At 52.8% G+C, this 115,343-nt stretch carries 107 protein-coding genes and 1 pseudogene (2 of these 108 only partly in view); 50 read left to right on the top strand and 58 right to left on the bottom strand.

The window, feature by feature from the left end:
- The 3 genes from cobB to SGR01S_RS12840 form a co-directional block, all read left to right on the top strand.
- Nucleotides 1–689: the 3' portion of a Sir2 family NAD+-dependent deacetylase gene (cobB, locus tag SGR01S_RS12850; protein WP_061807624.1), read on the top strand. 148 nt of this gene lie to the left of the window's left edge; 689 of the gene's 837 nt are visible here — the last part of the coding sequence; its start codon lies off the left edge, out of view; its stop codon occupies nt 687–689.
- Between the two features lie 253 nt (nt 690–942).
- Nucleotides 943–2,172: a peptidase T gene (gene pepT / locus SGR01S_RS12845; protein ID WP_061807755.1), complete on the top strand. Its 1,230-nt coding sequence runs from the start codon at nt 943–945 to the stop codon at nt 2,170–2,172.
- Between the two features lie 85 nt (nt 2,173–2,257).
- Nucleotides 2,258–3,346 carry a malate/lactate/ureidoglycolate dehydrogenase gene (locus SGR01S_RS12840; protein WP_061807623.1) on the top strand — a complete coding sequence of 363 codons (1,089 nt, stop codon included), beginning with the start codon at nt 2,258–2,260 and terminating at the stop codon, nt 3,344–3,346.
- Between the two features lie 51 nt (nt 3,347–3,397).
- On the opposite strand, the gene SGR01S_RS12835 is transcribed toward SGR01S_RS12840, so the two are convergent.
- The 3 genes from SGR01S_RS12835 to phoP all read right to left on the bottom strand — a co-directional run bounded on the left by SGR01S_RS12835 (nt 3,398) and on the right by phoP (nt 6,738).
- The gene (locus SGR01S_RS12835) at nt 3,398–4,519 is read right to left on the bottom strand and encodes a ribosomal protein uL16 3-hydroxylase (RefSeq protein WP_037420510.1); all 1,122 of its coding nucleotides are present in this window, start codon (nt 4,517–4,519) and stop codon (nt 3,398–3,400) included.
- Nucleotides 4,520–4,603: 84 nt separating this feature from the next.
- On the bottom strand, nt 4,604–6,061 hold the full coding sequence (gene phoQ, locus SGR01S_RS12830) for a two-component system sensor histidine kinase PhoQ (protein ID WP_037420513.1): 1,458 nt from the start codon (nt 6,059–6,061) through the stop codon (nt 4,604–4,606).
- Nucleotides 6,062–6,066: 5 nt separating this feature from the next.
- On the bottom strand, nt 6,067–6,738 hold the full coding sequence (gene phoP, locus SGR01S_RS12825; RefSeq protein WP_020826469.1) for a two-component system response regulator PhoP: 672 nt from the start codon (nt 6,736–6,738) through the stop codon (nt 6,067–6,069).
- A gap of 411 nt (nt 6,739–7,149) precedes the next feature.
- On the opposite strand from phoP, the gene pdxR reads away from it, so the two are divergent.
- From pdxR to SGR01S_RS12810, 3 genes are all read left to right on the top strand, one after another.
- Nucleotides 7,150–8,673 carry a MocR-like pyridoxine biosynthesis transcription factor PdxR gene (gene pdxR / locus SGR01S_RS12820; protein ID WP_061807622.1) on the top strand — a complete coding sequence of 508 codons (1,524 nt, stop codon included), beginning with the start codon at nt 7,150–7,152 and terminating at the stop codon, nt 8,671–8,673.
- A gap of 115 nt (nt 8,674–8,788) precedes the next feature.
- Nucleotides 8,789–9,241, top strand: a complete 453-nt coding sequence (locus tag SGR01S_RS12815; protein ID WP_037420566.1) for a GNAT family N-acetyltransferase — start codon at nt 8,789–8,791, stop codon at nt 9,239–9,241.
- Between the two features lie 20 nt (nt 9,242–9,261).
- Entirely contained in the window at nt 9,262–9,963 is a 702-nt protein-coding gene (locus SGR01S_RS12810; protein ID WP_061807621.1) for a GNAT family N-acetyltransferase, read from the top strand.
- 45 nt (nt 9,964–10,008) lie between these two features.
- On the opposite strand, the gene purB is transcribed toward SGR01S_RS12810, so the two are convergent.
- The 6 genes from purB to rluE form a co-directional block, all read right to left on the bottom strand.
- A complete protein-coding gene (purB, locus tag SGR01S_RS12805) occupies nt 10,009–11,379 on the bottom strand; it encodes an adenylosuccinate lyase (RefSeq protein ID WP_061807620.1) in 1,371 nt (456 codons plus the stop codon).
- A 22-nt stretch (nt 11,380–11,401) separates the two neighbouring features.
- Entirely contained in the window at nt 11,402–12,028 is a 627-nt protein-coding gene (gene hflD, locus SGR01S_RS12800) for a high frequency lysogenization protein HflD (RefSeq protein WP_061807619.1), read from the bottom strand.
- A gap of 2 nt (nt 12,029–12,030) precedes the next feature.
- Nucleotides 12,031–13,134, bottom strand: a complete 1,104-nt coding sequence (gene mnmA, locus SGR01S_RS12795; protein ID WP_037420569.1) for a tRNA 2-thiouridine(34) synthase MnmA — start codon at nt 13,132–13,134, stop codon at nt 12,031–12,033.
- A gap of 95 nt (nt 13,135–13,229) precedes the next feature.
- Nucleotides 13,230–13,676: an NUDIX hydrolase gene (locus tag SGR01S_RS12790; RefSeq protein WP_037420524.1), complete on the bottom strand. Its 447-nt coding sequence runs from the start codon at nt 13,674–13,676 to the stop codon at nt 13,230–13,232.
- Nucleotides 13,677–13,685: 9 nt separating this feature from the next.
- On the bottom strand, nt 13,686–14,021 hold the full coding sequence (locus SGR01S_RS12785) for a lysozyme inhibitor LprI family protein (RefSeq protein WP_037420527.1): 336 nt from the start codon (nt 14,019–14,021) through the stop codon (nt 13,686–13,688).
- A gap of 21 nt (nt 14,022–14,042) precedes the next feature.
- The gene (gene rluE / locus SGR01S_RS12780) at nt 14,043–14,669 is read right to left on the bottom strand and encodes a 23S rRNA pseudouridine(2457) synthase RluE (protein WP_061807618.1); all 627 of its coding nucleotides are present in this window, start codon (nt 14,667–14,669) and stop codon (nt 14,043–14,045) included.
- A gap of 132 nt (nt 14,670–14,801) precedes the next feature.
- Between rluE and icd the strand changes: the two genes are divergently transcribed.
- The 3 genes from icd to SGR01S_RS12765 all read left to right on the top strand — a co-directional run bounded on the left by icd (nt 14,802) and on the right by SGR01S_RS12765 (nt 17,563).
- Complete coding sequence (icd, locus tag SGR01S_RS12775) at nt 14,802–16,055, top strand: NADP-dependent isocitrate dehydrogenase (RefSeq protein WP_037420531.1); 1,254 nt, start codon at nt 14,802–14,804, stop codon at nt 16,053–16,055.
- Between the two features lie 635 nt (nt 16,056–16,690).
- Nucleotides 16,691–16,963 (top strand): DUF2971 domain-containing protein, encoded by a 273-nt coding sequence (locus tag SGR01S_RS24655; RefSeq protein ID WP_082797623.1) that lies wholly within the window; start codon nt 16,691–16,693, stop codon nt 16,961–16,963.
- Nucleotides 16,964–17,002: 39 nt separating this feature from the next.
- Nucleotides 17,003–17,563 (top strand): zinc ribbon domain-containing protein, encoded by a 561-nt coding sequence (locus SGR01S_RS12765; protein ID WP_051922584.1) that lies wholly within the window; start codon nt 17,003–17,005, stop codon nt 17,561–17,563.
- Nucleotides 17,564–18,110: 547 nt separating this feature from the next.
- Here the strand turns inward: SGR01S_RS12765 and SGR01S_RS12760 are convergent.
- A complete protein-coding gene (locus SGR01S_RS12760; protein ID WP_037420536.1) occupies nt 18,111–18,401 on the bottom strand; it encodes a YdgH/BhsA/McbA family protein in 291 nt (96 codons plus the stop codon).
- A gap of 138 nt (nt 18,402–18,539) precedes the next feature.
- Between SGR01S_RS12760 and SGR01S_RS12755 the strand changes: the two genes are divergently transcribed.
- A complete protein-coding gene (locus SGR01S_RS12755) occupies nt 18,540–18,971 on the top strand; it encodes a GNAT family N-acetyltransferase (protein WP_061807617.1) in 432 nt (143 codons plus the stop codon).
- 142 nt (nt 18,972–19,113) lie between these two features.
- Here SGR01S_RS12755 and SGR01S_RS12750 read toward each other — a convergent pair whose 3' ends face one another.
- The 3 genes from SGR01S_RS12750 to SGR01S_RS12740 all read right to left on the bottom strand — a co-directional run bounded on the left by SGR01S_RS12750 (nt 19,114) and on the right by SGR01S_RS12740 (nt 28,510).
- Entirely contained in the window at nt 19,114–20,235 is a 1,122-nt protein-coding gene (locus SGR01S_RS12750; RefSeq protein ID WP_061807616.1) for an AI-2E family transporter, read from the bottom strand.
- Between the two features lie 520 nt (nt 20,236–20,755).
- Nucleotides 20,756–21,217 (bottom strand): GyrI-like domain-containing protein, encoded by a 462-nt coding sequence (locus SGR01S_RS12745; protein ID WP_061807615.1) that lies wholly within the window; start codon nt 21,215–21,217, stop codon nt 20,756–20,758.
- 120 nt (nt 21,218–21,337) lie between these two features.
- A complete protein-coding gene (locus tag SGR01S_RS12740) occupies nt 21,338–28,510 on the bottom strand; it encodes a type I polyketide synthase (RefSeq protein WP_255212231.1) in 7,173 nt (2,390 codons plus the stop codon).
- 535 nt (nt 28,511–29,045) lie between these two features.
- On the opposite strand from SGR01S_RS12740, the gene SGR01S_RS12735 reads away from it, so the two are divergent.
- From SGR01S_RS12735 to SGR01S_RS12720, 4 genes are all read left to right on the top strand, one after another.
- Nucleotides 29,046–29,462, top strand: coding sequence for a DUF2000 family protein (locus tag SGR01S_RS12735; protein WP_037422338.1), 417 nt, complete (start codon nt 29,046–29,048; stop codon nt 29,460–29,462).
- Between the two features lie 113 nt (nt 29,463–29,575).
- Nucleotides 29,576–30,613 carry a LacI family DNA-binding transcriptional regulator gene (locus SGR01S_RS12730; protein WP_061807613.1) on the top strand — a complete coding sequence of 346 codons (1,038 nt, stop codon included), beginning with the start codon at nt 29,576–29,578 and terminating at the stop codon, nt 30,611–30,613.
- 209 nt (nt 30,614–30,822) lie between these two features.
- On the top strand, nt 30,823–31,746 hold the full coding sequence (locus SGR01S_RS12725) for a TIM barrel protein (protein ID WP_061807754.1): 924 nt from the start codon (nt 30,823–30,825) through the stop codon (nt 31,744–31,746).
- A gap of 14 nt (nt 31,747–31,760) precedes the next feature.
- A complete protein-coding gene (locus SGR01S_RS12720) occupies nt 31,761–32,933 on the top strand; it encodes a Gfo/Idh/MocA family protein (RefSeq protein ID WP_061807612.1) in 1,173 nt (390 codons plus the stop codon).
- An 82-nt stretch (nt 32,934–33,015) separates the two neighbouring features.
- Here the strand turns inward: SGR01S_RS12720 and SGR01S_RS12715 are convergent, their stop codons facing one another.
- The gene (locus SGR01S_RS12715) at nt 33,016–33,366 is read right to left on the bottom strand and encodes a GFA family protein (RefSeq protein WP_061807611.1); all 351 of its coding nucleotides are present in this window, start codon (nt 33,364–33,366) and stop codon (nt 33,016–33,018) included.
- 174 nt (nt 33,367–33,540) lie between these two features.
- Here SGR01S_RS12715 and SGR01S_RS12710 point away from each other — a divergent pair, with 174 nt between their 5' ends.
- The 5 genes from SGR01S_RS12710 (at nt 33,541) to cspE (ending at nt 37,284) form a co-directional block, all read left to right on the top strand.
- A complete protein-coding gene (locus SGR01S_RS12710) occupies nt 33,541–33,750 on the top strand; it encodes a hypothetical protein (protein ID WP_037422351.1) in 210 nt (69 codons plus the stop codon).
- Between the two features lie 186 nt (nt 33,751–33,936).
- Nucleotides 33,937–35,013: an SMP-30/gluconolactonase/LRE family protein gene (locus SGR01S_RS12705; RefSeq protein ID WP_061807610.1), complete on the top strand. Its 1,077-nt coding sequence runs from the start codon at nt 33,937–33,939 to the stop codon at nt 35,011–35,013.
- Nucleotides 35,014–35,250: 237 nt separating this feature from the next.
- Complete coding sequence (locus tag SGR01S_RS12700) at nt 35,251–35,994, top strand: DUF3658 domain-containing protein (protein ID WP_061807609.1); 744 nt, start codon at nt 35,251–35,253, stop codon at nt 35,992–35,994.
- Between the two features lie 115 nt (nt 35,995–36,109).
- Nucleotides 36,110–36,754 carry a Qnr family pentapeptide repeat protein gene (locus SGR01S_RS12695; protein ID WP_061807608.1) on the top strand — a complete coding sequence of 215 codons (645 nt, stop codon included), beginning with the start codon at nt 36,110–36,112 and terminating at the stop codon, nt 36,752–36,754.
- Nucleotides 36,755–37,071: 317 nt separating this feature from the next.
- A complete protein-coding gene (gene cspE / locus SGR01S_RS12690; RefSeq protein ID WP_012006483.1) occupies nt 37,072–37,284 on the top strand; it encodes a transcription antiterminator/RNA stability regulator CspE in 213 nt (70 codons plus the stop codon).
- Nucleotides 37,285–37,652: 368 nt separating this feature from the next.
- Here the strand turns inward: cspE and SGR01S_RS23750 are convergent.
- Nucleotides 37,653–37,825 (bottom strand): annotated as a pseudogene (locus tag SGR01S_RS23750) (hydrolase); the annotation flags it as partial.
- Nucleotides 37,826–38,020: 195 nt separating this feature from the next.
- Between SGR01S_RS23750 and SGR01S_RS12685 the strand changes: the two are divergent.
- Complete coding sequence (locus tag SGR01S_RS12685; RefSeq protein ID WP_061807607.1) at nt 38,021–38,449, top strand: universal stress protein; 429 nt, start codon at nt 38,021–38,023, stop codon at nt 38,447–38,449.
- Between the two features lie 324 nt (nt 38,450–38,773).
- Nucleotides 38,774–39,529: a meso-2,3-butanediol dehydrogenase gene (gene budC, locus SGR01S_RS12680; protein ID WP_061807606.1), complete on the top strand. Its 756-nt coding sequence runs from the start codon at nt 38,774–38,776 to the stop codon at nt 39,527–39,529.
- A 40-nt stretch (nt 39,530–39,569) separates the two neighbouring features.
- On the opposite strand, the gene SGR01S_RS12675 is transcribed toward budC, so the two are convergent.
- From SGR01S_RS12675 to puuD, 4 genes are read right to left on the bottom strand one after another with little or no spacing between them, the layout of a single operon-like run.
- Complete coding sequence (locus SGR01S_RS12675) at nt 39,570–40,850, bottom strand: NAD(P)/FAD-dependent oxidoreductase (protein ID WP_037422365.1); 1,281 nt, start codon at nt 40,848–40,850, stop codon at nt 39,570–39,572.
- An 11-nt stretch (nt 40,851–40,861) separates the two neighbouring features.
- Nucleotides 40,862–42,358, bottom strand: a complete 1,497-nt coding sequence (puuC, locus tag SGR01S_RS12670; RefSeq protein WP_061807605.1) for an aldehyde dehydrogenase PuuC — start codon at nt 42,356–42,358, stop codon at nt 40,862–40,864.
- Nucleotides 42,359–42,373: 15 nt separating this feature from the next.
- A complete protein-coding gene (gene puuR / locus SGR01S_RS12665; protein WP_037422370.1) occupies nt 42,374–42,931 on the bottom strand; it encodes an HTH-type transcriptional regulator PuuR in 558 nt (185 codons plus the stop codon).
- The gene (gene puuD, locus SGR01S_RS12660; RefSeq protein ID WP_037422372.1) at nt 42,928–43,689 is read right to left on the bottom strand and encodes a gamma-glutamyl-gamma-aminobutyrate hydrolase; all 762 of its coding nucleotides are present in this window, start codon (nt 43,687–43,689) and stop codon (nt 42,928–42,930) included. Before puuD ends, puuR begins: the two co-directional genes overlap by 4 nt.
- 239 nt (nt 43,690–43,928) lie before the next feature.
- On the opposite strand from puuD, the gene SGR01S_RS12655 reads away from it, so the two are divergent.
- The 5 genes from SGR01S_RS12655 to SGR01S_RS12635 all read left to right on the top strand — a co-directional run bounded on the left by SGR01S_RS12655 (nt 43,929) and on the right by SGR01S_RS12635 (nt 49,771).
- Complete coding sequence (locus tag SGR01S_RS12655) at nt 43,929–45,347, top strand: glutamine synthetase family protein (protein ID WP_061807604.1); 1,419 nt, start codon at nt 43,929–43,931, stop codon at nt 45,345–45,347.
- A gap of 317 nt (nt 45,348–45,664) precedes the next feature.
- Nucleotides 45,665–47,035 (top strand): APC family permease, encoded by a 1,371-nt coding sequence (locus SGR01S_RS12650; protein WP_037422378.1) that lies wholly within the window; start codon nt 45,665–45,667, stop codon nt 47,033–47,035.
- A gap of 221 nt (nt 47,036–47,256) precedes the next feature.
- Nucleotides 47,257–48,150, top strand: coding sequence for an aromatic amino acid DMT transporter YddG (gene yddG / locus SGR01S_RS12645; RefSeq protein ID WP_037422381.1), 894 nt, complete (start codon nt 47,257–47,259; stop codon nt 48,148–48,150).
- A 72-nt stretch (nt 48,151–48,222) separates the two neighbouring features.
- Nucleotides 48,223–48,495 carry a hypothetical protein gene (locus SGR01S_RS12640; RefSeq protein WP_037422383.1) on the top strand — a complete coding sequence of 91 codons (273 nt, stop codon included), beginning with the start codon at nt 48,223–48,225 and terminating at the stop codon, nt 48,493–48,495.
- A 394-nt stretch (nt 48,496–48,889) separates the two neighbouring features.
- Entirely contained in the window at nt 48,890–49,771 is an 882-nt protein-coding gene (locus tag SGR01S_RS12635) for a nucleoside-specific channel-forming protein Tsx (protein ID WP_037422392.1), read from the top strand.
- 55 nt (nt 49,772–49,826) lie between these two features.
- On the opposite strand, the gene SGR01S_RS12630 is transcribed toward SGR01S_RS12635, so the two are convergent.
- Complete coding sequence (locus tag SGR01S_RS12630) at nt 49,827–50,006, bottom strand: hypothetical protein (protein WP_037422395.1); 180 nt, start codon at nt 50,004–50,006, stop codon at nt 49,827–49,829.
- Here SGR01S_RS12630 and SGR01S_RS24210 point away from each other — a divergent pair.
- From SGR01S_RS24210 to SGR01S_RS12620, 3 genes are all read left to right on the top strand, one after another.
- On the top strand, nt 50,005–50,202 hold the full coding sequence (locus SGR01S_RS24210) for a hypothetical protein (protein WP_037422398.1): 198 nt from the start codon (nt 50,005–50,007) through the stop codon (nt 50,200–50,202). The genes SGR01S_RS12630 and SGR01S_RS24210 overlap by 2 nt on opposite strands.
- A gap of 265 nt (nt 50,203–50,467) precedes the next feature.
- On the top strand, nt 50,468–50,950 hold the full coding sequence (locus tag SGR01S_RS12625) for an anti-virulence regulator CigR family protein (protein WP_061807603.1): 483 nt from the start codon (nt 50,468–50,470) through the stop codon (nt 50,948–50,950).
- Between the two features lie 113 nt (nt 50,951–51,063).
- Entirely contained in the window at nt 51,064–51,594 is a 531-nt protein-coding gene (locus SGR01S_RS12620; protein WP_061807602.1) for a chorismate mutase, read from the top strand.
- An 8-nt stretch (nt 51,595–51,602) separates the two neighbouring features.
- Here the strand turns inward: SGR01S_RS12620 and SGR01S_RS12615 are convergent, their stop codons facing one another.
- From SGR01S_RS12615 to hutC, 4 genes are all read right to left on the bottom strand, one after another.
- Entirely contained in the window at nt 51,603–53,138 is a 1,536-nt protein-coding gene (locus SGR01S_RS12615; RefSeq protein ID WP_061807601.1) for a serine hydrolase domain-containing protein, read from the bottom strand.
- 253 nt (nt 53,139–53,391) lie between these two features.
- The gene (gene hutG, locus SGR01S_RS12610; RefSeq protein WP_061807600.1) at nt 53,392–54,195 is read right to left on the bottom strand and encodes an N-formylglutamate deformylase; all 804 of its coding nucleotides are present in this window, start codon (nt 54,193–54,195) and stop codon (nt 53,392–53,394) included.
- Entirely contained in the window at nt 54,192–55,415 is a 1,224-nt protein-coding gene (gene hutI, locus SGR01S_RS12605; protein WP_037422413.1) for an imidazolonepropionase, read from the bottom strand. Before hutI ends, hutG begins: the two co-directional genes overlap by 4 nt.
- Nucleotides 55,416–55,574: 159 nt before the next feature.
- A complete protein-coding gene (gene hutC, locus SGR01S_RS12600; RefSeq protein ID WP_061807599.1) occupies nt 55,575–56,330 on the bottom strand; it encodes a histidine utilization transcriptional repressor HutC in 756 nt (251 codons plus the stop codon).
- A 177-nt stretch (nt 56,331–56,507) separates the two neighbouring features.
- On the opposite strand from hutC, the gene SGR01S_RS12595 reads away from it, so the two are divergent.
- The 3 genes from SGR01S_RS12595 (at nt 56,508) to SGR01S_RS12585 (ending at nt 59,510) form a co-directional block, all read left to right on the top strand.
- Complete coding sequence (locus SGR01S_RS12595; protein WP_061807598.1) at nt 56,508–57,878, top strand: formimidoylglutamate deiminase; 1,371 nt, start codon at nt 56,508–56,510, stop codon at nt 57,876–57,878.
- The gene (locus SGR01S_RS12590) at nt 57,878–58,441 is read left to right on the top strand and encodes a HutD/Ves family protein (RefSeq protein WP_061807597.1); all 564 of its coding nucleotides are present in this window, start codon (nt 57,878–57,880) and stop codon (nt 58,439–58,441) included. Before SGR01S_RS12595 ends, SGR01S_RS12590 begins: the two co-directional genes overlap by 1 nt.
- A 67-nt stretch (nt 58,442–58,508) precedes the next feature.
- A complete protein-coding gene (locus SGR01S_RS12585; RefSeq protein ID WP_061807596.1) occupies nt 58,509–59,510 on the top strand; it encodes a LacI family DNA-binding transcriptional regulator in 1,002 nt (333 codons plus the stop codon).
- A 121-nt stretch (nt 59,511–59,631) separates the two neighbouring features.
- Here SGR01S_RS12585 and SGR01S_RS12580 read toward each other — a convergent pair whose 3' ends face one another.
- From SGR01S_RS12580 to SGR01S_RS12565, 4 genes are all read right to left on the bottom strand, one after another.
- On the bottom strand, nt 59,632–61,074 hold the full coding sequence (locus SGR01S_RS12580; protein WP_061807595.1) for a glycoside hydrolase family 32 protein: 1,443 nt from the start codon (nt 61,072–61,074) through the stop codon (nt 59,632–59,634).
- Nucleotides 61,071–62,330: an MFS transporter gene (locus SGR01S_RS12575; protein ID WP_061807594.1), complete on the bottom strand. Its 1,260-nt coding sequence runs from the start codon at nt 62,328–62,330 to the stop codon at nt 61,071–61,073. The genes SGR01S_RS12580 and SGR01S_RS12575 overlap by 4 nt, the downstream gene beginning before the upstream one ends.
- 174 nt (nt 62,331–62,504) lie before the next feature.
- Nucleotides 62,505–63,815: an MFS transporter gene (locus SGR01S_RS12570; protein WP_061807593.1), complete on the bottom strand. Its 1,311-nt coding sequence runs from the start codon at nt 63,813–63,815 to the stop codon at nt 62,505–62,507.
- Nucleotides 63,816–63,908: 93 nt separating this feature from the next.
- Nucleotides 63,909–64,607: a DAPG hydrolase family protein gene (locus SGR01S_RS12565; protein ID WP_061807592.1), complete on the bottom strand. Its 699-nt coding sequence runs from the start codon at nt 64,605–64,607 to the stop codon at nt 63,909–63,911.
- A gap of 93 nt (nt 64,608–64,700) precedes the next feature.
- Between SGR01S_RS12565 and SGR01S_RS12560 the strand changes: the two genes are divergently transcribed.
- Nucleotides 64,701–65,357, top strand: coding sequence for a TetR/AcrR family transcriptional regulator (locus tag SGR01S_RS12560; RefSeq protein ID WP_061807591.1), 657 nt, complete (start codon nt 64,701–64,703; stop codon nt 65,355–65,357).
- A 20-nt stretch (nt 65,358–65,377) separates the two neighbouring features.
- On the opposite strand, the gene SGR01S_RS12555 is transcribed toward SGR01S_RS12560, so the two are convergent.
- From SGR01S_RS12555 to SGR01S_RS12535, 5 genes are all read right to left on the bottom strand, one after another.
- Nucleotides 65,378–67,024, bottom strand: a complete 1,647-nt coding sequence (locus SGR01S_RS12555) for an HAL/PAL/TAL family ammonia-lyase (protein WP_073963436.1) — start codon at nt 67,022–67,024, stop codon at nt 65,378–65,380.
- A 52-nt stretch (nt 67,025–67,076) separates the two neighbouring features.
- On the bottom strand, nt 67,077–68,420 hold the full coding sequence (locus SGR01S_RS12550; protein ID WP_061807590.1) for an MFS transporter: 1,344 nt from the start codon (nt 68,418–68,420) through the stop codon (nt 67,077–67,079).
- Complete coding sequence (gene ertB / locus SGR01S_RS12545) at nt 68,417–70,075, bottom strand: thiourocanate hydratase (protein ID WP_061807589.1); 1,659 nt, start codon at nt 70,073–70,075, stop codon at nt 68,417–68,419. Before ertB ends, SGR01S_RS12550 begins: the two co-directional genes overlap by 4 nt.
- On the bottom strand, nt 70,072–71,163 hold the full coding sequence (ertC, locus tag SGR01S_RS12540) for a thiohydantoin desulfurase (protein ID WP_061807588.1): 1,092 nt from the start codon (nt 71,161–71,163) through the stop codon (nt 70,072–70,074). Before ertC ends, ertB begins: the two co-directional genes overlap by 4 nt.
- 213 nt (nt 71,164–71,376) lie before the next feature.
- A complete protein-coding gene (locus tag SGR01S_RS12535) occupies nt 71,377–72,273 on the bottom strand; it encodes a LysR family transcriptional regulator (protein WP_037422454.1) in 897 nt (298 codons plus the stop codon).
- A gap of 180 nt (nt 72,274–72,453) precedes the next feature.
- On the opposite strand from SGR01S_RS12535, the gene ertD reads away from it, so the two are divergent.
- Both ertD and ertE read left to right on the top strand, forming a co-directional pair.
- The gene (gene ertD, locus SGR01S_RS12530) at nt 72,454–73,833 is read left to right on the top strand and encodes a hydantoin-5-propionate amidohydrolase (RefSeq protein WP_061807587.1); all 1,380 of its coding nucleotides are present in this window, start codon (nt 72,454–72,456) and stop codon (nt 73,831–73,833) included.
- Nucleotides 73,830–75,080 carry an N-carbamyl-l-glutamate amidohydrolase ErtE gene (gene ertE / locus SGR01S_RS12525; RefSeq protein ID WP_037422459.1) on the top strand — a complete coding sequence of 417 codons (1,251 nt, stop codon included), beginning with the start codon at nt 73,830–73,832 and terminating at the stop codon, nt 75,078–75,080. The genes ertD and ertE overlap by 4 nt, the downstream gene beginning before the upstream one ends.
- Nucleotides 75,081–75,157: 77 nt before the next feature.
- Here ertE and pckA read toward each other — a convergent pair whose 3' ends face one another.
- Complete coding sequence (pckA, locus tag SGR01S_RS12520) at nt 75,158–76,777, bottom strand: phosphoenolpyruvate carboxykinase (ATP) (protein ID WP_037422461.1); 1,620 nt, start codon at nt 76,775–76,777, stop codon at nt 75,158–75,160.
- Nucleotides 76,778–77,259: 482 nt separating this feature from the next.
- Between pckA and SGR01S_RS12515 the strand changes: the two genes are divergently transcribed.
- Both SGR01S_RS12515 and SGR01S_RS12510 read left to right on the top strand, forming a co-directional pair.
- Nucleotides 77,260–78,603, top strand: a complete 1,344-nt coding sequence (locus tag SGR01S_RS12515) for a 2-hydroxycarboxylate transporter family protein (RefSeq protein ID WP_061807586.1) — start codon at nt 77,260–77,262, stop codon at nt 78,601–78,603.
- A gap of 306 nt (nt 78,604–78,909) precedes the next feature.
- The gene (locus SGR01S_RS12510; RefSeq protein WP_037422473.1) at nt 78,910–80,337 is read left to right on the top strand and encodes a serralysin family metalloprotease; all 1,428 of its coding nucleotides are present in this window, start codon (nt 78,910–78,912) and stop codon (nt 80,335–80,337) included.
- 150 nt (nt 80,338–80,487) lie between these two features.
- On the opposite strand, the gene SGR01S_RS12505 is transcribed toward SGR01S_RS12510, so the two are convergent.
- A complete protein-coding gene (locus SGR01S_RS12505) occupies nt 80,488–80,697 on the bottom strand; it encodes a hypothetical protein (protein ID WP_037422475.1) in 210 nt (69 codons plus the stop codon).
- Nucleotides 80,698–80,862: 165 nt separating this feature from the next.
- On the opposite strand from SGR01S_RS12505, the gene SGR01S_RS24355 reads away from it, so the two are divergent.
- Entirely contained in the window at nt 80,863–81,033 is a 171-nt protein-coding gene (locus SGR01S_RS24355) for a hypothetical protein (protein ID WP_167348756.1), read from the top strand.
- A 33-nt stretch (nt 81,034–81,066) separates the two neighbouring features.
- On the opposite strand, the gene SGR01S_RS24205 is transcribed toward SGR01S_RS24355, so the two are convergent.
- Nucleotides 81,067–81,204 carry a hypothetical protein gene (locus tag SGR01S_RS24205; protein ID WP_156479096.1) on the bottom strand — a complete coding sequence of 46 codons (138 nt, stop codon included), beginning with the start codon at nt 81,202–81,204 and terminating at the stop codon, nt 81,067–81,069.
- An 18-nt stretch (nt 81,205–81,222) separates the two neighbouring features.
- Complete coding sequence (yniD, locus tag SGR01S_RS24505) at nt 81,223–81,330, bottom strand: small membrane protein YniD (RefSeq protein WP_255212224.1); 108 nt, start codon at nt 81,328–81,330, stop codon at nt 81,223–81,225.
- A gap of 329 nt (nt 81,331–81,659) precedes the next feature.
- Here yniD and SGR01S_RS12500 point away from each other — a divergent pair, with 329 nt between their 5' ends.
- Together SGR01S_RS12500 and SGR01S_RS12495 are read left to right on the top strand one after the other, a co-directional pair.
- Nucleotides 81,660–82,052 carry an ASCH domain-containing protein gene (locus SGR01S_RS12500; RefSeq protein WP_037422476.1) on the top strand — a complete coding sequence of 131 codons (393 nt, stop codon included), beginning with the start codon at nt 81,660–81,662 and terminating at the stop codon, nt 82,050–82,052.
- A 1-nt stretch (nt 82,053) separates the two neighbouring features.
- Nucleotides 82,054–82,656, top strand: coding sequence for a C39 family peptidase (locus SGR01S_RS12495; RefSeq protein ID WP_037422478.1), 603 nt, complete (start codon nt 82,054–82,056; stop codon nt 82,654–82,656).
- 53 nt (nt 82,657–82,709) lie between these two features.
- Here SGR01S_RS12495 and SGR01S_RS12490 read toward each other — a convergent pair whose 3' ends face one another.
- The 10 genes from SGR01S_RS12490 to yebS form a co-directional block, all read right to left on the bottom strand.
- Nucleotides 82,710–82,949, bottom strand: coding sequence for a YebV family protein (locus tag SGR01S_RS12490; protein WP_037422480.1), 240 nt, complete (start codon nt 82,947–82,949; stop codon nt 82,710–82,712).
- Nucleotides 82,950–83,085: 136 nt separating this feature from the next.
- Nucleotides 83,086–84,018 (bottom strand): Csu type fimbrial protein, encoded by a 933-nt coding sequence (locus SGR01S_RS12485; protein WP_037422490.1) that lies wholly within the window; start codon nt 84,016–84,018, stop codon nt 83,086–83,088.
- A gap of 21 nt (nt 84,019–84,039) precedes the next feature.
- Complete coding sequence (locus SGR01S_RS12480) at nt 84,040–86,451, bottom strand: fimbria/pilus outer membrane usher protein (protein WP_370452788.1); 2,412 nt, start codon at nt 86,449–86,451, stop codon at nt 84,040–84,042.
- Nucleotides 86,452–86,533: 82 nt separating this feature from the next.
- Complete coding sequence (locus tag SGR01S_RS12475) at nt 86,534–87,298, bottom strand: fimbrial biogenesis chaperone (RefSeq protein ID WP_037422492.1); 765 nt, start codon at nt 87,296–87,298, stop codon at nt 86,534–86,536.
- 20 nt (nt 87,299–87,318) lie between these two features.
- Complete coding sequence (locus SGR01S_RS12470; protein WP_061807585.1) at nt 87,319–87,855, bottom strand: Csu type fimbrial protein; 537 nt, start codon at nt 87,853–87,855, stop codon at nt 87,319–87,321.
- On the bottom strand, nt 87,855–88,355 hold the full coding sequence (locus SGR01S_RS12465) for a Csu type fimbrial protein (protein ID WP_037422498.1): 501 nt from the start codon (nt 88,353–88,355) through the stop codon (nt 87,855–87,857). The genes SGR01S_RS12470 and SGR01S_RS12465 overlap by 1 nt, the downstream gene beginning before the upstream one ends.
- A 3-nt stretch (nt 88,356–88,358) precedes the next feature.
- Nucleotides 88,359–88,895, bottom strand: coding sequence for a Csu type fimbrial protein (locus SGR01S_RS12460; RefSeq protein WP_037422500.1), 537 nt, complete (start codon nt 88,893–88,895; stop codon nt 88,359–88,361).
- Nucleotides 88,896–89,182: 287 nt separating this feature from the next.
- Nucleotides 89,183–90,622 carry a 16S rRNA (cytosine(1407)-C(5))-methyltransferase RsmF gene (gene rsmF / locus SGR01S_RS12455; RefSeq protein ID WP_037422503.1) on the bottom strand — a complete coding sequence of 480 codons (1,440 nt, stop codon included), beginning with the start codon at nt 90,620–90,622 and terminating at the stop codon, nt 89,183–89,185.
- A gap of 105 nt (nt 90,623–90,727) precedes the next feature.
- Entirely contained in the window at nt 90,728–93,358 is a 2,631-nt protein-coding gene (locus SGR01S_RS12450) for a PqiB family protein (RefSeq protein WP_037422506.1), read from the bottom strand.
- Nucleotides 93,327–94,574 (bottom strand): membrane integrity lipid transport subunit YebS, encoded by a 1,248-nt coding sequence (gene yebS / locus SGR01S_RS12445; protein ID WP_037422578.1) that lies wholly within the window; start codon nt 94,572–94,574, stop codon nt 93,327–93,329. Before yebS ends, SGR01S_RS12450 begins: the two co-directional genes overlap by 32 nt.
- A gap of 538 nt (nt 94,575–95,112) precedes the next feature.
- Between yebS and msrC the strand changes: the two genes are divergently transcribed.
- The 5 genes from msrC (at nt 95,113) to htpX (ending at nt 100,032) form a co-directional block, all read left to right on the top strand.
- The gene (gene msrC / locus SGR01S_RS12440) at nt 95,113–95,610 is read left to right on the top strand and encodes a free L-methionine (R)-S-oxide reductase MsrC (protein ID WP_061807584.1); all 498 of its coding nucleotides are present in this window, start codon (nt 95,113–95,115) and stop codon (nt 95,608–95,610) included.
- 95 nt (nt 95,611–95,705) lie between these two features.
- Complete coding sequence (gene proQ, locus SGR01S_RS12435) at nt 95,706–96,416, top strand: RNA chaperone ProQ (protein WP_061807583.1); 711 nt, start codon at nt 95,706–95,708, stop codon at nt 96,414–96,416.
- A gap of 19 nt (nt 96,417–96,435) precedes the next feature.
- Nucleotides 96,436–98,472: a carboxy terminal-processing peptidase gene (gene prc / locus SGR01S_RS12430; protein ID WP_061807582.1), complete on the top strand. Its 2,037-nt coding sequence runs from the start codon at nt 96,436–96,438 to the stop codon at nt 98,470–98,472.
- 100 nt (nt 98,473–98,572) lie between these two features.
- Nucleotides 98,573–98,956, top strand: coding sequence for a DUF4260 domain-containing protein (locus tag SGR01S_RS12425; protein WP_255212223.1), 384 nt, complete (start codon nt 98,573–98,575; stop codon nt 98,954–98,956).
- A gap of 197 nt (nt 98,957–99,153) precedes the next feature.
- Nucleotides 99,154–100,032, top strand: a complete 879-nt coding sequence (gene htpX, locus SGR01S_RS12420) for a protease HtpX (RefSeq protein WP_012144856.1) — start codon at nt 99,154–99,156, stop codon at nt 100,030–100,032.
- 48 nt (nt 100,033–100,080) lie between these two features.
- On the opposite strand, the gene SGR01S_RS12415 is transcribed toward htpX, so the two are convergent.
- On the bottom strand, nt 100,081–101,475 hold the full coding sequence (locus SGR01S_RS12415; RefSeq protein ID WP_037422514.1) for an MFS transporter: 1,395 nt from the start codon (nt 101,473–101,475) through the stop codon (nt 100,081–100,083).
- 225 nt (nt 101,476–101,700) lie between these two features.
- Here SGR01S_RS12415 and kdgR point away from each other — a divergent pair, with 225 nt between their 5' ends.
- Nucleotides 101,701–102,492, top strand: a complete 792-nt coding sequence (gene kdgR / locus SGR01S_RS12410; RefSeq protein ID WP_037422517.1) for a DNA-binding transcriptional regulator KdgR — start codon at nt 101,701–101,703, stop codon at nt 102,490–102,492.
- Nucleotides 102,493–102,553: 61 nt separating this feature from the next.
- Here the strand turns inward: kdgR and phnR are convergent, their stop codons facing one another.
- Nucleotides 102,554–103,276: a phosphonate utilization transcriptional regulator PhnR gene (gene phnR / locus SGR01S_RS12405; RefSeq protein ID WP_061807581.1), complete on the bottom strand. Its 723-nt coding sequence runs from the start codon at nt 103,274–103,276 to the stop codon at nt 102,554–102,556.
- A gap of 143 nt (nt 103,277–103,419) precedes the next feature.
- Here phnR and phnW point away from each other — a divergent pair, with 143 nt between their 5' ends.
- Both phnW and phnX read left to right on the top strand, forming a co-directional pair.
- Complete coding sequence (phnW, locus tag SGR01S_RS12400) at nt 103,420–104,523, top strand: 2-aminoethylphosphonate--pyruvate transaminase (protein ID WP_061807580.1); 1,104 nt, start codon at nt 103,420–103,422, stop codon at nt 104,521–104,523.
- Nucleotides 104,524–104,531: 8 nt separating this feature from the next.
- Entirely contained in the window at nt 104,532–105,341 is an 810-nt protein-coding gene (phnX, locus tag SGR01S_RS12395) for a phosphonoacetaldehyde hydrolase (protein WP_037422527.1), read from the top strand.
- A 65-nt stretch (nt 105,342–105,406) separates the two neighbouring features.
- Here the strand turns inward: phnX and SGR01S_RS12390 are convergent, their stop codons facing one another.
- The 4 genes from SGR01S_RS12390 to SGR01S_RS12375 form a co-directional block, all read right to left on the bottom strand.
- The gene (locus tag SGR01S_RS12390; protein WP_037422585.1) at nt 105,407–106,798 is read right to left on the bottom strand and encodes an L-cystine transporter; all 1,392 of its coding nucleotides are present in this window, start codon (nt 106,796–106,798) and stop codon (nt 105,407–105,409) included.
- Between the two features lie 183 nt (nt 106,799–106,981).
- Nucleotides 106,982–107,530: a metal-dependent hydrolase gene (locus SGR01S_RS12385; protein ID WP_037422530.1), complete on the bottom strand. Its 549-nt coding sequence runs from the start codon at nt 107,528–107,530 to the stop codon at nt 106,982–106,984.
- A gap of 401 nt (nt 107,531–107,931) precedes the next feature.
- Nucleotides 107,932–108,597 (bottom strand): hexitol phosphatase HxpB, encoded by a 666-nt coding sequence (gene hxpB / locus SGR01S_RS12380; RefSeq protein ID WP_061807579.1) that lies wholly within the window; start codon nt 108,595–108,597, stop codon nt 107,932–107,934.
- Nucleotides 108,598–108,661: 64 nt separating this feature from the next.
- The gene (locus tag SGR01S_RS12375) at nt 108,662–109,948 is read right to left on the bottom strand and encodes a hypothetical protein (RefSeq protein WP_061807578.1); all 1,287 of its coding nucleotides are present in this window, start codon (nt 109,946–109,948) and stop codon (nt 108,662–108,664) included.
- A gap of 195 nt (nt 109,949–110,143) precedes the next feature.
- Here SGR01S_RS12375 and SGR01S_RS12370 point away from each other — a divergent pair, with 195 nt between their 5' ends.
- Nucleotides 110,144–110,704 (top strand): YniB family protein, encoded by a 561-nt coding sequence (locus tag SGR01S_RS12370; RefSeq protein WP_037418522.1) that lies wholly within the window; start codon nt 110,144–110,146, stop codon nt 110,702–110,704.
- Nucleotides 110,705–110,744: 40 nt separating this feature from the next.
- Here the strand turns inward: SGR01S_RS12370 and SGR01S_RS12365 are convergent, their stop codons facing one another.
- A complete protein-coding gene (locus tag SGR01S_RS12365) occupies nt 110,745–111,614 on the bottom strand; it encodes a fructosamine kinase family protein (RefSeq protein WP_061807577.1) in 870 nt (289 codons plus the stop codon).
- A gap of 263 nt (nt 111,615–111,877) precedes the next feature.
- Here SGR01S_RS12365 and SGR01S_RS12360 point away from each other — a divergent pair, with 263 nt between their 5' ends.
- Nucleotides 111,878–112,327: a GNAT family N-acetyltransferase gene (locus tag SGR01S_RS12360; protein WP_061807576.1), complete on the top strand. Its 450-nt coding sequence runs from the start codon at nt 111,878–111,880 to the stop codon at nt 112,325–112,327.
- Between the two features lie 36 nt (nt 112,328–112,363).
- Here SGR01S_RS12360 and SGR01S_RS12355 read toward each other — a convergent pair whose 3' ends face one another.
- The 4 genes in view from SGR01S_RS12355 to SGR01S_RS12340 are tightly spaced (each overlapping or abutting the next) and all read right to left on the bottom strand, a layout consistent with a single transcriptional unit that may run on beyond the window.
- Entirely contained in the window at nt 112,364–113,224 is an 861-nt protein-coding gene (locus SGR01S_RS12355) for a metal ABC transporter permease (RefSeq protein WP_037418531.1), read from the bottom strand.
- Nucleotides 113,224–114,084, bottom strand: coding sequence for an iron/manganese ABC transporter permease subunit YfeC (gene yfeC / locus SGR01S_RS12350; RefSeq protein ID WP_037418535.1), 861 nt, complete (start codon nt 114,082–114,084; stop codon nt 113,224–113,226). The genes SGR01S_RS12355 and yfeC overlap by 1 nt, the downstream gene beginning before the upstream one ends.
- Nucleotides 114,084–114,974, bottom strand: coding sequence for a manganese/iron ABC transporter ATP-binding protein (locus SGR01S_RS12345; RefSeq protein WP_061807575.1), 891 nt, complete (start codon nt 114,972–114,974; stop codon nt 114,084–114,086). The genes yfeC and SGR01S_RS12345 overlap by 1 nt, the downstream gene beginning before the upstream one ends.
- Nucleotides 114,971–115,343 carry the 3' end of a metal ABC transporter substrate-binding protein gene (locus SGR01S_RS12340; RefSeq protein WP_061807574.1) on the bottom strand. Its footprint extends 572 nt past the window's final position, so only the last 373 of its 945 coding nucleotides appear in the window; the start codon falls outside the window, past its right edge; the stop codon is at nt 114,971–114,973. Before SGR01S_RS12340 ends, SGR01S_RS12345 begins: the two co-directional genes overlap by 4 nt.

Below are 115,343 nucleotides of genomic sequence, written 5' to 3'. Positions count from 1 at the left end.
CGGCTGAGTCGGGCATTCGTACTTTCCGCGCCGCAGACGGTTTGTGGGAAGAGCACAGTGTGGAAGATGTCGCAACGCCGGAAGGCTATCAGCGTGATCCGCAACTGGTGCAGGCGTTTTATAATGAACGCCGTCGGCAGCTACAGTCGCCGGAGATTGCCCCTAACGCGGCGCACCGCGCATTGGCGGATCTGGAAGCCTGGTTGGGGGATAACTTCCTGCTGGTGACGCAGAATATCGATAATCTGCATGAGCGTGCCGGCAGTTCACGTGTGTTGCACATGCATGGTGAACTGTTGAAAGTCCGCTGTACCAGTTCAGGGCAGGTATTTGACTGGCCGGAAGATCTCAGCGTGGATGATCGCTGTCATTGCTGCCAGTTCCCAGCACCGTTGCGGCCACACGTGGTGTGGTTCGGCGAAATGCCGCTGGGCATGGATGAAATCTATCAGGCGCTGGCCAAAGCCGATTTCTTTGTAGCCATTGGCACTTCGGGTCATGTTTACCCGGCTGCAGGTTTTGTCCACGAAGCACGCTTGGGCGGGGCGCACACCATGGAACTGAATCTGGAGCCAAGCCAGGTAGAAAGTCAGTTTGATGAAAAACACTATGGTCCTGCCAGTGCGGTAGTACCACGATTCGTGCACAAATTCCTGGTCGGGAAAGTCGAAAGAGCCGATCAACCTTAACGCCAATTTCAGGGCGCGGCCTGTTGCGCCCTGAATTCTCTAATTATTACCTCAACGTTTGCCTGCTTACCCACTTCGTACTCGCGTTCTACCCATATTGTCCAATGTTTAGCTATTGATGAACGAACGCGCACATCTGTAATTATCACTGCAATTAATGATTTCCGTTAAATCTGGGTAAAAATGACCTGTCTCAATATTTGATCCGGACCGGTTCCGCATAATGAAACGCGATATTCTGAGGGCGGATACCATGGATAAACTACTAGATCGCTTTTTTAACTACGTCTCATTCGACACGCAATCTAAAGCGAACGTCAAACATGTGCCGAGCACCGACGGGCAATTGAAGCTGGCGCGCGCGTTGCAGCAGGAAATGATTGAATTGGGGTTTGAACGGGTGTCGCTCAGCGAGCATGGCTGCGTCATGGGCACCTTGCCGGGGAACGTTGCCTGGCCCGTACCGGCAATTGGGTTTATTTCGCATTTGGATACATCGCCGGACTTTAGCGGTAAGCATGTTAATCCGCAGATCGTCGAAAATTACCGCGGTGGCGATATTGCCCTCGGTATCGGCGATGAAGTGTTGTCACCGGTGATGTTTCCGATCCTGCACCAAATGTTGGGGCAGACACTGATCACCACCGACGGTAAAACGCTACTCGGTGCTGATGATAAAGCGGGTATTGCTGAGATATTGACCGCCATGGTGCGGCTACAACAGCGTAAGATCCCACACGGTGATATCCGCGTAGCCTTTACGCCGGATGAAGAGGTCGGTAAAGGCGCACGGTTTTTTGATGTTGCAGAATTCAATGCCGAGTGGGCCTATACCGTAGATGGCGGCGGCGTTGGTGAACTGGAGTGTGAAAACTTCAATGCGGCATCAGTAACGGTGAAAATTGTCGGCAATAATGTGCACCCGGGGAGCGCTAAAGGGGTGATGGTGAACGCACTGTCGCTTGCGACCCGTATTCAACAAGCATTACCGGCGGATGAAACCCCGGAAACCACCACGGGCTATGAAGGGTTTTATCACCTCAGCAGCCTTAAAGGGAGTGTTGAGCGTGCCGAAATGCACTATATCCTGCGTGACTTTGAGCGTGACGGTTTTGAAGCGCGCAAACGCCGGATGATCGAAGTCGCTCAGCAGGTGGGTAAAGGCCTGCCACGGGATTGTTATATCGAGGTGGCGATCGAAGACAGCTATTACAACATGCGCGAACAGGTGGCAGAACACCCCCATGTGATTGCGTTGGCGCAGCAGGCAATGCGTGACTGTGATATTGAACCGATCATGAAGCCGATTCGTGGTGGCACAGATGGTGCACAGTTGTCGTTTCGTGGTCTGCCGTGTCCGAATCTGTTCACTGGCGGTTACAACTACCACTGCAAGCATGAGTTTGTTTCCCTTGAAGGGATGGAGCAAGCGGTGGCGGTCATTATGCGCATTGCAGCACTGACGGCCGAACGCGCCAAATAACACCGTTCACGATTATTATAATTGCTTGCCGTAACAATGATTTGCTCCTAGTGTGAGATATATTTCCAGCACAAGGAGCCGTATCATGAGCACTGAACACCGTATCGATCGCCAATGCCTTGAACAGTTTGTACAGGCTATTTGGCGCCATGCCGGCAGTACGGAGCGTGAAGCCGCGCTGGTGGCGGATCATTTAGTGCAGGCTAATCTGGCTGGACATGATTCGCATGGCGTAGGCATGATCCCCAGCTATATGGCATCGTTGGCGCAAGGGCATCTACAACTGAATGTTCATGCTCAGGTGGTGCGCGATGCGGGGGCCGTGCTGACGGTTGACGGTGGTCAGGGGTTTGGCCAGGTGGTGGCTAGCGAAGCGATGGATAAAGGGATTGAGCGCGCCCGGCAATTGGGGCTGGCGGCGGTGGCGCTGCATAACTCACACCATATTGGCCGTATCGGTCACTGGGCTGAACAATGTGCACGTGCCGGTTTTATCTCCATTCATTTTGTCAATGTGGTGGGCGATCCGATGGTGGCGCCGTTCGGCGGCAGCGATCGTCGCTTCGGCACCAACCCCTTCTGCGTCATTTTCCCCCGTGCAGATAAAAAACCACTGCTGTTGGATTTTGCCACCAGTGGCATTGCCTTTGGTAAAACGCGCGTGGCTTACAACAAAGGCCAGAGCGTCGCACCTGGTTATCTGATTGATCAGCACGGTCAACCAACGACTGAACCTTGTGTGATGCACGAACCGCCATTTGGCTCGTTGTTGCCATTTGGTGCACATAAAGGGTATGCGCTGGCCACATTGTGCGAAATTCTCGGTGGAGCGCTGTCCGGCGGACGTACGACGCATAGCGCCACGCTGAAATCCAACAGCGATGCCATTTTCAACTGTATGACGTCCATCATCCTCAACCCAGAAGCATTCGCTGCGCCGGATATGCAGAATGAAGCAGAGGCGTTTATCGACTGGGTGAAGGCTTCACCTCCAAGCGATGGGCAGCCTATTGCCGTACCCGGTGAGTGGGAAGAGGCGAACCGTGAGATGCGATTGCAGCAGGGTATTCCGATAGATGCTAATACCTGGCAGCAAATTTGTGCGGCCGCGCAACAGGCGGGCATGCCGGACAATGAACTGGAAAACTACCGTGTGAAGGCGTTGCGGAGATAAAAAAAGCCACCCGCCGAAAAGCGGGTGGCTTGATTGAGAAAGTACTTAGCTTCAGTCTTTGAAATACCAGTAGCCGTTATTAACCAGTGCGGTCAACAGCGCCAGGAATGACGGATCGTCAACCGCGTCGCCGAGCATGGCAGCATCAACGCTGAAATTCTGGCACATTGCATCGGCAGCCTGCAGATGCTCGGTATCCATCAGTTCACCGTTCACAAAGCACTGGTCACCAACGCGTAATACGCGCAGGCCGCCCAGACGTTGTAATGGCTCACCCTGTTGCAGCAGTTCGTAAATTTCCCCAGCCTGATAAGGGGGTTCCGGTGGTGCCGCGTCCAGCTCGTGGCGCGTCTGGGAGATAAACTCGCCGAACCACTGCTGGAAGTGCTCAGGTTGCTGAACCAAATCCAACATCATCTGGCGTAACGCGTCGACTTCCTGCGGTAACACCTCTGCTGGGTGTTCACGCAGTTGAATATCTGGATCGCTGTAGCGTTTGCTACCCAGTTCGCGTGCCAGTACGTAGTCGGCAAAGCCGCTGATCAGCTCACGACCATTAGGTGCGCGGAAGCCTACTGAGTAATTCAGTGCATTCTCCAGCGCGTAACCTTCATGTGGGAAACCTGGTGGAATATACAGAATGTCACCCGGTTCCATTTCTTCATCAATAATGGCGTCGAAAGGTTCCACCTGTAGCAAATCAGGGTGTGGGCAATGCTGTTTCATCGGCACTTTTTCGCCCACACGCCAGCGGCGGCGGCCCGTGCCCTGTATGATAAAGACGTCGTACTGATCAAGGTGAGGACCAACGCCACCGCCAGGGACCGAGAATGAAATCATCAGGTCGTCCATCCGCCAGTCAGGCAGTTGGCGGAATGGGCGCATCAGTGCGCTGGAAGGCTCATGCCAGTGATCCACTGCTTGCACCAGCAGTGACCAGTTGTTCTCGCTCAGGTGGTCAAAACTCTCGAAAGGCCCGTGCGCAACCTGCCAGCGCCCGTCCTGGTGGCTAACCAAACGGCTGTCCACTTCGTTTTCCATCGCCAGCCCAGCCAGCTCATCCGGGGAAATCGGATCGATAAAGTTTTTGAAGCCGCGCTTCAGAATCACCGGACGCTTTTGCCAATAACGTTGCAAAAAATCGTTCCAGTCCAGATCTAATTGATAATCCATGTTCTATTCCAGGATAGAGGAGTGAGCCTGAGTGCGATTATAACGGAAGATTGGCCCCGTGGATCGGGGCCTGAACAACAGAATTTACTCGTGATGGTGGGAATCGTGCTGGCGAGCGAACGTGACCTGCATGCGAGCACCTCCCAACGGGCTATCGCTAATGGTGATGGACCCGTCGTACTGCTCAATGATCTCTGCCGCTACCGACAATCCCAGGCCCTGACCGGGGCGAAGCGTGTCTACCCGCTGACCGCGCTGGAAGATCAGCTCGCGTTTGCTTTCCGGAATGCCTGGGCCATCGTCGTCGATGACGATAGTGAGGAATTTGTCGGAGTGGAGGGAGGTGATTTCAACGAACTCCAGGCAGTATTTACAGGCGTTTTCCAGCACGTTGCCCATGACTTCCATAAAGTCGTTTTTCTCTCCCATAAAGGTCACTTCTGGTGAGATATCCAGCGTTATCACCACGCCTTTACGTTGATACACCTTGTTCAGTGCGACGGTGAGACTGTCCAGCAGTGCAGGGACCGAATGGATTTCACGCGTCAGTACCGTCTGCCCCGAGTTGATACTGGCACGGTGCAGGTAGTAACCAATTTGTTGGGAGATACGACTGATCTGATCGAGCATGATCGGCTCGACTTCCTCAATCGTGGTCTGTTTGCCGGTACGCAGTGAGCGTAATGTGGTTTGCAGCACCGCCAACGGCGTCTTCAGGCTATGTGTCAGATCGGAAAGTGTGGTGCGATATTTGGTGTAACGTTGACGCTCGTTACGCACCAGAATATTCAGATTGCGCACCAGCCCGCGCAACTCACTGGGAGGGTTCTCGTCGAGTTGTTCACGTTCACCGTTTTCCAGTTCTCCGACTTGATTGACCAACGCCTTGATAGGGCGCAGGCTCCAGTAAGCCGCCAACCACAACAATGGCACCACCAATAGCAGGTTGGCCAGCAGCACATAGCTGAACCACTCCCATACTACGTCAGAGCGCTGGAGCTCCTGTGGAATGGTGTCGACCACCACGATGCTCAGTGCCGGTAATCTTGCTGTTGCTGCGTAGGTGTTGACCGCCACGGAGTGGGTCAGTGCGTTTTGATCGTTGTCGTCATAATCCTTGAGCTGATCTTGCGCTTTGGGGTTGTTGCCCAGCACTTCGCTACTGATACGGGTATCCGTATCAATTTCGTAGAAGCCTGACTCCTCCAGCCACTCTTTATTGATGCGCTTTTCCAACTCTGGCACCTGACGCTGGCTCCACAACAGATTGCCTTTATCGTCGTAAATGAAAACCAAAGTAGGAAAGTTGAGATCAATATCCGGTGGAATGGCGATGGTTAACTTATTGTTATTCCATTGGGCCAGGCTGAAGAACAGATTGCTTTCACCGCGTAGCAAACGAAAGGCGGTTTTGTCGAAACTGACGATATAACCCACCACCGCCACCAGACCATAAGACAGCGATAGCGCCAGGATCACCCCGGCGGTTGCCATCAGAAAGCGGGCGCGCAGTGAAAACGGTTTTTTATCCTTGCTGAACATGATGTTCACTTCGCATCAAAACGATAGCCCTGGCCACGTACTGTGGTGATCACTTCCTGCGGGTATTCCGCCTGCAGTTTTTTACGCAAGCGCCCCATCAGCACGTCGATGGTATGGCTTTCACGCAGTTCAGCATCCGGATACAGTTGCAGCATTAAGGAATCTTTGCTGACCACCTTGCCAGCGTTACGAATTAAGGTCTCGATAATCGTGTATTCAAACGCGGTCAGTTTGATTTGCTGTTCGTTGACGCTGAGCTCGCGGCGCGAGAGATCGATTTGGAACGGCGGTAAAACGATGACCTGTGAAGCAAGGCCGCTATTGCGACGCATCAGCGCCTGCATGCGGGCGATGACTTCTTCCAGATGGAACGGCTTGGTGACATAGTCGTCAGCACCGGCTTCCAACACGGCCACTTTGTCTTGCCAGCTCTCACGCGCCGTCAGCACCAGAATCGGCAGCTTCATCTGGTGGGCACGCCAGCGGCGGATCAGGCTCAGGCCGTCTTCACCGGGCAGGCCGAGATCGACAATGGCGATGTCCGGCGCATGTTCTTGCAGGAAATAGTCGGCTTCCTTGGCATCTTCCGCTGCATCAACCTGGTGGCCCATTTCACGCATCTGTACAGAGAGGTGGTGGCGCAACAAACCATTATCTTCAACAACCAGTACTCGCATGACGGACTCCTGTAGATTGGCGGGTGAACATCCTGTCACCCGCGCTATAAAAGGTAACACGCTCTTTGGCGCATAAGGGATAGCGCTGCGACCTTACCCATCTGATCGTGTTGACGTTATGGTAGGTATAACCTGCACTTATCGCAAGGGACGCAGAGCCTTGGTTAAAAATAAGCGCTATCTATTTTTTGTACGTCGCCATTATCGGCAACGCCCAATAAACGCAGGATAAACAATGGCGGGGCAAAGCTAAACCAAACTTAAACAAACGAGGCCGTTAGCAGGAAAGCCAAGGCCTTTTGATAACGTTACGCCAGGACGGGTATCGCGCTGTTCGGTTGTGACATAATTCCCTGTATTACAGTACCTATTCGTGTGGGCAACATTGGCCTACTTTTGACCCGGAGCACTATGAAGCTCAGTAGCGATAATAAGCAGCACGCATCTCAGGATGCGATACACGTGACTTTTTACCGGCATTTACGGCAAGGAATGACGCGTAGAGCCGCGCTGCATCTGACGATTAAGCAGCTCGTGATCGCCGGGACGCTGGGTTATTTGGCGAAACTGCCACCCAGCAGGGTGTTGGCTGCGCGGCTGACTATTTCGCGTGATACCGTTGAATTAACCTACGCCCAACTGGAAGCCGAAGGCTACATTGCTCGCGCCGTAGGTCGTGGCAGCTTTGTCAGTTACCAGCAAAATACGTTGATCGGTCGCGAGTTGCTGGCGTCTGAGAATGCGGAAAGTACCCTTTTGTCAGAACGAGAGCTTAGCGTTCATGGCCGCTCCTTACTGGTTGCCGCACATGCTCCACACACTCGGCGTAGTGGTGCACTGACCCCCTCATTGCCCGATTTGCGCTTGTTTCCCATCGAAAGCTGGCTTCAACTGGAAAGGCTGGCTGTGCGTCAGGGAGCCGAGCCTCTGCTTGGCTATGCCGATCCTCAAGGACTGGTGGAGTTAAGAGTGGAAATCATTGAGTATCTGCGGCGTGAAAGGGGTGTTAAAGCCAGCGCAGATCAGGTCATTGTAGTGACCAGCTCTCAGCAGGCGTTATCATTGTGTACTCAGGTACTCTTTAATCCCGGTGACAGAGTTTTTGTTGAAGAGCCAGGCTATCAAGGGGCCAAAAAATTGGCTCAGTCTGCGGGACTAATCACCCATCCGATCGCTGTGGATCAATCCGGTATGGATATTGATGCGCTGATTCAGGCGGAGGAGGGAGGGCGAGGTGTTTATATCACGGCCTCTCACCATTATCCCTTAGGCCATTCACTCAGCATTGAAAGAAGGCTGAAGCTTTTGGCGTGGGCGCAACATGAAAAAGCCTGGATTATTGAAGATGATTACGACTCAGAATTTAATTATAACGGTCTGACGACCGCCTCATTACAAGGGTTAGATCAATATCAACGCACTTTATATATTGGTACGTTCAGTAAAACGTTATTTCCTGGCTTACGTATTGGGTTTCTTATCGTTCCGCAGGCGTTAATTAAACCTATGGTGGCGGCGAAGCAATTTCAGGATGGCTATACGTCTGCATTACCACAAATGACGTTATTCAAATGCTTAAGTGGTGATTTTTATGCCGAACATTTAAGAAACATGCGCAAGATATATCAGGCTCGGCTTGAGATCCTGCATGCCGCGGTGCATCAGTACCTTGGCACCTGGACTCAGCCGAGATTGCCGCAGGGCGGTCTACAGCTGGTGTGCCCGCTGGTAGACGCAGCCACTGAGCGGCGGTTGATTCATGCCGCCGCGGCCCAAGGAATGAAAATCTACGGGCTGATTGACTTCTATACCAACCCTCCCACTAAAGGTGCATTGGTCTTCGGCTTTGCTGCCTACACCCCGGATGAGATTGTAAAATTTATCAAAAGGTTATCATCTATTTTTAGCGAACTCTCAGCGCCAGCTTCAGAATGATAGTGCCGCCAAATTGGTCTGCTTGCTGTTGTTAATTGGTCTGTATTCAGCCCGCATTGGTGGGTGTATCCTGCTGGTATTACGTTATTTTTTCTCAGGAAATCAGCGAGGATCTATGCTTCCAGTTAACAATGAAGTTGTAGTGCGAAAAATACAAAGCGATGACAAATCACAGTGGTTGGATCTTTGGCAAGGGTACCTTCATTTTTACCGTGCGGAAGTTTCAGCACAGGTCACCGATCATACCTTTGAACGGTTATGCGAAGGGCATCAGGTTTATGGCCTGGTGGCAGAAGATAAAGACGGCACATTATTGGGGTTAATGAATCTGATTTTTCATCCATCCACCTGGAGCTCTGTCGGTTATTGTTATATTGAAGACCTTTATGTTTCTCCGGCAGCGCGTGGTAAGAAAGTGTCCGAAAAATTATTTGAGCAAGCTTATCTGTTGGCAAATGAAAAAGGAAGCGACCGGGTTTATTGGATGACGCAGGAATATAATGCTCCGGCTCGTTCGCTGTACGATAAAATAGGCAAAAGAACGTCGTTCATTGCTTACGAACGTTAACGGCAAATCGCGGAGGCTTTATGGTGATCAATCAATTCGGTCAGCCGGTGGGTGAGCCATTAACCGATTGGCAAGCGGCGAAACGGCCTACAGGGGAAATGCTGGAAGGGCGCTTTTGCCAGTTGAAACGGCTTGAGCCACAGCGGGATCATGCCGCATTATTCCATGCCTTCCAGCAGGCGCCGGATGGCCGAGATTGGACGTATTTGTCGATAGAGCGACCTGAGAGCCCAGCGGCCATGCTGCAACATCTGACAGCGTTACAGGCGAATCCCACACTGGTTAATCTGACGGTGTTTGACTGTTCAAGTCAGCTTCCTGTTGGAACGGTTGCCTATATGCGTATCGACGAAGGCAACGGCGTGGCGGAGATTGGTCATGTCAGTTGGTCACCCGCGATGAAGCAGCGATCGAGCGCCACCGAAGCGATTTATCTGATGTTGCGACACCTGTTTGAAGACTTGGGTTATCGCCGCTGTGAATGGAAGTGCGACAGCCATAACGCACCCTCCAAACAGGCAGCTGCGAGGTTTGGTTTCAACCATGAAGGCACGTTCAAGTACGCGGTGATCACCAAAGGTCGCAGCCGGAATACCGATTGGTTCGCCATCACGGTTGACCGCTGGCCGGCAATCAAAGCCGGGTTTGAACAATGGTTAAATCCCGATAACTTTAATGCGCACGGGCAGCAGAAAAAACGATTGCAGGATTTTATGGAATAAAAAAGGCGGCCAAACGGCCGCCTTTTTTAGCGCGAAACCAAACTGTTACTTCAGCTCATCAACCATGGTCGCGGCGCGACCAATGTAGTTAGCGGGAGTCATGGCTTTCAGGCGTGTTTTCTCTTCTTCTGGCAGTGCCAGCCCATCGATAAACGCTTGCATGCCAGCGGCATCCACACGTTTGCCGCGAGTCAGTTCTTTCAGCTTCTCATACGGCTTTTCGATGCCGTAACGGCGCATCACGGTTTGGATAGGCTCGGCCAGCACTTCCCAGTTGTGATCCAGCTCGTCCAGCAGGTGTGCCTGATTCACTTCCAGCTTGCTAATGCCTTTCATGGTCGCCTGATAGGCGATCAACGCATAACCCAGGCCAACACCCAGATTACGCAGCACAGTGGAGTCGGTCAGGTCGCGCTGCCAGCGGGAAACCGGCAGTTTACTGGCCAGATGGCCCAGTACTGCGTTTGACAGGCCCAGGTTGCCTTCGGAGTTTTCGAAGTCAATCGGGTTAACCTTGTGCGGCATGGTAGAAGAACCGATTTCACCGGCGATGGTCTTCTGCTTGAAGTGATTCAGGGCGATGTAACCCCAGATATCACGATCGAAGTCGATCAGGATGGTATTGAAGCGGGCCACACAGTCAAACAGTTCTGCAATGTAGTCGTGCGGTTCAATCTGCGTGGTGTACGGGTTCCAGGTGATGCCCAGTGACGTAACGAACTCTTCACTGAAGACATGCCAGTCCACTTCTGGGTAAGCGACGATGTGGGCGTTATAGTTGCCGACAGCACCGTTGATTTTACCCATGATTTCCACGCGCTCAAACTGACGGAACTGACGTTCCATACGGTAGGCGACGTTGGCGAATTCTTTCCCGACAGTAGACGGGGTTGCCGGCTGGCCATGGGTACGGGACAGCAATGGAATATCGCGGTATTCCAGCGCCAGGCCCTTGATCGAATCAATGATTTTACGCCAGTACGGCAGTACAACATCCTGACGCGCAGTTTGCAGCATCAGTGCGTGCGACAGGTTGTTGATGTCTTCTGAAGTACAAGCAAAGTGGATAAACTCGGACACCGCCTGCAGGGCAGGGATTGCTTCCACTTTTTCTTTCAGGAAATACTCAACCGCTTTCACGTCGTGGTTGGTGGTGCGTTCGATAGTCTTGATACGCTGCGCGTCTTCTTCGCTGAACTCTGCAACGATTTTGTCGAGGAAAGCGTTTGCGTCGGCGTCAAAAGCCGGAACTTCCTTGATTTCTGCGCAGGCGGCCAGTTTTTGCAGCCAACGTACTTCAACCTGCACGCGGAATTTCAGCAGACCGTATTCGCTGAAAATGGCGCGCAGTGCGCTGACTTTATCACCGTAGCGTCCATCAACGGGTGAAACGGCGGTCAGTGAGGATAATTCCATCGGTAGCAACTCCTGGGATCTATTAACAATGAGCAACGATATTTTGCGCCTGTTTGAACAGACGATTACGGGAAAACATTAACTGCAGGCGGCTGCCGCCAACCTGTTGCCACAGCACGGCGGCGCGGATGCCCGCCAGCAGTGTGGCACGAACCTTGGCCTGCACCTGCGGGTTTTGCAGGATAGCCGGTGAACCTGTCACCTGGATGCGCGGCCCGAGCGGACTGACCACGTCGACATAAATGCCGGCCAGTGCGCTGATAATTGTGTCGGATTCCAGATCAAAATGCGCCAGCTGACGTTCAAGTTGACCAAGACGTTCCCCAAGCTGATTCATGGCCTGTTTATTGGCGTTGAGTTTGCGCTCAAGCACCATCAGGCTGATGGTGTAGCGGGTCAGTTCGGCGCCCAACCCTTTATTATTGGCATTGAGCACACTCATCAGTGTCTCAAGACCTACTTTCAGATTACGCTCTTCACCGCCGAACACCGCCAGCGTTGAGGAGGGATCCATCTGCAGCAGGCTGCTCAGCGAGGTATGAAAAGCCTCGCGATCGCATTGGCCTTCGTGTGCCAACTGCTGGACCATACGCGCGGCCTGGCTGATTCCGGCCATTGCCAGCGTAATGTCATAATAATTCTTCGCCACGATTACTCCTGTAAACGCTGTTCGATAATGCCGCCGCCGAGGCAGATTTCATCCTGATAGAACACGGCAGACTGGCCTGGGGTGACGGCGGCGACCGGCTCGTCGAAACGCACTTCAATACGTTCTTCGTCAAGCGGGGTGACGGTGCATGGAATATCCTGCTGGCGATAACGCGTTTTCACCGTACAGCGGAAGGGGCCAGTCAGTGGCAGACGATCGACCCAATGTAACTGCTGTGCGATCAGGCCGACGGACATCAGGCGCGGATGCTCATGCCCTTGGGCGACCACCAAAATGTTGTTGGCAACGTCTTTGTCGACGACGTACCACGGATCTTCACTGCTGTCCTTCATGCCGCCGATGCCCAGCCCTTTGCGTTGGCCAAGGGTATGGTACATCAAGCCCTGATGTTCACCGACGGTCTGGCCGTCGACACTGACGATTGGGCCAGGTTGTGCAGGCAGGTAACGACCGAGGAAATCACGGAATTTGCGCTCGCCGATAAAACAGATACCGGTGGAGTCTTTTTTCTTGGCGGTGACCAGTTCAAGCTGTTCGGCAATGCGGCGCACCTCTGGCTTTTCCAGTTCACCAACCGGGAACAGGCTTTGCGCAACCTGCTCGTGGCTGAGGGTGTAGAGGAAATAGCTCTGGTCTTTGTTGCCGTCGACACCGCGCAGTAAGCGGCTTTTACCATCCACGTCCTGGCGACGTACGTAGTGACCGGTAGCGATAAAATCAGCGCCCAAATCTTCTGCGGCGAATTCCAGGAACGCTTTGAATTTGATTTCTTTATTGCACAGAATGTCTGGGTTCGGCGTGCGGCCAGCTTTGTACTCTTCCAGGAACAGTTCAAAAACGTTGTCCCAGTACTCTGCCGCGAAATTTACCGTATGCAGTTCGATACCGAGTTTGTCGCATACTGCTTGCGCATCGGCCAAGTCGGTCGCTGCGGAGCAATATTCTTCGTCATCGTCTTCTTCCCAATTCTTCATAAACAGCCCAGCGACCTGATAGCCCTGTTGCTGTAACAGATAGGCAGTAACGGAAGAGTCGACGCCGCCGGACATACCGACGATTACTTTTTTCTGGCTGTTGTCTGACATGGGGATCTCACGAACTTGAACACGAACCGTGCTGATAAAAAACAAGCGCAGGATTTTACCACGTTGGCCGCGCCGGCGCACGGCACTTATTCATCTCAGAACGGCCAGTTATAGCTGCTGACCAGCGACAGTGGATAACGTTCCGGCTGTTGATAACAACGAACACTTTCCGCGACCAGCGCAGAACGCAGGTTGGGGGCCTGCAATATTTCGTCGGCAGTCAGCCACAGACAGCGATCGATATCGCTGTCGTGAGGCTCTGTCGGCAGTTGTTGCTCCAGCTCGATAACAAAGCAAAAGCGCAGAAACGGCGTGTTGTCCGGTGCGATCCACTGATGCAGCTTGAGGAATGACTGCGGCGTGGCGCGGATGCCGGTTTCCTCCCACAGTTCGCGTTCGGCGGCCTGTACCAAGGTTTCGTCAGCTTCGAGATGACCGGCAGGTTGGTTCCATAATGCCTTGTTGTTGATGGTCTCTTCGACGATCAAAAACTTACCCGCGGCGTGAACCACGCAGGCAACGGTAACGTGCGGTTTAAACATAGCGGCCTCTTACAGCGGTTTGTTAATGTGCTGATAGATATCATCCAACTCGGCGATGCGGGTTTTGTAGCTGGCTGACAGGCAATTGACGTCACTACCGCACAATTTACGTTGCTCCAACCAGCTTTGTTGCTGGTCTAGCATATCCCCGCGAACCCCCATGGCGAACAGACCATGTAGAAACTGGTATTTGGTGGCCATTTCCACATCTTTGTCGCTCAGCGTACGGCTGGCGCAGATTGCTTTTTCATCGGCGTTGACGGCTTTGGCGCAGTCGAAACTGGCAGCCTGTGCGGCAGAGACGGAAAGCAGAGTGGTGAACAGTAGCGCGGTTAATGTTTTCATCGTTGCTGCTCCATTGGCCAATTACAGTGAATCAAGGGTTTTCCATTCACCGGGTTGCAGTTCACCCAATGAAATATTGCCCATACTGTAGCGAATCAGTCGCAGAGTAGGAAAGCCGATATGTGCAGTCATGCGACGTACTTGGCGGTTTCTGCCTTCATACAGGGTGATTTTTAGCCAGGTGGTGGGGATCGATTTGCGTTCGCGGATTGGAGGGTTGCGTGGCCACAACCATTGTGGTTCGGCGACCAACTCCACACCGGCAGGCAGCGTGGGGCCGTCTTTGAGCGTGACACTGCTACGCAATGGGGCCAGATCGCTTTCCTGCGGCGCCCCTTCCACTTGCACGTAATACACTTTGCCGGTGCGTTTACCCGGCTGAGTTAGCTGTGCCTGCAGTTTGCCGTCATTGGTTAATACCAATAATCCTTCGCTGTCGCGATCCAGACGTCCGGCGGCGTAAACATCAGGAAAAGGAATGAATTCTTTCAGTGTCGTGCGGCCTGCTTCATCGGTGAATTGCGGGAGCACGTCGAATGGCTTATTGAATAACACGACGCGACGCGGCCCCTGTGCTACAGCAGGTTTGGCGGACTCAGGCTTGCTGAATCGTTTAACTTTGTGATTTTTAACAGAGAATTTTTTCATAACAGTTGAGATTACGGATGATAGGCGCATTATAACTGAATCCGTTTCGGATTGGCGCGGACAGAAAATTCCAGTAGTATCTACACGCATCTTACAAAGCATTAACAAAAATTGCGCTTGAAGGAGAGGTTGATGGAAAGCAAAGTAGTTGTTCCGGCAGAAGGTAAAAAGATTACGGTCGATGCCCAGGGTAAACTGGTTGTTCCGAATAACCCGATCATTCCGTTTATCGAAGGCGACGGTATTGGCGTTGACGTTACCCCTGCTATGATTCACGTGGTTGATGCAGCTGTGAAAAAAGCCTACCACGGCGAACGTAAAATCTCCTGGATGGAAATCTACACCGGCGAAAAATCCACTCACGTTTACGGGAAAGACGTGTGGCTGCCGGAAGAAACCCTGGATCTGATCCGTGACTACCGCGTTGCCATCAAAGGCCCGCTGACTACCCCAGTCGGTGGCGGTATTCGCTCCCTGAACGTGGCTCTGCGCCAGCAACTGGATCTGTACGTGTGTCTGCGTCCAGTGCGTTACTACCAGGGCACCCCAAGCCCGGTTAAACAGCCAGAGCTGACCGACATGGTGATCTTCCGCGAAAACGCCGAAGACATCTATGCAGGTATCGAATGGAAAGCCGGTTCTGCCGAAGCAGACAAAGTGATCAAATTCCTGCGCGACGAAATGGGCGTGAAGAAAATCCGCTTCCCAGAGCAATGCGGTATCGGTGTGAAACCATGCTCTGAAGAAGGGACCAAACGTCTGGTTCGTGCAGCGATCGAATACGCTATCACCAACGACCGTGACTCTGTGACTCTGGTTCACAAAGGCAACATCATGAAGTTCACCGAAGGTGCCTTCAAGGATTGGGGCTACGAACTGGCACGCGAAGAGTTCGGCGGTGAGTTGATCGACGGCGGCCCATGGCTGAAAATCAAGAACCCGAACACCGGTAAAGAAATCGTTGTTAAAGACGTGATCGCCGATGCCTTCCTGCAGCAAATCCTGCTGCGTCCGGCTGAATACGACGTGATCGCCTGTATGAACCTGAACGGTGACTACATCTCCGACGCCCTGGCTGCACAGGTTGGTGGTATCGGTATTGCACCAGGTGCCAACATCGGTTCTGATTGTGCACTGTTTGAAGCGACCCACGGTACTGCACCTAAGTATGCCGGTCAGGATAAAGTGAACCCAGGTTCCATCATCCTGTCTGCAGAAATGATGCTGCGTCACATGGGCTGGTTCGAAGCGGCTGACCTGATTGTTAAGGGCATGGAAGGCGCAATCGCTGCCAAGACCGTGACCTATGACTTCGAACGCCTGATGGATGGCGCTAAACTGCTGAAATGTTCTGAGTTTGGCGACGCTATCGTTAAACACATGTAAGGGTGCTTTAGCGTTGAATGATAACGGGAACCTGATGGTTCCCGTTTTTTATTATTCAAATCGCAACGGTTATCAAAACATTATCAAAACAAGTTATCAAAACTCGGCCATTTTGGCATTTTTGAGTGTATCAATCTAAAGGGTAAGTTCAGTCCAAACCATAGGAATGGGGTAAGTCCCGCTCGAGAATTACTCGCTTGCTTTAAACAAAACCAGCAACTGAACAAGTTAAGTTTGACGGGCAGTTTTGAGCGAAGAGTAGTCATCGCGCTGCGGCACTACAATTACTAACATTAGTGTGTGTTAATCAAAGTGGAGCAGAAAAAATGTTCAAATTTTATCCTCCTAATGAATATGCACTAAAAAACATCGTAGATAACACGATCTATATGAGCCCCGTGCAGTATTTTAACGACCCCTATGAGTTAGATTGCAAGGTGGAAAGAGGGTTTCCTTCTCTCGATAGTGATAGTCCGCGGTTCCAGCGCATCTTTGAAGCTTGATTGGGTGACAACGTAGATATGACACTGGCAAATTAACATTACGAAGAGTTCACCTCAGGACTTTTTTAGGCAGATTTTAGTAATGGCTCATATCGAAGTAAGGTTCGTGTTGCCTGTTTCACGCGTAATCCAATGAACATGCTCATGTGGGCTTACTATTCTGCGTCTATGAGTGGCATCTGTGTAGAATTCGATGAGGCAAAACTTATTGAGGTCTCTGACACAGAAACGCAGATTTTTGATGTGGTCTACTCAGAAGAGTCTCCGGTAGTTGATACCGCTGTCTTAGCCGTCTGGGATTCAGTAGCCAACTCAGCACGCGTGTTCCTTATGGTGGGTACTGGTCAGAAAGGACAATCACGGTTTTGCGTTTTAACGGGTGAACATCTTAACTCCAACTGCTAACATTGATGGGGGATTGTTATTCTATAGGAATAGGTTTAAATGAGAGAGTTTGGGTTTTTATTGCTGGCAATAGGTGTCGTTTGGTTATTGATAGCTTTTAACATGGATACCTATGTTTTCACTGGGTATGGTGAACGTGTCAATAACATCGGTTTGATCGCATCTAAACAGAATCACTTGCTGATATCATCAGTTATTTCCATTTGCGCAATTTTGATGATCATCTTTGGGAAATCGTCGTCTAAGGCAACTGAAGTATATGTAAAATGCCCGTTTTGTGCCGAAAAAATAAACACCGAAGCAATTAAGTGCAAGCATTGCGGTAGTGATGTATCGGTTCAGTTGAAAGCACAGGAAGAAAACAAGTTTTCATTTCATGGGTTCGACCATAACTTATTGCTTTCAAATGATGATGGCCTATCGTTAAATGATAGTGGCGTGATGGATCTAGCAAATAAAATCAAGTCGATATCAAAGTCAAATCGTGGTTCTTATATTTTTGGTGAGCATCAATCAGATATCACTTACATTAAATACAAACTCCCTAAAGCCGTTCAGGACGAGTTTGTTAAAAGGTTGAAATACTGGCTCAATAAATAAAAATATATTCATCCAGAAAGCCGCGCTATGCGCGGTTTTTTTATTGGAGATATTATGCCGACATTAATTCCTGAAGTAAAAATCATACGCCTTTATGGGGGGCTTGGTGAGAAGTTTGGACGTGTTCACCCTATGGCAGTGAGTTCACCCATTGGTGCGGCTGACACCAACCCAGCGAACAGCCGCCAGGACTACACACAGCATAAATTATTGCCGGGTATCTGCGCTTGCTTTCGCTGCAGGGCCGCCAGCGCGGCGCATAAGATGTGGCGGTTGGTAAACAACACCCCCGAAGTTTCCAGCCTGACCACATCGATATGCTCACTCATGAGTTTCTGGATACTCCACCGTCCTAGACTTAAGGGAAAGGATGAGTGAGTATGTCGCTATTTGCCAGTTTTTAACCATACCCGGCACATAGTTATGCGGTATGATTTTTAATCTAATAACAACCAGGCGAGCGTGGAGAGCAGAAATTAATATTGCTGTTTTACGGCTGGTTGAGGTGAGTTGTGATGCCCTCGAACCAACGTATTTGCACAACCAATCACCGATACATCATTGCACTCATTCGCTCCACTTTATCTTTGCCGAAGCTACGCAGCGTCATTACGTAATAACGATAATGGTGTTTCTGCGCATATTCTCTGATCTGTTCTTCCGCAAACATGCCGGTAAAAGTTACCGTGGTGACGAACCTTAGCCCCTTCACCTCATAGGTGCTGATTTCCTGCGGGGTACCGATATAAGGTGGAGGGGAAACCGTCTGGCGTGACTGACAGCTGGCCAGGAACAAGGTAAACAATAAAACGGCGGACGTTTTGCGAGAAAGCTTCATTTGGGTTTATTCCATCCTTGGGGTATTTATTAACTTTATATAGGGTTACAGATTTATTCGGAGATGTAAAACCTATCCAAGCATGATTGTGGGTTGGTTGATGTGGGCCATTGTAGAACACGGGGGGCGGGCAGAAAAATGATTGTTCGTCTTGCTACGATAGCTGACATTTCCGTGCTGGCCGCTTTCGATACTGTCGTATCCCATGAGCCGCATCGCTGTGCCCAGATCAGTGAATGGTGTGCGGCAGGAATTTGTTATCTGGCGGAAAGTGGAGGTCAGGTGATGGCCTATGGTGTGTTGCATGCCCACTTCTTTGGCTGTGGTTTTATCGAAATGTTGATGGTGGCTGAAGATTCTCGGCGACAGGGAGTGGGTTTAAAGTTGCTCCACACGCTGATATCACTTTGCCCAGAGCCGAAGCTTTTCGCATCAACCAACCGTTCGAATGTAACCATGAGAAGATTGTTGTTAGCGGCTGCCTTTATCGAAAGCGGTCATATTGAAAATCTTGATGAGGGCGATCCGGAAGTCATTTATTTCTATCCGAACAAGTGTGCGAGGAATTAACTGACCATTGAGGTCACTTTAACTTAAGTGATACGCGTTGTTATCCCTATTGAGCCGTGGGGGGCTTATAAGGCGTAACTTGGCTAGACGCGGATAAAAAAACGGGGCCTGAACTGGCCCCGGAATGAAGAGTACAGACGTTTCAATCCACCTTAGTGGCATCAGGGTGATTTTTCCCTTCCTCGATAAAATCTTCATCGATTTCATCAGTGGTTTCTGCGCTGTCGCGGCCGGAAAGAATATTCCAGCAGGCGATGAACAGGGCGGCGATCAATGGGCCGATGACGAAGCCGTTGATGCCGTAGATTTCCATCCCACCCAGAGTAGAGATCAAGATCAGGTAGTCAGGCATCTTGGTGTCTTTGCCGACCAGTAACGGGCGCAGAATGTTATCAACCAGGCCGATGATCACCACGAAGAAGCCCACCAGGAACAGGCCTTTCCACAACATGCCGGTGGCGAAGAAGTAGATGGCAGCAGGCACCCAGATAATGGCGGAACCCACGGCAGGGATGATCGACAGGAATGCCATCAATGCCGCCCATAACAGGCTACCTTCGATACCGGTGATGTAAAAAGCCAGGCCACCGAGTGCCCCTTGCACTACTGCAACTACTACTGTGCCTTTCACCGTCGCGCGGGAAACGGCAGCGAATTTCACGAACAGGTGATGCTTAACGTGTTCGGACAGTGGTAATGCTTCGAGTGACAGGTTAACCAGATAAGGGCCATCTTTCAGCAGGAAGAACAACAGATAAAGCATGACGCCAAAGCCAACGGCGAAGTTGAACGTGCCTTTGCCGATCAGGAACACGCTACCAGCAAGGTATTGTCCGCCCTGCAACGCCACCTCTGAGAGTTTCTTTTGGATTTCAGCTGCATTATCGAGGTTATGTTCGGTCAGAAAATGACGAGCCCAACCAGGCAGTAATCGCAGGGTGTCGGCCAGAATGACCGGGAATTGCGTGTTGTTACCTTGCAATTTGGTATAGACAACGTTGAGTTCAATGGCCAATGAAGACGCGATGATCGCCAATGGGGTAAACACGATCAAACAGATTACTGCGACCGTCAAAAGTGAGACCAGCCCATTTCGTTCGCCCAGGTATTGTTTGAGCTTCTGTTTCACCGGGTGGAAAATCACCGCCAAAATGATAGCCCACAGCACTGACGAGTAGTAGGGACCCAATACGTCCAGAAAAGCAGCGGTAACAATAAAAAGGATCAGAATAAAGAATCCCTTTGAAATACCTTTAGACATCATACTCGTCCCTCAAATGATAAGTTTGCCAGCTATGGGCGCTGGTTGAAAACAACCCTATCATTACCAACGTTTAACCGGTAGCGGATTTTTAGCCCCATAAATCCCTGCTTTCTTATGGGGTAAGCGGCAGTACTCAGGATGCATGGCAATATGACAGACAGCAAAAAGATGATTAATAAAATTTATTGTTTCATTTTGTGAGGCGTGCTTGAAGATGTGTAATGCGTCACCTAAGTTTGAAGTGGATCACATTTCACGTGAATAACCAGAGGGTTTGCCGATGGCTGAGCACAAGCGTCTTAGGGTTCTTGAGACAATGGCATTGATCGCCTTTGCCGGATTATTGTTATATCTGGCGGCGAGCGGGGCGTTGTCCTTATTCGGCCTGGATCATCACTGGCCTTATCCTTCCAGATAGGGCACTTTTTACCGGAAATGATGAACGCTTCTAATAAAAGATACGCGCCATTGTAATTGTAGGTTGAAAAGGGAAGCCTTCGCTTCCCCTGGTTCGATAACATCAGGCTATGATGCCAACATGAATCTGCACTTCTTCTGGGCCAGTGAAGAGTTCAAAGTCAGACAGATAGCTGCGGACAATATCGTCACGCTGCTCGAAATATTTCCAGACCCCATCCCATGCCTCAATGATGGCCTCTGGCATTTTCCCTCGTGCTTCAAATACCAAATACTGACCGCCATGCAGGACCACATTGCTGAAGTCAGCGTTAGGCTGATTGACCAACACGCCTGCAGTGGCGTCGTAGTAGTCATTAACATCGGAAGCATAATTGGAATAAACACCCACCAGTGGCGTATTCGGCAGCCTATGAGGGACATTATCGGCCAGGTTTTTGGCGAAAAAATCCTGCCACAGGCCGGCGATCTTGGCTGTTTCCGGATTGAATTCATCCTGGTTTTTGCTTCTGACGGTCAGGCCCGACACCAGTTTGCGGGAGACGAGTATTTTTCTCGGTTTCATAACGGTAATCCTGTTCAGTGTGAAAAGTTCAATGTTGCCTGCCGGGCGGCACAGTAACGCGCTTGCCGCACAGCGATGAAACCCCGTCCGACCGAGGCCGGACGGGCACGGGTGAAGCGCTTACTTACTTAACCATTGCGCCACCGCCAGCGCGATTTTCTCTCCTATAAACTCTTTGTTTCTGCTGACGAACCAGTGGTCGCCGTGCACCAGGAATTGCTGGAACTCTTGTGTGGTTTGCTCCTGCCAGGCGGTCATTTCTTCGACCAGGGTGACCTCGTCTTCGATCGCCGAGAAGACGCTGATCGGACAAGACAAGGGTTCAGCATGCTGATATTCGTAGCTCATCAATAAAGGCATATCACGTCGCATTCCCGGCATGATCTGTTTGACGAACTCCAGATCGTCGATGTAACTCAGCAGGCCAAGGATTTTTTGTTCCGAGTTAGACGCCTTGCCCGTTTCACGCAGTGCGTCGCGGTTTTTCCACGTACCGGTCAGCTGTGGCGCCATAGTGGCTGAAGAGAAGAAGTGTACAGGCAGTTTTTTGCCAGCGGCACGCAGAGAACGATAGAGTTCGAACATCACAATGCCGCCGTAACTGTGGCCATAGAAAGCGATTTCACCGTCCCAACCGAGCCGTTTTTCATCCTCCATCAAACGATCGAACGCCTGTTCCAGCTCTTCCAGCAATGGCGTCAGGTGGGTGTGGTTGGGCTCCTGCAGACGGTTTTCACGGCCAGGGGATTGAATGGCGTAAATTTCGCAATCCTCAGGGGCGTTATACAGGAAGTGAGCGAACATCGAGGCCCCCGCGCCCATAGGGTGCATCATGAACAGCTTAAGTTTCTTCGGTTGTTCACCCTTAGCCCGCTTGAGACGCACAAAGTAATCGTGCACCACTTCAATGTCCTCCTCAGAGGTTATGCCGGAAATATCGCCGGATTGTTGTTGTGGTGATTCCCCATTGGCCAATTCTTGCTGCAACTGTTCCGCCAGCTCCAGCAGGCTTGGGCCTTTCACCATGCGCATCAGCGGGTAGTTAATCTCCAGCTTTTGCTGGATCCAATGGCGCAGCTGATTGAGCATCAGCGAGTCCAGACCCATAGAGGAAAGCGATTTTTCTGCGGAGATCTTATCCCCCGTGGTACCCAAAATACGGGCCAAGGCTTCGATAAGATGCGCCTTTAGCGCCTGCACTGCGTCGGCCTCCGCTAGCGCTTGCACCTGCTCGCGTAGGCTCTCGTTGCCACCGCCCTGGCCTTTGATCTGCAGTGCCTCATTGGACAACAAATGGGCGAAACGTAGGTCATTGCGTAAATGATCGAAGTGTTCACGGAAACGCAGCCAATCGATATTGGCCGCCATTCTCACCACGTTGCCATCCAGCAATATGCGCTCTATTTTGGCCGTTATCTGTTTTTGGCTCATCGGCAGCCAACCTTGTTTCTCCAGCAGGTTCAACAACGAATCGGCGTTTTTGGTCAGCCCGGCGAAGTGGCCGAGTACGCCAATATTGATGGCCTGGGCCGGCAGCCCCTGCATTTGACGATACAGTGTCAGCTTGTCGACGAAGTTGTTGGCCGCGGAGTAACAGGTTTGGCCGCCAAAACCAAACACCGAGGCGATGGAAGACAGCGAGAGGAAGAACTCCAGCGCCTCGTGGTGCAAGGCTTGATGCAAATGCCAGCTGCCGAGCGCTTTGGCGGCGAATGCTGGCATCAATTCTTCGCGTTGAAGATTGCCGATCAACGCATTTTGCATGACCGCTGCGCCGTGGATCACACCACCTAATGGGGCAAGGGTTTTCACCTGTTCGAGCATTTTGTTCACTGCCTTGGCGCAGGACAGGTCAACTTCCGGCAGCAGGATCTCGACATCTTGCTGCCGAAGTTGCTGAATGGCACGCCGATCCTCCTCGTTTTTCGGGCCGCTGCGGCTGGCAAGCGCCAGTTTTCGCGCACCGTGGGCGACTAGCCATTTGGCCAACACGATCCCCAATCCGCTGGCGCCGCCGGTGATCAGGTAAATCTTCTCCGGCGCTAACTGCAGATGCAATGCAGGCAGCGCATTAACCTCTTGCCCTTCCAGGATAACCACTCGGGTAGCCGTCTTATCATCGTCATTCAGCGCAGTGCTAAGGTCTGCGATCGAAACCACCGAGCAATCTGGCAGCGGCATGGGGAGATTGCCATTGAGTAAACTGACGGCCTGCGTGAACAGCTCGGCGGCCTCTTGCGGTCGTTGACTAAGCAGAGCCAGAATGTCTACGGCGAAGTAGCTCAGGTTGATCGCCTGTCGTCTAACGTTCAACGTGTTGTCGGCACTATTGTATTGGGCATTCAGCTCAATGAAGCGACCGAAGGCACGCAGGCATTTTATGCTCTGTACCACTCCTTTACCGCGTAATTGGTTCAGAACGATATCAATCCCTTCGCCCTGGCTATCGGCCATGATTTGTTCGCGGAAATCAAGGCGGCTGCTGTCGTAAACCTGATTAACACCCAGTGCACGCAATCTTTCGCGTCTGGCTTCGGTGTCGGCGCTGGCGTAAATCTCGGCCCGGGTCTGTTGGGCCAGATGAACGGCGGCTATCCCGACCGGGGTGTGCGCGTTATGGATCAGCACGCGCTCGCCCGGCTTGATGCGTGCAAGGCCAATCAGCGCATGCCAGGCGGTCAGGCATGCCAGTGGCGTCCGCGCGGCCTGTTCAAATGACAGCGCTACCGGTTTGTGGATCACGCAGTGTTCGCTTACGTTCAGCGTGCCGGACAAAGCATTGTCGGCAATAGCGATCACCTTATCACCGGTTTTGAAACGTCGGACGCCGGATCCTACGCGGGTAACGACGCCGCTGCATTCGTGGCTGAGAGTGTGCGATTCCGAGGTCCTGTCGAGCAGCGCCGCGGCTTTAACGGCGATTTCAACCTCGTCGTGTTTTGGTGCCTGCGGCGTAAACTGTCGCAGCTCAACCGAACTGATTACCCCAGGTTTAGCCAGCACGGCTTGATAATGACCGCCGCTGCCAGGCAGCGTCCTTGCGGCTTGCGCCTGGGCTTGAACGGGATCCACTGGCTCTAACCGATGGACGAAGAGGTGCTCGCCGCGAATGGCCAGCTCGGTTTCTTTGCCCGCGCTGTCGGTAGAGGTGATCAATTGAGCGAGCAGCCGCAGTTCATCTGCATTGGCTTCGCTTAAATCCACCACTTTGCAGATAGCGAGAGGGTACTCGTTATTCATGGTGCGGCTTACGCCATACATCGGTGCCTGCACCAGATTAAGCCGCCGATCTTCCTGTGTGACCAAGTCGGAGCCGCAGTTGACGGTCCACAGTATTGGCTGTAGCTCATTCTCGATGATGGCGTGGTTGATATTGACGCTTTTCCACAACATGGTCTCGATGCGCGGCGCCAGGTTGTCTTCCCCTGTTTGTGACATTGGCAGCAGGTTGACGATACGATCGAGCGCAGGATAGCGAGTTTTGACTTCGCCTAGGGCATTGAGCACCGCCTGTCGCTCTTGCAGATCGACCGGCCAGTCAAACTCTGGATGCTCCCCGAGTGTGATGACATTAGCGCCTAGCCGTTGCAATTCGGCGACGATCGCAGAGTGTGGGTGTGGCGCATCGGCGATCAGCAAAACGTCCGCGCCGGACTGCGGCTCGATATTAATGTCGTTTGCCGGCTGCCAGAGGTATTGGTAACTGCCGCTGTAAGCCACGTCTTCTTCGTTACTGCGCGAGCCGGTAATGTATTTAAATCGCAGACCCATAATCTGAGCGACGACATGGCCCGCATCGTCAAATACTGTCACATTACTTTGCAGATATTCTTCATCGGCCTGCTCGATGCAGAGGTAGTTCCATAAAATATCGCCATCTGGCTCTCGGAACAGACTGTAACGGTCGATATGAACCGGCAGATACACGCCCAACTCTTCGTCGGCTTCCAGTCGGCGAGTGGCGTAAATGGTATGGATAATGGTATCCATAATGGCTGGATGGGCAAAATAGCGATCCAGATCGTGTTTGAGGCTGTCCGGAATGACGATTTTTGCCAGTAACTTGCCAGGCGCATTCCAGAAATTCTGGATATTCTTGAATTTTTCCCCGTAGCTCAGGCCGCCGCGTTTCAGGCTGTTGTACATGGGCTGGACTGGCATTCGGTCACACACTTCGCGCTGCACATCGGCCAGAGAGATCGTCGGGGGAGTGGGCAGGGCGTCCAAACAGTTCATACGCCCGCTAGAGTGTTTCACCCATTCTGCATCCGGCTTGCCGGGATCGCGGCTGACCAGCCAGTAGCGGCCTTCTGCCGGGTCAAGCTCCAGATTAATGGCTAATGGTTCTCCTTCATCGGGTAAGAACAACCCACGCTCGAAGCTGATGTCCATCAGATAACGGAAAGATTCACCAAACGCTTTTTTCGCCGCCGCCATGGCGATCTCCAGATGACCGGAACCAGGGAAGAGGATCATGTCGTCCATGCGGTGTTCGCTGAGGTAAGGCTCGGCCTGGCTGTCGAGAAACACCTTGAACACGTGTCTGTCCGGGGTGACGCCTGAAGCCTGATGCTGCGTGATATTAGGGTGCAAACTTAATTGGAGGCGATGATGTTGGTGCGCGAGGCTCTCGTTCCAAAAACGTTTTTGTTGCCAGGCGTAACGCGGCAAGTCATGCAACCGTTTAGCCCCGGGGCAGACCTTAGCCCAGTTCATAGGCTGTCCGGCGACGTACAACGCGCCCAGCGTTTGCTTCAACCGCAGCGCTTCGTCTTCCTGGCGACGGATCGAGGGGTAGATGCGTGCGTCAGCATTGAGGTTGGCGAACAGTTCCTCAGCGCCACCGCTCAGGGCCGGATGAGGGCCGATTTCGATGAAGGTGTCGAAACCGTCTTCGATCATGCGCTGCAGCGCAGGGGCGAAATACACCGGATCGCGCACGTTTTGGTACCAATAATCGCTGACCAGGTGAAGGCCGTCTTCCCGCTTGCCACTGACCGTGGAATAGAGGGCGATCTGTGCTGCGCTGGGCTGCAGGTCGTTAAGCGAACCGATCAATTCTTCTTTGAGTGGTGCCATATGATGCGAGTGGAAAGGCACGTCCACCTTCAGGAAGCGGTGGAAGATGTCCTGTTGTTCCAACTGACGGGCAATCTCCTCCAGCGGGGCCCGATCGCCGGAGAGTGTGATGCTCTCCGGTCCGTTGATCGCCGCTACCGAAACGCGGTCGGCCACCTTGGCGATCAGCTTTTCGGCGGCAACCAGATCGACGCCGACCGCCAGCATTGCACCTTTGCCAGCGGCGGCATGCTGGCCGCGGCTGCGATGGAAGATCACTTGCACCGCCTGTTCCAACGTCAGGGCACCTGCGGTGTAGGCGGCGGCCACTTCGCCGATCGAGTGGCCGATCACACCTGCCGGTTCGATACCGTTGTGTTTCCACAGTTCAACCAGGGCGATCTGCAACGCCATGATGGCCGGTTGGGCGATGCGCGTATCGCTGACACGCGATTCTGCCTTGCCGCGGCTCATTTCCTCCAGCAGCGACCAGCCGGCGATATTGACGAACAGCTTGTCGACTGTAGCGATCACGTGGCGGAAGACCGGTTCGGTATCTATCAACTGGCGACCCATGGCGTACCACTGAGGCCCTTGGCCGGTAAACACGAAGGCCAACCGTGGTTTTTTCTCCTGTGGTTGTCCGGACACCGTACCTTCCAGTGGCTCATCGCTCAGGAATGCACTAATTTTGCTGGACAATTCCTCAGGAGAACGGGCGGCGATGGCCAGGCGATGGCGCAGTGAAGATCGATGCTGGCCGGCATTGAAACAGAGGTCGTTTAGATTGATTTTTCCGGCAGACAGATAGCTCTGATAGGCGTTCAGTTGGGCTTTCAGGGCTTCCTGCGTTTGCGCGCTGCAGGTGAACAAGTTGACCTCCGGCTCAATGTCTTCGGCCAGGTCCTGTCCAACAATGATCTCACTATCCGGCACATATTCTTCCATCACCACGTGGGCGTTGGTGCCGCCAGCGCCGAAGGAGTTGACGCCACCGACGCGAGGAGTTCCATCAGCTGGGGCCGGCCAGGGTTGGTTGTGCTCAACTACTTTCAGCCGCCAATTTTCAAAGTCAATTTTGGGATTCGGTCGGTTGAAATGAAGGTTAGCGGGGATCTGTTTATGGTGAAGGCAGAGCGCTAGTTTGATAAACCCGGCAACGCCGGCGGCGCCTTCTAGGTGGCCGATATTGCTCTTTATTGAACCGATGAGCAGCGGTTGCGTCGCAGGCCGTTGACTAAACAGGTTGGCGAAGGCGCGCGTTTCCAAAGGATCGCCGACAGAGGTGCCGGTGCCGTGCGCTTCGATGTATTGTACGCGCCCGGGATCGATGCCAGCGCCCTGATAAGCTGCCTGCAGCATGGCGGTTTGGGAATCGGGGTTGGGAACAGTGAAACCTGCCGGGGTATAGCCGTCGGAGTTACATGCGCTGCCACGAATTAACGCGTAGATTTTGTTGTTATCCGCCAGCGCTTTCGACAGCGGTTTTAAATAGACCATGCCCACGCCTTCGCCGCGCACGTAGCCGTTACCGCTTTCGTCGAAGCTCTTGCAAAGCCCGTCAGCGCTCAGGAAATTACCTTTAGATAGCATGATGGTTTGTGCGGGGTTGATATTAATATTTACGCCACCGGCGACGGCGCGATCCGCTTCGCGGTGCCAAATGCTTTGGCAGGCCAGATGAATGGCCACCAAAGAAGCGGAGCAGGCGGTATCCAATGAAATGCTGGGACCTTTTAAATCGTACAAATAGGAAATACGGTTTGCCAACGAGGTCAGCGAGGTGCCCATTGTTGATTGCGGGCTGATACGATAACGGTTATTTGGATCAGCTAAAATATCCTGATAATCATTGGCGAACGATCCAACATAGACGGCAGTTCTGGAACCAAGGAAATCTTCAAGACGATCGCCAGCATCCTCTAAGGCTTCGAACGTGGCCTGCAATAATAACCGTTGTTGCGGGTCAATGTTTTCTGCTTCTTTGGGGAAAATATTAAAAAATTCATTATCAAATTTATCAATTCCGTTGATAAAGCCACCGCGTGCGGTCTTGGTTTTTCCGGCTTTATTTGTATCTGGATCGTAGAATTTGTCTTTATTCCAGCGATCAGGCGGGACGTCAGTAATTCCGTCGGTGCCTTTCAGTAACATATTCCATAACTCTTTGTGATTATTCGCATTTCCAGGGGTTTTGCAGCCAATCCCAATAATAGCAATAGGTTCTCTTTTCATAGACATAAGGTGACCTCCATTATAAAAATATAGGATTTTTTTGAATGTAATTGGTTTGTTAGTTGACTATTTAACTAGGGTTTATTCATTAATTTACTCTGTAGTGAGATACCAGCAAACTATTATAGATAGTTAATTTTTTTTTACATTTATATTTTATTGTTTTTAGCGATCTTTTTATATCGGCATGTTTTATTTGGTTTTTTATTTTTATTGAATTCATATGATATTATTTTTTTCGGGTATATCTAAAAAGATTTATATTTATTTTCTGCGAAGAAATATGAATAATTATCAGGTAATATCCATATTTATTATTGGTATAGCTGTGTTGGTTTTAATTTTAATGTTTAGAATTGGTTATTATCTTTATTTCTATAATTTCAAAACGGCTTTATTTCCTTTTTTGTCTGGTTCGATGGTGAGGCACTGCGATATTGATACGGTATGTCATTTTTACGGCAGCGCTGATCAATATCATTGAAGATTACAGCCCGTCTGAGTCACACTGACAGCAGTATCCAAGGAGAGACACATGTACAGCGACAATGAGAAGAAGTTCTATATCATCCTAAACCGCAACCACGAACCTGCAACCTTGTTCAACGCGTCCTGCCATTTGACGGCAGGCATTACCGATTTGATCGAGCAGCGTGAATTCCATCATTACCCTAGCGCTATTGAAGGCGTAAGCGCCAATATGAGTCATTACCCGATCGTGATCCTGCAGGCGAAAAACAGCAGCCAGCTCAGCAATTTGATCCTTAAATGTAAGGAAGAGGCGGTGCTGGCGAACTTCTTCACCACCACCATGTTGTCACATTCCGCAGAGCAGCAGATCGCTGATACTGCGAATACAGACTATGAAAAACTGGAGTTCGTTGCTGTGGCGCTGTATGGGGACACAGAACAACTTAAGCCGCTAACGAAAAAATTCTCCGTTTATCGGTAAACCTTGCCTCCGCCATACCTCATTAACGTGCCCATTCACACAAACGCTGCCGCCGGGTTTCTTCAGGCGCATTTTGCATGATAGCTTTTATCAAAATATGATAGGAGATGAGTATGGCAGGCAAGAAAACGACCCTGGCCGCCATCGCCAGAGAGGCGCATGTCGGCATTGCTACGGTTGACCGGGTGATAAATCAGCGTGCAACGGTGCGACCGGAAACGGAACGTAAGGTCATTGCGGCAGCGCAAAAATTGGGGTTCGCCTTAGAGAAATCGCACAGGCTATTCGAAGCGGCTGGGAAACCGGTTGTCCGGATAAAAATGGGGTTTATCCTGCTGCAAAAGGAGCACTCATTTTACGCACAACTGGCGGAAAATTTGCGGGAACAAGCCGCATTATTTCACGAGCCGGCATGTCCCCCGCAGTTTATTTTTCATGATATCAGTGCAGTCAGTGAGACTGCCGCCGCCATTACACACTTAAGCCAGAGTGTGGATGTGATCGGGGTATTGGCGTTGGATAACCCGATGATTCGCTATGCGGTTGAAGAGGCGACCCGACGGGGCGTCAAGGTGTTCACGTTGTTGTCGGATCTGTCCGTGCATAGCCGTACCGGTTACATCGGGTTGGATAACCAGCAGGCTGGCCGTACTGCGGCTTGGGCAGTGGAGCGGCTGTGCCGTCAACAAGGAGATGTTGGTGTGATCATCGGCGATAACCGATTTTTGTGCCAGGAAACCTGCGAAATCAGTTTTCGATCTTACCTGCGTGAACATCTGAGCGCTCATCGGGTACTTGAGCCGGTACGTAACCATGAACAGGCAGAAAGTGCCAGGCAAGTAACCCAGTCCTTACTGGCACAATACCCTGATCTCGTGGCCCTCTATGCACCGTGCGGTGGCGTGGAAGGCATTATCACTGCGTTGCGGGAGAGTGGCAGACAACATGAGGTGATGTTGGTTTGCCATGGTCCGGTGGACGGAGGGGATATGGCATTGTTTGACGGCACGTTGGATTTGATGCTCAGGCACCGCATTGCCGAATTCGCCGCGTCAGTTATCACCACTTTTGTGGCGGCTGCAGCCAGTGAGTCGTCCGGTTTTATGCATGTCATTAATCGTTTTGATCTGATCACTAAAGAAAATATCTGACTGCCAGGCTCCCTGTACGGGGGCCGTCCTCCGCTTTTAATTTCCTGATACCGTCTATACGCCGTCCTGTCTTGTTTTGATAAAAAACTATCATTTAAATGATTTAAATTAACGCGATCACTATCAAAAAATGAAAATTTCATCATTGATGGTTTCGAAACGTTTGTTTGATACTGACGTCACGCCCACCTCGAAACGGAACAAAAATGATGACTTTGCCTATCGCCAATGCACCCTGCAGTTGGGGAGTGGATGACCCTACCAATCCCTATCTTCCGCCTTACACTACTGTGCTGCAGGAGGCGAGCGCAGCAGGCTATCACAGTATAGAGCTAGGTCCGTGGGGCTATTTACCGACGGAGATTCAGACGTTGAATGCCGAGTTGCAGCGGCACGGATTATCGCTGGTGGCGGGGACCCTTTTTGACGATTTGGTCAGTGAGTATAACTTTGGCCATATCCTTGAGCTGACGCATAACATTTGCTGCAATTTGTCACTGTCAGCCAAAGCGCAACAAATCCGCGAAACCCATTTCTCGCCACCGTTTTTGGTGATCATCGATTTCGGCGATCCACAACGGGCTAAATTCGCCGGGCAGTCCGCTTTGGCACCGCGGTTGGCGCAAGCCGATTGGCAAAGAATGATGAACCATATTATTACCGTCAGCGAGATAGCCTGGCAGGAGTATGGCGTTCGGCCGGTTGTGCATCCCCATGCAGGGGGCTGTATCGAATTTGCCGATGAGATCGAGCAACTGACCATCGATATTCCACACCAAACCGCGGGTTTGTGCCTGGATACCGGGCACCTTTATTACGCAGGTATGGATCCCGTTACCTGGCTCGATCGTTACTTTACGCGCATTGATTATTTGCATTTCAAGGACGTTAACCCGCAGGTATTTCACGATGTATTGGTGCGCGGGTTGGATTTCTTTACGGCTTGTGCAGAAGGGGTTATGTGCCCTCTGGGCCAGGGGGCGATTGATTATCCAGCTGTGCGCGAACTGTTGGCGGTGCGCGGTTATCAGGGCTGGATCACCATTGAGCAAGAACGCGATCCGCGTCAGGCGCAGGGCAGTTTGCGTGACGTAACTGAAAGCCTCAATTATTTGCGAACCTGCGGTTTTTAATCAGGAGAGACGAGATGATCAACGGCATTAAACCTTTGGGAAGATCTCTGCGTTGGGGGATGGTGGGGGGCGGCGGCACTAGCCAGATCGGCTATATCCATCGTTCTGCGGCACTGCGCGATGGAACTTTCACTTTGCTGGCTGGCGCGTTTGACATAGACGCGCAACGTGGACGCAGCTTTGGGCAAAGCCTGGGAGTGGCGCAGGAACGTTGCTACCCGGATTACGCCACGCTATTTCGTGAGGAAGCTGCAAGAGCGGATGGCATCGAGGCGGTTTCCATTGCTACACCAAACAATACTCATTTCGCAATCTGTCAGGCGGCACTGGCGGCCGGTTTGCATGTGGTGTGTGAAAAGCCGCTGTGTTTCACTGCGGATGAGGCACAGTCGCTGGTCGAATTGAGCCAAAAGCAGCATAAGATTGTCGGTGTCACTTATGGCTACTCCGGGCACCAGTTAATACTTCAGGCGCGACAGATGATCGCCGATGGACTGCTGGGTGAAATACGCATTATTAACATGCAGTTCTCCCATGGGTTTCATGCTGCGCCGGTGGAACAAGAAAGCCCCAGTACGCGCTGGCGGGTAGATCCACGCTTTGTTGGCCCCAGTTATGTATTGGGTGATTTGGCTACACATCCCTTGTTCCTGTCGGAAACCATGGTGCCGCAGCTTAAGATCAAACGCCTGATGTGCAGCCGCCAGAGTTTTGTCAAAACCCGGGCACCGCTGGAAGACAACGCCTATGTACTGATGGAATATGAAAATGGTGCTGTTGGTTCCATGTGGTGTTCGGCGGTTAACAGTGGGTCGATGCATGGGCAGAAGGTACGTGTTGTCGGCGAAAAGGCGAGTCTGGAATGGTGGGATGAGCAGCCAAACCAACTGCGTTTTGAAGTACAGGGGGAAACAGTACGCATTTTGGAACGTGGCATGCCATATCTGGATCCTATGGCGTTGGCGGATGATCGTATTGGCGGCGGTCATCCGGAAGGATTATTTGAGGCGTGGTCAAATCTCTACAGGCGTTTTGCATTGGCCATGGACGCCAGCGATCGACGCGACGAGGAGTTTCTGGCCGATTTATGGTATCCCGACGTGCATGCCGGCGCGATGGGCGTGCGTTGGGTCGAAAACTGCGTGCGGTCGGCCGATGCAGGAGCCAGTTGGGTAGAGTTTCGCTGAGGTGCCCGGTGTGAGTTCACTGTAGGTGGTTATGGCGGATAGGCAGGCAAGCCCATAGGGCTGCCTGCCGAGCAATGACAGTTCAGGCGCTGGCGCCGTCATAGGGGTGGACTTGCAACGACTCGAGTGCCAGATCGGGCACACAGCGAAGGTTGACGGCGCACATCTCCGAACCGTCCGGACCTTTCCCATAGGCAAAAGCCTCGGTGCCACAAGTTTGACCAAATTGGTGCTGAATAATGTGTTTGTTGAAGGTATAACCGCGCAGTAAGGCTTCACCGCTGTTCAGTACAAAGGTGTTGATCGGGAAGAACGCCAGCAACAAGCCTTTACGGCGACAGATTGAACAGTTGCAACTTAGGGCTTCATGAGGCAGATCGGCGTTCACCGTGAAGGTGACAGCACCGCAATGGCAGCTTCCTTGAAACGACATGATGGTTCACCTGCTGAAAATCTCAATTCGTCCAATTATAGTTCACTTATTCACCTTATCGATTTGTGCTTTGCACCGGACTTAAATTGATGAACAGTCTGAGAGGCTTGTCTTATTAGAAAAATCTTTAAATTCTGTTAAGTTAGTCGTTAAGGCAATGACAAGGAGATAGCGATGTTAGAGCAATACTACCCAGCCACCATGAGTTCCAAACCGATCACGGACGAACAACATAAAAGACTGGTGGCAGTGCAAGCCGCATTGGAGCTGATTAAGGCTACGTTATCCGATACCAACGATGGAAACGGTGTTGATTTCCAGTTAAAAGCGGCCGAAAAGCACATTGGCCCGATGGCCGACGCCATTCAGGAAGCGTTGAAATAAATTCCGAAAACGATAATGAACCGCCCAAGGGCGGTTTTTTTGTGCCGTTTCGCTGGCGAACCACGTTGAGCAACCCACCGCATGATTGCTGTGATTTTTTCATTAGCGTATTGCCTTTTTTCCAGCTAGTGCTGTTTTCAGCCCCAAACTACTATGCAGATCCGGTTAATTACCAGGTTTCCTGCCATGTTCCAGAACACCGTATCATCAACTTCACCGCTGCGCTTTGGTGGGATTACGCTGCTGCTCAGCTTCGTCTTGTTCTTTGCTGCTGCCGCGCAGACTAAGGGCGTGCAAGTTATCAACTTTGTCCCCGATATCGCTGGGGGATATCCTGAGAGCATTGCCTGGAATGAACGCGCCGGGGCGTTTCTGGTTTCGTCGCTGCGTGGCGGGCAGATTGGACTGGTTTATAAGGACGGGCGCTACAGGCGTTTCGCTGGCGGTCGTTCACAAATCACGACTTCCGGTATTGTCGTTGACGCAGTGCGCAACCGCGTGCTGGTTTGCAACGAAGATGTAGGCATTGCGCTCAAATCTTCACCTGGTATGCGCAATCGCGTTGCGCAGGTGCTTGAGTTTGATCTCGACAGCGGTGCACTGCAGCATGTATATGATTTTTCGCCGTTGAGCAAAGGACCGACGCTTGCCAACGATCTGGCCATTGATGCGCAAGGCAATGTCTACGTTACCGATAGTTTTCAACCACAGATTTATAAAATCGACCAGACAACCAAGGCGGTTTCGATACTGGTGCGTTCCGAACGCCTGATGCCCGTCACGACCACTGCGGCATCGGGGGCAAAACCCTATCTCAACGGCATTGTTTACCACCCGGATGGCTATCTGATCGCCGGGGACTATTCCCGTGGTCTGTTGTGGAAGGTGGCGCTGGATGGAACGCACACGCTAAACGAAATCAAGCTGCCACAGCGCTTGAAAGGGCCCGATGGGTTACGTCTCAAAAGCCCTGACACTCTGGTGGTGGTACAGTCTTTCCCTGGCGCCGGGCGAGGTATGTCGGGGGATGTGACGCTGCTTTCCTCATCCGACGGCTGGGCTAGCGCCCGCATTACCGCGGTTGCCACGCCGCCGGGATTGGATGGACCCACTGCGGCGGCCGTCAAGGATGGCGAGGTTTGGGTCGTCAATTCACGTTATCCTCGTCTCTTTGCCGATACGGTCCATGCTGATCGCACGCGTGAGTTTAGCATCGTCAAGGTGGCGTTTAGCGATGGCCAGAATATCGCCGGCTCGCCATGAAAGGCAGCAGCGCCCACCGACGGGGCGTGGATTGGCCGCTGAAAAGCACATTGACCCGATGGCTGACGCCATTCAGGAAGCGTTGAAATAAATTCCGAAAACGATAATGAACCGCCCAAGGGCGGTTTTTTTCGCATTTTGATAAGTAGAATCAGATTATTTGGTATAGAGGAAACATGCAAAAGTCGTCAAAATCTCCGCAGGATTATCTTGGGGAATAGCGTGAGGAGAGCGTTGATGAAGGATGTGCATATCGCATTGTCAGGGGGCTGCGTGCGGTTGGCTTACCCGGGAGAGAACGTACTGGATTTCTCCGACACCCTGTCATTTGGACCGCTGTGTGCACTGGATGACGAGCCGGGTCTGCAAGCCCGGGCCCGCTGGTTTCAAGATTTACATCAATCTGTTCATGCCCCTGAATGGGACACTTCCCCCCAGCGTCTGATGGCGATGGAAAACCTGAAAATGCAACTGGCCGAAGTCAGTGGGCAGGTGACCTTGTGGATTGGTGACAATCCCGATGAGCAATTGATGTTGCGGGCGCTATTGCCTTTGCTGGGGGAGCGCTCCGTGTTTGTGGTTAATGTCACCGAACTTGTCGGCTGTGATATCACGGGATACTGCCCGATTGAAACGCTGGAAGCTTTGTGGATCCGGCGGCGCGAGTTGACATCCGAAGATAAAGTCATGCTCACTGCCGATTGGCATCGCCTGTTGCAGGACAATGCACTGGTACGAATTTTTGCTCAGGGTGAAATTCAGGGAAAAACACAGGATTTCCACGATACGCTATTGTTGCAGCATTGCCCGAACGACTATACCCAAGGCTCCAGAGTCGTGGGCAACGCGATGGTGAACTCACCTTACCGGGTTGACGATACTTTCCTGAATTTTCGCCTGTACGCGTTGATTGAACAGGGGGTACTGCAAGCGCAGTCTGTCGGCGTTAACATGAACCGGCTCCAGGTCAAACTGGCGTAATTCTGTCGATCTACATTGTGTGTTTTTGTGCTCTGAGAGGGGGAAAGCATTTTTCTTAGACGCCGGGATCTGCTTATAATGCACCGTTAACTGTACAAATAAACAGGTGTATCGCATGACACTGGTGTTAGAAGGTGAAAAGATTGCTCGCAACCGGTTTACCGGCGAAAAAATTGAAAACGGCAGTTTTATTAACTGCGACTTTTCGGGCGCAGACCTGACAGGCACCGAATTTATTGATTGCCAGTTTTATGATCGTGAGAGCCAGCAAGGCGGTAATTTCAGCCGCGCGCTGTTGAAGGACGCCAGCTTTAAAAACTGCGATCTGTCGATGGCAGATTTCAGGAATGCCAGTGCGCTTGGTATCGAAATCCGTGAGTGCCGAGCGCAGGGCGCGGACTTTCGTGGCGCCAGCTTTATGAACATGATCACGCCGCGCACCTGGTTTTGCAGTGCTTACATCACCAAAAGTAACCTGAGTTATGCCAATTTTTCGAAAGTGGTGCTGGAGAAGTGTGAACTGTGGGAAAACCGCTGGAATAGCGCACAAATTCTCGGTGCGACTTTTAGCGGCTCCGATCTGTCTGGCGGGGAATTCGCATCGTTTGACTGGCGTGCAGCCAACTTTACACACTGTGACCTGACTAACTCCGAATTGGGTGAACTGGATCTGCGTGGCACCGATTTGCAAGGTGTGAAACTGGACAGTTATCAAGTCTTCCAGATGATGGAACGACTGGGTATCGCGGTTATCGGCTAAGGGTATTGCTTCTGTGGGGCCGCTCGGCCCTTGTTGGACGCGGCTGAAGCGCTTGATGTAGATAAATAATAAATGGTGTTTATAAATATAATAATAAATATTCCTTGCTTAAATAATCTTGCTGTGTGTAAATAGCGTCATCGGTTTGTAGTTCAGACCTTATGAAAGCAGTTTTAGTAAAGCAGTTCTCAGTATTAGTGATATCCATAGATACCTCTTCTTCCGCGAATTTCCTTCTTTAGTGCCCAATAAGTTTCCAACAAAAACAGACCTCTATCGCCATATTGGCGTGTCAAAAAAATATAAAGGAAATATCTATGTCTACTAAAATGACTGGTTTGGTAAAATGGTTTGATGCAGGTAAAGGTTTTGGCTTTATCTCCCCAGCAGACGGCAGCAAAGACGTGTTCGTACACTTCTCCGCTATCCAGAGCAATGATTTTAAAACGCTTGATGAAGGTCAGCGCGTTGAATTCACTATCGAAAACGGTCAGAAGGGTCCTTCTGCCGGCAACGTAGTCGTTTTATAATATCTAGGTAATAATTTATTTCTTGCGATAGCGATGATGGTTTAAACCGGAGCAGATGAGAAATAATATAATTGCCTGAATAAACTCCGGGAATACCCGGAGTTTATCTAAATATAATTGTGTTTGAAATATTTCAATAACGCGGGTTATTGGCAACAGTAAAAAAGATTGGTGTGACCAGAGCCCTGGTTATAATTATTCAGTCTATTTTTCTGTTGTGAAAAAGTTGTGCTTAGGCTGCGTAAGGTTGGAGTGTTGGATGGACGCTTACGCCATAACATGACGGTCGGGAAAGTAACCGGCAAACATAAAAAACCCTGGCCTGCGGCCGGGGTTTTTTTATACCCAATCACCAGGCTGGTCGGTTGTCAGGTTTGTTGACCGTCTAATACTTCACTATTCTTTACTACGTCCTGCGCTTTAACATAACTTTCAATTAACCACTGATACGCCGGGAAGTTTTGGTGTAAACCTCGGTCCATCGCAGTGCATCTTCACGGTTCCAACTCCCCTCAAGTTCAGACGTCACACCAGCAGTATCAGGAGTGTTCATTGTTGTATTCCTCTGCCATTGCGATGGGTGAAGTCAGGGTGCATTGTCCCATCAGAGGAACAATGACTTTGACGGGCGACGATTTTATCGCTGAACTAAACTTAAGTTGCATGAGAGACATGCGAAACGCCGATGGCAGGGAGCGCGATCCTGTTTACTGGCTCGATGTGGAGGGCAGTCACCATGACTTATCAACATATCGTTGTTGCAACCGATCTCAGTGAAGACGCTGAATTTCTGCTCGGTAAGGGGGCGGGGTTGGCTAGTGGGCTGAATGCTAAACTGTCCTTGATTTATATCGATATTCACCATAACGGCTATTACGCCGAACTGGGAGTTGGTGAATATAACTACACTGATCGCACCTTTTCTGAACGTGTGAAAAATATGCTCAATGCCATTAAGGGACGGTCATCTTACCCGATTGAAGAGGTGATTATTGGGCGTGGTGAACTGACAGAAGAGCTGAACCGGGCGGCAAAGGACAAAGGTTTTGATCTGATCATCTTTGGTCACCATCACGATATCTGGAGCCGATTAATGTCGTCGACACGCCAGGCGATCAACAAGCTGAATATCGATCTGTTGGTTGTACCTATTGATAAAAAATAGGCAACTCCGGGCTGCCCAAGACGCGGCCCGGTTTTTCTATAACAGTTGCTTACCGGTCAGATGAAACATAGGACAGTCACTAAACTTATTTATTGTTGATAATACAGCTTAAAAATAATCACGCATGATTATTTTATTAACTGCATCAAAGAGTTGGCTTAATTCCGATTATGGTTACCCTGGCGCATTGAATTTACAGTGAATACCTCTTTTTGATTAGAAAACCGCACGTTTTGACTCGCCCTTACCGCCCATGAGTTTTATCCTCGGATTTAATCAGGATTTGTATGACTTATAAAAATACATTCACATGGAGGAGTTCTTATGCGTTTCGACAATAAAGTGGTCGTGATCACCGGGGCTGGCAATGGGATGGGGGAAGCAGCAGCACGCCGATTCTCTGCCGAAGGGGCAACAGTTGTGCTGGCCGACTGGGCGAAGGATGCAGTAGACAAGGTCGCTGCATCACTGCCAAAAGGCAAGGCATTGGCGGTGCATATCGATGTTTCCGATCACGTTGCGGTTGAAAAGATGATGAACGACGTGGCGGAAAAATTGGGTCGCATCGACGTGTTATTGAACAATGCCGGTGTGCACGTGGCAGGCAGCGTGTTGGAAACCAGCGTGGCTGACTGGCGCCGCATTGCAGGCGTGGATATCGATGGTGTTGTGTTCTGTTCCAAATTCGCTATGCCGCATTTGCTGAAAACCAAAGGCTGTATCGTGAATACCGCTTCGGTCTCTGGTCTGGGTGGCGACTGGGGTGCAGCGTATTACTGTGCGGCGAAAGGGGCGGTGGTTAACCTGACTCGTGCGATGGCGCTGGATCACGGCGGTGATGGCGTACGGGTGAACTCAGTGTGCCCAAGCCTGGTAAAAACCAATATGACCAATGGCTGGCCGCAGGAGATCCGCGACAAGTTTAACGAACGTATTGCGTTGGGCCGCGCTGCTGAACCCGAGGAAGTGGCTGCAGTTATGGCGTTCCTGGCCAGTGACGACGCTAGCTTTATCAATGGTGCCAACATCCCGGTTGATGGTGGGGCGACAGCCTCAGACGGCCAACCGAAAATTGTTTAATCAGTAATGGTCAGGCCCGGTGTTGCCGGGCCTGTGAATGTTACACGCCAATCCGATCTCGCAGTTGGTAGTAAGCTGCACCAATCGCGGTGAAAGGAATTTGCAGGTTGCGGCCGCCGAAGAACGGCAGGTGTGGCAGCTTGGCAAAGGCGTCAAAGCGTTCCGCATCGCCCCGCATTAACTCCGCAATCAACTTGCCCGCTAAATGAGTACAGGTCACGCCGTGGCCACTGTAGCCCTGCATGTAATACACGTTATTTTCAAGACGGCCGAATTGCGGCATACGTGACAGCGTCAACAGGAAATTGCCTGTCCAGCGGTAGTCGATATTTACCCCTTTCAACTGCGGGAAGGTTTTTAGCAGTTTGGGGCGGATCAGATTGTCGATATCGTCCGGATCGCGGGCACCGTACACCACGCCACCACCATACAGCAGGCGGTTATCACCGGTAATGCGGTAATAATCCAGCAGATAGTTACAGTCCTCGACGCAGTAATTCTGTGGGATCAGCGACTGGGCCACTTCAGGTGCCAACGGCTCGGTGGCCACCACCTGTGTGCCGCACGGCATGCTGCGTTTAGCCAGTCTTGGCTCCAGCTTATCGCCGAGATAGGCGTTACCAGCCACGATCACATAACGCGCTTTTACCTGCCCATTGGCCGTGCTGACGATAGCCGGGTCACCGTGTAAGATGTTGGTGACCGCAGACTGTTCGAAGATCCGTCCGCCTTGCAAGCGAACGGCTTCGGCTTCCCCGAGCGCCAGATTCAGCGGATGAATATGGCCACCGCTGTGATCGAGCAGCGCACCGACGTAGCGATCGCTATTGACCTCTTGGCGGATCCGCCCAGCATCCAGCAGTTCCAGTTGCGTGTTACCGTAACGTTCCCAGTTTTGTTTTTGCTCTATCAGTGCATGATATTGCCGGTTGTTCAGTGCGGCAAAGATCCCACCAGGGCGATAGTCACATTCGATGGCGTATTGCTTGATACGACTGCGAATGATCTCTGCGCCCTCAAACATCATGCTGCCGAGCACGCGGGCGCTTTCAGGGCCATAGCGCTGTTCTATCACGTCGATATCGCGGCTGTAGGAATTCACCAATTGACCGCCGTTGCGGCCGCTAGCGCCAAAGCCAATACGGGCCGATTCCAGCAGGACGACGTTGTAGCCGGCTTCCACCAGAAACAGCGCTGAGGACAGGCCTGTGTAGCCGCCACCGACGATACAAACGTCGCATTCAATCGACTCACTCAACTGTGGATAGGGCGCGTGGCTGTTGGCCGAGGCCGCATAATAACTTTTTACGTGTTCAGTCATGGTATCTGCCCTTATTCCAGCGAAATCCAGGTGGTTTTCAGTTCGGTGAATTTATCCAGCGCATGCAGCGATTTGTCGCGTCCATTGCCGCTTTGCTTATAACCCCCGAAGGGTACGGTCATATCGCCGTCGTTGTAGTTATTGATGAACACCGTACCGGCTTTTAACTGGCGAGCCAGACGGTGTGCTCGGGACAGATCGCGCGTCCAGAGCGCAGCCCCCAGCCCGTAGTCGCTGTCGTTGGCCAGTTGTATGGCGTGTTGTTCGCCGTTGAATAGCGTGACGGCCAGCACCGGGCCGAAGATCTCATCGCGTGCAACGCTCATGGCATTATCAACCTGAGTGAGAATGGTCGGGCCAAGGTAGCCCGCGTGACCAGGCTGCGGGTGTTCACGCCCATCAAGGAACAGCATCGCACCTTGACTCAAGCCTTGTTCGATATAGTCCGCGACCTTCTCGCAGTGGCCTTGGTCGATCAATGTGCCCATCACCGTTGCAGGATCGAGCGGATTGCCGGGGGTGAATGCTGCGGCATGTCGGCGCAGTGCTTGCAAGAATTCTTGTTGAATGCTCTCTTCAACCAATAGCCGAGTGCCGGCAATGCACACTTGCCCCTGATTATAGAAAATGCCCGCTGCGGCACTCTGCGCCGCTTTATCCAGGTCAGGGCAGTCGGCAAAGATAATATTGGCGCTTTTACCACCGGCTTCCAGCCATACCCGTTTCATGTTGGATTGGCCGGCGTAGATCATCAGTTGCTTGGCGACCTGCGTGGATCCGGTGAAAGTGAGGGCGTCTACGTCATTGTGAAGTGCCAATGCCTTACCGGCATCGTTGCCGTAGCCGGGGACAATATTCAGCACGCCGTCTGGTAAGCCTGCCTGTTGCGCCAGTTTGCCCAGATAGATCGCCGTCAGTGGGGATTTTTCAGAGGGCTTGAGAATCACACTGTTGCCGGTAGCCAACGCTGGACCGAGCTTCCAGCAGGCTAACAAGAGCGGGAAATTCCAGGGTACGATGGCACCTACTACGCCAATGGGTTCGCGTTCGATTAACGCCAGTGCATCGCTCGCGGTGGGGGCGATTTCGCCATAAACCTTGTCTATCGCCTCGGCATACCAACGCAAGCAGCGGATGGCGCCAGGCACATCGTCACGCAGGCTGTGGCGAATGGGCTTACCGGTATCCAACGTCTCCAACAGCGCCAGTTCCTCTTGATGCTGTTCCATCAACGTCGCCAACTGCAATAAGGTGGCTTTGCGCTGCGCAGGCGCGGCCCGTGACCAGTCGCCACGTTCAAACACCGCACGCGCCGCACTGACCGCCAGATCAATATCTACGCTGCTGCCTCGGGATACCTGCGTCAACTCGCATTGCCCGGCAGGATCCTCCACGGCAAAGGTTTGGCCTTCGGCGGCCTGCTGATAGCGGCCATTGATAAACAGTCGGTTCTCAATATTCAGGGCTTGCGCCCGTTGTTGCCAATACTGTAGATGGTGGAAGTCCATGCCTTGCTCCGTTGATCAGAATGTCGTCGGCGTATGGGCGCTGATAATCCGGCAAATCCGCGCCGACGTGTTGCTGAAACTGTGGGGAATGCCGGTGTTGATGGCGTAGCTCTGGCCAGCAAGCAGGTGATAAGCCTGCCCATTGACCTGCAACACCACTTCGCCTTCCAGCAGGGTGCCAATCTCTTCCCCCTGATGCTTAATACGTTCGCCGGTGGTGGTACCCGGCTCATAGGTTTCGATCATCATCGCCAGAGTGCGGTTGGGGTCGCCGTTGTGGATCAATTTCATCGACACGCCCTGACTGCCAATTTCGATCAGATCCTGACTGTCGATAACAATTTGTGGTTCATCCGGTTTTTCCGGCTCGGCGAAGAACGCCGACAGTGACAGCCCGTACACCGTCAGCAGCTTTTGTAAGGTGCTGATGGCCGGACTGACTTTGTCCTGTTCGATGGTGCTAATGGCGCTGTGGGTTAATCCAGACAGTTCGGCCGCGCGGCGCTGCGACAATCCCAGTTGTTGGCGGATTTGTGACAGGCGTTTTCCCGGTGCCAAGCTGACATCGCTCATGGGCGTTTTTCCTTTTGATAGTTCCGGCAAGCGCTAATGAAACCTTCAAACAACAGACGCGACAGGGCGTACTCTTCACTGTTCCATTCTGGGTGCCACTGCACACCCAGCGCAAAGGGCTGATCACGTAGGCTGATGGCTTCTACCAGACCATCAGCGGCGTGGGCCTCAATACGTACGCCGGGCCCCAGGTTTTTAGCCCCTTGTCCATGCAGTGAATTCACCCAGAATCTGTTGCAATCCGGTATCAGTTGCGAGAGTAATCCGCCTTCCTGAACGATGACTTCGTGGGCAGGGGCGTATTGTTGTTCAAGCGGTAGGTCGTGATCTTCTCGGTGTTCGAGCAGCTCAGGCAATTCAAACAGTCGACGGTGGAGGGTGCCTTGGGTGGCAACCACCATTTCCTGCATGCCGCGGCAAATGGCGAAAAGGGGAATGCGCCTGTCGAGCGTATGGCGGATTAACGCCAGGCTCAATTCATCTCGCCCAGGATCGGCGTCAGGCTCATCGCCGTTTTCACCATAAAGGTGCGGCTGCACATTACTGGGGCTGCCGGGCAATAAAATGCCGTCGAGGTGAGGCAGCAATTCATCCAGCAGTTTCGGCTCCGCGAGTGCGTGCGGCAGGGCGATTGGCAACCCTCCAGCGGCCACGACGGCATTTAGGTACTTTTCTTGCAAGGTCTGAGTGAGGTGCCCGTTTAACCTATACCTGCACATCACTACACCGACCACTGGCCTGTTAAATATATTGCCCATGCTATCCCCTTGGTATGTTCGAAATTATGAACGATAAGCTTCTCCACTGCCGTTTTCGTTCAATATTTTATAAATCTAGCAGTCAAATGGGCAATATTCAAACTCAAAGTAACACTTGCAAAACAATTTTGTTGCATCTATGTTTCATTGGTGGACATTATATTGAGCAAGATGGTCAAAAAACATCGACGACAATAAGTGTGAGAACCACAGACAAAAACATACATGGCGGGTGAATCATGCAGACCAACATAGTAGAAGTGGAAAACTTTGTTCAGCATCATGAAGAAAAGCGAAGTAGCGCGTTCCAGCGTGAAGTGAAGAAGTACCTGGAGCGTTATCCATTAACTCAGCACGTTGACGTTCTGCTGACTGATCTTAACGGCAGCTTCCGTGGCAAGCGCATTCCGGTCGGTGGGTTGAGTAAACTGGAGAAAGGGTGTTACTTCCCTGCATCGGTTTTCGCGATGGACATTCTCGGTAATGTGGTCGAAGAAGCTGGATTGGGGCAGGAGCTGGGCGAGCCGGATCATATCTGTGTGCCGGTATTGGGGACATTGACGCCGTCAGCGGCGGATCCGCAATACATCGGCCAGGTACTGCTCACCATGTTGGATGAAGATGGTACTCCCTTTGACGTTGAACCGCGCAATGTGCTGAACCGAGTGTGGCAGCGTTTGCGTCAGCGCGGGCTATCCCCCGTAGTAGCGGTAGAGTTGGAGTTCTATCTCATCGATCGCCAGCGCGATTCGGAAGGCTATCTTCAGCCGCCATGCGCGCCAGGGACTCAGGAACGCAACACCCAGAGCCAGGTGTATTCCGTCGATAACCTCAATCACTTTGCCGATGTGCTCAGTGAGATTGATGAACTGGCGCGTATGCAGGGATTACCGGCGGATGGTGCCGTGGCGGAAGCCTCCCCCGGCCAATTTGAAGTCAACCTGCACCATACCGACAACGTTCTACAAGCCTGTGACCATGCGCTGGCGCTAAAACGCTTGATCCGCATGGTGGCGGAAAACCACAACATGCAAGCCACCTTTATGGCCAAGCCGTACGAAGAGCACGCTGGCAGTGGTATGCATGTACATATCAGCATACTGGACAGGCAGGGCAATAACGTTCTGGCGGATGAAGACGGTGAAGACTCCGCATTACTGAAACAGGCTCTGGCGGGAATGATTGCCCTGATGCCTTCTTCTATTGCGTTACTGGCACCGAACGTTAACGCCTATCGTCGTTTCCAACCGGGCATGTACGTACCCACTCAGGCGTCCTGGGGCCACAACAACCGCACTGTGGCACTGCGCATTCCCTGTGGCGATCGTGACAGCCACCGCGTGGAGTATCGTGTGGCCGGTGCCGATGCCAACCCTTATCTGGTGATGGCGACGATTTTGGCGGGCATTGTCTATGGGCTGGAAACGACGTTGCCTCTGCAAGAACCGGTAACCGGTAATGGGTTGGAGCAGGAAGGCTTGCCGTTCCCGATTCGCCAAAGCGATGCGCTATACGAATTTGAACATCAGCCGGTACTGACTGCGCTGCTGGGTGAAAGGTTCAGCCATGTTTACCTGGCCTGTAAGACGGATGAGCTGGTGCAATTTGAGCGCCTGATCACCGAAACCGAAATCGAGTGGATGCTGAAAAACGCCTGACCCGCTCAATGCCCATCATACCGCGCGCGTCTGGCGCATTCCGCCGGCTATCCTGTGGCCTGCGAAGCTGCGCGCAGCGGTACAGCATTTCTTCCATTTTGGCGTACAGGACGCCAGCGAGGAAATAATCATGACTGCCATAACTCAACCACCAGTATGCTCGGACGTGTGTCTGAGCCGCAGTAAATACGGACCATTTGCTGTCCGGTTTTGCCTGTCGTTGTCTCGTCCCTCCCGCCGCCTGAGCAGCAGTTTCCCCGCGGCCTCTCTGAATGACGCTAAACAGTTACCAGCAGAGGACAAAGAGGGGAAGAGCCATGACGATTAATACCATTAACGGTAATGAAGCGGCCAAGCCGCAATTGCGTAAATCCCTGAAACTGTGGCAAGTGGTGATGATGGGCCTGGCTTATCTGACACCGATGACCGTATTTGACACCTTCGGTATTGTTTCCGGCCTGACCGACGGTCACGTACCGGCCTCTTATCTGCTGGCACTGGCTGGCGTACTCTTTACGGCCATCAGCTACGGCAAACTGGTGCGGCAGTTTCCGACGGCGGGTTCCGCCTATACCTATGCGCAAAAAGCCATCAATCCGCACGTCGGCTTTTTGGTGGGATGGTCCTCGTTACTCGATTATCTGTTCCTGCCGATGATTAATACGCTGTTGGCAAAAATCTACCTGACAGCATTGTTTCCGGAAGTGCCGCCATGGGTGTGGGTGGTGGGTTTTGTGATCATCATTACCGCCATCAACCTGAAAAGTGTCAATCTGGTGGCTAACTTCAATACTTTGTTTGTTCTGGCCCAGGTTGCCATCATTGTGGTGTTTATTTTCCTGGTGGTGCGCGGCCTGCACAGTGGCGAAGGGTTAGGTACCGTGTGGAGTCTACAACCGTTCGTGAGTGAGAACGCGCATCTGTTGCCGATTATTACCGGTGCTACTATTCTGTGTTTTTCATTCCTTGGCTTTGATGCGGTCACCACGTTATGTGAAGAAACACCTGACGCCGCCAAGGTGATTCCGCGAGCCATATTCTTGACTGCGCTGTATGGCGGGGTGATTTTCATCAGCGTATCGTTCTTTATTCAGCTGTTTTTCCCTTCGATTCAACGCTTCCACCAGCCAGATGCGGCATTGCCAGAAATCGCGCTGTATGTGGGCGGCAAGCTGTTCCAATCGATTTTCCTGTGTGTCACCTTTATTAACACGTTGGCGTCCGGCCTGGCCTCACACGCCAGCGTCTCACGGCTGTTATATGTGATGGGGCGCGATAACGTATTCCCGGAAAAGTATTTTGGCTATATCCATCCGAAGTGGCGCACACCGTCATTAAACGTGTTGTTGGTTGGGCTGGTGGCGTTGTCTGCGTTGTCATTCGATCTGGTCACGGCCACGGCGTTGATCAACTTCGGTGCGCTGGTGGCGTTCACCTTCGTCAATTTGTCGGTGATAAGTCATTTCTATATCCGCGAGGGCCGTAACAAATCGTGGAAGGACCATTTCAATTACCTGTTCCTGCCGCTGGTGGGGGCCCTGACGGTGGGCGTACTCTGGTTGAATCTGGAAAAAAGCTCGCTAACCATGGGATTGATCTGGGCAGTTCTGGGCTTTGGTTACCTGGCGTACCTTACTCGGCGTTTCCGCCAGCCACCACCGCAGCTGGAACGACAACCGCAGCAATAAGGTTGTTGATGAACCCATGGAAGGGCAAATCGGCCGGGGTCGAACCTGTTCGACCCCATTTAAACCATTGATTATGCTATAGGGCGCAGTGTGTAGCGCCTCTACCATGAAATAACGGCGCATTTTGTCAGCAGTCTCAGGCGGGTTTCCCGCCTTTCTTTTTTTTCCTCCGGGCAGTAGAGTGAAAATACCGATAAAAAATAACCGATTGGATCACATCCATGTCTTCACTCCCCGTTTCGTATAAAGCCACTTTGCTCGGCCTGTTGGCGATCTTGCTGTGGAGCAGCGTGGTTGGCCTAATACGTAGCGTTAGCGAGGGACTGGGGCCCATTGGTGGTGCGGCGATGATTTACAGCGTCAGCGCGATTTTCCTGCTGCTGGTGCTCCGCTTGCCAAATCTTCGCCATTTCCCGCGAGCCTATCTGATCCTCGGCAGCGTGTTGTTTGTCAGCTACGAGATCTGTCTTTCACTGTCACTGGGCTACGCAAATACCCGGTTGCAAGCCATTGAGGTTGGGATGATCAACTATCTCTGGCCTTGTTTTACCGTACTGATGGCACTGGTGTTCAATGGGCAAAAAGCCAAATGGTGGTTGGTGCCAGGATTGTTGCTGTCATTATTCGGTATCGGCTGGATTATGAGCGGCGAGGGCGGCTGGTCACCGACGCAAATGCTGGATAATGTGCGTAGCAATCCGCTGAGCTATTCGCTGGCGTTTGGCGGTGCGGTGATTTGGGCACTGTATTGCAATCTGACCAAGAAAATTGCGCAGGGCCAAAACGGTGTCGTGTTGTTTATTACGCTGACCGCCATTGCGTTATGGCTGAAATACGCCTTTAGCACCGAAAGTGGTATGCAGTTTACTTTGCCCGTGACTCTGACACTGCTATGTGCAGGTATCGCGATGGGGGCGGGTTACGCTGCGTGGAACGTCGGTATTCTGCATGGCAATATGACGTTGTTAGCGACGGTGTCTTATTTTACGCCGGTGCTGTCGGCGGTATTTGCTGCCCTGGTGCTGGATACTGCGCTGACGGCCAATTTTTGGCAGGGGGTGGTGATGGTCACGTTGGGATCGTTAGTGTGCTGGCGGGCAACCCGAGGAAATTAACGGAAATTATCAACCGACTGTCCGATGTTGGACTAGAATCTAACTAGCGATTCTGCATGAAGGAACATGAAAATGAGAGACGATATCCAATTCATTCAGCAGCCAGTTATTGATGACGAAAGTTACATGCGCGGTGATACCGTGCGCCTGACCACGGCCAATTTGCGCCACGAATACCAACTGGACGTCAGCATTCTGCGTCGCGAGGGCAAGTTGATTGTGGGGTCGGTGATCGCTGCCGCACCCAAAGTGGATATTCCGCCCAAAGAGTGGGAGATCGCTCCCGGGCAGGAGGTGGTCTTCCGTCAGGAGAATATCGCGAAAGCATTGCCCGCCGTTCGCTGAATTTTAGCCAACGGGTGTTTTATTCCCCGCTTATCACCCTAGAATTCCCCAAAATGCCAGCGCTAAAAACGCTGGCATTTTCATTTGAGCGACAGACCTGGTTACTCTTTCGTTTTGAACATAATTGGCACAGAAACTGCTTAAAAAATTACCGGGCATGACAAAAATCACAGCGAACGTGAATTTTCATGAAACATAATTTGACAAATGTGAACGCAATCGATTACCTATTCGCAAAATGCATAACTGGATCACAGATTCTTACACCCAGTGATTTCTATAATGCGCGCGTCGCCCGAGAGTTTGTAAGCGGAGGCAACGCCAGGTGTCGTCAGACTCATTGTCATCTTTTCTAACGGGCAGGAAATGGCCCTTTAAGCATGTGGTAATAAAAATGAAAAAAATAGCTCTCGCAGCAGGTGTACTGCTCGCAGCGTCTTACAGTGCATCTTCAATGGCTGATAGCAAAGACAGCCAGTACGTTTCGGATTGGTGGCACCAGAGCGTTAACGTGGTAGGCAGCTATCACACCCGTTTCGGACCTCAGTTGAACAACGATGTCTACCTGGAGTACGAAGCCTTCGCGAAAAAAGATTGGTTCGACTTCTATGGCTACGTTGACGTGCCTAAGTTCTTCGGCGTTGGCAACACGCCAGACCGTGGCATCTGGGACAAAGGTTCACCGATGTTCATGGAGATTGAACCGCGCTTCTCCATCGACAAACTGACCGGTACCGATCTAAGCTTCGGCCCGTTCAAAGAATGGTACTTTGCTAACAACTACATCTATGACCTAGGCCACAATACCGACGGCCGCCAGAATACCTGGTACATGGGTCTGGGTACCGACATCGACACCGGCCTGCCAATGAGCCTGTCGATGAACATCTATGCTAAATATCAGTGGGAAAACTACCAGGCTGCCAACGAAAACAGCTGGGATGGTTATCGCTTCAAGGTGAAATACTTTGTGCCGTTGACTCAACTGTGGGGCGGCAATCTGAGCTATATCGGTTTCACCAACTTTGACTTTGGTTCCGATCTGGGCAAAGACAGCAACTGGACCGATGGCACTGGCAAACAGGTTCGCACCAGCAACTCAATCGCTTCAAGCCATATTTTGGCGCTGAACTACGATCACTGGCACTACTCCTTCGTGGCTCGTTATTTCCATAACGGTGGCCAGTGGCAGGATGGGGCTGATATCGGTACTCCGCAGGGCCCAATTAAATCCACCGGTTGGGGTTACTACCTGGTAGCTGGTTATAACTTCTGATTTTCCGTGGTATCAGAAACAGAAAACCCCGCTTTGGCGGGGTTTTTTTTCGTCATCACTGCGCGTGTTCACCAGGTAAATGTCTTACCGGCATAAATAATCGTCCTTTGATTACATGGCATTCATTATCGATCCAACTGATGATTTGTTCACGGCTCACGCCTTCGGATTGCGCGTAGCGGTGAAGATCGCCATTAAAGTGCTGTGTGATGTATTCCATGAGGGTCATTTGCATGTCTTTTGCTCCTGAACGCCCGTCAGTTGCCACCTGGCTACCGCGGGAGGTTAAGGTTTCTCAGACGCCGAATTTAAAGTATTGGCAACTAAATCTCAACAAAAAGCACTGGCTTGGTGCATTTGATGTCAGTATTTTAGCAAAAAGAATCCCGCACGGAGTGGCGGGAAGTATTCTGAATTATCACTTTGGGTGATGAAAAATAATTTGAGGTGCGACGAAAAAGAGCAGATTCACTCTTTTTGTGACCCTTCCAAACTACGACAAGGCTTATTTCGCTGCAAGAAAAATCTCAGCTTAAATATTCGGTATTAACGAATTATTCTGCGTTACGAGGTCGTATTCCCCGCTAGCCTGTACCATCATCTTGCGATGAGATAAATATCTCAGAGTTTTCCGCATGCTTTATGTGGAGAATTACGCCTATAGTGAAGGTAATAACCTATGCAGGAAGTCACAAAATGAGCAAGCGTCGTACTACTCTCACCGCATTAGCGCTGATTGTTTCGTTGGGCCTGTCATCCGCACCGGTTCTGGCCGATAAAGGGGGCAACGGTAACGGCGGCGGTAATGGTCATGGCAACAGCGGCAATCATGGCAACAACGGTAATCATGGTAATAACGGTAACCACGGTAATAAAACCAAAGGAAACGACGGCGACCAAGGCATGGTATCCGTCAGTATTTCCCATGAGCGTGCACGTTCTTTGGCGTTAAATTATGGGCTGACCGGATACCGTTCTTTACCGCCGGGCATTGCCAAAAATTTGGCGCGTGGTAAGCCATTACCTCCAGGCATCGCCAAGAAAATGGTGCCTTCGTCCATGCTGCATGATCTGCCTTACTATCCGGGCTATGAATGGCGTATTGCCGGCGACGACCTGGTGCTGGTTGCGCTGAGCACTGCGCTGGTGGCATCAGTGATCAATGGCGTGTTTAATTAACACGTGGTTGCACTGTTTAGAGCCTCGCTTCGGCGAGGCTTTTTATTTGCCTGAACCAAGGGATCGTGGTGAACTCTTATCCTGATTGTTTTTAAGTAAATAAGGACATTGTCATGTTCAGGATGTTATTGATTGCCTGTTGTCTGGTCAGTTTTTCCGCGCTGGCTGAGGGTGGCATGGCACTCGGTGAGCTTGTTAACCAGCGGTTGGCGTATATGAAAGATGTTGCAGGCTATAAGGCACAACACAATCTGCCAATCGAGGATTTGGCGCAAGAGGCCAAAGTGCTGGCAAGTACGGAGGCTGAAGCGGGGCGTTTAGGATTGGACCCGCTTTCTGTGCGACCTTTTATCAAGGCGCAAATGGACGCTGCCAAGGCAATTCAGTACCGTTATCGCGCAGACTGGCTGGCGCAGCCGGAAAGTGAGTGGCAGCCACGCCCGCTAGAAAGTGTACGACCGCAGATTGCTGAACTCAGTAGCCGCATTTTACAACGACTGGCGACGGATTTGAAAAACGGTCCGTTGACGGAGAGCACGCGCAGCGCATTTATCCACGCGATTGATCAGCCCAACCTGAGCGATGCTGATAAGCAGCGTTTATTTACCGCCTTGCTAGCCGTCAGGGTTAGCAAGGCGGGGTGACGATGGGGTTAATCGCAACCCACACCGCTGCGCTGAAAGGTTAGCACTCGGCTGCGATTGGCAATCAAATCCACGCTGTAACCACGGAAGTACAGGCAAAAGCGTTTTAACCATGGGCCGTCATTGCTTTCAACCAGCATGCGGCCCTGGCCGAGTGAACTGATCGTCCCGGTCTGTGCCGCGGGGCCAACCCCAATATGCACCTGATCACCGCAAATTTCGAAAGCGGTGCGGTACTGCGGGTGATACCACAAACCTTGCACGTGTTTGAGACAGTCTCGGTTGGGTGTCACGGGCAGAAAACTGCGTGTCACATGGCCCACTTCACCTTCAACGGCTTCACCGGTCCATTTGAGCCGTATCGGCATATGGGCTGAAAGCGACACGGCGTAACCATCATCAGCCTGATACAGGGGTTCATCGCTCCCCAAATAGGCGACGTTGCCGTTCTTAACTTCCAGCCAGTAGGGTTCAGCCACCGTGGCATAAATGCCATCAGGAATCGCCGTACTGCGTTGTGGCAGCGCTTCGTCCAGCAAGGCGGCCATGACCTGCAGTGCCATGGCGAAGCTGTCACAGTCCTCGCGGTTGGCGACCAATACGACGCCAGCCTGATGGTCAGGCGCCAACAAGAAATAGGTTTTGTAGCCGGCATGTGAACCGCCGTGCCCCAGCAGGCGATGTTGGCCGAGCGGGGTTTGTGCCAGTCCCAGACCATAAGCGCTGAGTTGACCTTGATTGAGATGGCGCGGCGCGCTCAGTTGTGCCAATACCCCGCGGCCAGGGCCTTGATCGGCGAGCAGCGTTTGTAACCAGCGGGTGAGGGCATTGGCGCTGCCCGTCAGGCTACCGGATGCAGAAAGGTGCAGACCTGCACTGGCGAGTTGCCAACCCTGTTCTGAACGCCAGTAACCGGGTGTTAGGCCGGGCACGACGTCAAACCAACTTTCTGGCGCTCGTAGCTGCACCTGCAATGGCTGGGCGATGTGCTGTTGCACCAGTTGGTCAAAATCATAGCCCTTGGCTTGTAATGCGGCTTCGACCAGCCGGTAACCGGTATTGGTATAGGTGATTTCACTGCCAGCGGGGTAGTTCAACCCATTTAGACCTTGCAGAAACTGCATCACCGGTTGCGCCTCGCTGCGAGTGTGCACCGAGATGCCTAGCAACCCCAAGGTTTCACGCACGTCGGGGAGTCCGCTGGTCATATCAAGTGCCTGACCGACCGTGACATCTGCCAGCGGGGCTTGCAGTTCAGGCAGCAAGTTGCCAAGACGGTCATTCAGGCTGATGGCGTTGTCAGTGGCGTTCAGTGCCAGCGTGGCGAAAATATGCTTGGTGACAGAAGCGTAGCGGACCACGCTGTCGGCGGTAAAAGGGGTGTTTTGCGCCAGATCGGCAAGACCGGCGCTGGTGGTTGCCCGAATCTGCATAGCGTCGAACAGGGTAATCGCTCCACCGGGTTGGCCGTCGGGCTGCCAATCAGCCAACAGTCGGTTGGCAACCGCCTGTGCGGCGCGCCAGTTTAGCGGGATTTCAGACATATCTAGCCTCCAGGATGCGTTATCAATTTGTGCCCCAACGGGCTTTTCGCCAGATTGTCGCGTACCACGCAATCTGCGGGCCGCTGTTTTGTGCGCTGTTCCGACCAGATACGGTGATTTTCAGTCAAAACTGCGATGCAGTACGCAAATCGAAGCGGCAGAAGGGACGGAGGCAAAATGTGTGCCACAAGATAAGGCGTTAAAGCGGGGAAATGCGAGGCAAGAGCGGTGCCTCGCATCAAACTGAGAAGACTTAGTGCGGCAAGCCGCCCCAGGAAAGCAGACTGTCGATCATTTGTTTGAGCAGGCGTTGCAAGGAGGCAGCGCGTTGTGGATCAAAAGCAAAGGGATACTGCTCGGACATGTAATTCACCTGTGCCAGCTCAAGTTGAATGGCATGCTGTTGCTCTTGCGGCTTGCCATAAGCGCGGGTGATGTAACCGCCTTTGAAACGGCCGTTAAGCACGTGTGTGAACTGTTGCTGTTGTTCACAACAGGCGACCAGACGATCGCTCAGCGCAGGGGCACAGCTTTCACCGCTGTTGGTGCCTAAATTGAGGTCTGGCAGCTTACCGTCGAACAGGCGTGGGATCACCGAGGCAATAGAGTGTGCGTCGAAGAGCAGTGCGTAACCGTGTTTCGCTTTTAATCGTGCCAGTTCATCCTGCAATTGCTGGTGATAGGGTTGCCAGATAGCTTGCAGATAACGGGCACGCTCCTCGTCAGAGGGTGCCTTGCCGGGCAAAAAACTCGGACGGCCGTCAAACAGCACATCAGGATACAGACCGGTAGTGGCGGTGGTGTACAGCGGCTTATCATCTGCCGGACGGTTCAAGTCAATGACAAAGCGCGAATAATTGCCGACCAATACGCTGGCCCCCATCACACGGGCAAAGTCGTACAACTGCGGGATATGCCAGTCGGTGTCAGGCAGTGGTCGCGCATCGTCGGTCAAACCGGCTTCGACCGCCGGTGTTAATCGAGTACCTGCATGGGGAATGCTGATCAGCAACGGCAGGCTGCCGGCATGGAAATCAAAAGGATCGCGAATGGTCATTGACGTACTTCTCCTCGGAAAATCACCGTACAGGGCAGTTGTCCACCCAACCAGTAAGCCAGTTCAGCCGGTCGCGACAGCGGCCAGTGTACAAAATCTGCTACCTTGCCTGCTTCCAACGTGCCATGACTGGCTTGAAGGCCCAGCGCTTTAGCCGCGTGAACCGTGACACCGGCAAGGGCTTCTTCCGGTGTCAGGCGGAACAGGGTGCAGGCCATATTGATCATCAAACGCAATGACAGTGCCGGTGAGGTACCTGGGTTGGCGTCACTGGCAATGGCCATCGCTACACCGTGCTTACGGAACAAATCAACCGGCGGACATTGGGTTTCGCGTAACAGGTAGTACGCCCCTGGTAGCAGCACCGCCACGGTACCGGCGTCACCCATTGCTCGGGCATCTTGCTCGGTGGCGTATTCCAGGTGATCGGCGGAAAGCGCATGGTGCTGTGCTGCCAATGTGCTGCCGCCCAGAGCGGAAAGTTGTTCGGCGTGCAGCTTCACTGGCAGGCCTGCGGCTTCAGCGGCAGCGAATACTTTAGCCACCTGCGCCGGTGAGAACGCCAGGTGCTCACAGAACGCGTCGACAGCGTCTGCCAACCCGGCGGCCGCAGCCTGAGGAATAATGGTGTTGCACACCAGATCGATATAGTCGTCGGCGCGGTTGGCATACTCCGGCGGTAGAGCGTGCGCTGCCAGGCAGGTGGTTTTCACCTCGACCGGCAAGTGTTCGCCCAGTCGGCGTGCGACACGCAGCATTTTTAGTTCGCTTTCCGGTGTCAGGCCGTAGCCCGACTTGATCTCGACGCAGGTCACGCCTTCTGCCAGCAGAGGGCGCAATCGGAACAGAGCCTGTTCCAATAACCGCTCTTCATCGGCGTCGCGGGTGGCTTTAACCGTGGAAATGATGCCGCCGCCTTGGGCGGCAATCTCGGCATAGCTCACACCGTTCAGACGTTGTTCGAATTCACCGCTGCGATTGCCACCGAACACCAGATGCGTATGGCAGTCGACAAAACCTGGGGTGATGATGCCGCCGTCGAATTTCACTGTTTCATCCGCGATCAGCGTAGCTGGCATTGCCGCGTGTTCACCCAGCCAGACAATTTTTCCGTCACGTACGGCGATCGCGCCGTTGCTGAGCGTGTGGTATTTGCCGTCGCGCATGGTGACGATATCGGCCCCGTGCCACAGGCTGTCGCAGTGAATCTCAGAGGTCATTGCTTTTCTCCGCTGGAGCCTTGGCTCCCACATGGTTGTATATACAATTAAAAACAACCTAGCGCATTCATTGGATTGTCACAAGAGGCGGGATAAAAATTTGTTATCGAGATGTGATCGTTGTGGAAGGGCGGGTGCAAAAGCAGCACCCGCAGGGGATTATACGTCAGTGGTGAAACGGCCGAACAATTGATAACGGCTACCGGGATACAGCAATCGCGCTGAGGTCACCACGGTTTTTCCGGACCAAGTGCGGCGATGGATAAGCAGGCCTGGTTCATGGTCTTCCAGTTGCAGCAATTCACGCTCACGGTGGGTTGGCACCACTGCCTCCACGATATGCTCGCCGGCGGTCAGCGGTGCGGCCTGTGTCAGGTAGATATAGGGCGTGACGCGATCGAAATCCTGTTTCATGTAGTCAGGTGCGATGACGGGGTTCACGCAACGGTCTTCTACCTGAACTGGAATATCGTTTTCGTAATGCACGATCTGTGAGTAGAAAAGCTGTTGGCCTGGCTGGATACCCAACGCGAGCGCTTCTTCTTCGCTGGCTGGGCGTGCTTTGAACTGTAGAATCTTGCTGCTGTGTCTATGGCCACGGGCGGCAATTTCGTCGGCGATGTTATGCACTTCCAGCAGAGCGGTGTGCGCTTTGGCTTCGGCGACAAAAGTGCCAACACCCTGCATGCGGATCAAAAAGCCCTCGGTGGTCAGTTCGCGCAGTGCACGGTTGATGGTCATGCGGCTGACGCCAAGTTCGGCCACCAGTTCACTTTCCGAGGGGACGCGTTGGTGCGGCAACCAGTGGCCTGCACGGATTTGGTTTACGATCGCCTGCTTGACCCGTTGATAGATCGGGGCAGGGGTATCGCTCATTGCAGCAGCCAGTTGCAGCACGGTCTGTTGATCAACCAAGACGTTAACCTCGTCAAATAAAAAGATAATAACACCAGTTTACTGTTGGTGTTGGCGTATGTATATGTATATACAACTAAGGGCCGGTTCGCCACAGCAATGCGATGGGCCAGTGCATTTTTCGGATGCGCGATTATCGCGCGTTATCAGCCGTTACACTAACAGTGGAATACTGCCATGCCTGCTTATTTTGCCTCACGCGCTCTGCTCCCTGAAGGGTGGGCGCATAACGTCCGGTTGGATGTTGATGTGCAAGGTTACCTGACCCAGGTGACTGCCGATTCAGATCCCCAAGGCTGCACCCATTTGCACGGCGATGTGGTACCGGGCATGCCGAATCTTCATTCTCATGCTTTTCAGCGTGCGATGGCCGGGCTGGCAGAAATTGCGGGTAACCCACAGGACAGTTTCTGGACCTGGCGTGACCTGATGTATCGCCTGGTGCAGCGGTTGACGCCGGAGCAGGTGGAAGTGATCGCCCGTCAACTGTATATCGAAATGCTGAAAGGGGGGTATACCCAGGTTGCGGAGTTCCACTATCTGCATCATGGTGCTGATAGTAATCCTTATGCCGATCGCGGTGAAATGACGGGGCGTCTCAGCCAGGCAGCGGCACAGGCGGGGATCGGTATGACACTTTTGCCGGTGTTGTACAGTTATGCCGGGTTTGGCGGTCAGCCCGCGCAACCAGGGCAAAAGCGTTTTATTCAGAATGCGGAAAGTTATCTGGAACAGCAGCAGGTGATCGCGCGTCAGTTGGCGGATCAACCATTGCAGAATCAAGGTCTGTGTTTCCACTCACTGCGTGCGGTAGAACTGAGCCAGATGCAGCAGATCCTGGCCGCGTCAGACAGCACACTGCCGGTGCATATTCATATCGCTGAACAGCAAAAAGAGGTCAATGACTGTCTGGCCTGGAGTGGCCGTCGTCCGGTGGCCTGGCTGTATGAACACCTGCCGGTGGATAGCCGTTGGTGCCTGGTACACGCTACTCATCTCGACCGTGACGAACTGGAGCAGTTGGCGCACAGCAAGGCGGTAGCGGGTCTGTGCCTGACCACGGAAGCGAATCTGGGCGACGGTATTTTCCCTGGCGACACCTATCTACAACATCAGGGACGTTGGGGGATCGGTTCTGACAGCCATGTATCACTCAATGTGGTCGAGGAACTGCGTTGGTTTGAGTACGGCCAGCGGTTGCGCGATCAGCGTCGTAACCGGTTGACCACACCAGAGCAACCGGCGGTGGCCGATGTGCTGTACCAGCAGGCCTTGCAGGGGGGATCACAGGCTTGTGGTGCACCGATTGGGCGTTTACAAAGTGGTTACCGTGCTGATTGGTTGGTTCTGGACGGTGATGATCCTTATCTGGCTGCTGCGCCTGATGCCTCAATTCTTAATCGCTGGCTGTTCGCCGGTGGCAAAGAGCAAATTCGCGACGTGTTTGTCGGTGGCCGTCAGGTGATTGATCAGGGACGCCATGCCCTGCAACAGCAGAGCAGCGCAGAGTTTCTGCAGGTGCTGAAAACCTTCCAGCAGGAGGCATAATGAGCCTGACGCGTTTTAATTTTGCTTCGCTGCCAGTGACGCCGTGGCGCAATGGTGGGGGGGAAACCCGCGAGATTGCCTGTTGGCCGCCGGGGGCTCAGGACTTTGACTGGCGCGCCAGTATCGCCACCATCGCGCAGGACGGCCCGTTTTCGGCGTTCAGCGGTATAGATCGCTCTATCACGCTGCTGGAGGGGGACGGTGTCCATCTATTTAGCGAAGGGCAGATTGATCATCACCTTTCGCAGGTGGGTGAGCCGTTCGCTTTCTCCGGCGATGTGGCGCTGAATGCGACCTTGTTAGGCGGTAGCAGCCAAGATTTTAATATCATGACCCGGCGCGGGCGCTGGGCGGCCAGAGTGCAACGCGTAACGGCGGCGACCACGCTGCCGGTGCAACATGCGGGCGTGTTGTACGTGTTACAGGGAAGTTGGCTGCTGAGTGACGGTGTCACTTTTGCGGTGCGTGACGGGGGCTGGTGGGTGGCAGGTGAGCACTCCGGCTCGCTGACGCCGCTGACGGAGGATAGCGTTATTCTGTGGGCCGACATCACACCCGGCTAAAGCGGGCTAGAGTCCAGCGCTAAGTTATGGGATTATTTGGTTTTCTATCCCACACAGAGAAGGGCGCATGGCCTCGCTGAAAGACGTTGCAAAACTTGCCGGGGTATCGTTAATGACGGTATCCCGCGCCATCAACGAGCCCGATAAACTGCGGCCGGATACCTACCAACGCGTCAAATTGGCGATCGACCAACTGGATTATGTGCCCGATCTCGCGGCACGGCGCATTCGCGGCGACAGCAGCCGCGTGCAAACACTTGGTGTGCTGGCGCTGGATACTGCAACCACACCGTTTTCTGTAGAAATGATCCTGTCGATTGAAAAAACGGCACGTGAACACGGCTGGAACAGCTTTGTAGTTAACCTGTTCGCCGACGACAACGCTGAGCACACCATTGATCTGCTGCTGGCACATCGGCCGGATGGGGTGATTTTCACTACCATGGGGCTGCGTCAGGTGACCCTACCGGCCAAGCTACTGGATAAAAAACTGGTGCTGGCCAATTGCGTCAGCCCGGAACATCGGGTTGCCAGTTACATTCCTGATGATGAACAAGGCCAGTACGACGCAATGCGTACATTGATCGCCAAAGGGTATCGTGCGCCGCTGTGCATTCACCTGCCGGAAAATACTCTGGCGGCTGGGTTGCGCCGTCGTGGGCTGGAGCGGGCCTGGCGTGAGGCCGGTGGCGACGTTGAGCAGTTGCGGCAATATCATCTTGATCTGACCGACGGCGACGAGCATTACCGCGACAGCGTGGAACTGCTGCAACGGCACTTTTCGCCAGGGCAGCGCGACTGTGATGTGGTGGTATGCGGTAACGACCGGGTGGCATTTTTGGTCTACCAGGTGCTGTTGGCACAGGGCTGGGAAATTCCCCAGCAGGTCGGAGTGCTGGGCTATGACAATATGGTCGGCATTGGTCAACTGTTCCTGCCGCCGTTGACCACGGTACAACTACCGCACTACGAACTGGGCCGCCAGGCGGCGCTGCATCTGATTAATCAGCTCGATCACCGGGATACGCGAAAAGTAGCTTGCCCGCTGCTGCTGCGTGAATCACTTTAATCACCCAGTGCGCGGTATACGCGCACTGGTAATGAATGACTGGAAACCGGTACGGGCGAACATGTTTGCCCCGTTTATCCCTTGATGATGTGATGCGGCGCCCTACCTTTAAACAAGGCGATCAGTCCCAGATGCTTTCCAACGCCCATGCCTGTAATGCGGCAAACTGCGCCTGTCCGCTTTCAGCAAATAAACTGACATCGCGTGAGTTATTGGTTGGATAAATACGGCTGGTCAGACAGGCAACGCCCTGATTGACGAAAACCTCCAACGATGAACGATCAATAAAGACTCGTAACGATAGTTCGGCCCCCTCCGGTAGGGGAACGCTGCGACAACCGCACAGCCCTGGCTCTTCACTAAACCGCTCCAACACCAATCGATGCACCTGGTTATCGACGTACAGCCGCGCAGCCTTACCGATAGCGATACCGTAACGTTCGGCATCACTGTCAGCCAGATTCAGCGTCAGGATTAATTCCTGCACCTCTCCAGCCAACACTTGGCGTTGGTTGCACAGCGACACCGTAGCCAGAGATTGTGGCTGTCCACGCAATGCAGTTAACTCCCGAGCTGGGTTCATAAGTACGTTTCCATCGGCCGCCAGCGTTAACTCACGGGGCAGAGTAAGGGCACCGGCCCAGCCATGAGCTTTGCTCGGCATGGGTGATTCCCACATGTCCATCCAGGCGAACAGCATGCGTCGGCCATCGGCGGTGGTAAAGGTTTGCGGCGCATAGAAGTCGTGCCCACCATCCAGCTCGCAAAACGGTTGGGTAACACTGAAGTCATCACCGGGCTGCCAGTGACCAAGCAGATAGCCACTTTGGAATCGGTTGCGATTGCGGTAACCCTGTGCTGCCAATCCCTGCGGGGAGAACAACAACACCTGTTTTTCCCCTAGCGAGAAGAAGTCGGGACATTCCCACATGTAGCCCTGATGCAACGTCTGTGCAGCACTCAATACGCGGTCGAACTGCCAGTCGCGCAGATCATTTGAACGGTAAAGACGAGCTTGTCCCAACCCGTTTTCCTTAGCACCAACCACCATCCACCATTGGTCAGCAGCGCGCCAGACTTTCGGATCGCGAAAGTGCTGAATACCTTCTGGAGGGGTGAGTACCGGTCCGTGTTTAACAAAATGGATCCCATCTTCGCTGGTGGCCAGACACTGCACCTCGCGCACCTGATCGTCATCACCTGCTTTGCCCAGCCAGACGTGGCCGGTATAGATCAGTGTCAGTGTGCCGTTGTCATCTACCGCGCAGCCGGAGAAACAGCCGTCTTTGTCATAGTCGTCACCGGGGGCCAGAGCGATCGGCTGGTGCTGCCAGTGCACGAGATCCCGGCTGGTGGCGTGACCCCAGTGCATCGGTCCCCAATTCTCATCATACGGGTGGTGTTGATAGAACGCGTGATAGACACCGTTAATACAGATCAGGCCATTGGGGTCATTGATCCAGCCTGCGGCCGGAGCCAGATGAAAGCGTGGGTAGTACGGATCCTGACGTTGTGCGCGTAGGGCTTCGACCGCATGATCGGCTTGAGCTAAGGCATTTTTCATTGAGTTGGCTCACTTGTTTTTATCGTGGATTGAAATGAATGCGTGCTGGTCACGGTCTCGCCGCGCAGCAAAAAGCAGGAAATCAGAGTGGTACTGGCCACCGCGCAGCCCATCAGCAAATAAGTGTCAGCAAAGCCGATGCGGTCGTAACCGTAACCGGCCAGCGGTGCCAAAATGCCGGCAACGATCTGGCTGATAAACTGAAAACCGACCAGATACAGGGTGGAGGACAGGCGGCTGTCGAAACGTGTGGTGATGTATTTGAACATGGCTACCAGCAAGATTGGCAACTCTACGGCGTGCAGCAACTTCATGGCGGAAATCATCAGTGCGCCGCTGGCAATGCCGGAGCCGAACATGCGCAGTGCCATTACGCTGCTGGCCAGCAACAGGCTCTGTTTGATGCCGATACGGTTAACCAACAGCGGTGCCAGGAACATGCCACCGGCCTCCAGAAACACTTGCAGTGAGTTGAGGAAGCCGTACATGCGATTTCCTTCCTCGTGGGTAGCGAACTGCGAGGCGAAATAGACCGGGAATTGCTGGTCAAATACACCGTAGATGCTGGTGCCGAGTACGAATACCACGAGTGCCCAAAATCCCGGTAAACGCAGCAGTGCCAGTGCGTCCTGTAGCTTCAGGTTTTCTGGTTTGCCATACTCGAGACCAGCCATGGCATTGGGTTTCAGTTCACGCACTTGCCACAGTAACAGCAGAAACACTGCCGCTGAGGCTGAGGCGATCCAGAAATTGATGTTGGGATTGATATTGTAGTTGAAACCGGCAAAGAAGGTGGCGCTGGCCCAGCCCAGTGAACCCCACATCCGCGCCCGGCCAAATTCGAAACCGACGATGCGGCTGACGCGCTCGGTATAGGATTCCAAAGCGCCAATACCGGCGTTGAACGCCAAACTGACAAAGACTCCGCCCACCAATGCGCCAGCCACCAAATTCGTTTGCAGCAACGGTGCGTAGACATAGATAAAAAAAGGACCGGTGAGCAACAGAAGCACGCCGACAAACAGCAGCAGGTGCTTACGCAGCCCTAATTTATCTTGAATAAAACCGTATAAGGGCTGTGCGCAGAGAGCCATGATCGACATTGCGGAGAAGATGAGGCCAGTTTCTGTCCCTTTAAGACCAATTTTCTGGTTCAGCCAGATGGAAATCAGTGAAAAGCTGGATGACCAGGTAAAGAAGAAGAAAAACAACAGGCCGCTGAGAAGTGCGTAATATTTTTTTGTTTCGCGGTTCATGTGAAATGCCCTGATGGATTAAATTGGGTCTATTGTTAACGTTAACTTTGCATCAGATAAAGCCATCAAAGTGAGAGGTTGCGATGTTAATCACAAAAGTTAACGTTAACATTTTGCGTGTGTGATCGAAATCACTTGGCGGGAAAATAGGGCGCGCAGGGCGCCCCAAGGGGATTAACGTTCGTTAAGTGAACGCAGATGATCGTCGCGCCGGAGGGTCATCAGCGCGAACAGGCTGACAACCGAGGTAGCGACCACATAGTAAGCGGGGATGTCAAGATTGCCGGTCTGTTTAATAAGGCCGGTGATGATTAACCCCGCGGAGCCGGAAAACACGGCATTGGATAGCGAATAGGCCAGCCCCAGACCGGTATAACGCACCTGCGTTGGGAACATTTCTGCCAGCATAGCGGGACCGGGGCCAGCCAGTAGGCCGACGACTGCACCGGCGATCATTACCGCGATGCCTTTGGTCAGCAGTGAACTGTGTGGGTCCTGCAACAGGTGCAGCAGCGGGAAGGTAAACAGAATAACCGTCACCACTGCCGTCAGCATCACTGTTTTGCGTCCCAGCTTATCGCTGAGGATACCGGCGGGCAGAATGGTCAGAGCGAAACCGATGTTGGCCAGCACGGTGGCGACCAGTGCCTGCTGGAAGGTGGCGTGCAGCGAGGTTTGCAGGTAAGACGGCATGACGACCAGGAAGGTGTAACCGGCGGCCGACCATCCCATCATACGGCCAATACCCAGAGCAATGGTTTTTGCTACGCCGCTCAGTTTTACCGCCGGTGGCTGCGTCGTTGAGCTACGGGTTTGCTGTGCCAGGGTAAATGTGGGTGTTTCCTGCAGTTTCAACCGCAGCCACAATGCCACCGCGCCCATCGGCAGTGCCAGCAGGAAGGGAATACGCCAACCCCAGTCATGCAATTGTTCCGTCGTTAATAATGCGGCCAACAGTGCCACTAAACCGGCACCGGCCAACAGCCCGAACGCTACGGTCAATGATTGCCAGGCACCGAACAGGCCACGTTTACCTTTCGGCGCAAACTCGGTCATGAGCGACACTGCGCCGCCAAACTCACCGCCGGCAAACAGCCCCTGAAACATACGTAACAGAGTCAGCAGCAGTGGGGCGGCGACACCGATGGAGGCGTAAGTTGGCATCACGCCAATCAACGCAGTGGCCACCGTCATCAGCAGTAATACTGCAATTAACGTTGGTCTGCGGCCAATACGATCGCCAATGCGGCCGAAGATCACCGCACCAATCGGGCGACAGAAAAAGGCCAGCGCAAAGGCGGCATAGGTGAGGATCAGGCTGGTGATTTCACTTTCACCCTGTAGGGTGAAAAAATTGGCGGCGATCACGGTAGCGAGAAAGCCGTAAACGCCGAATTCATACCATTCGATAAAGTTGCCGACCGATCCGGCCAGCAACGCCTGACGCGACTGGCGCGCGTCAATCACCGTTGTTTGTGTGCCCATCCCCATTCCCGTGTGTTTGAATTATTGTCACCCAGTTCTAAATTCTTATGACAAAACAATCAATTATTTTCAGCAGGAAGTGTGAGGGGGGATTCACCACGGTAAGGGGGCTGCCTCTCGGCCGTTTTCAGCGTAATACAAAGAGGGTAGGAATTGAGCCAGATAGCTGAATTCATTGTAGCAATGGCGCATCAGGTTAAAACCGATCTCATCCGGTAATTCGTCATGAGCATTGGTACAGGATTTCCCCAGCAGGAAGCGGCTGCGCAGCACGCAACCATAAGAGGTATCCCGTACCAGGTGCAGCATTTCTCCATCGAGAGGGTCACCGTTATCGTCCAGTGCTACCTGTTCACCAAAACCGATACGGGCGCAAATCGCAGCAGATAACGCCTGGGTTTCGCGTGCCTGCTGCAAGGGGTGTACAGCAAAGAAGTCTTCAGCAGCATGAAACTTCAGTCGGGCCGGTGTTGGTGGCATTTCCGCCAGCCACTCTACCGCATCGATGCTGGCACCGACATAGCTTTCACCTTTTTTCCAGTGCGAGTCCCAGCCACGATGCTCGACGTGATCGTGCGGATGCCACCAACGTATGTGTTGTGTGGTTTCAAAAAAGGTAAACCACCACTCCAGCATCCGGCCCTTGCAACCGTGCAGGTCGGTACGAATAGCTACGGTCAACAAACCATCCGTGCTACGTGTCAGGCCCATCTCCAGGCGCAGTGGTTCCGGTTTAAGCAACGCATTGATATCATTAACGCCCCAAGGGAGCACCAGCGATTGATGTGTCATAACGGTCATCCTTTTTATTTTGGAAACCATATTTGTTTCCAAAATAAGACTATGCCGGTATGCTAGCTCTGTCAACGTTGTAGAGGAATAATCATGGCAAATGAAATGGAGACACAATCGCGCTCACGCGGAAGGCCAGCGACCCCGGAAAGCGAGCTGCATGCCGCTGTGGTGGACGCTACCCTGACATTATTACTGACACAGGGCTATGCAGCCACCACCGTGGACGCGGTGGCAAAACAGGCGGGCATGGCCAAAAAAACCCTGTATCGCTTTGCTGAAAACCGAGAGGCACTGGTGATGCAGGCGATAGCAAGCTGGCCGGACGCTTTTCTGCCGGTGTTCGAACAAGATGCACTACAGGCGGCAGAACTGCCGCAGCTGCTGGAGCAGGGCCTACGAGCGATTGCACGACAGGTCCTGAGCGCACAGGCAGTGGGCATGTTTCGTCTGTTGCAGGGCGAGTTCCCGGGCCGGGAAGCGTTGTTGGTTATCTACCAGCGCAACGGCATTGAGCGCGGTCGGGCTATTGTGGCTGATTGGTTGCAACGCCAACAGCGGCGTGGCTGGCTACGTGAGCTGGAATGCATACAAACCAGTGATCTGCTACTGGCGATGGTCATGGCGGAGCCGTTGCGGCAAATGGCACTTGGTCTGTTGCCACCGGGCAGTGAAATTGATGATCGCATTGCGGCTGCGGTGGCGATGTTATTGCCTAGATTGCTCAGGGCACCGTTGCCAGTGTCCTGAGTGAGGGGGGGCGTACTGCCTTATTTACCGTATTGACGTAGTACTTGCTCGGCGGCCGCAAAATCGGGTGCCAGCGGGCGATCTGTCTCAATAAAGGGGACCTGCTTACGTACTGCAGCGTAGAGTGCCTCGGTAGGTGCAGAGAGCATAAAACCGTTGTGACGTTGCTGGCGTAAATCCACGGCCTGAGCGTCGTGAACAAGCAGGATTCCCAGCAATTGATAGCTGTTATCCACTTGCTGCTGAACGCGCTCAACCACCGATGGGGCATTGGTGGCGATGTCTTCGATATCACCGGCTACCGGGAAGTAATCGAGTGACACTGGCATTGCCAGCTCTTTGTTGCGCATTGCCAGCATCATGACCGGTTTTTCCATTGCGCCAAAGGCATGCACCGTGTGGTCGGTGCCGAGAAAACGTGTCAGGCCAGTAAATGCAGGGTTATTCAGTTTGACCACCTGTTGTGCGCTGGCCAGCGAGTTGTGTGCCAATGCTAACCCTAATTGTTCGAAGGCCAACACCCACGGCAGAGGCTCAAAGTTAGCACTGGGGAGCACGGCCCCCTTCAGGTCTCCTTCACTGACGTAACCGACGGCTTCTTGTGGTCGCTGTGACGGCGCGGTCACGTTGAGCGCAACACCCGGGTTGTCGTCAGAACTGTTCAACTGCACCAGCAACTGATCGTAAGCCTGTTGGTAGCTGTGTTGAAGTTCCCCCAACAAATAGACACCTGAGCGGAAGCTAAGCGGATCCTGCAAGGGACGGCTGTCGTCGTGTTGCCATAGGCTAGAACCTGTCAGCAGTTCACGCAGGTTTTTCCCCATGGCGGCCACTTCGGGATAAGGACGCAATGCCAGAGTATTGGCGAGGAAAGGGGATACGTTGCCATTTAGCGCTTGCAAGCTGAGTGCATAGGTCAAGGTATTGACTTGCATCAGATGGGACAACGAATCTAATGCCAATGCGCCGCTGGCGGCAGAGTAAGCATTGGAGCTGAGGATCGATAATGCGTCTTTGGCATAGGGATCAATGGGGGGCGTTTGGCTGCTTTGCAATGCGGTTTTGGCTGCTACCTTTTTGCCTTGATAATATACGTCACCTTCGCCGAGCATCGCCAATCCGACATGGCTAATGACTGTAATGTCGCCTTCACCCACCGAACCCTCTGCGGGGATGACGGGTGTGATGCCTTTATTCAGGAAGGCGACATAGGCGTCGACAATCGCTGGCTGAACGCCACCGCCACCGCTCAACAGGGCGTTGAGGCGGGTGACCATGGTCGCCCGAGCGACACGAATGCTCATGGGGTTACCTATACCGCCAGAGTGGGCATGCAACAGGCCGACGTTAAATTTTTTTGATGCGTCTACCACTTCTTGCGTTAGCTTGCCGTGCACGTCGACCATAGGGCGGTCTTTGTTCAGCCCTACACCGACTGTTAACCCATAAATTTTTAGCCCGCTCTGCGCAGCTTCTATTAATACTTTATGTGACAATGTCACTCGCTCTCTTGCTGCTGGAGCGAGGGTAACCTCTTCACCATCTGCGACGCTGGCGACAATCTGCGGAGTGAGAGAGTGACCGTCAAGGGTTACGGTGGTTAACCCGTATTGGCTGTAGCCGAGCGTGAGCACGACCAGCAGCGATAAGGTAAATTTTCCTGGCATGATGAATAGACCCTTATTATTGATTTTTATGATGTTGTAATCGCGACCTGGCTCAGGATTGTCGTTGTGGACGACGGGCGATCAAATACAGGGTGATCAGTGCCAATATGCTGGCGATCATCACGTACCAGGCCGGTGCGAAACGGGTACCGGTATTCTGGGTCAACCAAGTGAGGATTGCTGGGGCAAAACCACCGAACACGGTGACAGCCAGGTTATAAGAGACTGACATGCCGCTGGCACGAACTTCGGTAGGAAAGAGGTCTGATAACGCCGCAGGTGCCACGCCGACGAACAATGACACCAGTACGCAAAACAGTGTTTGCACCAATATCAGCATCGCTGTGGTGTGATAGGCATCCAGCAGCAGCAATAATGGGTAGCTGGCGACCAGCAATAGTGCGGCCCCGGCCTGTAAGATCTTCAGCGTCCCTATCCGGTCTGACCAGGCACCGGCCGCTACGCAGCACACCACCATAAAGCAGTTGCCGATCAGCGCTGCCAGAAACGCCTGGTGGCTTTCGAAGTGCAGGACGCGCTGGACGTAAATCGGCATATAAATAATCAGCGCATAGATACTCACGGCCCATAGGATTGACAGCCCGGTCCCCAGCAGGACTGCATGGCGATGGGTACGGAATAACAATCGCAACGGCATCTCTGGTGCACGTTTTTCTTGCAGTCGTCGCGCCTGTTCCTCCGCGAACAGGGGCGTCTCTTCCAGCGTTTTACGCATCCATAAACCGATCGGTGCGATTGATAGACCGATGATGAATGGGATGCGCCAGCCCCAGTCGCCCACTTGCTCGTGGCTGAGTGTCAGCGTGACGGCCGTTGCCACCAGTGCGCCGAGGATATTGGATATCCCCATGCTGGCCTGTAGCCATGAAGCGTATTGGCCCTTTTGATTCGCGGGGGCATGTTCGATCAAAAAGGCCGCTGCACCACCAACTTCACCGCCCGCAGAAAAACCCTGTAGCACTCGACCACACAGGATCAGCAGTGGTGCGCCGATACCAATGGCGCTGTAGGGCGGTGCAAAGGCAATGATTGCGGTACCGACGGCCATGGTCATGATAGTCAGCGTCAGAGCGGCCTTGCGGCCGACCCTATCGCCATAAGCGCCGATCACCAATGCACCGAGTGGGCGAATGACAAACCCGAGACCGAAGGCCAGAAAGGCTTCGAACAATTGAGTACCGGGATCGTTCGGGTGAAAGAAATTCTGCGCGATATATACCGCAAAAAAAGCGTATACCGAGAAGTCATACCACTCCAGCGCATTGCCGACAGAGGCGGCGGCAATCGCTTTGCGGCCACTGCTTTTTTTGCGTGGCGTAACACTGGCGTCTGTGGCCAACAGCGGAGATATTGATGGAGCCGTGCTTTTATTCATCGTTCTTCTCCACGAGGCAGTGAGATATACGGCAGGGATTTTTCAGCAATCTCGTCCAGTGACTCTTGATAACCGGCGTCGGCGTAGCGCATCACGCCCGTGCTGGTGTCGTTGGTCATCGACAGCTGCAGGCGTTGGGCCGCCGCGTCGCTGCCGTCAGCAACGGTGGTGATACCAGAACTGGTCATATAACCGCTGTAACCGCCGCCACCGGAGTGGATAGCCACCAGATCTGCCATGGAGGCGCAGTTGACCAAGGCATTCAGCAGTGGCCAGTCGGCGATCGCATCGGAGCCGTCCTTCATCTTTTCAGTCATGATATTGGGGTGTGTCATTGCACCGGCATCGAGATGATCGCGTGTGAAGGCGATTGGGCCGGACAAACGACCGTCCGCCACCATACGGTTCACCTCTAGCGCCAGTTCGGTGCGTTCACCGTGGCCGAGCCAAGCGATGCGTGCCGGTAAGCCCTCGAACGGAACATGCTGACGTGCCAGGGCGATCCAATTACTGACGATGCGATTGTCGGCGAAGCGTTGCAGCAGATAGTCGTCAATCACACGAATGTCATCGCTATTATTGGACAGGGCTATCCAGCGGAATGGACCGATGGCACGGCAAAACAGCGGACGCAGGAAGGCTTCGGTGAAAATAGGGATCTCGAATGCACGCTCAACACCGCCCTGATGGGCGTGAGTGCGTATAAGATTGCCGTTGTCGAACACTACCGCTCCGCGATCCATAAAACCGAGCATGGCCTGTACGTGCTGAACGATAGAACGGCGACTGGCTTCCATCAGGGCATTGATGTCTTTTTCGCGCTGTGCCACGACGTGATCGAGGCTATACCCGGCAGGGACATAGCCGTATACCAGGTCATGCGCTGCTGTTTGGTCGGTGACGATATCCGGGATTACGCCACGGGCCAGAATCGCCGGGTAGACCTCGGCGGCATTACCTAGCAGGGCGACAGAAAGCGCTTCTTTGCGCTGCTGAGCGGCAGCGATCATCGTCAGTGCCTGGTTGAGATCTGCTGCTTGATGCTGAAGAAAACCATTTTTTAGCCGTTTGTCGATGCTGGCTTGATTGACTTCGATGGTCAGAATCGCGGCATTGGCCAGGGTGCCTGCCAGTGGTTGGGCGCCGCCCATGCCACCCAACCCGGCGGTAAGAATAAAACGCCCACGTAGATCGTTGTCAAAATGCCGTTCGGCAATGCGCGAGAAGATTTCATAGGTACCCTGGATCACACCCTGCGAACCAATATATTGCCAGTCGCCGGCGGTCAGTCCTCCCCAGCAGATCAGATTCTCTTTTTCCCAACGGTAGAAGTTTTCTGCTTTCGCCCATTGGCCGACCATATTGCAATTGGCCATGATCACCAACGGTGCATTAGCGTGGGTTTGCAACAAGCCGATTGGTTTGCCGGACTGCACCAACAACGTCTGGTCTTCGCGCATGGTTTTCAGTGCGTGAACAATGGCATCGTGAGATGGCCAGTCACGTGCAGCCCGGCCAAGAGCGGCATATACCACCAGTTCATCCGGATTCTCACCTACTGCCAACACATTCTCCATCAGGCGCAGCAGGGCCTCTTGCCGCCATCCGCGGCAGCGTAACGTGGTGCCGGAGGTCACCCCAAAGGTTCTTTTCATGCGGCATCTCCTGTAGGCAGGTAACTGCGTAGATCGATACCCAGCGTTTTTTCCACCGGGGGATAGACCGCAGGATCAGTAACCGACGACGAGAGCGGGAACTGAGAGTGATGCATATGGAAAATTACGACGTCCATTCCGGGTTTCAATTGTCCAGCGCTGATCGGGTTACCGTTGATATCCAGCGTGGTGATGACGTCCGGATAGCTGGCAATTCGCTCACCGTGCGCATCTTCTACAGCCATATGTTCATTCATGACGTGGATACGGCGTAGCCCATTGCCCTGACCGATCGTCACAATGCCGACGTCAAACGCCTCGTCGGTATAGCGTAAACTGTTGTCGGTAACGACACCGCTGCCGATAATTTGGCCACCGGTATGGCGGCAGATCGCATCAACAACATGACTGCCCCGTGCCTTCAGAATACTTTCACCTAATGAGATCGCCTGGCTGATACCGCCCAGCGCTGCATGTTGACGTACATAGGCGGCCGGAATCGGGTTGCGGCAACTGGCGATAAATCCCCCCGACATGTCGGCCGCTTTACGCAGCACTGGCGATACCTTGGCGGTAGCACCTTTCACGACTAACTCGATATAAGCATTCTGTGTACGGTTACCACCGACGGCGGCCTGAATCATTGGTTGCGGACTGGAGGCCAGGCCTATTGAACCCATATCACCGGTTGGATGAGCGCGCAGATCGCCGACGGCATCAACGACCTTGCAGCCCAGAATTGCCGCCGGCAACCAGCCGTTGAGGGTACTGGACATGCCATTTTGACCGACCATCAATCCCGCAATAGGGGCGCCCAATTCCTGTTGTACCAGTTGAACCGCCTTGACGTAGTCGACACCCAGCATCTGCCAATCGGTCAGGCCGCCGGGAGCGCCAATTGCCGCGGCGGTGGCGATCCAAGCATCATCAGCCAACTCATCAAGAGTGACCAACTCTGGTCGGCCAATCGTCACGGCCAACCGCCCCAGCTCCAGGCCGTGTGCAACCCAGCCACCGCCGCCGCAGGCAAATACCGAGCCGCCTTTTACTGCGGCTTCTACATCATCAAGTGTTAAAACACGCCCCATGGTCTGTGCTCCTGAAAGTATCGGTGAGATTGCGCTTGAATGAATAATCTGTGAATAGTTGCGCTACCGGAATTCGATACTAGGGGGCAGATAACCAAAATGTCGCATTACTTTTTATCACCTGCATATAACAAAATGTTAACCAATGGCATGCGGGGAATAATATGCCGCAATCATGAAAGATGGCGGCAAGAGGGAGGGCGGGAAAATGGCTTAACGCGACCAGTGGATCTGCACCGATTCCAGCGTTTGGATAAATGCTTGAGCCAAGCGGGACAGCGGTTCGTACATCCCATGCACGATACTGATGGGGGTGTTTGCGGTGGGTTCTATCGGCCGAAAAACCACCTTGGTCCATACCGGTCCGTTGGCGGTGATTTCGTCGATCAAGGCTATGCCCACCCCGGCTTGTACCAGTGCGCAGGCAACGTGGATCTGTTGCACCTCGACGGTGGGCCTCAGAAGAATGTCTGCATCGTTCAACAGTTTGCGTACCAGCTGGCCGATAGGGATGTCGGCACCGTAGCCAATAAAGGGTTGATCGATTAAATCTTCGATGCTAATCACATTTTTAGCTGTCAATGGATGAGAGGCGGGTAACGCCACCACTAACCGGTTCTCGTACAATTGGCGCGAATGAACGTTGGGATGACCTTCATGCAGAAAGGCGACACCCAACTCAACCTGTTGTGTTAGTACCGCTTGCAAGAGCACATCCGGGATCATGGTGTGCAGAATTACCCGAGCTTCAGGCAGTTGTGCATGAAACTTGGCGATGGCACTGGGGATAAGACCTTGCCCCAAACTTGGGCTACAGGCTATGCGCAGGTGCCCCATGCGGTTTTGTATCAAATCTTCAGCCACTTCGTTGACCCGCTGTACCCCTTGATACACCGAGTTGACTTCGACAAACAGGTGACGTGCTTCTGGTGTTGGGTACAGACGCCCCTTGATGCGCTCAAACAACGTCAGGCCTAACCGTTGTTCGGTATAGGCGATGAGCCGTGAAACTGCTGGTTGAGAAACGTGTAGCAGTTTTGCGGCACCGCTGATCGAGCCGGTCAACATGATGGCGCGGAACACTTCGATTTGCTTGAGGTTTAAACGCACACGTCCTCCAGAGTGGTTAACATTTTGTTATGCATGAGTGATAAACAAGCATAAGACAGAATAGATAGCCTCACCCTACACTGGCCTTGGTATCGGCACAACTGGTCGATTGATAACCTGAGATATGTGCATTTTTATGCACTTATCGTATGAGGTGTAATGTAATAAGGGGGGAGCGTTATGAATTTGAATCAACGACCAGAGCTGGTGGTAAAGGGCAATTTGGTGGATGCCGAACGGGTGACACCTGACGGTTGGCTGGCGATCGCCGGCGGTAAAATCATAGGTAGCGGCAGTGGACCGGCTCCTGAGGCACACAAGGTCATTGATGCCAGCGGTAAGTGGATCTTGCCCGGCGTGATTGACGGTCAGGTGCATTCTGGCAGTCAGGCTAATCAGGAAGGGCTGGGATGGGCATCGCGTGCGGCGGCGGCTGGCGGTATCACGGTGATGGTTGATATGCCCTATGACGATCCCGAGCCGGTGGCTTGCCGCGCACTGTTGGATGCTAAGATTGCCGAGGTCGAGCGTGACTGCCATGTCGACGTAGCCTTGTTTGGCACTCTTAATGCGACCTATGGTTTTGACGCTGCCGCGGGTCTGATCGAAGGTGGCGTATGTGCCTTTAAATTCTCTACTTTTGAGGCCACGCCGGGGCGCTTCCCTCGAGTAGATGAAGATGACCTGATGCACGCTTTTCAGTTGATTGCGCCCACCGGGCTGGCCTGCGCGGTACATAACCAAATGCAGGAGCTAACGCGTAAGAATATTCAACGGATGATCGACAATGGTGATACCGGCTGGGATGCTTTTATGCGTGCCCATACGCCCTTGATTGAAAATCTGGCAACGGCACTGATTTATGAGATGGGGGCAGAAAGTGGTGCTCGCGCCCATGCGGTGCATGTTTCCACGTCACGCGGTTTCGAGCTGTACCGGATGTATCGGCAGGCCGGATATCCCGTCAGTATTGAAACGTGCGTCCAGTACCTGATGCTTAATCACGAACAGCATACGCGCCAGTTTGGTGCCAAAACCAAGCATTACCCACCGATCCGCCCAAAAGCAGAAACGGAGCTACTGTGGAGTCATATTGCGCAGGGCGATTGTACTTTCGTTTCGTCCGACCACGTTAGTTGGGGGCTGGAGCGGAAAGGGGATACCAACGTGTTCAAAAACGCGTCCGGAGGACCCGGGTTGGAGACCTTACTGCCCGCACTGTGGACGGGTTGTGAGCAACACGGCATCGCACCGACGACCGTGGCACAGCTGTTGTGTCGCAATCCTGCTCGCCATTTCCTTCTAGACGATCGCAAAGGGGCGTTTAGCTCCGGCATGGACGCTGACTTTGTCATCCTGCGGCCGGAACATTATCGATTTGACCCGGCTCACAGCCTGTCTGCAGTCAAATGGAGCGCTTTCGAGGGCATGGAATTTAGCGTGCGGGTAGAAACAACCTATTGCCGCGGGCAGGCGGTTTTCGCCGATGGGCATATTGTTAACACGCCGGGGACGGGCCAGTTCCTGCGTCCGCACATTGCCAGAGGAGAAAACCAATGACAGAGTTAATCAATAGTGAACGCTTATGGGCACGGGTCAATCATCTGGCACAAATGACGCTGCCGGACGTACCTTGGACACGGCGTGCCTTTACACCTCTGTTCAGTGAGGCGCGCATCTGGCTTGCTGAGCAAATGCAGCTGGCCGGACTGACAGTGACGCTGGATGAGGGGGGCAATCTGATTGGACGTCGTGCTGGGTTACGCAATGATTTGGCGCCAATCGTCACGGGATCGCATTGCGATACCGTGGTTGGCGGCGGGCGCTATGACGGCATCATCGGTGTATTGGCGGGGATTGAAATAGCCCATTGTCTGCACCAACAGGCAATTGCTTTGCAGCATCCGTTTGAGGTGATCGACTTTCTGTCCGAGGAGCCGAGTGATTATGGCATTTCTTGCGTTGGTAGCCGGGCGCTCAGCGGTGAGTTGGACAGCGACATGCTGGCGGCGAAGAATGCACAGGGTGAAACTCTGGCGGAGGCCATGACGCGCATTGGTGCCCAGCCTGAAAAACTGACCCAACCGTTGCGCTTGCCTGGAGGCACCGCCGCTTATATTGAATTGCATATAGAACAGGGTCCCGTACTGGAGCGTCAACAACTGCCAATAGGTGTTGTGACGCATATTGTCGGCATTCGACGGGTATTGGTGACGGTGATTGGGCAGCCGGATCACTCTGGTACTACGCCTATGGATATTCGGCGCGATGCGTTGGTCGGTGCTGCGCATGTTATCGAACAGGCCGATGCCGCGGCATCGCGACAGAGCGGAAACCCACATTATGTGGTGGCGACCGTGGGCCGTATCGCCATGACGCCTAATGTACCCAACGCAGTACCGGGGCGGGTGGAGTTGATGCTTGAAGTCCGGAGCGACAGTCAGCAAGTATTGGATAGCTTTCCTGAAGTGCTACGGGAGAATTGTCTTGCGCGGTTACAGACATTGGGTTTGCAGGCGGAATTACAGCACGTTAGCCGAGCACGTCCTACCGCCTGCGCGGAAACGGTAATGCAGGCGATTGATAATGCGGCACAATCACTCGGGTTGGCCAGTCGCCGTCTGCCTAGCGGAGCCGGGCATGACGCCGTTTACATGGCACCGACCGGGCCGGTGGGAATGGTGTTTATTCCCTGCGTGAACGGGCGTAGTCATTGTCCTGAAGAATCGATTACCGAGCAACAGTTGGCGGACGGCGCCAGGGTATTGGCGCAAGCATTGATTAATTTGGATAAGCAATTGGCGTAAAAAAGGGGCCTATTGGCCCCTCAGCATGCAGCACCCCTTGCCATTAAACCACCAGGCACTATTGTGTCCTTGCAGTCTTACAGTTTAGGGCCAGCGCCCACCAGCTTTTCACCCGCCGGTGTTACGGTGTATTTTGCGAAGTTATCGATAAAGCGCTGTGCCAGATCCTGCGCTTTCTCCTGCCACAGTGATTCGTCAGCGTAGGTTTTGCGCGGATCGAGGATCGAAGGATCAACGCCCGGCAATGCTGTCGGAACCGCAAGGCCAAAGATCGGCAAGGTGAAGGTCTCGGCGTGTTCTATCTCACCGTTCAAAATAGCGTCGATGATGCCGCGTGTGTCTTTAATAGAAATACGCTTGCCGCTGCCGTTCCAGCCGGTATTGACTAAATAGGCCTGCGCACCGGCGGCTTCCATGCGTTTAACCAGCACTTCGGCATACTGCGTCGGGTGCAGTGTCAGGAAGGCTGCACCGAAACAGGCAGAGAAGGTTGGGGTTGGCGTGGTGATCCCACGTTCAGTCCCCGCCAGCTTGGCAGTGAAACCGGACAGGAAGTGATACTGGGTTTGTTCCGGTGTCAGGCGTGACACCGGTGGCAACACCCCGAAAGCATCCGCAGTCAGGAAGATGATTTTCTTCGCATGGCCTGCTTTAGACACGGGTTTGACGATGTTTTCGATGTGGTCAATCGGGTAAGACACACGGGTGTTTTCGGTTTTGCTGGCATCATCGAAATCAATGCTGCCATCGGCCAATACCTGCACGTTTTCTAACAGCGCGTTACGGCGGATCGCCTGGTAGATCTCAGGCTCTGCCTGTTGAGACAGCTTGATGGTCTTGGCGTAGCAGCCACCTTCAAAGTTAAACACGCCATCGTCATCCCAGCCATGTTCGTCATCGCCGATTAACTGACGTTTCGGATCGGTGGAAAGGGTGGTTTTACCGGTGCCGGACAGGCCAAAGAATACGGCAACGTCCCCCTGTTCACCCACGTTAGCGGAACAGTGCATTGACGCGATGCCCTGCAGTGGCAACAGGTAGTTCATGATCGAGAACAACCCTTTTTTCATTTCGCCGCCGTACCAGGTGCCGCCGATCAACTGCATGCGCTCGGTCAGGTTAAAGGTAACGAAGTTCTCCGAGTGCATCCCTTGCTGTTGCCAGTCCGGGTTGGTGCATTTGGCCCCGTTCATAACCACGAAATCCGGTTCAAAATTTTGCAGTTCTTCGTCGGTTGGGCGAATAAACATGTTTTTGACAAAGTGTGCCTGCCAGGCCACTTCGGTGATGAAGCGTACCTTCAGCCGGGTATCGGCATTGGCACCGCAGAACGCGTCCACAACAAACAGACGTTTTCCGGAAAGTTGGTTACCTACCAGCGTTTTCAGATGTTGCCAGATTTCTGGCGACAGCGGTTGGTTGTCATTTTTACCGGTGCCGTTGTCGGACCACCAGACGGTATCGCGCGTAGTGTCGTCACGCACGATGTATTTATCCTTCGGTGAACGGCCAGTGAACTCGCCGGTATCGACGTTGACCGCACCTAATGTTGTTAGCGTACCGCGTTCCAGTGCCGGCAGGTCGGCACGGGTTTCCTCAGTGAAGAGTTGCTCGTAGCTTGGGTTATGGACGATTTCGGTAGCCTGATGGATGCCGTAACGGGCCAGTGTTTGTGGGGTAATAGCGATTGAAGACATATCCTACTTCCTTATTAGTTCTATGCCCGCTGACGTTGAGGCCGCAGTAAAACTGCCAGCAATCAAAAAGCCGCAGGGCATATATTATGTGCCTGTTTTCTGCACGGTGCCGCGTACAGAGACAAGCTCGGGTACAGCTGACCGGATTCAGCTAATTACCGCTCCGGTTCTCATTAATAAACGCACGGATTTTTACTTCCACCTATAGCATAGCAGTGAATTTACAACTGATTATTTTAATTACAAAACGCTGACGATAATTAATTAAAACTAACATCAGCGAAGGCTCACAATATTGGATTAATAAGATGTAATTTGGTTTTGTATTTTTATTTTTTATCATATTGTCAGTGCTGTCTACTACTTTATTTATTATAAGAAATCTAACTTTTCCAGATAATGATTTGTTTTAACTCTTTAAATTACTTCACGTATCGTCAGACGATCCGCTCCATACTGAACACTTGTCAGCAGGGTGAATAATGAAACAGATAAATGCAGAAATTGCGTGTGAGAAAGATACGCCGCAGCCTGATCCATCAGGATTAATTAACCAAATCCGGCAGATGGATATCGGTGCAGTACCGGTCGCACTGTTTATCACTATTTGTGCCATTGTTGCTGTTTCGGCCTACGCCAACTTCTTGCCAAAGAATATGATTGGTGGTCTGGCGGTGATTATGACGCTGGGTTTTGCGCTGGCGCAGTTAGGGAAAAGTATTCCCGTGTTGCGCGATATTGGTGGCCCGGCGATTCTGTGCCTGATGGTGCCATCGGTATTGGTTTACTTTAATTTCTTCCAGCCGAACGTAATGGCTACCGTTCACCTGCTGATGAAAGATGCCAATCTGCTGTACTTTGTGATCGCCAGTCTGGTTGTCGGTAGTATTCTTGGCATGAATCGGGTGATCTTGATTCAGGGCATGATCCGCATGTTTGTGCCTTTGGTCGTAGGCACGGTGACAGCAGTGGTAACGGGGTTGTTGGTGGGTAAGCTATTTGGTTTTACCTTCTATCACACCTTCTTCTTTATCATTGTACCGATCATCGGAGGCGGTATTGGTGAAGGCATTTTGCCACTGTCACTGGCGTATTCTGCCATTTTGGGATCCACACCCGACGTGTATGTGGCGCAACTGGCACCTGCGGCGGTATTGGGTAACATCTTTGCCATTGTGGCGGCGGGTGTGCTGGCCCGTCTGGGTATGAAGCGCAAGGCATTAAGTGGTAATGGTATGCTCATCCGCTCGGCTCAAGAAAACGCAGTGTTTGCCATTAAAGAAACCAACGGTCATGTCGATTTCCAATTGATGGGAGGTGGGCTGTTGGTGATTTGTGCCTTCTTTATCGTCGGTGGCCTGTTCGAACACATTGTGCATATCCCAGGGCCGGTGCTGATGATCTTGTTCGCGGTACTGTGCAAATACTGCCGGGTGATACCAGCGTCAATGGAAACGGGGGCACACAGCTTTTATAAATTCGTCTCCACTGCTCTGGTGTGGCCGCTGATGATTGGCTTGGGCATGTTGTATGTGCCGCTGGAAAGCGTGGTGGCTGTTTTTTCAATAGGTTACGTGGTGGTCTGTGGTTCGGTGGTGTTGTCGATGGGGTTGGTGAGTTTCCTCATTGCACCTTACCTGAAAATGTACCCGGTTGAAGCGGCCATCGTCACCTGCTGCCACAGTGGGTTAGGCGGGACCGGTGACGTAGCGATCCTCTCGGCATCCAACCGCATGGGACTGATGCCTTTTGCGCAAATCGCCACGCGTATTGGTGGTGCTTCTACCGTCATTGGTGCCACGTTGTTATTGGGTTGGTTAATCTGAGTCCAAACGACATTATGGATACCGGGGTGGATTGCCCCGGTTTTTTTATTTGTGTCGCTGGCTAGTAGTAAGCACTAAAGCGTAATGGGAAAGGGCACTGTTATTTTAATTAGAGGACGCGGTATTTTAATAAAAAGTGTCTATGCTTTTTGTTAAGGGATTATCGTTCTCATTAAGAGTGCTCATGGAGGGTGCCAGCCGCATTACCGAAATCCCCGTATTGACTCAGCACCGGACCCCGGCCATTCAGGCTATCCGTCAGTGATGCCCTCGGCTCACTGAAATGACGAATATGGAGATTTTGGTATGTCATCAAATAATCAACAGGCTAACGCTTCCGCGGAAGCTATAACCGTATTGGCCCTGCAGGGTGCTTATAAACCTGAAAGCGACTCACAACTTAATGTGATTCACCCATCAAAAAGTTTTGAGAATGCAGGGCTGGAATTGATTCGTGGCGATCGGAGCTGGCACGACAAAGGTGTGACAGAGACGGCGGTCAACCTGAGCTATAGCTTCTGGGAACAGGCTCCAGGCAATATGTCGAGCATGGCGATCAGCGGCTTCAGCAGCTTTAATGCACAGCAGCGTGAACAGGCGAAACTTTCACTGCAATCTTGGTCAGACGTCGCCAATATCACCTTTACAGAAACCAGCAATACCCAAAGTGCAAACATCAAATTCGGCCTGTTTGATGTCAGTTCTCGTGGATCTTATGCTTTTGCCTATAATCCGGACTCATCGCCATCGGTGGCGGGACAAACCTGGTATAACGCCAAAAGTAACGTGTTCGTCAATAATTTGATTCACGAAAATGAATACGGACGCCAAACATTTACCCATGAGATTGGTCATGCGTTGGGCCTGCAACATCCAGGGGATTACAACGCTGCGCCTGGCGTCAGCATCACCTACAGCAAAGATGCCACCTACTTTGAAGACAGTCGTGCTCACAGTGTCATGAGTTATTTCAGTGAAAGCAGCACGGGTCAGGACTTCAAAGGGGCATACTCCTCAGCGCCGTTGTTAAATGACATTACGGCGATTCAGCATTTTTATGGCGCCAATATGACGACGCGCAGCGGTGATACGGTTTATGGTTTTAATTCCAATACCGATCGTGATTTCCTCACAGCCACCCATGCACAGGACAAAATCGTTTTTACCGCGTGGGACGCTGGCGGTAACGACACGTTTGATTTCTCCGGTTTTAGTCAGAATCAACGTATTAATCTTAACGAGAAATCGTTCTCCGATGTGGGTGGCCTGAAGGGGAACGTTTCAATCGCTGCAGGTGTCACGATCGAGAATGCGATTGGTGGTGCGGGAAATGATGTATTGATTGGCAATGCTGCGGATAACCTGTTGCAAGGCGGAGCAGGCAACGACGTGCTGTTTGGTGGAGCCGGTGCTGATCACCTCTACGGTGGAGCGGGTAAAGACACCTTTGTTTATTTTGGGGCGTCGGAATCCCGTGCGTCCGCACCGGACTGGATCCACGATTTTGTTCGTGGTGAAGATAAGATCGATCTGTCGCTGTTTAATACCGGCAGCAATAGCATTGAATTTGTCAGCCAATTTAGCGGCAAGGCCGGAGAGGCTATGTTGACCTATGACCAACAGGCTCACGTCAGTGATGTGGCAATCAATATGGGCGGTGGGTTTGACGGCAGTGATTTTCTGGTGAAAGTGGTCGGGCAACCTTTGGAAACCAGTGATTTCGTGCTGGCGTGAAGCTAGATGGCAATAATAATTCGGTGTTTTGAGAAAAAACCCGACAATTCCTATTATATCCGTCATGTTAGCCTGACATAGTAATGCCCAGAAGGCCGGGCTTGCATACCTCGGGCTTCTGCCGAATCGCCAACCCTTAAGGTTGGCGATTCATTTTCCATCTTTCAGCATGTTGATCGCCGCGCCGATCAGGATCCGGCGTTCAATATCGTTGCTGTCGTCCAGTTGCTGTGTCAGGTGTCTTGCCAGCGTTTCTACCGTTAAAACCTCACCACGATGGCGCAATTGCATCACGCTGTCGCCGATCAAGCGTGCGACTTCATCCCACACGGGCTTTATCTCCTGCTCCGAGAACATCATCGTTTACCTCGGCTGGGTGATTTTTGGTCAATGTAGCAGGTGAGCCAGGGGTTCGCTACCACCGCGATCGCACAATTCTAAAAGCGGAAGTATAAAAAACAAACCATCAGTGTTTCTTCTGGTTTTTTCATCCAATACTGACAGTGTTGAATATTTGGAGGATAAATGATGAAACTGATCGATCAATTGGCTGACTACCATCGCCGGAGTCAGCGGGCAGAGGTGCAGCATTGGTTGAGTCGTCTGTGGATACCGCAAGGGGAGGCACGAATCGCCTATCTGCGCGAGCTGCTGGAGCCTGAAGACCAACAACCCGCAAAACGGGATCACCAATAGTATGGTGTTCGCCAGTGTCCGGCCGGACTGGCGTTACTCGAGAATATCTTCGATTTCTTCAAGCATCTGGTGACCTAAATCGGTGGTGATCATTAATATACCGCAGATCAAAATAACCAGTGCCAGCAGCAGTAAGGCAATTTGCACACCGTTGCCATTGTGTTTTGCCATCGGTCTTGTTCCTTGCGGTTAGCCAAAGACGATCGCCGCCCAGCGTAAGAACAGTAGGGCGAGACAGATCAGCAACAAAATCAAAAACATCTTCCAGTGTTTGGTGCGCATGCGTTTGGTTGCCAATGTGACCTCCTGTTTGTGTGATCAACTGAAATACCAGCCGCCGATAACAAAGATAACGATCACCACCACCGCCAGGACTTTTAGTAAGTCACTGAAGGTGTCATCTGGGTCTTTATCTGCATTTTTCATTTTACCGCCTGGCCGTAGCCATGGAGAGGATCTCGCCCACAGTATGCCTGTTGTGCTGGCACAGGCACAGGCATTTACCGTAAACGGCTTGTAAAAAATGTGGGAATAGGTCACTGCGGGGTGAATTCGGCAGGTGCAGGCAGCGGGGAATACGTTGTACTATTCTGTCTGCACAATGATTCATTCAATAAGGTATGGCAATGGCGAGCGAAATTCCGAAAAAATATGAAAACACCGAACGTTGGGCGTTTGGCAATACTGAGCAGCAGGCTGACGACATCGTTAAGCTGATCCTCAACGGCACCAAGACGGCAACCTGCGCCAATCTTGACGGTGAAGGTATCCCGCTGGCCGGCGATGTGTTTGTTGTTGTTGATGGTAAAGGTAACCCAATTTGCGCGGTAGAACTGACTTCAGTAGAAATGAAAACCTACGATCAGGTTGATGAAGCGCATGCTTATGCTGAAGGCGAAGGTGACCGTTCACTGGCCTATTGGCGTAAAGAGCTGCAGAGTTTCTTTGAAGAGTATGAACTGTTCTCACCTGATATGACGCTGGTGCTGATGAATTTCAAAGTGGCAGAGACTTTCTGATTTGACACTTCCTGTTCCCTACGTCTGCCAGTGGGCGACACCTGAACTTGCAGCCGACTTGATTGCGGGGCGAGCGACGCTGGCGGATGACGCCAACTGGGCGCTCAGTGGTGCGTATGATCGTGCGGAATACATCGAATGGGCCAACCACGTCTGCGGTATGGCCTGTCTGAAAATGGTGCTGAGCCACCGCGACGGTGATGCGCCATCGCTGATGGAACTGGCACGCCGCAGCCTGCCTTACGGTGCTTATGTACGTGAGGGGGAGCGCATTAAGGGGCTGATCTACGCGCCATTTGTAGACTATGTGCGTGAACAGTTTGCGTTGGCGGCCGAGGTTCGGGTTGGGCTTGAACCTGAGGCGTTACTGCCGTTGTTAGCGCAACACCGTTATTTTATGGCCTCGGTGCATCCTGGTATTCGCCAGCCTGAGCAGATACCCCCACAACGAGGTGGTCATCTGGTACTGGTGACCGCGGTTGAGGCTGACCGTGTGACTTTCCACAATCCTTCCGGTGACAGCCTGGCGACACGTAGGCAGGTAACGTTACCGATGAGCCACTTTGGCCGTTTTTTTGCCGGCCGTGGTATCGCTATCGCATAAAAAAACGCGCCGTGTTCCTATGGGACACCGCGCGCTCTTCCGTTTACCGCCGTTCATTCCAATCGCATCACCCAGGCATCGGTCTGCCGATCATAATGTTGTTTATACAGCAGCGATTGCTTGCCATTCAACATAGCCGGGATACTGGTGTGTTCATCCCAACCGTCTAACTGCATACACAGGTCGGGATCCGACTTGCAAGGGATCGCCAGCGTACTGGCTTGTTCGGACGAAGAAGACAAATGCGCATCATCGACCTCAAAACTGCCTATTTTCACCACGGTTTTGCCCATTGGAACTCCTTGCCTGATCTGCTGGTATGAGGTATGACCAGTTAGGTCATCAGTATCAGCATAGACAAATGAGCAAAAAATGCCACATAAAAAATACAAACTGGCAACATGTGCGGGCGGTGGCTACCGCATGGCTTTAATAAGTCACCACAAAACTGACGTTGTCCTGATAAGTACCGACCGGCGCTTCGGACTGTGCCGGATTGATGGCTGCCTTGAACGGGATGCTCTGAGTCAGGCCGGTGCCGGCACCGCTTTGCGGGTTGGTGCTGCTCCATACGGTCGATGTATTGGGCAGATAAATTTGGTACTGCAGGAAATTAGTGGTGCCATTAATCATCTGCCGCCAGCCGGTAATCGGGTTGTTACCATTGGTGAAGTAGGTGGTGTAGCTCTGGCTCTTGGTGCAGGTGAGGGTAATGCTTTGGTTAATCGGATTAAATTGGCCAACCAGTGCCATACTGCCAAAGTTGACGCTGTTGGCGGTATTGATCAGACAACTTTTGGTGATAATTACCGTCACGGTGACGGTACTGGGTTGGTTGGTACCGTCCCACCAGACACAAATACCGAGTAAACCGAGGCCGCAGATATGGTAGTTCCACACCAGGTTGATGGTGTCGGTATAAGTCCCGGCGCTGACGTTCGCACCGGCAGTCGTTTTGATATACACCGGAAAGTTGACGTTGGGCGAGATAAGGATCAGCGTTAACAGATTCAGGGTGCTGTAGTTGATGGTCTGGCCCATGGTGTAGGGATACTGATAATTTGCGTCGGGATAAATCAGGTATGAGATTTTATCGCCTGAGCCATTGGTATTAAGCAATGCCATCGAGTTGGTGGTTGAGGCAATTTGTACCGTCACGGTATTTTGCGTCAGCAGTGACAGGCCAAGGCCGGTGCAGTTTAGCCCTGCGGTGCCTTGGGCATTAATTTGCCCATTGTAAACAGCAAAAGAGCTGCTGCTGGGCAACGTTACCGTACCGCTGGTGGTGGTACAGTCTGCCAGTGCCCGTTGACAAAACATCAGCATCAACGCCGCCAAAACTATCTTGATTTCCCGATACATATTGCTTTTCTCCGTGTGGGTTTATTGGCAGACGATCGGCCCGATGCGTTGCATACCTTGCGGCTTATCCAGATTGAATGTGGCCTGACATGGCGCACCGCCATCGGCCGGAATAACGCTCAGGCGGTTATGTTGTTGTACCGGATCGATATAACTCATGCCGTCCCAACCCACATAGCTTTGCTGATTTGTACCGATAACGGCCACCTGGCTGCCATTGGCCAGATGTTTTCCTTGCGCATCTACCAGCTCAACGTCAGCGGCTGAAACACGTTTGACCGGGAAATCAACCAGATAACCACTGTGGTCTCGTACCGCTACTGTTTTTTCTACCGAGGGAACTGTCACATCCGCTGGCAGATTTAGAGGGTCGATTTGGAATTTGGCATGGTAATACGAGGTGACGGTAGGCACTAACAGATAGCCGTTGTCATTGGTTACGCCGATCCGTTGGTTTTCGTAACTCACCGGGATACCGGCATAACCATCAGTTGAAATCAGTGCAAAGGCATCATTAATGGTATTGGTGGCATAGAAACTGCTGTTCATGGCAACCAGAGAACCACTGACTTCACCCCAACGAGTGTAGTTATTGCTGTTGCCATACAGGCCTCCGCGGGTTTCAAGCAGTGACGTGCGCCAGGTGAGGTCCGCCTGTCGATAATCATTGCCACTGCCTTGGCTGTCAGCATAAGCCAGGTTCCATCCCAATCCTCCATCCGTAGGTGCCGAACGACTGTAACCCACACGTTCACTCCAGCGATTATTGGTGTCGCGGGTCGTGCTCACGCTGGCCGTTCCCCAGCTGTCGAATGGGATACTGAGTTGTAATTGCGAACTGTACCCGCTGCTGCCGATTTCACGGTTTACCGAGGCATATAAGCTAATGTTACGCCACAACGAAAGGCTGTATGAAAAGTTGACCAGGCGTGTGCGGGTGCCAATGGCATCGCGGACGTCGAAATAACCGGCACCAATGCTACCGAAGCGATCGAGTCCAATGCTTCCGGTGAGTTGATCGGTTCGGCGACTCAGGCGATAACTGCTCTTATAGGCTGAAAGATCGCCGTAGCCTTCACTACGCAAAATCCGCTGGGCGTTCAGACTGAAAAGTGAATTGCTGTAGGTGTATCCCAGACTGGTTTGATCCCCACGCGTACTGGTGTATTGATAAATGTCAGTAGGTTCAGACGGCGTTATCGGCTGACCGGTGATTGGGTCATAGTAAATCTGCACAGGCAGCGGGGTACCGTTGAATGCGTCGCTGCCTGCCTGGCTATGGCTGTAAGAGGCGTTGAGTACCCCCCATTGCCCAACTCGAACGTCGGCACCGGCGCCAGCGACGGCCAGTTCCGCGGCACCTTCGGCACGGCCTTCCAGAGTTAACCAATCAGTGACGCCGTAACGCCCACTGCCGCTGGCAACCCACTGTCCGTAGTCACCCGAGCTGATACCGTAATTTTGCCGCAGTGCACCAGTCGATAAACTGAAATCACTCATGCCAGCCTGTAACAAGTTACTGGCGACGTAAAAGGGTACGGTAGTGCTAACCTGACGGCCAAGAGCATCGGTAGTCACTACCGTAGCTTGACCGGCACCATTAATGTAGGGAACGGTATTGAGTGTGAAAGGCCCTGGGTTTACATTCGTCGATGTATTTTTATAGCTGTTGATATACAGATCGACACTGGTGGGCACCGCCGCCTGCCCCGAAAACTGCGGTAATGGGTAGGTGATCACGTCCGGACGTGTGGCGAAGTCACGAGCCAGTTGTAGGCCGCCAATTCTGACCGCTGTTGTCCAGGGTAATGAACCCGTGGTGACATCGCCTGCGGTGTAACTCAACATGCTGTCTTCGTCACTGTAGCGCCATGAGCTGTCGTAACGGACGTAACGACTGTTTTGTTCGCTTGTACTGTCGTTATTGAAGCTGCCACGGTAAATACCGGTATTGGCGATCACGCCAAATCCGTCGAATAATCGCTGCTCGCTCCAGAGCGAAAAATACCCCGGATTGCCACTGCCGCTTTGGCTGGCATAAGCATCATAATTAAATAGAAAACCAAGGCTACTTTGGGCTTTCAGACGTTGTTCCGGATCGGTGGCACTAATGTTTTGATTCGGCAGCCAGTCGTTGGGCACATTAATCATCAGCTGTTGGGTTTCGCCACTGTAAGTGACATCCACTTTATCCAACTGGTCGACGGCAATCTCTTTCGCCTGCTTATCTGCCACGGGTAGGCCAGCGTCGATCAACTGCTGCGGGGTGAGGTAGTAGTGGCCGCCACGGTAGCTGATTGGGACCACATTGCCGGTTTGCCGCCCATTGATTACCGGCTCCAGATAGAGGGTGGTATCGGGCATAGTGATCGCATGAGGTGGCGGCGGCAGATCATCCGCTCGCGCATCTGCTAGCCACAGGTCTACCACCATACAGAGTACGGCAAGGGCTAACGGTTTTAGTCTCAATCCGTTGCCAATAGGGGGGCGTATCCGATTCAACCGCACCGAAGGCTCAATAGGCCGGGATAGTTATTGGCTGTTTATTATCGTTAACCGTTGCCTGTAGCTTACCGCCAGCAAAGCTGGCTGACGGCGGCAAGGCAAAACGCATCTGCGAGCCCGGTAATACGTAGCCCAGTAATCCTGCATCGAGAAGTTTGCCCTGCATGCTGACTTGTGAAAGCCGGGCATGCACCACACCGGTATTACGCACGTCGAGCCAGCGTTGGCTGTTTTGCTGCGACAACCGGTAACTGAGCTGTGGTTGGCTGGCCGTCGCATAATCACGTGGATGCTCGTAATCTTGCTTGGTCCAGATCCCTTTACCGCTGACAAACAGGGGGACTGAATAACGCATTTGGAATTTTAATCCCATTTGTGCCCCTTTTTCCGGGGCTGTACCGTCTTGATCCTTAATCGGCACTTCATCGATCAGAATACGGTACGCCTGCTCTTTACCGTCCGGTGTCGGCGTTTGTCGGATTAAACGGATAAGTTGGCGCTTGCCAGGGGCGATAGTGGCAACCGGCGGGCTGGCGACCACGTTACTCTGGTTGTGGTAGTCATCTTTACCGTTAATCTGTTGCCACCCGAGAACACGTACTTGCATATAAACGGTTTTGCTGTCGCGATTCTCCAACCAGAGCGCGGTGGCCGGTTGATTGGCTTCAATGGCTGGGTCAATCGGCCAGATAAGGATGGATGCGGCGGCAAAAGCTTGTGGCTGGCTTGCGAGCAAGAGGGCTGTCATCAAAGACAGTCTAAAGGCGGTTCGCATAGTGTGATCCTTGTTAAAGCTTAATAAGTCACTGTTAATAAGACCGTATCACTATAGGTGCCACTGGTGGGCAGGATACTGGTCGACATTAAACGGGCATACATTTTGATTTCTTGTGTGCTGCCGGTGCTGGACACTGTATGTACGGTGCCACCGTTGGTGCCGTCTCCCCAAATGGTTGAGTAGTTACTGTCCTGGTAGAGTTGGTACACCAGCGTTTCCAACGTGGTCGCGTTTTGTAATTTTCGGCCGGCCGAAATGGATCCGGTCACATTGCTGCCTACATTCAGCGCCAGTGTGACGCTCACATTGGGGTTGCAGCGAATCAGTACTGAGCCGGCTCCGGCACTGGATACAATGCTGATATTGCTGCTGAGCGAAGAGACCTGACCGAAACTCAGGGTGCCGAATGTCGTAACATCGGTCACACCGCTCCCCAATACGCAGCCTTTGATAATGGAAGCATTAACCGTAAAGGCTTGGCTGACGGTGTCGGCAGAAGCCTCACCGGCGCTTATCAGGCCGGCTAACAGCAAGCAGGTCTTCGCGCTTTTCATTACCAATTTATCGTCACCTGCACCGTATCGGAGTAGTTACCGGTAGCGGGGGTTGTTTGCGCGGGAACCAAGCCATACACTGGTAGCCAGGTCGTTTGTCCGGTAGCTGTCATCGACACGCCGGTCACGTTGTCCCAAACCACAGTATGGGCAGCGTTGGTATAGAGGTTATAACTGACTTTTGCGCCAGCAGTGCTCTGCATATAACGCGCCGCCGTATTCCCACTCTGACCACCGTTAAGCAACACGGTATAGCTGGTTCCATTATTGCAATTCACCTGCAAGGCCCCGGAGTTCTGCTGCCCGGTGACCTGTACAGCGGTATTAAGGAAATACACGGTGCCGAAATTAAGCGTACCAAAACTGGTATTGCCACCGCTGGTGGTCCCCGCCACACAGGATTTAACCAGTGTGGCGTTGACTGTAACCGTGGCCGTTTTCACATCAGCGCGGCAGTTTATAGCAACCAATAAGAGCAGGCAGGCACCAGCCAGGCGCATGGGTTACCAGGTTACCGTCATGGTTACCGTGTCGTTATAAGCTCCGGCGGCTGGCGTGGTGCCTGCGGCCGGTACCAGGCCATAGACCGTCAAGGGAACTACCGCTCCAGTACCTGTCCCGGCTAATACGTTTGTTGTGTTATCCCAGGTTTGAGTATGTGCAGCATCCTGATAGAGGTTATAGCTGATGTAGGCAGGGACGCTGCTGGCCATTCGGCGTTGACCACTGGAGGCGTTTAAACCGTTATCCAATGCGACGGTGTACGCCGTGCCGTCGGTGCAGTTCAGCCCAATAGAACTGCCCGCGCCGGCGGTGCCAGTGGAACTGGCGGTGATAATGTTAGACAGTGAGGAGTAGGTACCGAAACTGATAGAACCGAAGTTGTTGACGGTGCCAGTAGAAGTACCGCCGGTGACGACGCAACCATTACCGATGGTTAGTGAGACACCGAGTGTCCCCTGAATTGTGCCTGCGTTAGCTGCGCCATTTGCGCACAGCAGGGTGGCTACCGAGGTCAATGCCATCAGAATCTTTTTCATATTAGTTTCCTTGCTGTGTAAGGGAGAACCCCACAAAGTCGCCACCCGAAAATGGGTTAAACGCATTAATTTATTTACAGCTTAATTAATAGAATAAGAACTCGGAATTGTCTTGGTGAAAGATCGAAAATTTTCTTTGTTTTTGAAAGATGTCGCTATCTGTCAGCCTGTCAGGGGGATAATGCTTGGTTATGGAAATGATTAGAATAATAATATTTACGTATAGGAATATTATTAGGAGGATTAACCAGCCGGGAATTAACCGGCCAGTCAGGGCGAGAATGGGTTTATTGTTGGTGGAAATCCAACACGCCGTCACGAACCAGTTCGCGCGGCAGGTTGTTTTTTATCCGGCTGCCAATGCGTTTAGCGATACCTATCGGTTGTTGTTGGTAGGTGACAATACATTCATCGGTCTGCGGCGGTGGCTCTGGGTACAGATCTCGGCCGTGGAACCACTCTTGCGCCAGCGTAGCATCCAGTTCAAAACGCTGTTTGCTATTGTCCATCGCTAAGGCGATGACGGCTTCGTGCTGCCAGCGGTAACCCTTGGTGAAACGTTCGGCCAATTTCAGCCCGATGCGTGAGAATCGTACCTTATTGACCAGTGCTTCCAGCTCCGCTGGGAACAGCCAAATCTCCTTATCACGTGCCCACAGACGACTGGTTTCATCCCAGGCCAGCCCGGATGCGGCAGCTGCCTGAGCAATGTCTGCCGAGTCTTTAGCGGAAAGCGGGGTAAACGGAAACTTACCCAGTTTATAGTTTGGTTTTGCGAGCGGAGCAACAGAGTGGTGCTTACGCAAACGTGCCACGAAGAAGCCTTCGCTGTCGTAGATTTGTGGGAACACATGCAGGAAGCCTTCGGCAGTTAGCGCCCGTTTAGCGTCGGGGAACAGATCACCCAGCGGTTCAATGCTGACTGCATCGCCGTAGGCTGCAATCAGCCCGTTGACGATTTGCTGGTTTTCTTGCGTGTTTAGTGTGCAAGTCGAGTAGACCATCACGCCGCCGGGGGCCAAAGCATGGAAGGCACTGTCGATCAATTCGCGCTGGGTGTCAGCTATGGCGGCAACGCTTTCCAGCGACCAGTTGCTCATGGCGTCCGGATCTTTACGCACGACACCTTCACCGGAGCATGGAGCATCGAGCAATATGGCGTCAAAGCTTTCCGGCAGCGCAGCGCCGAAGACCCGACCGTCAAAGTGTGTTAGCGCCACGTTTTTCACGCCACAGCGACTGATGTTAGCGTGCAGTACTTTTACCCGACTGGCGGAGTATTCGTTAGCCACGATACCGCCCTGATTATTCATCAAGGCTGCAATTTGGGTGGTTTTGGAACCCGGTGCAGCAGCGACGTCCAGGACACGCCGTGGTGTTTCAGTGTCGGCGAACAGGGCAGTGACCGGCAGCATTGAGCTGGCTTCCTGAATGTAAAACAGGCCGCTCAGATGCTCCGCCGCGCTGCCCAAACGCAATTCCTCATCTTTACGTTCGATCCAAAAGCCTTCCGTACACCAGGGAATCGGCTCCAACTGCCAGTCATAGTCCTGCACCAACAACAGAAAGTCAGCAACACTGATCTTCAGGGTATTGACCCGCAGGCTGCGGCGTAATGGGCGTTGGCAGGCGGCAATAAAGTCGTCCATCGACAGGTCGGCGGGCATGATGGCGCGCGTCGCGTCGAGAAAAGCGGGCGGCAAAAAAACGGAGGCAGGTTTGGCCACGGGGTGAGCTCTCTGGCAGCAGTCAAAATAAGGGCGGGAGTTTATCACAAACCTGAGAACAGTAGGGGCCCAGCATTTTGCTGAGCCCCTGACGGTGTCGCGAAATTACTCTTTAGGGATAGCGGTACCCCAGGTTTTCCAGTCTTTCGGCTCTTCAGCATTCAGCATAAAGTGCTTGTTCGGCGTCGACTTCGGTGCCAAAGGAATGCTTGGCGGTGTGGCGAATGCAATGCCGCCGCGAATGAACTGCTGGAATGTCCCACTCTTGATTACGCCACCGGTCAGACCGAACTGCAGGTTATAGCCGGAGGCCAGCCAGAACACGCTGTTGTTACGCACCAGATACTGGTATTTCTTGCTGATACGTAGCGCGACGTGAACGCGATCGGACATGGTACCCAGATAGAAACCTGTGACAGTGCCGACTTCCACACCGCGGAACAATACCGGCGTGCCGATTTGCAGCGACCCGGTTTCTGCTGCATCGAGGATGACACTCAGACCGTCCAGATAACGTGAGTCGGTGATACTGGCTTGCTGCAGTTCAAAGCTGCGCAGTTCGCGGCCCCGTCCCGGTTCAACGTTAATGTAAGGTTGTAGCAGGGTATCGAGGTTGCTCACCCCGGCAGCGGAAATCTCCGGAGATACGATGGAGAAACGGCTGCCCAGACGCGCGAAGGTTTGCACGTATTCCGGGTACAGCACCGCTTTAGCCAGGACTTCATTGCGTTCAGGAGCCAGTTTTAATGAATCTACCTGGCCGATATCAATGCCGAGATAGCGCAGTGGCATGCCTGGTGACAGTTTACTTGCGTCATAGGTTTTCAGGATAATCTGGCTGCCTACTGCACGGGCGGCGGTTTCTGTGGCGTACAACACGCGTTTGGCGCCTTTGTCCAGCGTCACGCCTTGCAGATTGTCGAAACTGATGGCCCCTTTCAGCGCACGATTGAGTGGCGATGCCTGAACCGTCAGACCGCTGCCGTTCAATTGCACTTTGGCGCCGCCTTCGGCCCAGAAAATGCTTTCGTTAGTCAGCAGTTTACGGTATTCCGGGCTGATATAAACATCGACCTCAAATTCGTTGGCTTTAGGGCGTACGTTAACAATCTCGCCCACCTGGAATTTACGATACAACACCACCGATCCCGCCTGTACGTCTGGCAGACTGACAGCCGTCAGTGTCAGGGTAGGGGTCGGGCTATTGCCGATGATGCCAGCCTCTGCTTTTTCGCTATTGCCATATAACGGATACTGGCTGATGGGGTCGCCCTTGCTGCCGGGAATGATACGCACACCACCGTCCAGCCATTCCTGGGCACTGGCGCCAAGAACTTCCATACCGTCCAGTCCCAGTTTGACGTCAACGCGGCTATTGACCACGAACTTACTGTCTTTATGCAACAGACTACGATATTGCGCTTCAATGGCGGCAGTAAACACCACACCGTTGGCGGTCAGAGCGCGGCTCATTACCTGACCAACCTTGACGCCATGCACGACCAGCGGCTGACCAACGTCGATGCCGTAGCTTTGCGGTGCATTGAGCGTCACGGTCAGGACGCCCGGTTGTTGTAGCAGTGTTTCACTGCTATCCAGAACGTTGAAATGCTGCTGTGGTTCACCTTCACCCGGCACCAGCTCTAATGTATTGCCCGTCAACAGTTGGCTAAGCTTGGCGTCGTTAAGGCTCAAGCGCGGGCTGCGCATGACGATCCGTGTGCCACTACGCATCAAATCCACAACCGAGGGATCGATAGTCAGCTCGCCGGTGACCTTGCTGTCTTGCTGTAAGGTGAGCTTGGTCAGGGTACCCACTTGTAACCCTTGGTAAATCAGCGGAGTTCTGTTTTCGGTCAGATTGTTGCCGCTCGGCAGATCCAGAGTGATGTTGACGCCACGCTGGCTGTGCGCTAAATCGGGATACAGGGTATAGCTTTGATCGGCTTTAGCTTGTGGGCTGTCGAGCGGTGAGTCAAAGGCAATGGCGCCATTGACCAAGGCTGTCAGGCTTTCCATCTCTACTGACGCGCCTGCCAGGCTAAAATCGCCTTTGAAGCCCGACACATTCCAAAAACGGCTGCTGCCTTTCACCAGGTTGGCAAAGCGGCGATCGATCAGCACGTCGATAGTGACGCCTTTATTGCCTTCGGAGATGGTGTAGTCATACACCTTGCCGACGGGAATTTTACGGTAGTACACCAGCGAACCTGTATTCAGTGAACCGAGATCGTCTGCGTGCAGATGAATCATGAGTTCGCCGGTGTTGAGCCGGTACTTGGGCTGGGTATCGAGTGCAGTAAAGTGGGTTTGCGGTTGCCCGCTGCCTGGCATCATGCCGATATAGTTACCACCGACCAGGGCATCAAGACCCGAAACACCGGCCAGTGAGGCTTTTGGTGTCACCAGCCAAAACTGGGTGCCGTCGCGTAGTGAGTCTTCGAGGTCACTTTTGATACTGGCTTCGACCACGATGCTGCGCAGATCCTTGCTCAGGCTGATGCTCTGCACGGTACCGACTTCTACCCCCTGGTAGCGGACAGGAGTACGCCCGGCGACGATGCCCGCCGCAGACTGGAAGTCTATGGTTACTGTGGTGCCACGCTCCTGGAAGTTGTTATAGACCAACCACCCCGCGATCAGCAGAGCAATAAATGGCAGTAACCAGAATGGCGAAATACGGCGCTTGTTTTTGACCCGCGCCTCAGTCGGTGTATTCGGCGTTTCCTGTTGCATGTGCATCCCAAATCAATCGGCTATCCAGCCACTCTACGGCAAGAATAGTTAAAATAACCGCAGACCCAAAGTAAAAGGCCGCTGGTCCCATAGTAAAAGATAACAGTTGGTCGCGATTCACCAGCGACATCATTAACGCAATAACAAACAGATCGAGCATCGACCAGCGCCCGATCCAGGTCACCAGCCGCAGCAGACGGATACGTGTTTTCAAACTGTGCGAGGTCTTGAAATGAATGCTGAACAGCAACGTAATCAACACAATGACCTTGGTAAAGGGTACCAGTACGCTGGCAATGAAGACGATTGCGGCAATGGGCGCATTGCCAGAGGTTGCCAGCGAGACGACGCCAGAGAAGATGGTATCTTCCAAACGCGCACCATTGGCGTAAATAATTGAGATAGGCAACAGGTTGGCCGGGATCAGCAAAATCATTGCTGCAATCAGGGCCGCCCAGGTTTTTTGCAAACTATACGGCTGACGATGGCACATCGGAACATGGCAGCGTGTACAGCGGCCACGTTCGTCAGGGTAGCCGGTGAAATGGCACGACAAACAGACATGCAGTGCCGCCGGGGGGCCTTCTGGCTGTTCCTGCGGGTAATAACGCTCCCATAATTGCTCCAGATTGACATGGATCAGCGTGAGGATACTGAGCAAGGTGAGCAACAGGTACGCAATCAGCGCGCTGCCTGCCTGGATGTCGGCGTATTCCTTGACTTTGATTGTCGCAACCGCCATACCAATCAGGTAAATATCGAGCATGACCCACTCTTTCAATCGGTCCAGCATCAGCAGAACCGGCCGCAAATTCATGCCCAGTGCATGACCAAACCGCAGGTAAAGCAGTGACAGCGCCAGCGTCAACGGGGCGCCAATGGTACAGAATGCCACCATACTGGCGGTGATGGGATCGCCCTGACGGCTCATCTGCCAGATACCTTCCAGCAGGCTGGCGTCGATACGCACGCCCAGCAAACGGATACTGATCAGTGGTTCACTGAAAGCGAATGGCATTAATAGCAGCATCGTGACTGCCATGGCGGTGAGTCGGGTCATTGACCAGTCGCGGCCACTCACTACTTTTGCCTCGCAACGCGGGCAGTAAGCTGCCTGGTTACCGCTGAGTGGCGGTAACACGAATAGCAGGTCACATTCGCAACAACGTTGGTGGCGAGCTTTGGAAAGTGGTGCGGTGATCGCGTGTATTTTCATCATGACAAAAGCTGCCCTAAAGCCCGCCGGATTTCATAGCGTAGCTGAAAAATAAACCTGGTATAACCTGCTGATGATAAAGCTCAGGGCGCCAACGCAGGGTAAACAGGGTTTCTGCGAGGCAAACATACCTTGCCCGACAGGGGTTTGTGAAGCAACAGTTCAACAACCCTAGGGCTATTGGCATTTAATGCTTATAGCACGGGGGATCAATTGCGTGATTGTGCAGGTTGGACAATGGCTTAACAACCGCCACCGGAGAGTATCCAATACATTGATATAAAAAGAATAAAACTTACGTCACTCGACAAGGTGACTGCCGGGCTAACTTGTTGTTTCAAAACGTCTCATGATTGGTTTGGACAACCCGATGTAATAGCAATTATGCTGAGGGTCAGCCTACAGAAAAATGGCAAGACAGCAAAACTACCTGCATGATATACAATAGAAAATCAAATCTCTTGTCGCTCATGCGCATTATGACTGACCCCTGTGTTTCTTTATATTAGGCGCAGGAATAGAAAACCATGGTTAACAAATGACTAAAGAAGAGTTCTACACAGATTTAAAACGTGATTTATGTGCGCTGCTCGACGGGGAAACCAACTTTATCGCTGCGTTGTCCAACGCCAGTGCGTTGATCAACGAGCGTCTTGACGACGTGAATTGGGCCGGCTTTTACCTGATCGACGGTAAGCAACTGGTGCTCGGTCCGTTCCAGGGAAAAATCGCCTGTGTGCGTATTCCGGTGGGTAAAGGCGTATGCGGTACCGCAGTGGCGGAAAACCGCGTTCAACGCGTTGGCGATGTCCACGCGTTCCCGGGACATATCGCCTGTGACGCGGCCAGTAATGCAGAAATTGTGCTGCCGCTGAATGTTAGCGGTCAGATTATCGGCGTTCTTGATATTGACAGCACAGTTTATCAACGTTTCGACGAACAGGACGAAAGGGGCCTGGAAGCAGTGGTGGCGGGGCTTTGCGCGCAGCTGGAACAGTGTGATAGTGCGAAATATGTCACTGTTGCAGCAAGTTGATCTACGGTTAACGTGGCATTTACCGATGGCGTCATTATAATGACGCCTGTTCATGCCTGCGCTGGTTGGCAAACCCGTTGTAATCAGGAAATTTCATGGAAAATCAACCTAAGTTGAACTCTAGTAAAGAAGTCATTGCTTTTCTTGCCGAGCGTTTTCCGCTCTGCTTTAGCGCCGAGGGCGAAGCTCGCCCGTTGAAAATCGGTATTTTTCAGGATCTGGTCGAGCGTGTTCAAGGGGAAGAAAACCTGAGTAAAACGCAATTGCGTTCTGCTCTGCGCCTGTACACCTCAAGCTGGCGTTATCTGTACGGCGTCAAAGTTGGCGCACAGCGCGTCGATTTGGACGGTAATCCGTGCGGTGAGCTGGAACAGCAGCATGTCGATCATGCCCGTCAACAGCTTGAAGAAGCGAAAGCGCGCGTTCAGGCACAACGTGCCGAACAAAACGCGAAAAAACGTGAAGCTGCCGGTGAATCAGCCGATGCGGAACCACGCCGTCCGCGCCCAGCAGGTAAAAAGCCTGCCGTGCGTCGTGAAGGTGGAGCCGCACCGGAGAACCGCAAGCCGCGCCCACAAACTCGCCCACAGCCAGCTCGCCAACCTCGCCCAGTAAAAGAGGAAAGCCAGCAGCGTCATGTGCCAGTCACGGATATCTCTAAACTGCAAATTGGCCAAGAAATCAAAGTCAGAGCAGGCAAGAGCGCGATGGATGCTACCGTACTCGAAATCGCTAAAGATGGCGTACGTGTGCAGCTCTCTTCCGGTCTGGCGATGATTGTGCGCGCAGAACACTTGCAGTTCTGATACGGAGGCCAACCAAGGCATGAACAAATTTGTCAGATTAACAGCAGTCGCGGGTCTGTTGTGGGCAGGTGTAAGTTACGGAGCGGACACAGCCAACATCCGCATCGATCAACTGCCTCAGCTTCAGCAGGAACCGCAACATGCTACTGTGAGTGAGCGCGTAACTTCGCGCTTCACTCGCTCTCATTACCGCCAGTTTTCCCTCGACGCGGACTTTTCAGGCAAGATATTCGATCGTTACCTGAATATGTTGGACTACAACCATAATGTGTTGTTGGCCTCTGACGTGGCGCAATTCGCTAACAAGCGCAATCAGCTTGGCGAAGAACTGAAAAGCGGTAAGCTGGATACACCATACGCGCTGTACAATCTGGCTCAGAAACGCCGTTTTGAGCGTTTTACCTATGCCTTATCGCTGCTGGAAAAGCCAATGAGCTTCACCGGCAACGACACTATCGATCTCGACCGCAGCAAGGCGCCGTGGCCGAAAGACAAGGCCGAACTGGACAGCTTGTGGGATGCGAAAGTCAAATATGACGAGCTGAACCTCAAGCTTACCGGTAAGACCGACAAGGAAATACGCGATACGCTGACCAAGCGTTATCAGTTCGCGATTAAGCGCCTGACGCAAAGCAACAGCGAAGACGTATTCCAACTGGTGATGAATGCCTTTGCGCATGAAATCGACCCACATACCAACTACCTTTCTCCTCGCAACACCGAACAGTTCAATACCGAAATGAGCCTGTCATTGGAAGGCATTGGTGCTGTGTTGCAGATGGATGACGATTACACCCTCATCAATTCCATGGTGCCAGGTGGCCCAGCGGCGAAGAGCAAGGCGATTACCGTGGGTGACCGTATTGTTGGCGTTGGCCAGGCAGGCAAACCTATGGTTGATGTGATCGGCTGGCGTCTGGATGACGTGGTTTCCCTGATCAAAGGGCCAAAGGGCAGCAAAGTGCGCCTGGATATCCTGCCAGCAGGCAAGGGTACTAAAACGCGGGTGGTTACACTGACCCGTGAGCGTATCCGTCTGGAAGACCGTGCAGTGAAAATGACCATCAAGACTGTCGGCAATGAGAAAGTTGCGGTGATGGATATTCCCGGCTTCTACGTTGGCCTGACCGATGATGTGAAAGTGCAGTTGCAGAAAATGGCCAAGCAAAACGTCAAGAGCCTGATCATCGATCTGCGTACTAACGGTGGTGGTGCTCTGACTGAGGCGGTGTCGCTGTCTGGTCTGTTCATTCCGAGTGGTCCGGTTGTGCAGGTACGTGACAACAACGGTAAAGTGCGTGAAGACGCAGACACCGATGGCGTGACCTATTACAAAGGACCGCTGGTGGTACTTGTTGACCGTTTCAGCGCCTCGGCATCCGAAATTTTTGCTGCGGCAATGCAGGACTACGGCCGCGCATTGATCGTCGGTGAACCAACCTTCGGTAAAGGTACTGTTCAGCAGTACCGTTCGCTGAACCGCATTTACGATCAGATGCTGCGTCCTGAATGGCCGGCCCTGGGCTCTGTGCAGTACACCATTCAGAAGTTCTATCGCGTAAATGGCGGCAGTACTCAACGTAAGGGTGTGACGCCGGATATCCTGATGCCAACCGGTGTTGATCCAGCAGAAACCGGCGAAGCGTTTGAAGATAACGCGATGCCATGGGACAGCATCAATGCTGCGACCTACACTAAAACCGGGGATTTGAAGCCGTTCGAGCCTGAATTGCTGAAAGATCATGATCAGCGTATCGCGAAGGATCCTGAGTTCCAGTACATCGCGCAGGATATCGCGCATTACAAGGCACTGAAGGACAAGCGTAACATCGTTTCACTCAATCTCGCCCAGCGTGAGAAAGAGAACCACGATGATGATGCTACCCGCCTGCAGCGTATTAATGACCGTCTGCAGCGTGCCGGTAAGAAGCCGCTGAAGTCACTGGATGATCTGCCGAAGGATTACCAGGAACCAGACCCATACCTGGATGAAACAGTGCATATCGCACTGGATCTGGCGCACCTTGACCAGGCGCAGCCAGCGGCGGCGAAGTAACGCAGTCGAACATCAGCAAATGAAAAGCGCACCTTCGGGTGCGTTTTTTAATGGGCGCTCCTGAGGCGCTTGTCGACGTTAAACACGCGGTGAGGTCAATATGATGAGCAACCTAACGCCTACGATGCGTACCCTGCTGCGGCTTGAAGCGCTGCTGGTTCTGAGCCTGTCTGTCGCGATATATTATTACCAACACTATAGTTGGTGGGTATTTGCCGGTTGTTTTCTGCTGCCTGACATTTCATTTCTCGCCTATACACGGGGTAAAAAGGCCGGGGCGATAGGGTATAACATCGCACATTCCTATATAGGTCCAATACTGTGTGGGCTGGTGTTTGTATGGTTCCAACAGCCGGTTTGGTTGATGGTGGCACTGATTTGGTGTGCGCATATCGGCTTTGACCGCACGTTGGGTTATGGGCTGAAATACGCTGAAGGGTTCGTTTATACCCACCTCGGGCGTTTGAATAGCAAACAGCGCTGAATTTCCGTTAGAAAACCCACCGCTTTACGCAACAATCGTTTACAATTTGAAAAGCATTGCTTGCACGCCATTTTTGTAAAGTTTCGTATTTTTAGTAGGTTAATGGCGTGCAACTCTTGAAACTGTGACGAATGCCCATACGATCTAGGGTATCCGAGACAGCGTTTTGTTAACATTTATGAGGAAGTAAACATTTTATGATGCGTATAGCTCTGTTCCTGCTCACCAACCTGGCGGTGATGTTGGTTTTCGGGCTGGTACTCAGCCTGACGGGAATCCAATCCAGTAGCGTTCAGGGCCTGATGATCATGGCTGGTCTGTTCGGCTTCGGCGGTTCGTTTGTCTCATTGCTGATGTCTAAATGGATGGCGCTGCGCTCCGTTGGCGGGGAAGTGATTGAACAACCGCGTAACGAAACTGAAAACTGGTTGCTGGAAACAGTACGCCGTCAGTCACAACAGGCAGGCATCGCCATGCCGCAGGTGGCGATTTACCATGCACCGGATATTAACGCCTTTGCTACGGGGGCACGCCGTAATGCGTCGCTGGTTGCTGTCAGCACCGGTCTGTTGCAGAGCATGAGCCGTGACGAAGCAGAAGCGGTTATTGCCCACGAAATCAGCCACGTTGCCAACGGCGACATGGTCACCATGACGCTGATTCAGGGCATCGTGAACACCTTCGTAATCTTTATCTCACGTCTGATCGCACAGGCGGCCGCAGGCTTCCTGGGCAACCGTGACGGCGAAGGGGAAGGTAACGGTAACCCGATGATCTATTTCGGTGTGTCGATGGTATTGGAACTGGTGTTCGGCATCTTGGCCAGCATCATCACCATGTGGTTCTCACGTCACCGTGAGTTTTACGCCGATGCCGGCTCTGCCAAACTGGTTGGTCGCGAGAAGATGATTGCGGCATTGCAACGTTTGAAAACCAGTTACGAACCGCAGGAAGCGGGCAACATGATGGCATTTTGCATCAACGGCAAATCCAAGTCGTTCAGCGAACTGTTCATGTCGCACCCGCCGCTCGATAAGCGTATCGAAGCGCTGCGTTCAGGTCAGTACCTGAAGTAGTCCTGATAACGTTAAAAACCCCGGCTTGCCGGGGTTTTTTTATGCCTGCTATTTGGCTTGTTGCTGACTTTCTGCCGGTTGTGCTCGCGGTTGGGTAATACGCAAGCTGCTGACCGCCGCCGCCAAAGTGGCAAAGGTGCCTGCCAGGATCAATGAGGCGTGAGTACCGGAGGTGGGGAACAGGTTAAACATCAGCGCCACCAATGCAGCGCCAGAAGTTTGCCCCAACAACCGTGCAGTACCGAGCATACCGCTGGCACCGCCGCTACGGTTACGTGGGGCGGCGGAAATAATCGTGTGGTTATTGGGCGATTGGAACAACCCAAAACCGGCACCGCACAGAACCATACGCCAGATAATATCCAGATCTGACGGGTTATGCGGCAGCATCGCCAGCAGGAACAACCCCAATGCAAATACCGCCAGGCCGATACATCCCAGCAGCCCGGCGTGGATATGTTCTACCAGCCGCCCTGCAAGTGGTGCCATGACGATAATTGCTAACGGCCAGGGCGTTAGCAGCAACCCGGTGGCGACCTCATCACGACCTAATGTGCTTTGCAGAAAGAACGGCAACGAGACCATTGCCAACATTTGTGCCGCGAACGAACAAATTGAAGTGCCCATCGACAGTGCAAAAATGGGGATGCGCAGCAGATCTACCGGCAGCAAGGGGAATTCCTGACGCAACTGACGGCGAACAAAGAAAAAGCCAATCACCAGCAATGCAGCGATTTCACTGAAAATCAATGTCAGGCTCTGGCCTTGAGCAAAGCCGCTGATAGCGGTAATCAACAACCCAAAGGTCAGAGCGTTCATCACGGCGCTAGTCGGATCAAAACGCTGGTTAGTGCTTTTCTGGCTATTGGCCGGGAGATATTTCATCCCCAACAACAGCGCAACGATGCCGATCGGCAGGTTGATGGCAAACAACCATTGCCAGGACGCAACAGACAGGATCGCCGCTGCTACGGTGGGGCCTGCCGCCGAGGAAAAGGCGACAATCAGCGAGTTGATGCCCATACCACGCCCAAGGAAACGCTGCGGATAGATAATGCGGATCAATGCGGTGTTGACGCTCATGATGGCGGCGGCACCAAAACCTTGCAGAACGCGGGCAATGGTCAGTGTCGTCAGTGAGTCGGACAGGGCACAAAACAGTGACGTAATACTGAAAACCAACAGGCCAGCCTGGTAGATTCGGCGATAGCCAATCAAGTCACCGAGTGAGGCCAACGACAACAGTGAAATGGTAATGGCCAACTGATAGGCGTTCACTACCCAGATGGAGCTGGCTGGACTGGCATTCAGATCACGGGCGATGGTTGGCAATGCCACGTTGGCAATCGCACCGTCGAGCACTGAAACAGTAATGCCCAAGGCAATGGCAAGGATAGCCCCATAGCGCTGCGGGACGGGGAGGCCGTCAGTACAAGGACGCATGTTGATCTCGGCGGTATTAATTCGGGGGAGTATTACCATGCTAATCATATTCGTCTGCGATTGCATCCACAGTTTCGCACGCAATTGTAATAACCAATGAGAGCAAAACGCCGAACCCTTTCCTTCTCAGGCATTTATCCCTTGGCTAGATTGCATGGTCTCTGAGGTACCGCGTATACTGAAACTCTTGTTCAAATTTCTTAAAACAGAAGCTGGGTAGGATATATGGTTAACGCAGATCCAGATAAGCAACCGGATGCCGTGTCATCTGTGCTAAAGGTTTTTGGTATCTTGCAGGCGCTGGGCGAGGAACGCGAGATCGGCATTACTGAGCTTTCCCAGCGGGTGATGATGTCCAAAAGTACCGTCTACCGTTTTTTGCAGACCATGAAGTCCTTGGGCTATGTGTCGCAGGAAGACGAGTCGGAAAAATATGCGCTTACTCTCAAACTGTTTGAACTGGGCGCCAAGTCGTTACAGAGCGTTGATCTTATTCGCAGCGCTGATGTCCAAATGCGTGAGTTGTCGCATCACACCCGTGAAGCCATTCACCTTGGGGCATTGGATGAAGATAGCATTGTCTATATCCATAAAATCGACGCCATGTATAACTTGCGTATGTACTCGCGCATTGGCCGGCGTAACCCTCTGCACAGCACCGCAATCGGTAAAGTGCTGCTGGCCTGGCGTGACCGGGCGGAAGTAGCCCAAATCCTGTCTCAGATTGAATTTACCCGCAGTACCCCGAACACCCTGACCGACGCCACCGCGCTGTTGTCGTTGTTGGATCAGGTACGTGAACAGGGTGTGGGTGAAGACATCGAAGAGCAAGAAGAAGGGCTGCGCTGTATTGCGGTGCCGGTATTTGACCGCTTTGGTGTGGTCACTGCGGGTCTGAGCATTTCGTTCCCTTCAATTCGTTACTCCGAAGACGCCAGAGCAGATTACATCCAACGTCTGCATACCGCCGCGCGTAACATTTCCGAGCAAATGGGTTACCACGACTACCCATTCTGATCCTGTCTGTACGAGGACTTAAGGGCGCAGCCATTCACGGCCGCGCCTTTTTATTTTGGGCTTACATTTGCGTATCGACCTCAATACGCAGGCTGTCGTGACGCCAATATTCGATGTCGAAATCGAGGATGCGGCCTTGCTGATCGTAATTCAATCGTCGCAGTAGCAGGGCCGGCAGGCCAACCATCGCACCCAATGCGGCTGCGGCGTTGTGTGGCAGAGCGGTTGGGTAAAACGACAGATGCATTTTGTGGTAGGTCAGGTGGTAGTGTTGCTGATAAATTTCGGTCAGGCTGCCATTGAGATCTCGGCGGAGTAATTCCGGCACTCGTTCGGGCAGACAGTGGTTTTCGCAGTAACAAATTGCCCGGTCATCGGCATAGCGCACACGACGTAGCAGATAGATTTTATCTGATGGCGATAATGCCAGCGGTTGCATCACGTCATGCGGTACCGTGGTTTTTTCAGCGGATAATAGTGCGGTGCGAGCCACGCGCCCTTGTTCCTGGCACAGCCGGTGAAAGTTGGTGTTCTGCGTCGGATCCAACCACAGCCGTTCTGGCGTCACAAACCACCCCCGGCGATCGGCACGGTAAATGGCCCCGGTCGCTTCCAGTTGCGCCAGACTTTCACGGACGGTGACCCGGGTGGTGGAGAAAATGGTGCACAACTCGCGCTCAGAAGGCAGTTTATCGCCCGTCTGTAACTCGCCAAGGGTGATACGCGTCTGTAACTGATCCTTGATTTGCAGGTAGTGGGGTATCTCGCTCTGATGCTCTTTCATTTCAACTCGCTATGACATTTCGGCACGTGCTCATTATACATGCGCAGATGAATTTTTTGTTTCAGCTACGGTTGTCGTTTGACCCCAGAGTAAATTTACCGCCACTATACCGCAATCTGGTATAGACCAATTGGGTGGATGAAATGTCTGAACATAATTACCTGTTGTTAACGCCTGGACCACTGACCACGTCAAAAACGGTGAAAGAGGCCATGTTGTTCGATAGCTGTACCTGGGATGAAGATTACAACCTGGGTGTAGTGCAGAGCATCCGTCAGCAGTTGGTGGGGTTGGCGACTCAATCAACAGGCTACACCTCGGTGTTATTACAGGGCAGTGGCAGTTTTGCCGTAGAAGCAGTGTTGGGAACGGTGATTGGCCCACAGGACAAACTGTTGATCGTCAATAACGGCGCTTACGGTGCACGCATGGTTGAAATGGCCAGGTTGATGGACATCAATCACCATGCATTTAACTGCGGTGAAGTGAACGAGCCGGATGTGGACGCAATGGAAGCGGTGCTGAAAAGCGATACGCGTATCAGCCATATCGCCATGGTGCATTGTGAAACCACGACGGGAATGCTCAATCCGCTGCAGCGAATCTCGGGCTTGGCGGCGCGTAATGGCAAAACGTTGATTGTGGACGCAATGAGCAGTTTCGGTGGCATTCCGTTGGATGTGGATGCATTGGGCATTGATTATCTGATCAGCTCTGCCAATAAATGCATTCAGGGCGTGCCGGGTTTTGCTTTTGTGATAGCCCGACATCGCGAGTTGGAAAAGTGCATTGGACGTTCCCGTTCGCTGTCGCTGGACTTGTATGCCCAGTGGCGCTGCATGGAAGATAACGCCGGCAAATGGCGTTTTACATCGCCCACTCACACCTTACTGGCTTTTGCGCAGGCGTTGCGCGAGCTGGAGCAAGAAGGGGGCATTAATGCGCGTAACGCCCGTTACTGCGCTAACCAGCAACGTTTGGTCGCAGGGATGCGCGCACTGGGGTTTGAAACGTTGCTGGATGACGAACTTCACTCACCGATCATCACTGCCTTTTATTCGCCTAAGGCAGAAAATTACCGTTTCTCAGAGTTCTATCAGCGCCTGAAGCAACAGGGCTTCGTTATTTACCCAGGGAAGGTATCGCAGAGCGATTGCTTCCGTATTGGCAACATTGGCGAAGTGTATCCGCAGGATATCGACCGTTTGCTGGCCGCGGTCGGGCAGGCAATGTACTGGGAGCGATAAGGATGAGTATGAACCAGATTAATGCAGTGATTCTCGATTGGGCTGGCACGACGGTGGACTTTGGTTCTTTTGCGCCGACGCAGATTTTTGTCGAGGCCTTTAAGCGGACCTTTGATATCGACATTAGCTTGGCTGAAGCACGTGTTCCAATGGGGTTGGGCAAATGGCAGCACATTGAAGCCTTGGGCAAACTGCCGGCGATAGATGCACGCTGGCAGCAACAGCTCGGCCGTTCTATGAGTCATCAAGATATTGATAGGTTGTACCAAGCCTTTATGCCGTTGCAAATTGCCAAGGTCGTCGACTTTGCCGACCCCATTGAGGGGGTTCCGCAGGTGATTGCAGCGTTACGTGCACAAGGGATCAAGATTGGCTCGTGCTCGGGTTATCCACGTGCGGTAATGGAGGTGCTGGCACCTGCGGCGGCGCAGCGTGGTTATGCTCCGGACCACTGGGTGGCGACGGATGATTTGGCCGTTGGCGGCCGTCCCGGTCCGTGGATGGCGTTGCAGAACGTGATTATGCTGGGTATTGATGCTGTGGCGCATTGCGTTAAGGTGGACGACGCCGTGCCAGGTATCAGTGAAGGCATCAACGCGGGAATGTGGAGCATCGGGTTGGCGCTGTCTGGTAACGAATTCGGCGCTACCTGGGAAGAATACCAGCAAATGAGTGGTGCGGAGATTGAACGGCGACGAAAGCTGGCGGCGGACAAGCTGTATGCTGCTGGGGCACACTATGTGATTGATACATTAGCACAACTGCCGGGGGTGATTGCCGAAATCAATCAGCGGTTGGCGAGTGGCGAACGGCCATAGTCGTTTCGCAAACATAAAAAAACCGGGGCTGATGAAAGCCCCGGTTTTTTTAGTGCTGACGAAATTTACTGGTGAGCCAGTTCGACTTCGTCTTCGCTGTCCATAATGGACTTGTCAGTTTGCTTCATCAACTGGCTGGTGATGGTACCGGCAGCCATAGAACCGTTAACGTTCAGTGCAGTACGACCCATGTCGATCAGCGGTTCAACCGAGATCAGCAGGGCAACCAGGGTAACTGGCAGGCCCATTGCCGGCAGAACGATCAGTGCGGCGAAGGTTGCACCGCCACCCACACCGGCAACACCAGCAGAGCTGATGGTGACGATACCGACCAGGGTGGCAATCCACACCGGGTCCAGCGGGTTAATACCGACGGTTGGGGCAACCATGACTGCCAGCATCGCCGGGTACAAGCCCGCACAGCCATTCTGGCCAATAGTGGCGCCGAACGAGGCCGAGAAGCTGGCAATGGATTCCGGAACGCCCAGACGACGGGTCTGCGCTTCCACGTTAAGTGGAATGCTGGCAGCGCTGGAGCGGCTGGTAAAGGCGAAAGTGATGACCGGCCATACCTTGCGGAAGAACTTCAGCGGGTTAACGCCGGTGAATGCCAACAGGGCGGCATGCACTGCAAACATGATCGCCAGACCCAGATATGAGGCGACGACGAAGCTACCCAGTTTGATGATATCGTGGACGTTAGAGCCGGCGACCACTTTGGTCATTAGCGCCAATACGCCGTATGGCGTCAGCTTCATCACCAGACGTACCAACTTCATTACCCAGGCCTGCAGGGTATCAATCGCCACCAGCACGCGTTCGCCTTTAGGCTTGTCGTCTTTCAGCAGTTGCAGCGACGCCACACCGAGGAAGGTCGCGAAGATCACCACGCTAATGATCGACGTTGGGCTGGCACCGGTCAGATCGGCAAACGGGTTTTTAGGAATGAAGGACAGCACCATCTGCGGTACGGTCAGATCAGCCAGTTTGCCCACGTAGTTGCTTTGGATCGCTGACAGACGCGCGCTTTCTTGCGCCCCTTGTACCAGACCTTCAGCGGTCAGGCCAAACAGGTTGGTCACCAGCACGCCCACCAGTGCCGAAATCAGCGTGGTGAACAACAGGGTACCGATAGTCAGGAAGCTGATTTTGCCCAAAGAAGAGGCGTTATGCAGCTTGGCAACCGCGCTCAGAATAGAGGCGAATACCAGCGGCATCACAATCATTTGCAGCAGTTGCACATAGCCGTTACCGACAATGTTGAACCAGCTGATGGATTCTTTCAGTACCGGGTTGTCCGAGCCGTATACCAGTTGCAGTGCCAGACCGAACACCACGCCCACGACCAAGCCGACCAGTACTTTTTTCGCCAGACTCCATTGCTTATGGCGGGTTTGCGCCAACAGCAAAAGGAGGGCGACAAAAATCACCACGTTAATAACGAGCGGAAGATTCATCCCCAATGTCTCCAATATTTTTTCTTATATAAAAATGGCTATGCACCATGGCGTAGCAATACTAAATATCGTAACAGTTTGCGCAGTGGCTCACTTATATCCAAATGGAATTTGATATAACTCCGTGCATTAATTTGTTTAATTAATGTACTTAATGGGTATTAAGTGGCCATTTTTTTGTGATCACAGTCTGATATTTTTTATTTGCTCAAAATATGACTGCACTGGGATGGTGCACCCGCCTTGCCAATAGATAGCGAAAGCCACCAGGCATAGACACAGAGCACGCTCAAGTTGATTGCCTTTCTGAGAATTGAGCAGTGGCAAGCGAAAACGCCAACGGCAGGGCCAAAGTAAGGGCACACCAGCAGGGGTAAGCATATCTGCCAGCAGGTGACTGAAGTAACCAATGATCATAGCGTGCAGTACATCGGGAGGGATAGGCCAGCTGCGCGGTACATCAAGCTGGAACAACGCCATCCCACCCGCGATCGCCAGTAAGCTATGGGTAAAGCCACGGTGGCCAAATGCGCGTGAAATGGGAATGGCAATCCAGCGCAGGCGCTGGCCCAGCACCGATTTGGGGTGATCAATATCGGGGAGTAATGACGTCAACAGCGCGGCAGGGATGATATGCCACCAGTCGCCGGTAGCCAGCTCCGGTGTTACCTCGGCCTTCTTGGCGAAAATCGCGCAAGCGACAGAGAAAATAAGATGTCCTTCCGCGGTCATACTGCTGTTCCGGCTTATAAACTGTTAATTTATCCAGTATATGGGAAAATTCCCAGTAGTGGAAGCAGTTACCCTGTAACCAATTGTTTATTTTACCCGGTTTTACAAAGGCTTGTTGTCTCTCAATGATTAATTATCGGCCATTTTTCCAGGACAGGGTTTGTAACGCGGGAGAAAGCGCCGGGCGGTAGGGTTAGGGTGTGTGGCAGTGACAGCCTGCGCCAAACGCCCGGTACTTTCTTATTGCTCCAGCATAAAGAGGGCGGCACAGTAACTCAATAAAAATGAAATAACGTTTTATTTATTTTATGACGAAAGGCGGGTTTTATAAATTAACTGGTGCGTTTTAGGTGGGGCAAAGACATGCATCATGGCATCGGGGTAAACCGATGCCATGAAGATTACGCCAGGTGGTCGGGTGTCAGCTGTTCGAGACTTTCCAGCTTATGATCCGCCAATGTCCAGCGAGCATCGTGCCGGTATTCGTGCGCTGGGATAACAATTGAACGCATTCTCGCGGCCTTGGTGGCAATCATACCGTTAAATGAATCTTCCAGCGTAATGCAGTGCAGCGGATCGCTGCCGAGGCGTTCGGCGGCGATCAGATATACCTCCGGATGCGGTTTGCTGTAAGGCAAATATTCGGCGGATACCAGTTGGTCAAAGTAGCCTTCGAGATCAAACATCTTCAGCACCTGCTGCTGCATGTGCAGTGGCGAAGCCGAAGCCAAACCGATATTCAGATCCAGACTGCGGCACAGCTCCAACGCTTGCTGTACGCCCGGCAGTAATGGCCGTTTCTCACGGACTAACTCGATGGCACGCTCGATAATCCGGCTGGAAACCTCTTCCTGTGAAGCGCCTTGCCACGGCATGGCTTGGTACCACATTTTCACCACCAGATCGATGCGCAGACCCAGGGTATCTGGCAATTTGTGGCGGTCAGATAAATCCAGCCCCAGTGCGCCAAAGATATCCAGTTCCGCCTGTAGCCACAGCGGTTCTGAATCAATCAATAAACCGTCCATATCAAAAATAGCGGTTTCAATACGTTGCGAATAGGCCATTAGCGGTTAACTCCTGCCGACGCCGGTGAATGTGCCCGACACTTTACCATCGCCCGTGATGAGACTAAAACTTTTGCCTGCGCGGTTGAGCTTTGCCGTAGCGCAGAATCCGCCACATGTCTTGCAATTTTGGCCACCAGCGCTGGTGTTGACGTTCGGTAACTTGCTGTAGCATCCGTGCATAATCCAGCACCAACCCCGGTGTCCAGGTCATACTTTCTCCACGGCTACGCAGGACCGCGAGCATCCACAAGTTAGGATCGAGTATCAGCAACAGGAAGCGCCGCCACAGATGTTTATCGCCCAGCACGCCTTCCAGTGCACTGTCGAGCGCCAAAATGACCGTGGTGGAACAGTTACGACGGGTCAGATTGTAGGTGGAGTCCTGATGATAGCGCTGCCAGAACGCGCGTAGCGCCGTGGGATTATAGCGATGGAACTGAATTTTCTTGTCCGGTGGGCACCAGGCTGCTACTTCTTGTTGCAAGTCCGGTAGAAAGCGGCCGTCAACGTTGTTTTTCTCGCCGGAATGCAGCAACTGGCGAAAGTCCTGTGCAGACTGGCTGATATCGTTAAGCGGGTAATGGCTGATATATACGTCCGGTGCCAGCGCCAGGGCGGCGTGACCGGTAGAGATATTACCGTTGCCGTCGACGGCAGCGATGTAGCGATCGACGATGTAACGTCGGCGGGCATCTTTTGCTGAACCTATCGGCGTCCAGATATACAGGGTGAGTGGGGTGGCTTCATCCGTCCCCGAAGACGTGGGGTGCGCTGGCTCGTGGTTCTTATTCAGTGCAAAAGTCTCTAACCGTCGGGCAATACGTAACAGTGCCCAACCGGAAAGCAGAATCATCACGCCGAGGCAAAAAGGCACCGTCATCCGGTGAGGTACGGGCCAGCCGATAAAAATCATCAATGAAAGCAGGATTTCGCCACCCCCTGCCAATGCGACTGTCTTCCAGCGGCTGTGTTGGATGACCGTGGAAGAGGCAATTCGCACGGCACCGTCGAGCAGCAACGCGCTGCCAAATACCAGAGTGGCGACGATGTTATCGTCGGCTGGCACGTCCAGCACTAGAAAGGCCAGAAACAAGAAGCCGAGCCCCTTCAACAATACCGGGCGGCTGGCGGAGGAGCCAACCACCAGTGCGGCGGAAATGGCCACCAGTCCTTCGAGCGCCAACAGTACCGCCAGTGCATCCAATGCCAGTACGGAGCGGCCGTCCTGCAAAACGTCGAACAGCATCAGTGCACCGACAGCTATCCAAAACCAGCCAAACAGCACCAACATGCGTCGCTGGCTGTGCAGTGCCTTCGCACCCAGCAATAAGATAATCAGGCGAATCATGCGGGCTCCCGTCTAAACGAACTCATTTAACTATATAACGATTTAATGGTAACGCGCGGTCGCTATTAATCTGTCGACTTTGGATTATCCCGGCTACGCTTGTAGCACAGTAACGCTGAAGAAAACGATGGGCGAGCTTCAGTAACTACAGGTAGACTTAGGCAATTACGGTTACGTCACTTACAAGGGGAACACATGACGTATCAACAGGCTGGGCGGATCGCCATTATAAAACGTATTCTTGGTTGGGTGGTTTTCATCCCTGCATTGCTATCGACGCTGATCTCTATGTTGATGTTTGTGTATCAGCACAGTGAAAAGACGAAAGGCATTAATGCGGTGATGCTGGATTTCGTTCACGTAATGGTAGATATGGTGCGCTTCAATACGTCGTTTCTGAATATCTTTTGGTATAACTCGCCGGTGCCGGACGTTGAGAAAAGTTTGTTCAGTGGTTCTAATCTGATGTTCATCATCATTTATATTCTGATTTTTGTCGGGCTGGCACTCCAGGCTTCGGGCGCGCGTATGTCGCGTCAGGTGAAATTTATTCGCGAAGGATTGGAGGATCAAATGATCCTCGAGCAGGCCAAGGGCAGCGAAGGCCATACACGTGCGCAGCTGGAAGAACGTATCACTCTGCCGCATCACACCATTTTGCTGCAATACTTCCCGCTTTACATTTTGCCGGTGGTGATTGCTGTGATCGCCTGGTTTGTAATCAAGCTACTCGGCCAGTTGGCTGGCGCGGCTTGAAGCCAGATGAAGACAAGGCGCTGTGTTCAGCGCCTTGACGTTACTGTGGTTCAGGATGCAACAATACATCCACTGCGCGCTGAGCCCTGACCAAATGCTGCCCACCAAACAGATTGCTACGGTTAAGCAGATAATACAGCTGATACAGTGGCTGACGTTCGATAAAACCGCTCTCTAAGGGCCATACGCTCTGGTAGCCGTCATAAATCTGCGGTGGCAACTCCGGATATAATGGCAGCATCGCCAAATCACATTCTCTGTCTCCCCAATAACAGGCCGGATCAAACAGCAGCGGACCGTCAGCGGTCATAGCGCAGTTAGCGGGCCACAAATCGCCGTGCAGCAGAGAAGGCTGTGGCTGATGGTGTTGGAGCCGCAAATAGACGATGTCGACAATTTCATCAATATCACCAAAGGTCATGCCTTTTTCCGCCGCCATTTGTAACTGCCAGCCAATGCGTTGTTCGGCAAAAAACTCTGACCAGCGTCGTTGCCAGGCATTGGGTTGGGGGGTAGTCGACAGATCGTTGTCGAAGTCGAGGCCGAATTGCGGTTGCTCACTCCACTTATGCAGAGAGGCCAGCTGTTGGCCAAGACAGTAAGCGCCGTGGGCGTCAAAGGGTTTAAGGGGGTGGTATTCCAGTAGTAGGAAACTGTAATCACGATCGCTGCCAACGCCGTACACCTGAGGTACCCGCACGGTTTTACTGCGTGCCAGTAATGCCAATTGGTCGGCTTCAGCGGTAAAGATGGGGAGCAATTCCCGCGCATCGCATTTGACAAAGACCTGCTTGTCACCGTAACTCACGCGCCACGCCGGGTGAATATCGCCCCCGGGCAGTTCGATTCTTTCGCGAATTTCTGCGCTGCCAAGATGTTCACTTAACAGACGACTAACGGCTTGCCACATGGTACACCCCCTCTGTGCTGCCTGCGAATTCATTAGGTTAGCGTCTTTAGCCTTGTGAAAACACGACCTGGCGCACAGCTGGCACCAACAATCGGCGATTTTCTCGCCACCCGCGTTTGCTCAAAGTATATACGCTATTGATTAATTTAAGCACTGTGCATGTTGCAACTTGGTGACATGAGAGAGATGTTTATTAGGCTGATTGCATATGTCGCGACAGTAGAACCTTTAGATAGTCTTCATTATCAATGAGATGAGAACAAATGGAGTCAAACCAGCAATGGCAGCGCGGTGAATACCTGATCACCAGTGATAAACGTGATTTAAATGTCGTCTTTACGCATGCTTTTTTGACCACTTCAACGTGGGCGAGTGGTATCTCGGTGCAGACGGTGCAACTGTCAATCGACAACAGCCTGTGTTTCGGTTTGTACCATCAGCAGCAACAGATTGGTTTTGCCCGTCTGGTGACGGATTACGCCACTTTCGGTTATTTGTGTGATGTGTTTGTCTCCCCGGATTATCAGGGGCAGGGGTTAGCGCGTTGGCTGATGGATTGCACGTTGGAACACCCTGTGCTGCAACGGTTACGACGGATTATGTTGGTGACGGGCACTGCGCCGTGGTTGTACAAAAAAGTGGGTTATGAAGCGGTGAATCGCGAAGATTTTGTTTGGCATATTGTTCGACCGGATATCTACCAGCAGCACTAAGAGAAGCGGCGGTGCCATGTTGCACCGCCGCCTGTTTTAGGGTTTTTCGCTGAGCAAACCTTCCTCGTGACGTTGTAACGGTTTAAGTTTGCTGTAGAGCAGGGCGAAAACGAACAAGATTGCCTGGACGATCACAATGCAGGGCCCTGTGGCACCATCGATGTGGAAGCTGATCAAGGTGCCTAGCACGCAGGAGAATACCGACACCACCGTGGCAACGATCAGCATGCGATCGAAACTGCGGCACAGCATAAAGGCAATAATGCCCGGTGCAATCAGCATCGCAATCACCAAAATCACCCCCACCGCCTGTAGCGAAGCGACAATGGTCAGCGCCAGCAGACACAGTAGGCCGTAATGTAGCAGCTTCACTGGCAGGCCAATAACTCTGGCATGGTTAGGATCGAAACAGTAGAGCATCAGGTCTTTGCGTTTGAGCAACACCACAACCAGGGTGATACCGGCCATCACCAACGTTTGTTTTAGCTCTGCATTGGTAATGCCCAGCATGTTGCCGAATAGAATGTGGCTCAGGTGCTGATCGGTATCGACACGGGAGAACAGTACGAGTCCGAAGGCGAACATGCCGGAAAAGACGATGCCCATCACTGTGTCTTCTTTCACCCGACTGTTCTCTTTCAGGTAACCAGTAGCCACTGCGCAGAAAATGCCGGAAAAAAATGCGCCGATAACCACGGGAATGCCTAGCACGAAAGCCACCACAATACCGGGAAGTACCGCATGTGAGATGGCATCGCCCATCAGGGACCAGCCTTTAAGCACCAAATAGCAGGACAAAACGGCACAGACGACACCGGTCACGATGGCGGCCAGGATCGCCCGTTGCATAAAGGGATAGGCGAAAGGCTCGCTAAACAGCTGATACAAGGTTTCCATCAGTGGCCTCCGGTCTGTTCATGCGCCACACGTCGTTTGGACGCCAGCAAGCCATGTTTGGGCGCGAAGAAAAATGCAGCCAGGAACACCAGCGTTTGCAAGGTTACGATCACGCCACCGGTCGCGCCGTCGAGGAAGAAGCTCAGGTATGCACCGAGACCACTGGTTAGGGCACCGATAATGATGGCAATGATCACCAACCGGCTGAAACGGTCAGTCAGCAGATAGGCGGTGGCGCCTGGTGTGATCACCATGGCAATCACCAAAATTGCGCCAACGGTTTGCAATGCTGCGACGGTACAGGCGCTGAGAAGCGTGAAAAACAGGATCTTCAAACGTAGCGGTGACAGGCCGATAGACACGGCGTGGTTTTCATCAAAGAACACGGCCAGCAAGTCTTTCCATACCAGACAGAGAATCAGCAGAGAAACACCGATGATAATTTCGACCTGCAATACGTCTTCGTCAGCAATACCGAGAATGTTGCCGAAGATAATGGATTGCACGTTAACCGACGTTGGATTGAGCGAAACGATCAGCAGGCCTACGGCGAAGAAAGTGGAAAAGATAAAACCGATAATGGCGTCTTCGCGTAGGCGGGTGACGTGACGTACCAGCGTCATGGCCAATGCGGCCAGCATTCCGGTGAAGAAGGCGCCGGCAGCGTACGGCAGCCCAAGCGCATAAGCACCTGCAACACCGGGCACGACGGAATGCGATAGCGCATCGCCCATCAGTGACCAGCCTTTCAACATCAAGTAGGCCGAAAGGAATGCACAAGCGGCACCGACGATAGCACTAACCCAAATGGCCTTGACCATGTAGTTGTAACTGAAGGGTTGTAACAGAAGTTCCAGCATCAGGGGTGTTTCTCCTTTGGCTGGCTCTGCGCGGGGGGATCGCTCTTGGTATGTCCATAGAACACCGCTGGGCGCTCGTCGTCGGTCAATACTGTTACGGTACGCGGGTCGTTATCGTCGTGCAGATCTGGGCCTGAGAGGTTGATATGACGTAATACGCCGCCGAAAGCCTGTTCCAGGTTGCTCTGGGTAAAGGTGGTTTCGGTCGGCCCAGCGGCCAGCACGGTTCGGTTAATCAGGATGACCCGATCACAAAATTCCGGCACGCTGCCCAGATTGTGGGTTGAGACCAAAATCAGGTGTCCTTCATCGCGCAGTGCACGTAGCAGGTCGATAATGGCGTTTTCGGTCTTGACGTCGACACCGGTAAAAGGCTCATCCAATAGGAGTACAGTGCCTTGTTGGGCCAGTGCCCGAGCCAGAAAAACACGTTTCTTCTGGCCACCGGACAGTTCGCCAATCTGGCGGGTGCGCAATTCGCTCAGGCCAACGCGCTCTAATGCTTTATCGACGCGCAACCGGTCTTCCTTTGACGGAATACGCAGAAAGCTCATTTTGCCGTAGCGGCCCATCATCACCACATCTTCCACCAGCACAGGGAAATTCCAGTCGACGTCTTCGGTTTGTGGGACGTAGGCGATAACATTTTTCTTCAGTGCTTGCGCGACCGGCTGCTCGTTCAGTTGCACACGGCCGGTGGTGGGGCGAACCAGCCCCATGATGCTTTTGAATAGCGTTGACTTGCCACTGCCGTTGACACCAACCAGCGCGCAGATTGCACCGCCACTTAAGCTGAAGCTGGCGTTGTGGATCGCGGTATGACCGTTGTTGTAGGTCACGGTAACGTCGTCCACGCTTAACTCAGGGCGGACAAAAACCTCAGTGGTCATTGATCAAATCCTTTGGCGATGGTTTGTACGGTAACATTGAGCAGGTCGATATAGGTCGGGACCGGCCCGTCCTGAGTGGACAGCGAATCGACGTACAGCACGCCGCCATATTTTGCACCGGTTTCTTTCGCCACCTGTTTGGCTGGCTTGTCAGAAATAGTGCTTTCGCTGAATACCACAGGGATATGATGAGCGCGGACGGCGTCGATCACTCGGCGAACCTGCTGCGGTGAGCCTTGCTCATCAGCATTGATGGGCCACAGATACACTTCTTTTAACTGGTAGTCTTTCGCCAGATAGCTAAAGGCACCCTCACTGGTTACCAGCCAGCGCTGAGCTTCGGGAATGCGTGCCAGGCGTTCGCGTAAG

The organism is Serratia grimesii NBRC 13537, from assembly GCF_001590905.1.
Lineage (GTDB): Bacteria > Pseudomonadota > Gammaproteobacteria > Enterobacterales > Enterobacteriaceae > Serratia > Serratia grimesii.
The sequence above is the reverse complement of the archived record's forward strand: the minus strand, read 5'-3'. Positions and strand labels throughout refer to the sequence as shown.

Coding starts and splice junctions, on each gene's coding strand:
- SGR01S_RS12465 (WP_037422498.1), bottom strand. CDS start 88,355: ATGCGCCTGGCTGGTGCCTGCCTGCTCTTATTGGTTGCTATAAACTGC.
- SGR01S_RS12555 (WP_073963436.1), bottom strand. CDS start 67,024: ATGCCAGGAAAATTTACCTTATCGCTGCTGGTCGTGCTCACGCTCGGC.
- SGR01S_RS12695 (WP_061807608.1), top strand. CDS start 36,110: ATGACACTGGTGTTAGAAGGTGAAAAGATTGCTCGCAACCGGTTTACC.
- SGR01S_RS12425 (WP_255212223.1), top strand. CDS start 98,573: ATGATGAGCAACCTAACGCCTACGATGCGTACCCTGCTGCGGCTTGAA.
- SGR01S_RS12635 (WP_037422392.1), top strand. CDS start 48,890: ATGAAAAAAATAGCTCTCGCAGCAGGTGTACTGCTCGCAGCGTCTTAC.
- SGR01S_RS24205 (WP_156479096.1), bottom strand. CDS start 81,204: ATGGCAAAACACAATGGCAACGGTGTGCAAATTGCCTTACTGCTGCTG.
- SGR01S_RS12755 (WP_061807617.1), top strand. CDS start 18,540: ATGATTGTTCGTCTTGCTACGATAGCTGACATTTCCGTGCTGGCCGCT.
- SGR01S_RS12360 (WP_061807576.1), top strand. CDS start 111,878: ATGGAGTCAAACCAGCAATGGCAGCGCGGTGAATACCTGATCACCAGT.
- SGR01S_RS12705 (WP_061807610.1), top strand. CDS start 33,937: ATGTTCCAGAACACCGTATCATCAACTTCACCGCTGCGCTTTGGTGGG.
- SGR01S_RS12370 (WP_037418522.1), top strand. CDS start 110,144: ATGACGTATCAACAGGCTGGGCGGATCGCCATTATAAAACGTATTCTT.
- SGR01S_RS12765 (WP_051922584.1), top strand. CDS start 17,003: ATGAGAGAGTTTGGGTTTTTATTGCTGGCAATAGGTGTCGTTTGGTTA.
- SGR01S_RS12735 (WP_037422338.1), top strand. CDS start 29,046: ATGTACAGCGACAATGAGAAGAAGTTCTATATCATCCTAAACCGCAAC.
- SGR01S_RS12390 (WP_037422585.1), bottom strand. CDS start 106,798: ATGAATCTTCCGCTCGTTATTAACGTGGTGATTTTTGTCGCCCTCCTT.
- SGR01S_RS12630 (WP_037422395.1), bottom strand. CDS start 50,006: ATGCAAATGACCCTCATGGAATACATCACACAGCACTTTAATGGCGAT.
- SGR01S_RS12415 (WP_037422514.1), bottom strand. CDS start 101,475: ATGCGTCCTTGTACTGACGGCCTCCCCGTCCCGCAGCGCTATGGGGCT.
- SGR01S_RS12740 (WP_255212231.1), bottom strand. CDS start 28,510: ATGAAAAGAGAACCTATTGCTATTATTGGGATTGGCTGCAAAACCCCT.
- SGR01S_RS12515 (WP_061807586.1), top strand. CDS start 77,260: ATGAAACAGATAAATGCAGAAATTGCGTGTGAGAAAGATACGCCGCAG.
- yebS (WP_037422578.1), bottom strand. CDS start 94,574: ATGAAAATACACGCGATCACCGCACCACTTTCCAAAGCTCGCCACCAA.
- hxpB (WP_061807579.1), bottom strand. CDS start 108,597: ATGGCCTATTCGCAACGTATTGAAACCGCTATTTTTGATATGGACGGT.
- puuD (WP_037422372.1), bottom strand. CDS start 43,689: ATGGGCAATATATTTAACAGGCCAGTGGTCGGTGTAGTGATGTGCAGG.
- SGR01S_RS12505 (WP_037422475.1), bottom strand. CDS start 80,697: ATGATGTTCTCGGAGCAGGAGATAAAGCCCGTGTGGGATGAAGTCGCA.
- SGR01S_RS12595 (WP_061807598.1), top strand. CDS start 56,508: ATGCCTGCTTATTTTGCCTCACGCGCTCTGCTCCCTGAAGGGTGGGCG.
- ertD (WP_061807587.1), top strand. CDS start 72,454: ATGAATTTGAATCAACGACCAGAGCTGGTGGTAAAGGGCAATTTGGTG.
- SGR01S_RS12345 (WP_061807575.1), bottom strand. CDS start 114,974: ATGACCACTGAGGTTTTTGTCCGCCCTGAGTTAAGCGTGGACGACGTT.
- SGR01S_RS12560 (WP_061807591.1), top strand. CDS start 64,701: ATGGCAAATGAAATGGAGACACAATCGCGCTCACGCGGAAGGCCAGCG.
- SGR01S_RS12570 (WP_061807593.1), bottom strand. CDS start 63,815: ATGGGCACACAAACAACGGTGATTGACGCGCGCCAGTCGCGTCAGGCG.
- phnX (WP_037422527.1), top strand. CDS start 104,532: ATGAACCAGATTAATGCAGTGATTCTCGATTGGGCTGGCACGACGGTG.
- SGR01S_RS12365 (WP_061807577.1), bottom strand. CDS start 111,614: ATGTGGCAAGCCGTTAGTCGTCTGTTAAGTGAACATCTTGGCAGCGCA.
- SGR01S_RS12655 (WP_061807604.1), top strand. CDS start 43,929: ATGCAGACCAACATAGTAGAAGTGGAAAACTTTGTTCAGCATCATGAA.
- htpX (WP_012144856.1), top strand. CDS start 99,154: ATGATGCGTATAGCTCTGTTCCTGCTCACCAACCTGGCGGTGATGTTG.
- SGR01S_RS12720 (WP_061807612.1), top strand. CDS start 31,761: ATGATCAACGGCATTAAACCTTTGGGAAGATCTCTGCGTTGGGGGATG.
- SGR01S_RS12580 (WP_061807595.1), bottom strand. CDS start 61,074: ATGAAAAATGCCTTAGCTCAAGCCGATCATGCGGTCGAAGCCCTACGC.
- SGR01S_RS12575 (WP_061807594.1), bottom strand. CDS start 62,330: ATGAACCGCGAAACAAAAAAATATTACGCACTTCTCAGCGGCCTGTTG.
- SGR01S_RS12730 (WP_061807613.1), top strand. CDS start 29,576: ATGGCAGGCAAGAAAACGACCCTGGCCGCCATCGCCAGAGAGGCGCAT.
- SGR01S_RS12685 (WP_061807607.1), top strand. CDS start 38,021: ATGACTTATCAACATATCGTTGTTGCAACCGATCTCAGTGAAGACGCT.
- puuR (WP_037422370.1), bottom strand. CDS start 42,931: ATGAGCGATGTCAGCTTGGCACCGGGAAAACGCCTGTCACAAATCCGC.
- purB (WP_061807620.1), bottom strand. CDS start 11,379: ATGGAATTATCCTCACTGACCGCCGTTTCACCCGTTGATGGACGCTAC.
- SGR01S_RS24355 (WP_167348756.1), top strand. CDS start 80,863: ATGATGAAACTGATCGATCAATTGGCTGACTACCATCGCCGGAGTCAG.
- hutI (WP_037422413.1), bottom strand. CDS start 55,415: ATGACCTCTGAGATTCACTGCGACAGCCTGTGGCACGGGGCCGATATC.
- SGR01S_RS12375 (WP_061807578.1), bottom strand. CDS start 109,948: ATGATTCGCCTGATTATCTTATTGCTGGGTGCGAAGGCACTGCACAGC.
- SGR01S_RS12460 (WP_037422500.1), bottom strand. CDS start 88,895: ATGAAAAAGATTCTGATGGCATTGACCTCGGTAGCCACCCTGCTGTGC.
- SGR01S_RS12835 (WP_037420510.1), bottom strand. CDS start 4,519: ATGGATTATCAATTAGATCTGGACTGGAACGATTTTTTGCAACGTTAT.
- SGR01S_RS12565 (WP_061807592.1), bottom strand. CDS start 64,607: ATGACACATCAATCGCTGGTGCTCCCTTGGGGCGTTAATGATATCAAT.
- SGR01S_RS12715 (WP_061807611.1), bottom strand. CDS start 33,366: ATGTCGTTTCAAGGAAGCTGCCATTGCGGTGCTGTCACCTTCACGGTG.
- SGR01S_RS12785 (WP_037420527.1), bottom strand. CDS start 14,021: ATGAAAACATTAACCGCGCTACTGTTCACCACTCTGCTTTCCGTCTCT.
- SGR01S_RS12585 (WP_061807596.1), top strand. CDS start 58,509: ATGGCCTCGCTGAAAGACGTTGCAAAACTTGCCGGGGTATCGTTAATG.
- SGR01S_RS12815 (WP_037420566.1), top strand. CDS start 8,789: ATGCTTCCAGTTAACAATGAAGTTGTAGTGCGAAAAATACAAAGCGAT.
- SGR01S_RS12625 (WP_061807603.1), top strand. CDS start 50,468: ATGAGCAAGCGTCGTACTACTCTCACCGCATTAGCGCTGATTGTTTCG.
- puuC (WP_061807605.1), bottom strand. CDS start 42,358: ATGGACTTCCACCATCTACAGTATTGGCAACAACGGGCGCAAGCCCTG.
- SGR01S_RS12760 (WP_037420536.1), bottom strand. CDS start 18,401: ATGAAGCTTTCTCGCAAAACGTCCGCCGTTTTATTGTTTACCTTGTTC.
- SGR01S_RS24210 (WP_037422398.1), top strand. CDS start 50,005: ATGTCTTTTGCTCCTGAACGCCCGTCAGTTGCCACCTGGCTACCGCGG.
- SGR01S_RS12810 (WP_061807621.1), top strand. CDS start 9,262: ATGGTGATCAATCAATTCGGTCAGCCGGTGGGTGAGCCATTAACCGAT.
- phoQ (WP_037420513.1), bottom strand. CDS start 6,061: ATGTTCAGCAAGGATAAAAAACCGTTTTCACTGCGCGCCCGCTTTCTG.
- SGR01S_RS12790 (WP_037420524.1), bottom strand. CDS start 13,676: ATGTTTAAACCGCACGTTACCGTTGCCTGCGTGGTTCACGCCGCGGGT.
- SGR01S_RS12480 (WP_370452788.1), bottom strand. CDS start 86,451: ATGGTGGTAGACCTGTGGCTAGCAGATGCGCGAGCGGATGATCTGCCG.
- SGR01S_RS12750 (WP_061807616.1), bottom strand. CDS start 20,235: ATGATGTCTAAAGGTATTTCAAAGGGATTCTTTATTCTGATCCTTTTT.
- pckA (WP_037422461.1), bottom strand. CDS start 76,777: ATGTCTTCAATCGCTATTACCCCACAAACACTGGCCCGTTACGGCATC.
- proQ (WP_061807583.1), top strand. CDS start 95,706: ATGGAAAATCAACCTAAGTTGAACTCTAGTAAAGAAGTCATTGCTTTT.
- cspE (WP_012006483.1), top strand. CDS start 37,072: ATGTCTACTAAAATGACTGGTTTGGTAAAATGGTTTGATGCAGGTAAA.
- SGR01S_RS12490 (WP_037422480.1), bottom strand. CDS start 82,949: ATGGGCAAAACCGTGGTGAAAATAGGCAGTTTTGAGGTCGATGATGCG.
- yfeC (WP_037418535.1), bottom strand. CDS start 114,084: ATGCTGGAACTTCTGTTACAACCCTTCAGTTACAACTACATGGTCAAG.
- SGR01S_RS12615 (WP_061807601.1), bottom strand. CDS start 53,138: ATGTCTGAAATCCCGCTAAACTGGCGCGCCGCACAGGCGGTTGCCAAC.
- SGR01S_RS12640 (WP_037422383.1), top strand. CDS start 48,223: ATGAGAGACGATATCCAATTCATTCAGCAGCCAGTTATTGATGACGAA.
- SGR01S_RS12385 (WP_037422530.1), bottom strand. CDS start 107,530: ATGACCGCGGAAGGACATCTTATTTTCTCTGTCGCTTGCGCGATTTTC.
- phnW (WP_061807580.1), top strand. CDS start 103,420: ATGTCTGAACATAATTACCTGTTGTTAACGCCTGGACCACTGACCACG.
- SGR01S_RS12700 (WP_061807609.1), top strand. CDS start 35,251: ATGAAGGATGTGCATATCGCATTGTCAGGGGGCTGCGTGCGGTTGGCT.
- ertB (WP_061807589.1), bottom strand. CDS start 70,075: ATGAAAAGAACCTTTGGGGTGACCTCCGGCACCACGTTACGCTGCCGC.
- SGR01S_RS12650 (WP_037422378.1), top strand. CDS start 45,665: ATGACGATTAATACCATTAACGGTAATGAAGCGGCCAAGCCGCAATTG.
- hutG (WP_061807600.1), bottom strand. CDS start 54,195: ATGACCATTCGCGATCCTTTTGATTTCCATGCCGGCAGCCTGCCGTTG.
- SGR01S_RS12710 (WP_037422351.1), top strand. CDS start 33,541: ATGTTAGAGCAATACTACCCAGCCACCATGAGTTCCAAACCGATCACG.
- yddG (WP_037422381.1), top strand. CDS start 47,257: ATGTCTTCACTCCCCGTTTCGTATAAAGCCACTTTGCTCGGCCTGTTG.
- ertE (WP_037422459.1), top strand. CDS start 73,830: ATGACAGAGTTAATCAATAGTGAACGCTTATGGGCACGGGTCAATCAT.
- SGR01S_RS12510 (WP_037422473.1), top strand. CDS start 78,910: ATGTCATCAAATAATCAACAGGCTAACGCTTCCGCGGAAGCTATAACC.
- kdgR (WP_037422517.1), top strand. CDS start 101,701: ATGGTTAACGCAGATCCAGATAAGCAACCGGATGCCGTGTCATCTGTG.
- SGR01S_RS12550 (WP_061807590.1), bottom strand. CDS start 68,420: ATGAATAAAAGCACGGCTCCATCAATATCTCCGCTGTTGGCCACAGAC.
- budC (WP_061807606.1), top strand. CDS start 38,774: ATGCGTTTCGACAATAAAGTGGTCGTGATCACCGGGGCTGGCAATGGG.
- phnR (WP_061807581.1), bottom strand. CDS start 103,276: ATGAAAGAGCATCAGAGCGAGATACCCCACTACCTGCAAATCAAGGAT.
- SGR01S_RS12590 (WP_061807597.1), top strand. CDS start 57,878: ATGAGCCTGACGCGTTTTAATTTTGCTTCGCTGCCAGTGACGCCGTGG.
- mnmA (WP_037420569.1), bottom strand. CDS start 13,134: ATGTCAGACAACAGCCAGAAAAAAGTAATCGTCGGTATGTCCGGCGGC.
- SGR01S_RS12450 (WP_037422506.1), bottom strand. CDS start 93,358: ATGCAACAGGAAACGCCGAATACACCGACTGAGGCGCGGGTCAAAAAC.
- pdxR (WP_061807622.1), top strand. CDS start 7,150: ATGAAGCTCAGTAGCGATAATAAGCAGCACGCATCTCAGGATGCGATA.
- SGR01S_RS12470 (WP_061807585.1), bottom strand. CDS start 87,855: ATGAAAAGCGCGAAGACCTGCTTGCTGTTAGCCGGCCTGATAAGCGCC.
- phoP (WP_020826469.1), bottom strand. CDS start 6,738: ATGCGAGTACTGGTTGTTGAAGATAATGGTTTGTTGCGCCACCACCTC.
- pepT (WP_061807755.1), top strand. CDS start 943: ATGGATAAACTACTAGATCGCTTTTTTAACTACGTCTCATTCGACACG.
- msrC (WP_061807584.1), top strand. CDS start 95,113: ATGACTAAAGAAGAGTTCTACACAGATTTAAAACGTGATTTATGTGCG.
- SGR01S_RS12485 (WP_037422490.1), bottom strand. CDS start 84,018: ATGTATCGGGAAATCAAGATAGTTTTGGCGGCGTTGATGCTGATGTTT.
- SGR01S_RS12475 (WP_037422492.1), bottom strand. CDS start 87,298: ATGCGAACCGCCTTTAGACTGTCTTTGATGACAGCCCTCTTGCTCGCA.
- SGR01S_RS12675 (WP_037422365.1), bottom strand. CDS start 40,850: ATGACTGAACACGTAAAAAGTTATTATGCGGCCTCGGCCAACAGCCAC.
- SGR01S_RS12500 (WP_037422476.1), top strand. CDS start 81,660: ATGGCGAGCGAAATTCCGAAAAAATATGAAAACACCGAACGTTGGGCG.
- icd (WP_037420531.1), top strand. CDS start 14,802: ATGGAAAGCAAAGTAGTTGTTCCGGCAGAAGGTAAAAAGATTACGGTC.
- ertC (WP_061807588.1), bottom strand. CDS start 71,163: ATGGGGCGTGTTTTAACACTTGATGATGTAGAAGCCGCAGTAAAAGGC.
- SGR01S_RS24655 (WP_082797623.1), top strand. CDS start 16,691: ATGAACATGCTCATGTGGGCTTACTATTCTGCGTCTATGAGTGGCATC.
- SGR01S_RS12620 (WP_061807602.1), top strand. CDS start 51,064: ATGTTCAGGATGTTATTGATTGCCTGTTGTCTGGTCAGTTTTTCCGCG.
- rluE (WP_061807618.1), bottom strand. CDS start 14,669: ATGAAAAAATTCTCTGTTAAAAATCACAAAGTTAAACGATTCAGCAAG.
- SGR01S_RS12840 (WP_061807623.1), top strand. CDS start 2,258: ATGAGCACTGAACACCGTATCGATCGCCAATGCCTTGAACAGTTTGTA.
- SGR01S_RS12725 (WP_061807754.1), top strand. CDS start 30,823: ATGACTTTGCCTATCGCCAATGCACCCTGCAGTTGGGGAGTGGATGAC.
- SGR01S_RS12355 (WP_037418531.1), bottom strand. CDS start 113,224: ATGGAAACCTTGTATCAGCTGTTTAGCGAGCCTTTCGCCTATCCCTTT.
- SGR01S_RS12745 (WP_061807615.1), bottom strand. CDS start 21,217: ATGAAACCGAGAAAAATACTCGTCTCCCGCAAACTGGTGTCGGGCCTG.
- prc (WP_061807582.1), top strand. CDS start 96,436: ATGAACAAATTTGTCAGATTAACAGCAGTCGCGGGTCTGTTGTGGGCA.